115 protein-coding genes, 1 tRNA gene and 1 pseudogene (2 of these 117 only partly in view) are annotated in these 111,830 nt (G+C 70.3%); 69 read left to right on the top strand and 48 right to left on the bottom strand.

What is annotated here, in order from left to right:
• On the top strand, positions 1–124 hold the 3' end of the coding sequence (locus DEJ09_RS02705) for a CYTH domain-containing protein (RefSeq protein WP_181433241.1). It extends 1,406 nt beyond the left edge of the window; only the last 124 of its 1,530 coding nucleotides appear in the window; its start codon lies off the left edge, out of view; it ends in the stop codon at positions 122–124.
• Positions 125–208: 84 nt separating this feature from the next.
• Here the strand turns inward: DEJ09_RS02705 and DEJ09_RS02700 are convergent, their stop codons facing one another.
• Together DEJ09_RS02700 and DEJ09_RS02695 are read right to left on the bottom strand one after the other, a co-directional pair.
• Positions 209–2,380 carry a S9 family peptidase gene (locus DEJ09_RS02700; RefSeq protein WP_111047942.1) on the bottom strand — a complete coding sequence of 724 codons (2,172 nt, stop codon included), beginning with the start codon at positions 2,378–2,380 and terminating at the stop codon, positions 209–211.
• A gap of 29 nt (positions 2,381–2,409) precedes the next feature.
• Positions 2,410–3,609 (bottom strand): Fic family protein, encoded by a 1,200-nt coding sequence (locus tag DEJ09_RS02695; protein WP_111087565.1) that lies wholly within the window; start codon positions 3,607–3,609, stop codon positions 2,410–2,412.
• Positions 3,610–3,755: 146 nt separating this feature from the next.
• Here DEJ09_RS02695 and DEJ09_RS02690 point away from each other — a divergent pair, with 146 nt between their 5' ends.
• Complete coding sequence (locus DEJ09_RS02690) at positions 3,756–4,955, top strand: amidohydrolase (RefSeq protein WP_111087564.1); 1,200 nt, start codon at positions 3,756–3,758, stop codon at positions 4,953–4,955.
• 88 nt (positions 4,956–5,043) lie between these two features.
• Here the strand turns inward: DEJ09_RS02690 and DEJ09_RS02685 are convergent, their stop codons facing one another.
• Entirely contained in the window at positions 5,044–5,934 is an 891-nt protein-coding gene (locus DEJ09_RS02685) for an aminodeoxychorismate lyase (RefSeq protein ID WP_027464735.1), read from the bottom strand.
• Positions 5,935–5,953: 19 nt separating this feature from the next.
• The gene (locus DEJ09_RS02680) at positions 5,954–6,304 is read right to left on the bottom strand and encodes a tryptophan synthase subunit alpha (protein WP_027464736.1); all 351 of its coding nucleotides are present in this window, start codon (positions 6,302–6,304) and stop codon (positions 5,954–5,956) included.
• A gap of 64 nt (positions 6,305–6,368) precedes the next feature.
• Between DEJ09_RS02680 and DEJ09_RS02675 the strand changes: the two genes are divergently transcribed.
• On the top strand, positions 6,369–6,893 hold the full coding sequence (locus DEJ09_RS02675) for an 8-oxo-dGTP diphosphatase (protein ID WP_173035538.1): 525 nt from the start codon (positions 6,369–6,371) through the stop codon (positions 6,891–6,893).
• 3 nt (positions 6,894–6,896) lie between these two features.
• Here DEJ09_RS02675 and DEJ09_RS02670 read toward each other — a convergent pair whose 3' ends face one another.
• From DEJ09_RS02670 to DEJ09_RS02660, 3 genes are all read right to left on the bottom strand, one after another.
• A complete protein-coding gene (locus DEJ09_RS02670; protein ID WP_110864711.1) occupies positions 6,897–7,184 on the bottom strand; it encodes a hypothetical protein in 288 nt (95 codons plus the stop codon).
• A 16-nt stretch (positions 7,185–7,200) separates the two neighbouring features.
• Positions 7,201–8,502 (bottom strand): ABC transporter permease, encoded by a 1,302-nt coding sequence (locus DEJ09_RS02665; RefSeq protein ID WP_071405578.1) that lies wholly within the window; start codon positions 8,500–8,502, stop codon positions 7,201–7,203.
• 229 nt (positions 8,503–8,731) lie between these two features.
• Entirely contained in the window at positions 8,732–10,420 is a 1,689-nt protein-coding gene (locus tag DEJ09_RS02660; protein WP_111087562.1) for a sodium:proton antiporter, read from the bottom strand.
• A 115-nt stretch (positions 10,421–10,535) separates the two neighbouring features.
• Here DEJ09_RS02660 and DEJ09_RS02655 point away from each other — a divergent pair, with 115 nt between their 5' ends.
• The 3 genes from DEJ09_RS02655 to DEJ09_RS02645 all read left to right on the top strand — a co-directional run bounded on the left by DEJ09_RS02655 (position 10,536) and on the right by DEJ09_RS02645 (position 14,022).
• The gene (locus DEJ09_RS02655; protein WP_035807670.1) at positions 10,536–11,792 is read left to right on the top strand and encodes an inorganic phosphate transporter; all 1,257 of its coding nucleotides are present in this window, start codon (positions 10,536–10,538) and stop codon (positions 11,790–11,792) included.
• Positions 11,792–12,088 (top strand): hypothetical protein, encoded by a 297-nt coding sequence (locus tag DEJ09_RS02650; RefSeq protein ID WP_027464739.1) that lies wholly within the window; start codon positions 11,792–11,794, stop codon positions 12,086–12,088. The genes DEJ09_RS02655 and DEJ09_RS02650 overlap by 1 nt, the downstream gene beginning before the upstream one ends.
• 473 nt (positions 12,089–12,561) lie before the next feature.
• Positions 12,562–14,022, top strand: a complete 1,461-nt coding sequence (locus DEJ09_RS02645) for an aspartate ammonia-lyase (protein WP_258370489.1) — start codon at positions 12,562–12,564, stop codon at positions 14,020–14,022.
• Between the two features lie 315 nt (positions 14,023–14,337).
• Here DEJ09_RS02645 and DEJ09_RS18500 read toward each other — a convergent pair.
• Positions 14,338–15,168 (bottom strand): annotated as a pseudogene (locus tag DEJ09_RS18500) (YihY/virulence factor BrkB family protein); the annotation flags it as partial.
• 191 nt (positions 15,169–15,359) lie between these two features.
• Entirely contained in the window at positions 15,360–16,679 is a 1,320-nt protein-coding gene (locus tag DEJ09_RS02630; protein ID WP_111087560.1) for an MFS transporter, read from the bottom strand.
• Positions 16,680–16,748: 69 nt separating this feature from the next.
• Between DEJ09_RS02630 and DEJ09_RS02625 the strand changes: the two genes are divergently transcribed.
• The 3 genes from DEJ09_RS02625 to DEJ09_RS02615 all read left to right on the top strand — a co-directional run bounded on the left by DEJ09_RS02625 (position 16,749) and on the right by DEJ09_RS02615 (position 20,278).
• Complete coding sequence (locus tag DEJ09_RS02625) at positions 16,749–17,120, top strand: FKBP-type peptidyl-prolyl cis-trans isomerase (protein WP_173035534.1); 372 nt, start codon at positions 16,749–16,751, stop codon at positions 17,118–17,120.
• A complete protein-coding gene (locus DEJ09_RS02620; protein ID WP_027464743.1) occupies positions 17,120–17,956 on the top strand; it encodes an aldo/keto reductase in 837 nt (278 codons plus the stop codon). Before DEJ09_RS02625 ends, DEJ09_RS02620 begins: the two co-directional genes overlap by 1 nt.
• 78 nt (positions 17,957–18,034) lie before the next feature.
• The gene (locus DEJ09_RS02615) at positions 18,035–20,278 is read left to right on the top strand and encodes an ATP-binding domain-containing protein (RefSeq protein ID WP_241660464.1); all 2,244 of its coding nucleotides are present in this window, start codon (positions 18,035–18,037) and stop codon (positions 20,276–20,278) included.
• A 150-nt stretch (positions 20,279–20,428) separates the two neighbouring features.
• On the opposite strand, the gene DEJ09_RS02610 is transcribed toward DEJ09_RS02615, so the two are convergent.
• The 3 genes from DEJ09_RS02610 to DEJ09_RS02600 are packed head-to-tail and all read right to left on the bottom strand — an operon-like array spanning position 20,429 to position 22,912.
• Positions 20,429–20,698, bottom strand: a complete 270-nt coding sequence (locus tag DEJ09_RS02610; protein ID WP_111087559.1) for a protealysin inhibitor emfourin — start codon at positions 20,696–20,698, stop codon at positions 20,429–20,431.
• Positions 20,699–20,727: 29 nt separating this feature from the next.
• Positions 20,728–21,777 carry a M4 family metallopeptidase gene (locus tag DEJ09_RS02605; protein ID WP_111087558.1) on the bottom strand — a complete coding sequence of 350 codons (1,050 nt, stop codon included), beginning with the start codon at positions 21,775–21,777 and terminating at the stop codon, positions 20,728–20,730.
• Positions 21,778–21,835: 58 nt separating this feature from the next.
• Positions 21,836–22,912 carry a glycoside hydrolase family 6 protein gene (locus DEJ09_RS02600; protein WP_146245545.1) on the bottom strand — a complete coding sequence of 359 codons (1,077 nt, stop codon included), beginning with the start codon at positions 22,910–22,912 and terminating at the stop codon, positions 21,836–21,838.
• Between the two features lie 182 nt (positions 22,913–23,094).
• On the opposite strand from DEJ09_RS02600, the gene DEJ09_RS02595 reads away from it, so the two are divergent.
• From DEJ09_RS02595 to DEJ09_RS02585, 3 genes are all read left to right on the top strand, one after another.
• Positions 23,095–23,544 (top strand): VanZ family protein, encoded by a 450-nt coding sequence (locus DEJ09_RS02595; protein WP_084741173.1) that lies wholly within the window; start codon positions 23,095–23,097, stop codon positions 23,542–23,544.
• A gap of 100 nt (positions 23,545–23,644) precedes the next feature.
• Positions 23,645–23,914, top strand: a complete 270-nt coding sequence (gene rpsO, locus DEJ09_RS02590) for a 30S ribosomal protein S15 (protein WP_017885935.1) — start codon at positions 23,645–23,647, stop codon at positions 23,912–23,914.
• Between the two features lie 336 nt (positions 23,915–24,250).
• Positions 24,251–24,868: a CE1759 family FMN reductase gene (locus DEJ09_RS02585; protein WP_111087557.1), complete on the top strand. Its 618-nt coding sequence runs from the start codon at positions 24,251–24,253 to the stop codon at positions 24,866–24,868.
• A gap of 19 nt (positions 24,869–24,887) precedes the next feature.
• Here the strand turns inward: DEJ09_RS02585 and DEJ09_RS02580 are convergent, their stop codons facing one another.
• Positions 24,888–26,105 (bottom strand): hypothetical protein, encoded by a 1,218-nt coding sequence (locus DEJ09_RS02580; protein ID WP_111087556.1) that lies wholly within the window; start codon positions 26,103–26,105, stop codon positions 24,888–24,890.
• 281 nt (positions 26,106–26,386) lie between these two features.
• On the opposite strand from DEJ09_RS02580, the gene DEJ09_RS02575 reads away from it, so the two are divergent.
• Entirely contained in the window at positions 26,387–28,666 is a 2,280-nt protein-coding gene (locus DEJ09_RS02575; protein ID WP_110864729.1) for a polyribonucleotide nucleotidyltransferase, read from the top strand.
• Positions 28,667–28,849: 183 nt separating this feature from the next.
• Here the strand turns inward: DEJ09_RS02575 and DEJ09_RS02570 are convergent, their stop codons facing one another.
• Positions 28,850–29,377, bottom strand: a complete 528-nt coding sequence (locus DEJ09_RS02570) for a YbhB/YbcL family Raf kinase inhibitor-like protein (protein ID WP_111033188.1) — start codon at positions 29,375–29,377, stop codon at positions 28,850–28,852.
• 286 nt (positions 29,378–29,663) lie between these two features.
• A complete protein-coding gene (locus tag DEJ09_RS02565; RefSeq protein WP_071405592.1) occupies positions 29,664–30,311 on the bottom strand; it encodes a TetR/AcrR family transcriptional regulator in 648 nt (215 codons plus the stop codon).
• Between the two features lie 251 nt (positions 30,312–30,562).
• Between DEJ09_RS02565 and DEJ09_RS02560 the strand changes: the two genes are divergently transcribed.
• Both DEJ09_RS02560 and DEJ09_RS02555 read left to right on the top strand, forming a co-directional pair.
• Positions 30,563–31,897: a pitrilysin family protein gene (locus tag DEJ09_RS02560; protein ID WP_111087555.1), complete on the top strand. Its 1,335-nt coding sequence runs from the start codon at positions 30,563–30,565 to the stop codon at positions 31,895–31,897.
• Positions 31,898–31,905: 8 nt separating this feature from the next.
• A complete protein-coding gene (locus tag DEJ09_RS02555) occupies positions 31,906–32,508 on the top strand; it encodes a histidine phosphatase family protein (protein WP_027464756.1) in 603 nt (200 codons plus the stop codon).
• 49 nt (positions 32,509–32,557) lie between these two features.
• Here DEJ09_RS02555 and DEJ09_RS02550 read toward each other — a convergent pair whose 3' ends face one another.
• Positions 32,558–33,049 (bottom strand): GNAT family N-acetyltransferase, encoded by a 492-nt coding sequence (locus tag DEJ09_RS02550; RefSeq protein ID WP_111087554.1) that lies wholly within the window; start codon positions 33,047–33,049, stop codon positions 32,558–32,560.
• Between the two features lie 23 nt (positions 33,050–33,072).
• On the opposite strand from DEJ09_RS02550, the gene DEJ09_RS02545 reads away from it, so the two are divergent.
• Together DEJ09_RS02545 and DEJ09_RS02540 are read left to right on the top strand one after the other, a co-directional pair.
• The gene (locus DEJ09_RS02545; protein WP_228513608.1) at positions 33,073–33,819 is read left to right on the top strand and encodes a 4-hydroxy-tetrahydrodipicolinate reductase; all 747 of its coding nucleotides are present in this window, start codon (positions 33,073–33,075) and stop codon (positions 33,817–33,819) included.
• Positions 33,820–33,833: 14 nt separating this feature from the next.
• Positions 33,834–34,298 carry a tetratricopeptide repeat protein gene (locus DEJ09_RS02540; RefSeq protein WP_017885925.1) on the top strand — a complete coding sequence of 155 codons (465 nt, stop codon included), beginning with the start codon at positions 33,834–33,836 and terminating at the stop codon, positions 34,296–34,298.
• A gap of 19 nt (positions 34,299–34,317) precedes the next feature.
• Here the strand turns inward: DEJ09_RS02540 and DEJ09_RS02535 are convergent, their stop codons facing one another.
• Positions 34,318–35,232 carry a TIGR01777 family oxidoreductase gene (locus DEJ09_RS02535; protein WP_111038871.1) on the bottom strand — a complete coding sequence of 305 codons (915 nt, stop codon included), beginning with the start codon at positions 35,230–35,232 and terminating at the stop codon, positions 34,318–34,320.
• 38 nt (positions 35,233–35,270) lie between these two features.
• Here DEJ09_RS02535 and DEJ09_RS02530 point away from each other — a divergent pair, with 38 nt between their 5' ends.
• From DEJ09_RS02530 to dapF, 14 genes are all read left to right on the top strand, one after another.
• Positions 35,271–36,101 carry a thymidylate synthase gene (locus DEJ09_RS02530; protein ID WP_111033183.1) on the top strand — a complete coding sequence of 277 codons (831 nt, stop codon included), beginning with the start codon at positions 35,271–35,273 and terminating at the stop codon, positions 36,099–36,101.
• A complete protein-coding gene (locus DEJ09_RS02525) occupies positions 36,101–36,601 on the top strand; it encodes a dihydrofolate reductase (RefSeq protein ID WP_111087553.1) in 501 nt (166 codons plus the stop codon). The genes DEJ09_RS02530 and DEJ09_RS02525 overlap by 1 nt, the downstream gene beginning before the upstream one ends.
• 125 nt (positions 36,602–36,726) lie before the next feature.
• Positions 36,727–37,704 carry a 4-hydroxy-tetrahydrodipicolinate synthase gene (gene dapA / locus DEJ09_RS02520; RefSeq protein WP_017885921.1) on the top strand — a complete coding sequence of 326 codons (978 nt, stop codon included), beginning with the start codon at positions 36,727–36,729 and terminating at the stop codon, positions 37,702–37,704.
• A gap of 49 nt (positions 37,705–37,753) precedes the next feature.
• Positions 37,754–39,430 carry a ribonuclease J gene (locus DEJ09_RS02515; protein ID WP_027464761.1) on the top strand — a complete coding sequence of 559 codons (1,677 nt, stop codon included), beginning with the start codon at positions 37,754–37,756 and terminating at the stop codon, positions 39,428–39,430.
• 129 nt (positions 39,431–39,559) lie between these two features.
• Positions 39,560–42,493 (top strand): DNA translocase FtsK, encoded by a 2,934-nt coding sequence (locus DEJ09_RS02510; protein WP_111087552.1) that lies wholly within the window; start codon positions 39,560–39,562, stop codon positions 42,491–42,493.
• A 5-nt stretch (positions 42,494–42,498) separates the two neighbouring features.
• The gene (gene pgsA / locus DEJ09_RS02505) at positions 42,499–43,143 is read left to right on the top strand and encodes a CDP-diacylglycerol--glycerol-3-phosphate 3-phosphatidyltransferase (RefSeq protein ID WP_071405653.1); all 645 of its coding nucleotides are present in this window, start codon (positions 42,499–42,501) and stop codon (positions 43,141–43,143) included.
• On the top strand, positions 43,140–43,667 hold the full coding sequence (locus DEJ09_RS02500; protein WP_110864739.1) for a CinA family protein: 528 nt from the start codon (positions 43,140–43,142) through the stop codon (positions 43,665–43,667). Before pgsA ends, DEJ09_RS02500 begins: the two co-directional genes overlap by 4 nt.
• Before the next feature lie 154 nt (positions 43,668–43,821).
• Positions 43,822–44,130 (top strand): helix-turn-helix domain-containing protein, encoded by a 309-nt coding sequence (locus DEJ09_RS02495; protein ID WP_027464765.1) that lies wholly within the window; start codon positions 43,822–43,824, stop codon positions 44,128–44,130.
• 86 nt (positions 44,131–44,216) lie between these two features.
• Positions 44,217–44,441 (top strand): DUF3046 domain-containing protein, encoded by a 225-nt coding sequence (locus DEJ09_RS02490; protein ID WP_071405602.1) that lies wholly within the window; start codon positions 44,217–44,219, stop codon positions 44,439–44,441.
• Positions 44,442–44,713: 272 nt separating this feature from the next.
• Positions 44,714–45,775 carry a recombinase RecA gene (recA, locus tag DEJ09_RS02485; RefSeq protein WP_027464767.1) on the top strand — a complete coding sequence of 354 codons (1,062 nt, stop codon included), beginning with the start codon at positions 44,714–44,716 and terminating at the stop codon, positions 45,773–45,775.
• Positions 45,772–46,686 (top strand): regulatory protein RecX, encoded by a 915-nt coding sequence (locus DEJ09_RS02480; RefSeq protein ID WP_111087551.1) that lies wholly within the window; start codon positions 45,772–45,774, stop codon positions 46,684–46,686. The genes recA and DEJ09_RS02480 overlap by 4 nt, the downstream gene beginning before the upstream one ends.
• Before the next feature lie 26 nt (positions 46,687–46,712).
• Entirely contained in the window at positions 46,713–48,209 is a 1,497-nt protein-coding gene (gene miaB / locus DEJ09_RS02475) for a tRNA (N6-isopentenyl adenosine(37)-C2)-methylthiotransferase MiaB (protein ID WP_111087550.1), read from the top strand.
• A gap of 31 nt (positions 48,210–48,240) precedes the next feature.
• A complete protein-coding gene (gene miaA / locus DEJ09_RS02470; protein ID WP_258373766.1) occupies positions 48,241–49,179 on the top strand; it encodes a tRNA (adenosine(37)-N6)-dimethylallyltransferase MiaA in 939 nt (312 codons plus the stop codon).
• Complete coding sequence (gene dapF, locus DEJ09_RS02465) at positions 49,176–50,066, top strand: diaminopimelate epimerase (protein WP_027464770.1); 891 nt, start codon at positions 49,176–49,178, stop codon at positions 50,064–50,066. Before miaA ends, dapF begins: the two co-directional genes overlap by 4 nt.
• A gap of 108 nt (positions 50,067–50,174) precedes the next feature.
• Here the strand turns inward: dapF and DEJ09_RS02460 are convergent, their stop codons facing one another.
• Positions 50,175–50,786: a class I SAM-dependent methyltransferase gene (locus DEJ09_RS02460; RefSeq protein WP_111087549.1), complete on the bottom strand. Its 612-nt coding sequence runs from the start codon at positions 50,784–50,786 to the stop codon at positions 50,175–50,177.
• Between the two features lie 61 nt (positions 50,787–50,847).
• On the opposite strand from DEJ09_RS02460, the gene hflX reads away from it, so the two are divergent.
• On the top strand, positions 50,848–52,389 hold the full coding sequence (gene hflX / locus DEJ09_RS02455; protein ID WP_071405607.1) for a GTPase HflX: 1,542 nt from the start codon (positions 50,848–50,850) through the stop codon (positions 52,387–52,389).
• Positions 52,390–52,587: 198 nt separating this feature from the next.
• On the opposite strand, the gene lexA is transcribed toward hflX, so the two are convergent.
• Positions 52,588–53,232 carry a transcriptional repressor LexA gene (gene lexA, locus DEJ09_RS02450; protein ID WP_027464773.1) on the bottom strand — a complete coding sequence of 215 codons (645 nt, stop codon included), beginning with the start codon at positions 53,230–53,232 and terminating at the stop codon, positions 52,588–52,590.
• A 236-nt stretch (positions 53,233–53,468) separates the two neighbouring features.
• Here lexA and DEJ09_RS02445 point away from each other — a divergent pair, with 236 nt between their 5' ends.
• From DEJ09_RS02445 to DEJ09_RS02375, 15 genes are all read left to right on the top strand, one after another.
• A complete protein-coding gene (locus DEJ09_RS02445) occupies positions 53,469–53,846 on the top strand; it encodes a LysM peptidoglycan-binding domain-containing protein (protein WP_027464774.1) in 378 nt (125 codons plus the stop codon).
• A 64-nt stretch (positions 53,847–53,910) separates the two neighbouring features.
• Positions 53,911–55,017, top strand: a complete 1,107-nt coding sequence (locus DEJ09_RS02440) for a histidinol-phosphate transaminase (RefSeq protein WP_111087548.1) — start codon at positions 53,911–53,913, stop codon at positions 55,015–55,017.
• Entirely contained in the window at positions 55,014–55,616 is a 603-nt protein-coding gene (gene hisB / locus DEJ09_RS02435) for an imidazoleglycerol-phosphate dehydratase HisB (protein ID WP_027464776.1), read from the top strand. Before DEJ09_RS02440 ends, hisB begins: the two co-directional genes overlap by 4 nt.
• Positions 55,613–56,251 carry an imidazole glycerol phosphate synthase subunit HisH gene (hisH, locus tag DEJ09_RS02430; RefSeq protein ID WP_111030465.1) on the top strand — a complete coding sequence of 213 codons (639 nt, stop codon included), beginning with the start codon at positions 55,613–55,615 and terminating at the stop codon, positions 56,249–56,251. Before hisB ends, hisH begins: the two co-directional genes overlap by 4 nt.
• A 97-nt stretch (positions 56,252–56,348) precedes the next feature.
• On the top strand, positions 56,349–57,095 hold the full coding sequence (priA, locus tag DEJ09_RS02425; protein ID WP_017885902.1) for a bifunctional 1-(5-phosphoribosyl)-5-((5-phosphoribosylamino)methylideneamino)imidazole-4-carboxamide isomerase/phosphoribosylanthranilate isomerase PriA: 747 nt from the start codon (positions 56,349–56,351) through the stop codon (positions 57,093–57,095).
• Positions 57,096–57,099: 4 nt separating this feature from the next.
• On the top strand, positions 57,100–57,915 hold the full coding sequence (locus DEJ09_RS02420) for an SseB family protein (protein ID WP_111087547.1): 816 nt from the start codon (positions 57,100–57,102) through the stop codon (positions 57,913–57,915).
• Between the two features lie 59 nt (positions 57,916–57,974).
• The gene (locus DEJ09_RS02415; protein ID WP_017885900.1) at positions 57,975–58,850 is read left to right on the top strand and encodes a ParA family protein; all 876 of its coding nucleotides are present in this window, start codon (positions 57,975–57,977) and stop codon (positions 58,848–58,850) included.
• Positions 58,834–59,637 (top strand): ScpA family protein, encoded by an 804-nt coding sequence (locus tag DEJ09_RS02410; RefSeq protein WP_171907825.1) that lies wholly within the window; start codon positions 58,834–58,836, stop codon positions 59,635–59,637. Before DEJ09_RS02415 ends, DEJ09_RS02410 begins: the two co-directional genes overlap by 17 nt.
• Entirely contained in the window at positions 59,627–60,316 is a 690-nt protein-coding gene (gene scpB / locus DEJ09_RS02405; protein WP_258373765.1) for an SMC-Scp complex subunit ScpB, read from the top strand. Before DEJ09_RS02410 ends, scpB begins: the two co-directional genes overlap by 11 nt.
• Positions 60,317–61,595: 1,279 nt before the next feature.
• Positions 61,596–62,384: a pseudouridine synthase gene (locus DEJ09_RS18325; RefSeq protein WP_258373775.1), complete on the top strand. Its 789-nt coding sequence runs from the start codon at positions 61,596–61,598 to the stop codon at positions 62,382–62,384.
• Between the two features lie 58 nt (positions 62,385–62,442).
• The gene (locus DEJ09_RS02395) at positions 62,443–63,555 is read left to right on the top strand and encodes a prephenate dehydrogenase (protein ID WP_111087544.1); all 1,113 of its coding nucleotides are present in this window, start codon (positions 62,443–62,445) and stop codon (positions 63,553–63,555) included.
• Between the two features lie 194 nt (positions 63,556–63,749).
• A complete protein-coding gene (gene cmk / locus DEJ09_RS02390; protein WP_071405656.1) occupies positions 63,750–64,445 on the top strand; it encodes a (d)CMP kinase in 696 nt (231 codons plus the stop codon).
• Positions 64,446–64,554: 109 nt separating this feature from the next.
• Complete coding sequence (gene der / locus DEJ09_RS02385) at positions 64,555–66,075, top strand: ribosome biogenesis GTPase Der (RefSeq protein ID WP_071405612.1); 1,521 nt, start codon at positions 64,555–64,557, stop codon at positions 66,073–66,075.
• A gap of 114 nt (positions 66,076–66,189) precedes the next feature.
• Positions 66,190–66,816 (top strand): hypothetical protein, encoded by a 627-nt coding sequence (locus DEJ09_RS02380; protein WP_146245662.1) that lies wholly within the window; start codon positions 66,190–66,192, stop codon positions 66,814–66,816.
• Between the two features lie 156 nt (positions 66,817–66,972).
• Positions 66,973–67,494, top strand: a complete 522-nt coding sequence (locus DEJ09_RS02375) for a hypothetical protein (protein ID WP_111038884.1) — start codon at positions 66,973–66,975, stop codon at positions 67,492–67,494.
• A gap of 81 nt (positions 67,495–67,575) precedes the next feature.
• Here the strand turns inward: DEJ09_RS02375 and DEJ09_RS02370 are convergent, their stop codons facing one another.
• A complete protein-coding gene (locus DEJ09_RS02370; protein WP_258373764.1) occupies positions 67,576–69,732 on the bottom strand; it encodes an ATP-dependent DNA helicase RecQ in 2,157 nt (718 codons plus the stop codon).
• Between the two features lie 65 nt (positions 69,733–69,797).
• Complete coding sequence (locus tag DEJ09_RS02365) at positions 69,798–71,273, bottom strand: hypothetical protein (RefSeq protein ID WP_111087542.1); 1,476 nt, start codon at positions 71,271–71,273, stop codon at positions 69,798–69,800.
• Positions 71,274–71,343: 70 nt separating this feature from the next.
• Here DEJ09_RS02365 and DEJ09_RS02360 point away from each other — a divergent pair, with 70 nt between their 5' ends.
• The 4 genes from DEJ09_RS02360 (at position 71,344) to DEJ09_RS02345 (ending at position 74,098) form a co-directional block, all read left to right on the top strand.
• On the top strand, positions 71,344–72,174 hold the full coding sequence (locus DEJ09_RS02360; RefSeq protein WP_111087541.1) for an endonuclease/exonuclease/phosphatase family protein: 831 nt from the start codon (positions 71,344–71,346) through the stop codon (positions 72,172–72,174).
• Positions 72,171–72,752 carry a hypothetical protein gene (locus tag DEJ09_RS02355; RefSeq protein ID WP_146243504.1) on the top strand — a complete coding sequence of 194 codons (582 nt, stop codon included), beginning with the start codon at positions 72,171–72,173 and terminating at the stop codon, positions 72,750–72,752. The genes DEJ09_RS02360 and DEJ09_RS02355 overlap by 4 nt, the downstream gene beginning before the upstream one ends.
• A 137-nt stretch (positions 72,753–72,889) precedes the next feature.
• Positions 72,890–72,963, top strand: a tRNA-Pro gene (locus tag DEJ09_RS02350).
• A 124-nt stretch (positions 72,964–73,087) separates the two neighbouring features.
• Positions 73,088–74,098, top strand: a complete 1,011-nt coding sequence (locus tag DEJ09_RS02345) for an AbiV family abortive infection protein (protein WP_111087539.1) — start codon at positions 73,088–73,090, stop codon at positions 74,096–74,098.
• A 365-nt stretch (positions 74,099–74,463) separates the two neighbouring features.
• On the opposite strand, the gene DEJ09_RS02340 is transcribed toward DEJ09_RS02345, so the two are convergent.
• The 5 genes from DEJ09_RS02340 to DEJ09_RS02305 form a co-directional block, all read right to left on the bottom strand.
• Positions 74,464–75,732 carry a hypothetical protein gene (locus tag DEJ09_RS02340; RefSeq protein ID WP_111087538.1) on the bottom strand — a complete coding sequence of 423 codons (1,269 nt, stop codon included), beginning with the start codon at positions 75,730–75,732 and terminating at the stop codon, positions 74,464–74,466.
• Between the two features lie 799 nt (positions 75,733–76,531).
• Entirely contained in the window at positions 76,532–77,056 is a 525-nt protein-coding gene (locus DEJ09_RS02325) for an ATP-binding protein (protein WP_111087535.1), read from the bottom strand.
• Between the two features lie 393 nt (positions 77,057–77,449).
• A complete protein-coding gene (locus DEJ09_RS02315; protein ID WP_111087533.1) occupies positions 77,450–78,118 on the bottom strand; it encodes a hypothetical protein in 669 nt (222 codons plus the stop codon).
• A 160-nt stretch (positions 78,119–78,278) separates the two neighbouring features.
• The gene (locus DEJ09_RS02310; RefSeq protein WP_111087532.1) at positions 78,279–78,668 is read right to left on the bottom strand and encodes a hypothetical protein; all 390 of its coding nucleotides are present in this window, start codon (positions 78,666–78,668) and stop codon (positions 78,279–78,281) included.
• A gap of 245 nt (positions 78,669–78,913) precedes the next feature.
• Positions 78,914–79,267, bottom strand: a complete 354-nt coding sequence (locus DEJ09_RS02305; RefSeq protein WP_111087531.1) for a hypothetical protein — start codon at positions 79,265–79,267, stop codon at positions 78,914–78,916.
• A 360-nt stretch (positions 79,268–79,627) separates the two neighbouring features.
• Here DEJ09_RS02305 and DEJ09_RS02300 point away from each other — a divergent pair, with 360 nt between their 5' ends.
• Together DEJ09_RS02300 and DEJ09_RS02295 are read left to right on the top strand one after the other, a co-directional pair.
• Positions 79,628–80,617: a hypothetical protein gene (locus DEJ09_RS02300; protein ID WP_146245661.1), complete on the top strand. Its 990-nt coding sequence runs from the start codon at positions 79,628–79,630 to the stop codon at positions 80,615–80,617.
• Between the two features lie 35 nt (positions 80,618–80,652).
• Complete coding sequence (locus DEJ09_RS02295; RefSeq protein WP_111087529.1) at positions 80,653–80,919, top strand: hypothetical protein; 267 nt, start codon at positions 80,653–80,655, stop codon at positions 80,917–80,919.
• A gap of 102 nt (positions 80,920–81,021) precedes the next feature.
• On the opposite strand, the gene DEJ09_RS02290 is transcribed toward DEJ09_RS02295, so the two are convergent.
• Entirely contained in the window at positions 81,022–81,597 is a 576-nt protein-coding gene (locus DEJ09_RS02290) for a GNAT family N-acetyltransferase (RefSeq protein ID WP_258373762.1), read from the bottom strand.
• Positions 81,536–81,943, bottom strand: a complete 408-nt coding sequence (locus DEJ09_RS18275; protein ID WP_220034908.1) for a hypothetical protein — start codon at positions 81,941–81,943, stop codon at positions 81,536–81,538. Before DEJ09_RS18275 ends, DEJ09_RS02290 begins: the two co-directional genes overlap by 62 nt.
• A gap of 82 nt (positions 81,944–82,025) precedes the next feature.
• Here DEJ09_RS18275 and DEJ09_RS02280 point away from each other — a divergent pair, with 82 nt between their 5' ends.
• Positions 82,026–82,433, top strand: coding sequence for a hypothetical protein (locus tag DEJ09_RS02280; protein ID WP_111087526.1), 408 nt, complete (start codon positions 82,026–82,028; stop codon positions 82,431–82,433).
• Positions 82,434–82,477: 44 nt separating this feature from the next.
• On the opposite strand, the gene DEJ09_RS02275 is transcribed toward DEJ09_RS02280, so the two are convergent.
• The 5 genes from DEJ09_RS02275 to DEJ09_RS02255 all read right to left on the bottom strand — a co-directional run bounded on the left by DEJ09_RS02275 (position 82,478) and on the right by DEJ09_RS02255 (position 87,399).
• Positions 82,478–83,140: an ABC transporter ATP-binding protein gene (locus tag DEJ09_RS02275; protein WP_181433239.1), complete on the bottom strand. Its 663-nt coding sequence runs from the start codon at positions 83,138–83,140 to the stop codon at positions 82,478–82,480.
• A 435-nt stretch (positions 83,141–83,575) separates the two neighbouring features.
• On the bottom strand, positions 83,576–85,417 hold the full coding sequence (locus DEJ09_RS02270) for a histidine-type phosphatase (RefSeq protein ID WP_111087524.1): 1,842 nt from the start codon (positions 85,415–85,417) through the stop codon (positions 83,576–83,578).
• A gap of 232 nt (positions 85,418–85,649) precedes the next feature.
• The gene (locus DEJ09_RS02265) at positions 85,650–85,835 is read right to left on the bottom strand and encodes a hypothetical protein (RefSeq protein ID WP_071244971.1); all 186 of its coding nucleotides are present in this window, start codon (positions 85,833–85,835) and stop codon (positions 85,650–85,652) included.
• 89 nt (positions 85,836–85,924) lie between these two features.
• Complete coding sequence (locus tag DEJ09_RS02260; protein WP_111087523.1) at positions 85,925–86,908, bottom strand: zinc-binding alcohol dehydrogenase family protein; 984 nt, start codon at positions 86,906–86,908, stop codon at positions 85,925–85,927.
• Complete coding sequence (locus DEJ09_RS02255; protein WP_071244969.1) at positions 86,905–87,399, bottom strand: MarR family transcriptional regulator; 495 nt, start codon at positions 87,397–87,399, stop codon at positions 86,905–86,907. Before DEJ09_RS02255 ends, DEJ09_RS02260 begins: the two co-directional genes overlap by 4 nt.
• A 44-nt stretch (positions 87,400–87,443) precedes the next feature.
• Here DEJ09_RS02255 and DEJ09_RS02250 point away from each other — a divergent pair, with 44 nt between their 5' ends.
• Both DEJ09_RS02250 and DEJ09_RS02245 read left to right on the top strand, forming a co-directional pair.
• Complete coding sequence (locus tag DEJ09_RS02250) at positions 87,444–87,866, top strand: ester cyclase (protein WP_071244968.1); 423 nt, start codon at positions 87,444–87,446, stop codon at positions 87,864–87,866.
• 421 nt (positions 87,867–88,287) lie between these two features.
• Positions 88,288–88,515, top strand: a complete 228-nt coding sequence (locus DEJ09_RS02245; protein ID WP_111087522.1) for a hypothetical protein — start codon at positions 88,288–88,290, stop codon at positions 88,513–88,515.
• 32 nt (positions 88,516–88,547) lie between these two features.
• On the opposite strand, the gene DEJ09_RS02240 is transcribed toward DEJ09_RS02245, so the two are convergent.
• The 5 genes from DEJ09_RS02240 to DEJ09_RS02220 all read right to left on the bottom strand — a co-directional run bounded on the left by DEJ09_RS02240 (position 88,548) and on the right by DEJ09_RS02220 (position 93,751).
• A complete protein-coding gene (locus DEJ09_RS02240) occupies positions 88,548–89,783 on the bottom strand; it encodes an MFS transporter (RefSeq protein WP_111087521.1) in 1,236 nt (411 codons plus the stop codon).
• 57 nt (positions 89,784–89,840) lie between these two features.
• The gene (locus tag DEJ09_RS02235) at positions 89,841–91,037 is read right to left on the bottom strand and encodes an MFS transporter (protein ID WP_181433238.1); all 1,197 of its coding nucleotides are present in this window, start codon (positions 91,035–91,037) and stop codon (positions 89,841–89,843) included.
• Positions 91,038–91,489: 452 nt separating this feature from the next.
• Positions 91,490–92,083 carry a redoxin domain-containing protein gene (locus DEJ09_RS02230; RefSeq protein ID WP_258373761.1) on the bottom strand — a complete coding sequence of 198 codons (594 nt, stop codon included), beginning with the start codon at positions 92,081–92,083 and terminating at the stop codon, positions 91,490–91,492.
• Between the two features lie 71 nt (positions 92,084–92,154).
• Positions 92,155–92,505, bottom strand: a complete 351-nt coding sequence (locus DEJ09_RS02225; RefSeq protein ID WP_111087519.1) for an ASCH domain-containing protein — start codon at positions 92,503–92,505, stop codon at positions 92,155–92,157.
• A 55-nt stretch (positions 92,506–92,560) separates the two neighbouring features.
• Positions 92,561–93,751 (bottom strand): FAD-dependent monooxygenase, encoded by a 1,191-nt coding sequence (locus DEJ09_RS02220; protein ID WP_111087518.1) that lies wholly within the window; start codon positions 93,749–93,751, stop codon positions 92,561–92,563.
• Between the two features lie 55 nt (positions 93,752–93,806).
• Here DEJ09_RS02220 and DEJ09_RS02215 point away from each other — a divergent pair, with 55 nt between their 5' ends.
• Entirely contained in the window at positions 93,807–94,289 is a 483-nt protein-coding gene (locus DEJ09_RS02215; protein WP_111087517.1) for a MarR family winged helix-turn-helix transcriptional regulator, read from the top strand.
• 231 nt (positions 94,290–94,520) lie between these two features.
• Here DEJ09_RS02215 and DEJ09_RS02210 read toward each other — a convergent pair whose 3' ends face one another.
• Positions 94,521–94,955 (bottom strand): helix-turn-helix domain-containing protein, encoded by a 435-nt coding sequence (locus DEJ09_RS02210; protein ID WP_308201655.1) that lies wholly within the window; start codon positions 94,953–94,955, stop codon positions 94,521–94,523.
• A gap of 124 nt (positions 94,956–95,079) precedes the next feature.
• Between DEJ09_RS02210 and DEJ09_RS02205 the strand changes: the two genes are divergently transcribed.
• Positions 95,080–95,733: an FMN-dependent NADH-azoreductase gene (locus tag DEJ09_RS02205; RefSeq protein ID WP_111087516.1), complete on the top strand. Its 654-nt coding sequence runs from the start codon at positions 95,080–95,082 to the stop codon at positions 95,731–95,733.
• A gap of 9 nt (positions 95,734–95,742) precedes the next feature.
• Here the strand turns inward: DEJ09_RS02205 and DEJ09_RS02200 are convergent, their stop codons facing one another.
• Positions 95,743–96,453, bottom strand: a complete 711-nt coding sequence (locus tag DEJ09_RS02200; protein WP_111087515.1) for an SDR family oxidoreductase — start codon at positions 96,451–96,453, stop codon at positions 95,743–95,745.
• 56 nt (positions 96,454–96,509) lie between these two features.
• Between DEJ09_RS02200 and DEJ09_RS02195 the strand changes: the two genes are divergently transcribed.
• Entirely contained in the window at positions 96,510–96,905 is a 396-nt protein-coding gene (locus DEJ09_RS02195) for a MerR family transcriptional regulator (protein WP_111087514.1), read from the top strand.
• A 9-nt stretch (positions 96,906–96,914) separates the two neighbouring features.
• Here DEJ09_RS02195 and DEJ09_RS02190 read toward each other — a convergent pair whose 3' ends face one another.
• Both DEJ09_RS02190 and DEJ09_RS02185 read right to left on the bottom strand, forming a co-directional pair.
• Entirely contained in the window at positions 96,915–97,289 is a 375-nt protein-coding gene (locus DEJ09_RS02190; RefSeq protein ID WP_111038911.1) for a VOC family protein, read from the bottom strand.
• Positions 97,290–97,401: 112 nt separating this feature from the next.
• Positions 97,402–98,097, bottom strand: a complete 696-nt coding sequence (locus tag DEJ09_RS02185; protein WP_111087624.1) for a YafY family protein — start codon at positions 98,095–98,097, stop codon at positions 97,402–97,404.
• A 159-nt stretch (positions 98,098–98,256) separates the two neighbouring features.
• Here DEJ09_RS02185 and DEJ09_RS02180 point away from each other — a divergent pair, with 159 nt between their 5' ends.
• Positions 98,257–98,760, top strand: a complete 504-nt coding sequence (locus DEJ09_RS02180) for a hypothetical protein (protein WP_146245660.1) — start codon at positions 98,257–98,259, stop codon at positions 98,758–98,760.
• 239 nt (positions 98,761–98,999) lie between these two features.
• Positions 99,000–100,070, top strand: a complete 1,071-nt coding sequence (locus tag DEJ09_RS02175) for a magnesium and cobalt transport protein CorA (protein ID WP_111087512.1) — start codon at positions 99,000–99,002, stop codon at positions 100,068–100,070.
• 61 nt (positions 100,071–100,131) lie between these two features.
• On the opposite strand, the gene DEJ09_RS02170 is transcribed toward DEJ09_RS02175, so the two are convergent.
• The 3 genes from DEJ09_RS02170 to DEJ09_RS02160 all read right to left on the bottom strand — a co-directional run bounded on the left by DEJ09_RS02170 (position 100,132) and on the right by DEJ09_RS02160 (position 103,294).
• Positions 100,132–100,911: a hypothetical protein gene (locus DEJ09_RS02170; RefSeq protein ID WP_111087511.1), complete on the bottom strand. Its 780-nt coding sequence runs from the start codon at positions 100,909–100,911 to the stop codon at positions 100,132–100,134.
• A 25-nt stretch (positions 100,912–100,936) separates the two neighbouring features.
• On the bottom strand, positions 100,937–101,476 hold the full coding sequence (locus tag DEJ09_RS02165) for an RNA polymerase sigma factor (RefSeq protein WP_083389453.1): 540 nt from the start codon (positions 101,474–101,476) through the stop codon (positions 100,937–100,939).
• 300 nt (positions 101,477–101,776) lie between these two features.
• Positions 101,777–103,294, bottom strand: a complete 1,518-nt coding sequence (locus tag DEJ09_RS02160; RefSeq protein WP_111087510.1) for a SulP family inorganic anion transporter — start codon at positions 103,292–103,294, stop codon at positions 101,777–101,779.
• Positions 103,295–103,507: 213 nt separating this feature from the next.
• Here DEJ09_RS02160 and DEJ09_RS02155 point away from each other — a divergent pair, with 213 nt between their 5' ends.
• The 3 genes from DEJ09_RS02155 (at position 103,508) to DEJ09_RS02145 (ending at position 106,088) form a co-directional block, all read left to right on the top strand.
• Positions 103,508–103,894: a MerR family transcriptional regulator gene (locus tag DEJ09_RS02155; protein ID WP_111087509.1), complete on the top strand. Its 387-nt coding sequence runs from the start codon at positions 103,508–103,510 to the stop codon at positions 103,892–103,894.
• 170 nt (positions 103,895–104,064) lie between these two features.
• Positions 104,065–104,877 carry a mannosyl-3-phosphoglycerate phosphatase gene (locus DEJ09_RS02150; protein WP_146245659.1) on the top strand — a complete coding sequence of 271 codons (813 nt, stop codon included), beginning with the start codon at positions 104,065–104,067 and terminating at the stop codon, positions 104,875–104,877.
• Entirely contained in the window at positions 104,874–106,088 is a 1,215-nt protein-coding gene (locus tag DEJ09_RS02145; RefSeq protein ID WP_111033140.1) for a glycosyl transferase, read from the top strand. Before DEJ09_RS02150 ends, DEJ09_RS02145 begins: the two co-directional genes overlap by 4 nt.
• Positions 106,089–106,189: 101 nt before the next feature.
• Here DEJ09_RS02145 and DEJ09_RS02140 read toward each other — a convergent pair whose 3' ends face one another.
• Together DEJ09_RS02140 and DEJ09_RS02135 are read right to left on the bottom strand one after the other, a co-directional pair.
• Positions 106,190–107,221: an LLM class flavin-dependent oxidoreductase gene (locus DEJ09_RS02140; protein ID WP_111087507.1), complete on the bottom strand. Its 1,032-nt coding sequence runs from the start codon at positions 107,219–107,221 to the stop codon at positions 106,190–106,192.
• Between the two features lie 63 nt (positions 107,222–107,284).
• Complete coding sequence (locus DEJ09_RS02135) at positions 107,285–107,677, bottom strand: VOC family protein (RefSeq protein ID WP_111087506.1); 393 nt, start codon at positions 107,675–107,677, stop codon at positions 107,285–107,287.
• Positions 107,678–107,747: 70 nt separating this feature from the next.
• Between DEJ09_RS02135 and DEJ09_RS02130 the strand changes: the two genes are divergently transcribed.
• On the top strand, positions 107,748–108,614 hold the full coding sequence (locus DEJ09_RS02130; protein WP_181433237.1) for an SMP-30/gluconolactonase/LRE family protein: 867 nt from the start codon (positions 107,748–107,750) through the stop codon (positions 108,612–108,614).
• Entirely contained in the window at positions 108,608–109,210 is a 603-nt protein-coding gene (locus tag DEJ09_RS02125; protein WP_111087504.1) for a hypothetical protein, read from the top strand. Before DEJ09_RS02130 ends, DEJ09_RS02125 begins: the two co-directional genes overlap by 7 nt.
• Before the next feature lie 6 nt (positions 109,211–109,216).
• Here DEJ09_RS02125 and DEJ09_RS18015 read toward each other — a convergent pair whose 3' ends face one another.
• Positions 109,217–109,366 carry a hypothetical protein gene (locus tag DEJ09_RS18015; RefSeq protein WP_181433236.1) on the bottom strand — a complete coding sequence of 50 codons (150 nt, stop codon included), beginning with the start codon at positions 109,364–109,366 and terminating at the stop codon, positions 109,217–109,219.
• Positions 109,367–109,590: 224 nt separating this feature from the next.
• Here DEJ09_RS18015 and DEJ09_RS02120 point away from each other — a divergent pair, with 224 nt between their 5' ends.
• From DEJ09_RS02120 to DEJ09_RS02110, 3 genes are all read left to right on the top strand, one after another.
• Positions 109,591–109,959: an SdpI family protein gene (locus DEJ09_RS02120; protein ID WP_111087503.1), complete on the top strand. Its 369-nt coding sequence runs from the start codon at positions 109,591–109,593 to the stop codon at positions 109,957–109,959.
• Positions 109,960–109,981: 22 nt separating this feature from the next.
• Entirely contained in the window at positions 109,982–110,809 is an 828-nt protein-coding gene (locus DEJ09_RS02115; RefSeq protein ID WP_181433235.1) for an acyl-CoA thioester hydrolase/BAAT C-terminal domain-containing protein, read from the top strand.
• Positions 110,810–111,030: 221 nt separating this feature from the next.
• A protein-coding gene (locus DEJ09_RS02110; protein ID WP_258373774.1) for an SPFH domain-containing protein crosses the window boundary here: on the top strand, positions 111,031–111,830 show its 5' portion. Its footprint extends 208 nt past the window's final position; the window shows 800 of its 1,008 coding nt (coding positions 1–800); it begins with the start codon at positions 111,031–111,033; its stop codon lies off the right edge, out of view.

The raw sequence follows: 111,830 nt of genomic DNA, 5'->3' as shown, positions 1-111,830 counted from the left end.
GAACGCGGCGATCGCGGAGCGCGGGGGTGAGGGCACGTTCGGGTACGGGGTGCTCGCGGGGGACCGGGTGCGCCTGGCCGAGGAGTCCTACGACGAGGCGGTGCACGCGCTCAACCGCGTGTGAGCGCTTCGTTCGCTTGGTGAGCAGAAGAGGTCGGGTCCCGCGTTCGGACCCGACCTCTTCTGCTCACGAAGTGCGAGGCGTCGCTCAGCCCGCGGCGATCGGGTTGGCGGTCGCGGCGGCGGGCGTCTCGTCGGCGAGCCCGAGCACGTCGAGCAGCCAGGCGAGTTCGAACGCCCGCTCCTTCCACGACGCGTAGCGACCGCTGACACCACCGTGGCCGGCGGACATCTCGGTCTTCAGCAGCACGGGCGCGCCGACCTCGCGGAGCTTCGCGGTCCACTTCGCGGGCTCGACGTACAGCACGCGGGTGTCGTTGATCGAGGTCACGGCGAGGATCTGCGGGTACTGCACGTCGTCGCGGACGTTCTCGTACGGGGTGTACTCGCTCATGTAGCGGTAGACCTCGGCGTCGTGCAGCGGGTCGCCCCACTCGTCCCACTCGATGACGGTGAGGGGCAGGTCCGGGTCGAGGATGCTCGTCAGGGCGTCGACGAACGGCACGGCGGCCAGGATGCCGGCGAACCGCTCTGGTGCGAGGTTGGCGACCGCACCCATCAGGAGCCCGCCCGCGCTGCCGCCCTCGGCCACGAGACGGTCGGCGCTCGTCCGGCCGGACTCGATCAGGTGCTCGGCGACCGCGACGAAGTCGGTGAAGGTGTTCTTCTTCGTCAGGGTCTTGCCGTTCTCGTACCAGTGCCGGCCGAGCTCACCGCCACCACGGACGTGCGCGACGGCGAAGACGACACCGCGGTCGAGCATCGACAGGCGCATGACGCTGAAGCCGGGGTCGATCGAGTGTTCGTACGAGCCGTAGCCGTAGAGGTGCAGCGGTGCCGGGGTGCCGTCCTCGACGGCGTCACGACGCCAGACGAGCGAGATCGGCACGCGGGTGCCGTCCGAGGCGGTCGCCCAGTCGCGCTCCTGCACGTAGTCGGCCGGGTCGTAGCCGCCGAGCACGGGCTGACGCTTCAGGACGGTGACCTCGCCGGTGGCCAGGTCGAGGTCGCTGACCTCGGAGGGGGTCACGAACGACGTGTACCCGATGCGGAGCGTCGGCTGCTCCCACTCCGGGTTGCCGCCGAGCCCCGCCGAGAACAGTGCTTCGTCGAAGGGGACCTCATGCGCGTCGCCGTAGCCGTCGCCCTCGATCGGGATGATCGCGACGCGGGGGAGCGCCTCGGACCGGTACTCCAGGGCGAGGTGTCCGGCGAAGGCGTCGACCGACTCGATGCGGCGCTCGGTGTGGTGCGCCACGACGACGCGGCGGTCACGCTCGGACGTCGGGTCGTCGGCGGGGACGTCGACGAGCTCGAAGTTCTCGGCGCCGTCGTTGTGCAGCACCAGGAACCGGTCGCTGCCGCCCACGATGGCGTGCTCGATCTCGTACTCGACACCCTCACGGCGGGGCCAGACGACCTGGAACTCACCGGTGGGGTCCGCAGCGTCGAGGACGTGCGCCTCGGACGTGATCTTCGAGCCGAGCTCGATGACGATGTACTGCGACGAACGGGTGACACCGACACCGACCCAGTAGCGGTCGTCGGGTTCCTCGAACACCAGGACGTCCTCGGACGCCGCGGTGCCGACCGTGTGGCGCCAGATCTTGTCCGGACGCCACGACTCGTCGACCGTGGGGTAGAAGACGTAGCGGCCGGCCGGGTCGAACGTGGCGCCGGCGCCCGTGTTCGGGATGGCGTCGCCGAGGTCGGTCCCCGAGGCCAGGTCGCGCACGTGCAGGGTGTACCGCTCGTCGCCCTCGACGTCGATGCCGTAGACCAGGCGGGTGCCGTCGTCGCTGATGTCGTAGGTGCCGAGGGAGAAGAACTCGTGGCCGTCGGCCAGGGCGTTGCCGTCGAGGACTACCTGCTCGCCGGGGAGTGTCGACTCGCCCTCGACGACGGCGGGCGGCGTCCAGTCGTCGGGGCCGGCGACGGGCACGCGGCAGTGCACGCCGTACTGGCTGCCCTCAGCGGTGCGGGTGAAGTACCACCAGTCGCCCATGCGGACCGGCACGGAGAGGTCGGTCTCCTGGACGCGGCTCTTCACCTCGGCGAAGATGCGGTCCCGCAGCGGCGCGAGGTGCGCGGTGGCGGCGTCGGTGTGGGCGTTCTCGGCTTCGAGGTACGCCAGGGTGTCGGGGGATTCCTTGTCCCGCAGCCACTCGTAGTCGTCGACGAAGTCGATGCCGTGGTGGGTCCGTGTCACGGGCCGCTTGGCGGCGCTGGGCGGGGTGGATGCGGTGTGCTCGTTGCTCACCGTCCCACCCTATTCGCCCGCACCCCCGGTCAGGCCGCCGTGCGCTCGCGCCCGCCCACCGCCGCCTGCACCCGCCGCTCGAACGCCTCGAGCTCGTCGACCACGGCGGGCGCGACCCACGCGCGGTCACGGCGACGAACGGTGACCGGACGGAGCACTCCCGCCAGCACCAGGTCGTGGGTGACGCGCTCGACCTCGTCGGTGGTGAGCAGGGTGTCCAGGTGCGATTCGGTCAGGACGGGGTCGTCGGCGAGCGCACGGCCGACGACGGCGTGCGGGCCCGAGGCGCAGGGGCCGACGGACCGATCGGCGTCGTGCTCGGCGAGCAGCAGGGCGCTCAGCGTCGCCTCGTCGCACACCGTCCCGATCGCCAGGGCCAGGTCGACCACGAACCCGGTGACCTTGCCGTCGCGGTACTGCTCGAGGTGCCGGAAGTACCGCCGCCGATCCGCCGCGAGCGCGGTGGCCACCGGTGCCGTGACCGTGGTCGTCACCCCGCGACGCCGGAGCACGGCACCGATCAGCGCGCGCCCGATCCGACCGTTGCCGTCGGTGAACGGGTGGATCGACTCGAACTGGGCGTGGGCGATCGCGGCCTGGGCGATCGGGTGCAGGTCCACACGGTGCACGAACGCGAACAGGTCGGCCATCAGCGGTGCCACGAGCTCGGGCGGTGGTGGCACGTACACGGCGTCGCGGGGCGTGGCGCCGCCGCCGATCCAGTTCTGCACGTCGCGGTACCGGCCGGCGTACCGTCCGTCCACCGGGTCGTCGCGCATCAGCAGGCGGTGTGCCTCGAGGAAGGAGGCCTCGGTGACGGTGCCCGAGTCCGCTCCGGACACCAGGTGCTCGACGGCGCCACCGGCCCGGACGACCGCGGTGGCCCCCGTGTTCGCGCGGATGCCGACGAGTGCCCGCGCCAGGTCGTCGATCGTCGCGGACTCGTCCTCGATCCGCGACGACGCGACGGCTTCGGTCCGGCCGAGCACGGACCCGAGCGGCGCGAGCCGGGAGCCGTGGTGGACGTCGAGGGCGCGCAGGGCCGTGGCGCTCCGGTCGAGCAGCGCGACGGTGTCGTCGTCGGGCGTCCACCGAGCCCTCGCGATGGACGGGGGCAGCGACACCCGCACGGTGGTCACCAGCCGGTCGTCACGGCACCCGCGGACGGCGCTGCGCCACGGTCGCTCGCTGCGTTCGTGCGTGGGCCAGGTGTCGCTCCGGTGTGCCATCCCGCGACGGTAGAGCCACCCGGACGCTCGACGCCAGGAATCGGTATTTCGCCCGCTCGCCGCCGCGCGCACCCGTGCGACTGCGCCCGCCCGCGCCCGTGCGACGGCGCCCGCCCGCGCACCGCGCCCCGCGTACCGTTGGTGCCATGAGCAACTCCTTCGCGATCACCGGTGCCCACGTCGTCCCCGTCTCCGCTCCAGCCTTCGACGGCGGCGCGGTCGTCGTCGAGGACGGCCGGATCACCGCGATCGGTCCGGACGTCTCCCCGCCCGAGGGGATGACGGTCATCGACGCCGCGGGTTCGTGGCTCGTCCCCGGCTTCGTCGAGGCGCACGGCCACGTCGGCATCCACGAGGAGGCCAACGGCGAGGCCGGCAACGACACGAACGAGATGACCGCCCCGAACATGGCCGGCGTCCGCGCGATCGACGCGATCGACATCGACGACGAGGGCTTCCGGGACGCCCTGGCCGGCGGGATCACGAGCATCGTCGTCAAGCCCGGCTCCGGCAACCCGATCGGCGGGCAGAGCGTCGCCATCAAGACCTGGGGTGGCCGGACGATCGACGAGCAGCTCATCTCCGACTCGGTGAGCGTGAAGAGCGCCCTCGGCGAGAACCCGAAGCGGGTCTACGGCGGCAAGGGCCAGACGCCCTCGACCCGGCTCGGCGTCGCGAAGATCATCCGCGACGCCTTCGTGGAGGCGCAGAACTACAAGGCCGCCCGCGACGCCGCAGCCGCGAAGGACGAGCCGTTCGCCCGCGACCTGACGAAGGAGACGCTCGTCCGGGTGCTCGACGGCGAGCTCGTCTGGGACCAGCACACCCACCGCCACGACGACATCGCCACCGCGATCCGCCTGTCCGAGGAGTTCGGCTACCGCCTCGTCGTGAACCACGGCACCGAGGCGCACAAGATCGCCGACGTGCTGGCCGCCAAGGACATCCCGGTCATCTACGGCCCGCTCTTCACCAGCCGCTCGAAGGTCGAGCTCCGCGACCGCGGCATCCCGAACCTCGCCACCATCGCGGCGGCCGGGGTCCGGGTCGCCATCACGACGGACGCGCCGGTCGTGCCGATCAACATGCTCGTCGACCAGGCGACCGCCGCCGTGAAGGAGGGCCTGCCCGCCCAGACCGCACTCGAGGCCCTCACCGTCAACCCGGCCGAGTTCCTCGGGTTCGGGGACCGCGTCGGTCGGCTGGCCGAGGGCTACGACGCCGACCTCGTGCTCTGGGACGGCGACCCGCTCGACGCGACCAGCCGCGCGACGCGCGTCTGGATCGAGGGCAAGCCCGTCTTCGCGTGGGCCGACGGGGCCGGCGTCACCACGCCGCGCTGGTAGCGGGTGCACAGCCGGGAGGCCCGGATCGCGACGTGCCTGCGGGTCGCGATCCGGGCCTCCAGGCCGTTGCGCCGGGGGCGCCGCGTGCTCAGACCTCGCGCGCCAGCAGGAAGTCGTTGATCCGCGTCGTGAGCTCGGCGTCGATCGGACGCGCGTCGCCGTTCACCGAGCGGATCGGCGCGGCCTGCCGCACGCTCGACACGAGCCAGAGCGCGTCCGCCGCTGCCAGGTCGGCGAGGGTGACGAGTTCGTAGGCGGTCTCGATGCCCTCCTGCTCGGCGAAGCGGAACACGTCCGCCTGCGTCGTGCCGGCCAGGATCCCGATGTCGGTGCGGGGCGTGACGAGCCGGTCGCCGACCTTCATGATCAGGTTGGCGCGGGTGCCCTCGAGCACGTAGCCGTCGCTCGAGACGAACAGGGCGTCGTCGGCGCCGCGGCGGACGGCCTCGCGCAGGGCGGCCATGTTGACGCCGTACGACAGCGTCTTCGCGCCCTGCAGCAGCCACGGCGAGGTGCGCTCGACGTCGTGCCGGTACCCGCGGTCCAGGACGACGACGGAGATGCCCTCGGTGCGGGCGGCCGTGGAGTCACCCGACGGCGCGGCGTAGACCCACCCGGTCGGACGGTCGGTGCCCTCGACCCCACGGGTCAGGACGGTCTTGGCGAAGGCCTCGCGCACCGGGTCGAGGCGGGCGCAGACGGCCTCGATGGCCTGGCGCCAGGCCTCCGGGTCGGGCGCGGGCAGGTCGAGCATCGCGGCGGAGCGGCCGAAGCGGGCGAGGTGCGCCTCGAGGGCCTGGGGCCGACCGTCGATCACCGTGATCGTCTCGAACACGCCGTCGCCGCGCGTGACGCCGAGGTCCTGCACCTGCACGTGCTCCTCGAGCGGCTTCGCCCAGGTGAAGGCGTCGGCCGCGGGGTCGTGCGGCGCGGCGTCGCGGGAGGGCTGGTTGAGGACGGCGAGCACGGTTTCGGTCATGCGTCCATCCAACCGCAGCTCAGCCGGCTTCGGGCAGCGCGCCCAGCAGCTTCCACACGGCGGGCGTCAGCTCGGGGTGCTGCAGCGCGATCCGGCGCAGCCGGTGGTACTCCTCGCCCAGCCGGGTGCCCTGCCCGGACGCCGGGTGGCTCGACCACTGCGCGTGCCGCTTGCCGATCGCCTCGTCCAGGTCGACGGCGTCCGCGCGCAGGATCAGCACGACCTGCTCGTCGACGGTGGGGAGCGTCGGCATGAACTCCCACGGGTCCTCGCCCTGACGACTGCGGTGCTCGACGAGCATCGAGATCTCCTCGGCGGCTTCGGCGCGCAGCACTTCGAGGCTGCGCCCGGTCCTGCGGGGCTCAGCCATGGTGCCCCCGCAGCACGCCTGCCATGGGAAAAGCGTACGACACTCCATCGGTCACACTGGACGCGTGACCCTTCGCGACGAGAGCAAGTCCCAGCATCCCCGGGTGGTGGTCGTGTACCTGCTGCGCGACGGCGAGGCAGGCCCCGAGGTCCTGCTGGGGGAGAAGCGCCGCGGCCTCGGAACGGGCCGTCTGGTCGGCCCCGGCGGCAAGCGCGAGCCCGGTGAGTCGGCGGTCGAGACCGCCGTGCGCGAGGTGCGTGAAGAGGTCGGCCTGCGGCTCGACGCGGTCGACCTGGAGGCCCGTGGCACGTTGGACTACCGGTTCCCGTACCGACCGTCCTGGTCCCAGGTCTCGGACGTCTTCGTCTGCCGCCGCTGGCAGGGAGACCCGTCGGGCTCCGACGAACTGGAGCCGCGGTGGATCCCCGTCGACACCGTGCCCTACGACGCGATGTGGGACGACGCCCGCTACTGGCTGCCGGGCGTGCTCGCCGGGGGCAGCGTCCGCGCGCGGTTCACGTTCGCCGAGGACGACGCGACGGTCGCCGGGTTCACCGGGACGGGCGTCGGCGTGGGCGTGGGTGACTAGCGGCTAGCGCGGCTGCTGGGTGCGGGTGCTGCCGGTGCGCGCTTCCTCGGCGGCGGCCATGACGTCGGCGTCGCCGCTCCGGCCACCCAGGGGCCGCACGAAGAAGTCGATGATGCCGACGACGATCGCGCCGATCATCGAGAACATCGCCCACCCGACGAACAGCCCGGCGGTGCCGCGGCCGTCGGCGGGCGCGAGCAGGACGCTCGCGGCGTAGAAGCCGACCGTCATCACGAGGAACACGACGACGACGGTGATGAGGACGCGGTGCCAGGTGATGCGGGGGTTCATCCGATCAGGATACGCGTCAGCGGTCGGCGTGCTTGCCGTGCGGAGCCGCCGCTGGTCGCGGTTCCTTCCGGTTCGCGGGGCGCTGCACGGCGATGCGCCCGGTCGGCGTCGCGTCCGGCTCGAGGCCGTCGCGACCGCCGGTGAAGACGTCACCGCCGGTGCGGTCGTCCTCCCAGTCGTCGTCCCGCAGCACGCTCAGGGTGCCGGTCTCGGTGGAGGTCAGGCCGTGGCGCTCGAGCTCGGCGTCGCGCTGCCCGCCGAGGAACTCGCGGTTGGCGGTGTTGGCGTCCTGGAACATCGTGGTCCGGCCGGTGACGATCGCCCGGATCCGTCGGCGCTCCCACCACTTCTTGCCGAAGTACATCAGCACCAGGCCGGCCGTGGCGTAGCAGGCCATCGTGATCAGGCCGCGGGCCGGGCCGGGGCCGACGCCGTAGACCTGGTGCTTGATCATGTCGACCATGCTCGAGCCGACGACGACGTTGTTCAGCCAGGCGAAGGGCTCGGGCATGAACCACTTCGGGTAGGCGCCGCCGGACGACGGCATGGACAGGAAGACGAAGCAGATCATCGCGGGTGCGGCGATGAACCGGCCGACGAAGTAGCTCAGGCCGTTCACCGCCAGGCCGATCGCCACGATCCAGCCCCAGGCGATGAGCACGAGCTGGATCCAGTGCCCGTGGATGGCGCCGAGCACGGGCCCGGCGAGCGTGTTCGTGATGAGCGAGATGACGAGGCCGCCGACCACGATGACCGTCATCCGGGTGCGGTGCCGGAGCGGGCCGCCCATGATGCCGATGAACATCGCGACCATGTAGCCGCCGATGCACCACGCGAGCATGACGTACATCGCGACGGTGCCGTACTCGTCCCACGCCGGCAGCGGTGCGAGCTCGGTGACCTTCGGGGTCGCCACGCCCAGGCCGGTCAGCACCGCGGTGAGGGTGGCCGGGACGAGGCTCGCGACCTGGAACTGGTGGGCGCTCGCCTTGAAGAACTCGTTCGCAGCGGGGTCGTACGCGACCGCCATGGAGCCACCCACCACGTCGCGCTTCGCCTGCGCGAGCGAGTCGTACGTGTGGAACACGAACTCGCCCGGCAACGCCTGCTGCACCGCCTGCACGAACGCCGGGTCGCTGCCGATCAGGGCGATCGGGACGTCGTGTGGGTGCGGGGCGTGGAACGCGAAGACGTAGCACAGGCAGAACCCGACGATGAAGAACAGCGGCATCCAGAGCTGCAGGCCGATCAGCTGCAGCGACGGGTGCAGGGTCGAGTACCACCGGCGGTAGGCGCCGTGCTGCTGGGGCGCGGGCACCGGAGCCTGTCGCCGGGGTCCCGAACGCGTGTGCCCGGCGACCTTGCCGCCACGACGCGGCTTGGTCCCACGTGCGGAGGGCCTGGTCCCACGCGGCTTCGGCGGCGTGGGACGGGAACCGCCGGGGCGCTCCGGTCCGTCGTCGTTCCTGGGGACGTCGTTCCGCGGCGTGCTCACTCGGCGCTCTGCTCCTGCTCTCGATCGGAGCGCCAGGATACGCCCGGGGTGCTCAGGAGCGACTGCGCGACGCCTGCGCCGAGTCCATCGCGAGCTCCTCGGCGTCGAGGGTCACGAGCACGCGGCGCATGACCTCCTCGTCGAGGTTCCCCTTCTCACGCTCCTCGAGCACGATCTCGCGGCGGCGGTCGAGGAGCTCGCGTCGGATGTCCTGGATCTGCGAGCCCCGGAGGCGCAGTGCGACGTTCCGCCCCTCGTCCTCTTCTTCCTCGGCGTCCTGACGGAACGTCTCGGCCTGCCGCTCGAGTCGCGCCTTCAGCCGGTTCACCACCGAGTCGACGGCCTCCGAGCCGTACTGCTTCGCCCACGCCGGGCGCCGCTTCTCGAGCAGCTCGATCGCGGACTCGGTCGTGCGCTGGTTGAGTCGCATCTCGCTGCGCACGTCTTCCTCGCCCTCGGCCGGGTCCTGCACCTTGAGCGCGCGGATGACGAACGGCAGGGTGAGTCCCTGCAGCAGCAGGGTCCCGACGGTGACGAAGAAGGCGATGATGAAGATGGTGTCCTGCGCCGGGATCTGCGTCGGGCTCGCCACGACCGACACGGCTGCGGCAAGGGTCACCACGCCGCGCATGCCCGTCCACGAGATGACGGTGAGCTCCCGCCAGTTGAGCTTCGGCTCGGCCGAACCGCGCATCCAGCGCAGCGACGGGTGCCCGCGGGACAGCTTGATCCGCAGCGGGCGAAGCCACTTCCCGTTGAACCGGTTGCGCGCGTAGGACTCGAACACGAACAGCGGCCGCACCAGGATCACCACCGCGAGCACGACGGCCGCGGCGGTGAGCGTCTGCCCGAGGCTCCGCTCGCTCTCGACCAGGTCTTGCACGACGGTGTTGAGCTGCAGGCCGATGAGCGCGAACACGAAGCCCTCGAGGATGACGTCGATGCTCGTCCAGAGCGGACGCTCCTGCAGGCGTGTCGCGTAGCCCTCCTTCGGCGAGTTGTAGCCGATGTACAGGCCCGCCGTGACGACCGCGATGACCCCGGAGCCGGACAGGTCCTCGGCGAGGATGTAGGCGACGAACGGCAGCAGGATGCTCATGATCGTCTCGACCACGGGGTCGTTGATGCGCATCCGGATCCAGTGCACGACGACGCCGAGCACGATGCCGACGACCAGACCGACGCCGATCGCCAGGCCGAAGATGCCGAGGTCCTGCCAGATCGTCAGCGACGTGCCCGCGATGATGAGCGTGAACACCCGCACCAGGGTCAGCGAGGCCGCGTCGTTGATCAGGCTCTCGCCGGACAGCACGGTCATGACGCGGCGGGGGAGTCCGAGCTTCCGGCCGATCGCGGCCGCGGACACCGCGTCCGGCGGGGCGACGATCGCGCCGAGCAGGATCGCCGCGGGCAGCGTCATGTCCGGGATGAGCAGGTACGCCACCCCGCCGACGACCAGCGCGGTGACGATCACCAGGAAGATGCCGAGCCGTCGGATCTGCTTGATCGAACCGCGGAAGCTCTGCCACGACACGTCGAGCGCCGCCGAGTAGAGCAGCGGCGGCAGGATCACCGTGAGGATGACCTCGGAGTCGATCTCCATCGGCGGCAGCCCGGGCAGGAACGAGGCGGCCAGGGCGACCGCCGTGACGAGCAGCGGAGCGGGGAGCCCCTTGGCCCGGGCGAACCCCGTCACCGCGAGCGATCCGATCAGCAGGATGAGGAGCTCAGCGGTGTCCATGGACGCATTCTCCCATCGGCATGGTTCCGAAGCTGAACGAGTGTGAAGCTGCGGTGAACAACAGGTTGCCGATCAGGTTTGCTCGAAGGGCCGACGCCTGGGACACTTGCCCGCGGTGGACATCACACTCATAGTCGTCCTGGTCATCGCGTTGGCCCTCTTCTTCGACTTCACAAACGGTTTTCACGACACCGCCAACGCGATGGCGACCCCGATCGCGACCGGCGCCATGAAGCCCAAGGTGGCGGTCACCGTCGCTGCGGTGCTCAACCTGGTCGGTGCGTTCCTCAGCACCGCCGTGGCGACGTCGATCTCGCACGGATTGATCAACGAGGGGCCCGGTGGCGTCGCCATCAGCCCCGAGATGATCTTCGCGGGCCTGATCGGGGCAGTCGTCTGGAACATGATCACGTGGCTCCGCGGGCTGCCGTCGTCGTCGTCGCACGCGCTGTTCGGCGGGCTCATCGGTGCCGCGATCGTCGGCGCCGGGTTCCAGTCGGTCAACTACGTCGCGCTGCTGACGGTGGTGATCATCCCGGCGTTCGCCTCGCCCGTGATCGCCGCGCTCGTGTCGTTCCTGTCGACGCGCATCGCGTACCGGATCACGAAGCGTCCGGTGTTCCCGAACGAGCGCGGCGGGTTCCGCATCGGGCAGGTCTTCACCAGCTCGATGGTGTCCCTGGCGCACGGCACGAACGACGCGCAGAAGACGATGGGTGTCATCACGCTGACCCTCATCGCCTCGGGCGCGCAGTCGTCGAACCAGGGCGTGCAGTTCTGGGTCGTCGTCGCCTGTGCCCTCGCGATCGCCCTCGGCACCTACACGGGCGGCTGGCGCATCATCCGCACCCTCGGATCGGGCATCACCGAGATCCGTGCGACGCAGGGCTTCGCCGCCGAGGCCTCGACCGCCGCGACGATCCTCGCCTCCAGCCACCTCGGCTTCGCGCTGTCGACCACGCAGGTGTCCTCGGGCTCGATCATCGGTGCCGGTCTCGGCCGCCGCGGCTCGAAGATCCAGTGGTCGACCGCCGGCAAGATCGTCATCGCCTGGTTCATCACCCTGCCCGCGGCCGCCGCGGTCGGTGCGGTCGCCTCGGGCATCGCCCGCCTTGGCGTCATCGGGCTCGTGCTCGACGCCGTGATCGGTGCCGTCGTGATCCTCGGCCTGTACCTGTGGTCGCTCCGCAAGCCGCACGAGCAGGCCTCCGCGATCGAGGTCGACGTCGCCGCGAACGCGGTCCTGACCCGCAAGGAGCTGCGTGACATGCAGCGCAAGAAGCGTGCCGACGCGGTCGCCCAGCGTCGCGCCGAACTGAGCCGCGAGCGCACGCTCCGTCGCATGGCGGCCCGCAAGGGAGGCCGTCGCTGATGGGCATCGACTGGTTCGCATTCCTCACCGTGGCGCTCGTCGCCGTGGTTTCGTCGTGCTTCGTCGTCGCCGTGTACTCGGTCGGCCTCCGTCTCTGGAGCGCCGCCGACACCCGCGAAGGCAAGTTCACCGTGAAGGACGACGGCACGATCGGCCCGGCCACCGCCGGCTTCCCGAACCCCGCCGGAGCCTCAGCGGCAGCACGCGCACTCCGCGCCGCGGCCATCGCGTGCTTCGTCGTGTGCGGCGCCGTCGTGCTCTACGGCATCTACCTCATCGTCCCGCAGTTCCACTGACGGGCACGCTCATCGAGTGAGCAGAAGACGCCGGGTCGCCCCTCGCGACCCGGCGTCTTCTGCTCACTCGTCGCGCGTTCGCCGCGCCCGCGCACGCGGGCGGCGCGCTTGGTGAGCAGAAGATGTCGAGTCGCCGTGTGGGACCCGACCCCTTCTGCTCACGAAGTGCGCGGGCGGGCGGACGGGAGGCCCGTGGCGGCCTGGCACCGGGCCTCCCGTCCGTCGCGGGCGAGCGGGCGAAATGCCACCGTGCGTCGCGAAGGCGACCACGCCATTTCGCCCGCTCGCGCGGGCGGCGCGCTTGGTGAGCAGAAGATGTCGAGTCCCGCAGCGCGAGCCGACATCTTCTGCTCACGAAGCGACGGGAGGCCCGTGGCGGCACGCCGCCCGCTCCGCCCAGTCCCGGCGCGTTCCCGGACCGGCCGGACGGACGGGACTAGCCTCGACGTGTGACCGGCAACGAGGAGGCACCTGTGACGACGACGACGCGGACCGAGAGCGACTCGCTGGGATCACGAGAGGTCCCGAACGACGCGTACTGGGGCATCAACACGTTGCGGGCACTGGAGAACTTCCCGATCACCTCCGTGCCGATCGCCGTGTACCCGGACCTCATCGAGGCGCTCGTCACCGTCAAGCAGGCGGCGGCGCGGGCGAACCGGGCGATCGGTGTCCTCGACGAGGAGCGCGCCGACGCGATCGACCGTGCCGCGCAGGAGGTCCGCGACGGAGCACTCCGCGAGCAGTTCGTCGTCGACGTCGTGCAGGGCGGCGCCGGGACGAGCACGAACATGAACACGAACGAGGTGCTCGCGAACCGGGCCCTCGAACTCCTGGGCCGTGAGCGGGGCGACTACGCGTACCTGCACCCGATCGACCACGTGAACCGCAGCCAGTCCACGAACGACACGTACCCGACGAGCATCAAGATCGCGATGATCTTCGGGGTCCGACGTCTGATCGTGCAGCTCGAGGAGCTCTCCGCGGCGTTCGCCGAGCGGGGCCGCGCCTTCGCCGACGTGCTGAAGGTGGGCCGGACGCAGCTGCAGGACGCCGTGCCGATGACCCTCGGGCAGGAGTTCACCGGGTTCTCGCACACGATCCAGGAGGACGCGGACCTGCTCCGCAAGGTGATGCCGCTGCTCGCCGAGATGAACCTCGGCGCGACGGCGATCGGCACCGGGATCACCGCGGACCCGCTCTACCGCGACGAGGTCCGTCGGCAGCTGCAGGAGGCGAGCGGCATCGACGTCGTCACCGCCCCCGACCTCATCGAGGCGACGAGTGACGCCGGTGCGTTCATGACCCTGTCCGGCACGGTGAAGCGCAGCGCCGCGAAGCTCTCGAAGATCTGCAACGACCTGCGGCTGCTGTCGTCCGGCCCGCAGGCGGGTCTCGGCGAGATCACGTTGCCCGCTCGCCAGGCCGGTTCGTCGATCATGCCGGGCAAGGTCAACCCGGTGATCCCCGAGGTCGTGAACCAGATCGCCTACGCGGTCGCCGGGGCCGACACCACCGTGACGATGGCGGCGGAGAGCGGGCAGCTGCAGCTCAACGCCTTCGAGCCGATCATCGCCCACTCGATCCTGCAGTCGCTGCAGTGGATGTCCCGCGGCTGCGCGACCCTGCGCGAGCACTGCGTCGTCGGCATCGAGGCGAACGAGGCGAAGCTCGCAGCCCAGGTCGACACCAACGTCGGCGTCGTCACCGCACTGACGCCGTACATCGGGTACGCGGCCGCGGCGTCGATCGCGCACACGGCGTTGACCACCTCGACGCCGATCTCGACGCTCGTCGTGGCCGCGGGCCTGATGGAGGAGGACCAGGTCATGCGCGTGCTCAGCCCGGCACGGCTGTCGGGCATCGAGCTGGCGACGGGCGCGATCCCGATCGTCACCGAGGAGATGCTGGACGCCGAGGCGCGCAAGCGCTGACGCGGGGCGTCCGCACCACAGGAACGCGCGCGCAATCACCGCACGCACGCACACGCCCGTCAGGGCAGCGGCCGCTCGCCCACCCGCACCTGGTGCGCCATCGCCCGCAGGTGCTCTTCGCCCGGGGTCAGCTCGGCGTCCTCTTCCTCGGCGACCCCGCGCGGCCTCGGCCCGCACGTGCTGCGCGGCCGCGATGTCCTGGTCCCGCCAGCGCGCGAGCGTGAAGTTCCGCGTGACGTCCCGCAGCGGCAGCCGGATCGACTCGTCCGCCTCGATGCCGGCGAGCAGCTGCCGCATCCGGATCACCTCGGAGTCGAGCTCCCCGCCGACCACGAGCACGAAGTTCGAGATGTACAGGTACACGAGCAGCAGGATCGCGCCACCGAGCCACCCGTAGGCGCGGTTCCCGCCACCGAGGGTCTCCACGTAGAGGGCGAACCCCACCGTGGCTATGGCCCAGGTCACGATCGCGAACGCGGCACCGGCCGACACCCACCGCAGCTGCGGGGTCTTCACGTTCGGCGTCGCGTAGTAGAGCACCGCCACCATCACGACGAGGTCGGCCGCCAGCACGGGCCACTTCACCACGTTCCACACGTCGTCGATCCAGGGCGCCCAGCCGAGCTGTCGGATCACCGCCTCGGAGATCGTCGGCGTCCCGAGCAGGATGACGATGGCGACGGCGCCGCCGACCATGACGAGCAGCGTGACGAGGAGCATCATGCTGCGGAACTTCCAGATCCGCCGGCCCTCCTCGACCTCGTAGGCAGTGTTCATCGCTCGCCCGAACGCCGTCGCGTAGCCGGACAGTGACCAGAGCGTCAGCACGACGCCGATCGTGAACCCGAGCCACGGGTTGTCCAGGGTCAGCAGCTGCCGGAGCGGCCCCTCGAGGTGCTGGGCGGTCTCCGGCCGGACGATGAACCCGAGGACCTCGACGATGTCGGTCAGGCTGTCGCCCTTGCGGTCGACGATCGACAGCGCCGACACGACCGCCAACGCGGTCGGGAACACCGTCAGGAGCGCGAAGAACGTCAGCGACGCGGCCGCGTCGACGACGCGGTGCCGGATGACCGAGTGGTAGGTGCGCCGGACGACGGCGCGGACTCCCGTCCGCTGGAGGTCGCGCGATGCGCTGTCCGGCATGTGTCGTACGGTACCCGACACGTGACGGCCTGGAGGCGCGTGGCGGGCCCGCCCCGCGCTTCCCGTCCGCCTGTTGGTCGCGTCGCGAGCTCCTGCAAGACACCGGTGTTCACGCTCCGCACCGCGGAACGCGGGTGTTCCACGTGCGAACACCGGTGTCTTGCGGACCCGCACTCGACCGCGGCCCGCGGTCAGTTGGCGTGGGGGTGCAGGGCGTCGTAGCGGCGGAACGAGGGGACCATCCGGAGGAGCAGCGCGACGAGGCCGATGATGAGCACGCCGCCGATGACCGGCGGGTACGCGATGCCGGCCGCGACGACCAGGCCGGCGTACAGGTCGCCGAGCCGTGGGCCGCCCGTGACGACGACGATGAAGATGCCCTGCAGCCGACCGCGCATGCCGTCCGGCGACGCCGCCTGCAGGATCGTGTTCCGGAACACCGAGCTGACGTTGTCCGCACCGCCGGCCATCGCCAGGAACAGCGCCGCGAGCCCGAGCGCCGGCAGGATCTCGACGCCGAACGCCTCGCCCGAGCGGCCGCCGAGCACGTGCGCCAGCGCGATGACCACACCGAACGCCGCGATCGCCCCGCCGTACGCCGTGATGGCCCAGCCGACGGCCTCACCCTGGCGTCGGACGTGCCCGAGCGGCCCGGAGAACACGCTCGACAGCAGCGCCCCGATCGCGTACGCGGCGGTCAGGGTACCGACGGTGATCGACCCACCGCCGATGACGAGCGCGCCGATCGCGGGGAACAGCACACGCGGCTGCCCGAAGGTCATCGCGATGATGTCGAGCACGAACGTCATAGTGATGTTGCGCGACCGCCGCAGGAACTTCGCGCCCTCGATGAGCGAGCCGAGCCCCGGCCGCAGTGCGTCCTGGTCGGCGGCCATCCGGGGCAGCGTGAACACCCCGAGGAACGCGAACGTGAACAGCACGACGTCGATCGTGTACGTCGGCGCGAACCCGACGGTCGCGATGAGCACACCGGCGATCGCCGGACCCACGGTGACCTGGAACCCGGACGCGATCCCGCCCAGGGCGCTCGCCGCGGGCAGCAGGTCGGTGCCGACGAGCCGCGGGACGATGGCCGAGCGGGAGGCGTTGCTGACGGTCGCCGCCACGGCGTTCACCGTCGCGAGCACGTAGAGCAGTGCGACGCTGTGCAGGTCGAGCCAGGCGTGCGTGGCGATCAGGGCGACGGCGACCCACGCGATGATCGACGACACGAGCGCGACGAGGCGTCGGTCGAAGGCGTCCGCGAGCATCCCGCCGTACAGGCCGGCGACGATCATCGGCACGAGCGCGATGACACCCACCAGGGCCACGGCGAAGGTCGAGCGGGTGATCTCGTAGACCTCGAGCCCGACGGCGACGGTGGTCATCTGGGTACCGATGCCGGCGATCGCCGTGCCGGCCCAGAGCCGGGCGAAGGCGGGGGAGCGGCGGAGCGGGGTGAGGTCGGCGAGCAGGCGGCGGCGCGGCGGTGCGGGAGTCGATGGTGTCACGGTGGAACCATTCTGCGGGCTGGACGCTCGTTGCGCGTGCCCGGTGCGCGCTCTGGTTGACTGACGGGCATGACTGACCTGAACAGCAAGCCCGAGTTCGACGCCCCCGAGGGCCCCGCCCCCACCGAGCTCGTCATCACCGACATCGTCGAGGGCTCCGGCGAGGAAGCGTCCGCCGGCTCGACCGTCAAGGTCCACTACGCCGGCGTCGAGTACGAGACCGGCGAGGAGTTCGACAGCTCCTGGAACCGCGGCGAGCCCATCGACTTCCCGCTCGCGGCCCTGGTGCGCGGCTGGCAGGAGGGCATCCCCGGCATGAAGGTCGGCGGACGCCGCAAGCTCGTCGTCCCGCCGGAGCTCGCCTACGGCCCCGCCGGTGGTGGCCACTTCCTGTCCGGCAAGACCCTCATCTTCGTGATCGACCTGCTCGGGGTCCGCTGATGCAGGTCGGTGCCCCGACGATCGAGCTGAACGACGGCCACCGGTTCCCGGAGCTCGGCCTCGGCACCTACGGCCTGAACGGCGACGAGGGCGCGGCGGCGGTCGGTACCGCGATCGCGAGCGGCTACCGGCTGCTCGACACGGCGCTGAACTACGGCAACGAGGACGCCGTCGGCAAGGCGGTCCGTGAGTCCGAGGTGGCGCGCGAGGACCTCGTCGTCACGTCGAAGCTCCCCGGCCGGCACCACGGCTACGACGAGGCGCACCGCTCGATCGACGAGACCCTCGGCAACCTGGGGCTCGACCACGTCGACCTGTACCTGATCCACTGGCCGAACCCGTCGGTGGACAAGTTCGTCGACACCTGGAAGGCGTTCGTCGACCTCCGCGACAGCGGCAAGGTCCGCTCGATCGGCGTCTCGAACTTCACGCCCGAGCACCTGCGCCGGATCGTCGACGCCACCGGGGTCGCCCCGGCCGTCAACCAGGTGGAGCTGCACCCGTACTTCCCCCAGGCGGAGCTGCGGAAGGTGCACCAGGAGCTCGGCATCGTGACCGAGAGCTGGAGCCCGCTCGCGAAGCGGTCGGAACTGCTCACCGAGCAGCCGATCGTCGATGCCGCCGCGGCGCACGGGGTGGCCCCCGGCCAGGTCGTGCTGCGCTGGCACGTCCAGCTCGGTGCCGTGCCGGTGCCGAAGTCGGGCGACGCCGCCCGCCAGAAGGAGAACCTCGACGTCTTCGGCTTCGAGCTGACCGACGACGAGGTGCAGGCGATCTCCGCGCTCGAGCGCGGTCGTCTGTGGGACGGCGACCCGGACACGCACGAAGAGATGTGACTCCGACGCGACCCTTCGGGGACAGCGGGGCTCCCGGTGGGCAGTACACTGGTTCCCCCTCTTCCCGAAGGGTTGCGTGTGTCCGAACCGACCGAGATCGACCGTGAACGCGGCTACGTCGACGGCCTCTTCCGTCGTCTCGACGAGCTGACCGCCGAGGCCGAACAGCGCCTCGCCGAGACCCGCCGACAGGCGGTCGGCGGGAACCACCAGAGCCGCAGCGAGCGCGACGCGTACGCGAGGCTCTACGAGGACACCGTCGCGACGCTCGAGCGGGTGGGGGACCGTCTGGTCTTCGGCCGGCTCGAGGTCGCCGAGCCCGACAACCCCGACGACACCTTCCGGTACATCGGCCGTGTGGGGCTGCGCGACGCCGAGCACCGGCCGCTGCTGCTCGACTGGCGCGTCCCCGGTGCCAGCGCCTTCTACCAGGCCACCGCCGCGCACCCGATGGGCATGCGCTCCCGCCGGCACCTGTCGCTGCAGGGCCGTCGCGTGGTCGGCGTCGAGGACGAGGTGTTCGACGCCTCGCTCTACGACGACGAGCGCACCCACCTGCAGGGCGAGGGGGCGCTGCTCGCCGCGGTGACCGCCGAGCGCACCGGCCGGATGACCGACATCGTCGCGACGATCCAGGGTGAGCAGGACCGCATCATCCGCTCCCCGCTCGAGGGCGTGCTCATCGTGCAGGGCGGCCCCGGCACCGGCAAGACCGCCGTGGCGCTGCACCGCGCCGCCTACCTGCTCTACTCCTACCGCGAGCGGCTGCGGGGCTCCGGCGTGCTCATGGTCGGCCCGTCCCCGGCGTTCCTGACCTACATCGAGCAGGTGCTCCCGTCGCTCGGCGAGACCGGTGTCGTGATGGCGTCGCTCGGCTCGCTCTACCCGGGCGTGCACGCGACGACGCACGACACCCGCGACGTCGCCGCCGTGAAGGGCGCCGCGCAGATGGCGTCACTGTTGCGCCGGGCCGTGCGCTCGCGCCAGGTCGTGCCGACCGAGTCGGTCACGCTCGACATCGAGGGCGAGCGGCTCGTCGTGCCGCCGCAGCTCGTCGCCGACGCCATGAAGCGCGCGCAGGACCGCGGCAAGCCGCACAACGCCGCCCGCGTCACGTTCAACAAGACCGCCCTCGACGCGATGACCCGCCTGCTCGCCGAGCAGCTGCGGGAGCGCGGCACCACGGTGGACGAGGCCGACGAGAAGGTCCTGCGCGAGGACATCCGGAGTTCGTACGACGCCCGTGTGCTGCTCAACACCGCGTGGTTGCCGCTGCCGCCGGAGAAGTTCCTCGAGGACCTCTACGCCCGGCCGAACTGGCTCGCCTCGCTCACCCCCGACTGGACCCCGGAGCGCCGCGCCCTGCTGCAGCGCGCCCGCGGTACGGCCTGGACCGTCGAGGACGTCCCCCTGCTCGACGAGGCCGCCGAACTGCTCGGCCCGTTCGACCCGACCGGCGGCGCCGCCAAGCGCGCGGCGAAGGCCAGCCGGAACCGTGACATCGAGAACGCCCGCCAGGCCATCGAGAACATGGGTGTCGAGGGCATCGTCAGCGCCGAGCAGGTCGCCGGCTCGTTCGCCGAGGGCGGCGACCCCCGCTCCACCGCCGAGCGCGCCGCCGACGACCGCGAGTGGACCTACGGGCACATCGTCGTCGACGAGGCGCAGGAGCTCTCGCCGATGCAGTGGCGCGTGCTCGCCCGCCGCAACCCGCTGCGCTCGTTCACGATCGTCGGCGACATGGCGCAGGGTTCCTCGCCGGGTGCCGCGCGCACCTGGGACGACGTCATCGGGGCGCTCGCGCGTCGCCGACGCGGCCGTGCGCCGCAGGTGCCGCTCGACCACCGCATCGAGCAGCTCACGGTGAACTACCGCACCCCGCGCTCCATCGTCGAGGCCGCCGGGGCCTTCGCGGACAGTGCCGGCCTCACCGTCACCCGCAACGAGGCCGTGCGCGACGGCGACCCCGTCGAGCGTGTCCGCGTCGCCCGGGCCGACCTGCTCGACACCGTCGTGGCCGTTGCCGACGCCGAGCGTGCCCGGATCGGCTCCGGCACCATCGGCGTCATCGTCCCCGAGGCCCAGGTCGACACGGTCCGGCAGCGGCTCGCCCGCACCGAGGCGGACGTCCGGGGCCTCGCCTCGCCGAACGCCGGCTCGCTCACGGTGCTGACGGGTGCGGACGCCAAGGGTCTGGAGTTCGACGGCGTGCTGCTCGTCGACCCGGACGGCGTGGGTGCCGACGCCGCCCGCGCCGCCGCCGCGGTGTACGTCGCGATGACGCGTCCGACACGTCGCCTGACGGTCATCGACGTCGACTGACGGTCGTGCGTGTGTCCCCGCGCCCTTCGTGCGCAGGAACGGTCGGGTCCGTCGGTCCCACGCGACCGTTCCTGCGCACGATCGGTGGGCGGTGGCGTCCCCGCGGGGCGGACGGGAGGCCCGGTGCGGGCCCGCCACGGGCCTCCCGGATCAGGTCGGGTCGCCCTCGGACCGCACCCGCGCGACCAGGTCGGCCCACGGGCCGTCGAGGCGGCGACCCGGGATCGTCACGGTGGTGCGCTCGACGGTGATCGTCCAGCTGAAGTCGTCGGGGACGGGCGCAGCCGTCGGTGCCGGGGTGCGCCGCAGCGCGTCGACGACGTCGGACCACGCCGTGGGGTCGTTGCTCGTGTCGGTGTCGACCCGCCAGCGTCGTGTGGTGCCGGCGAAGCCCCCGGAGCGGCGGACCTCGATGCGCATGGCCCCGACGGTACGCCCGGGTGGCCTGCTCAGTCGAGCACGCCCACCTGCTGCCAGGCCTGACGGACCGCGGTCTGCTCGGCGGAACCGTCCCCGAACCGCCGCCCGGCCGCGTCGACGGTGACGGTGGCGAAGCCGGCGAAGTCGATCGAGGCGGTCACCTCGGCCGACGTCAGGGCGTCCCACCAGACGGCGCCGGCGCCCAGCCACGCGGGGCCGCCGATGGCCGTGGCGGCCAGGAAGAACGCGTGGTTCGGGATCCCGGAGTTCGTGTGGACCCCGCCGGCGTCGTCCGTGGTGTCGACGAACCCGGCCATGGTCGCCGGTTGCGGGTCCTTCCCGAGCACCGGGTCGTCGTACGCGGTGCCGGGGGCTCGCATCGACCGGAGGGCGTCGCCCTGCACGGCGTCGGTGAACAGCCCCTCGCCGATGAGCCAGCTCGCCTGCTCCGCCGTCTGCCCCGCCGCGTACTGGGCGACCAGGGAACCGAAGACGTCGCTGATCGACTCGTTGAGGGCGCCCGACTGGCCCTGGTAGGTCAGGTCGGCGGTGTACTGCGTGACGCCGTGCGCGAGCTCGTGGCCGATGACCTCGAGCGCGACGGTGAAGCGGCGGAACACCTCGTCGTCGCCGTCGCCGAACACCATCCGGTTGCCGTCCCAGTAGGCGTTGTCGTAGTCCTGTCCGTAGTGCACGGTCGCGTCGAGGGGGAGCCCGGCGCCGTCGATCGACACCCGGCCGAACACCTCGAGCCAGAAGGCGTGCGTGGCGCCGAGGCCCGCGTACGCCTCGTCGACCGCGGCGTCACCGGAGTCGGCGTCGCCCTCGCGCCGGACGACGGTGCCGGGCAGCGTCGTGGTGCCGTGCGCATCGGCGATCGTCCGCTGCGGGGAGCGGTCGACGGCACCGCTGACGCCGCGCGGTGCGACCAGGTGCTCGTGCTTCGGCGCCTGCACGGCGTCGAGCGAGGCCAGTGCGGTGCGTGCCGCCGAGGCCGCCCGGGGGAACGCGTCGGCGTCGGCGACGGCGCGGAGCAGGTAGGGCGGGACGACGGAGCGGATGCGGTCGGTCGCGGTCATGCGCACATGCAACCACCGGGCACCGACACGGCCCTGCGCGGGCCGTCTCGTGGCGTGGTCAGTCGCGCTTGCGGTGCTCGACGAGGGCCAGGGCGTACGACTCCCACCACTGGCCGGCCGCGGGGCCGCCGTTGCAGGTGCCGTCGCTGAGCCCGGGCGTCTTCACCCAGAGCAGGGCGTCGAGCCGGGTGCTGCCGCCGGTGACGTGCGGCTCCTGGCCGAGGCCGGCGCCCTCGGGGTTGCACCAGGTTCCCCGCCACCCCTGCCCGTTGCGGGAGACGTCGATGACGAAGTGCGGGTCCCCGCCGATCGCGTCGGCGAGCTCGTCGGCGTACGCGCGCTCCTGGTCGACCCGGTAGAAGTTCGACACGTTCGTGAAGAAGCCCTGCACCTCGTCGACGCCGGCCTGCCGCAGCCAGTCCGCCATGGTCGCGGTCGGCACGCGGTTCTCGTTGCCGCCGTCCAGGTACACGGTGAGGCCGTGGCCGGTCAGGGCGTCGACGGCCTTGCGCAGCAGGGGCAGGCGTTCGTCGCGCAGCCGCTCGCAGTTCTGGATCTGGGCGATCGAGTCGGGCTCGACGAGCACGACGGCGTGCGAACCGGCCATCGCCCGGACGGCGGACCGGACCCACGGCAGGTAGGCGTCGTCCTCGGTGCCGCCCTTCGAGTAGCTGCCGCAGTCACGGTCCGGGATGTTGTAGAGGACGAACACGGGGGTGCCACCGCGTTGCTCCGCCGTGCTGACCACCGACCGGATCGTCGAGCGGGTCTCGGCCCGCGAGGTGTTCGTCAGCCACGTCGCGATCGGCTGGTCGGCGATCACCGCGATCTGCTCGGCGGTCTCGGCGTCGCCCTCGGCCCGGGCCTGGCGCTCGCGGAGGCCGGCCTGGTTCACGGCGGTCGGCTGGCGCGCGAGCCCGCCCGGGAACGCCTCGGCCGCGGACTTCCGCTCGGCGACGCTGCGGCCGCTCGGGGTACGGTCGCCGTCCGGCTGGCCGCCGTTCCACGGGCCGACGACCACGAGGGTCGTGACGACCGCGGCGACGACGACGGCCGCAGCGGCGATCCACCCCCACTGCCGCAGGCCGCCGGTGCGGTTGCGGCGTGGGGTGCTGGGTGCCTCGTGCTCCGGCATGCTGCGGTGCTCCTGATCTGACCGTGCGGTGTCGGTGGTGCGGGCACCGATCGCGCCCGGACCCATGCTGACAGGTGCGGGGGAGTCCTGACCAGCGCCGATCCGCGATCGCCCAGGTGTCGCACCGACGGCTGACAGGAGCGCTCCAGCGACCGCGCAGGACCGTGCAGCACACTGTGCGGATGTTCCGTCGACTCCTCCTCCTCGCCCTGACCGCGGGCTACGCCTGGGTGATCTGGCGGATGACGCTGACCCCGCAGGTCTTCACCTCGGCCCAGAACTCCCTCGTGCTGCACGCGATCGCCTGGGTGCAGCAGCTGCCGCACGGTGCCTGGTTCACGTACGAGCGCACCGAGTTCCTCGCCAACATCGCGATGTTCGTGCCCGTGGGGATGCTCGCGGCGCTGTGGCTGCCCCGGCGCTGGTGGATCCTCGGCGCGCTCGTCGCGGTCGCCCTGTCCACGGGCATCGAGTTCGCGCAGGCCACCTACCTGCCGTACCGCGTCGCGGACCCGCGCGACGTGCTGTCGAACGGCCTCGGCGGACTGCTCGGCGCGACGCTGGTCGGACTCGTCCGCAGCCTGCTGCCGGAGCGTCGCCGCCGACGCCGTCTGCACCCCAGGACCGCCTAGGACTCTGGTAGTCTTGTGCGGTTGCCGTCGAACGGCCGCGGACAAAGAGCGCTCGTGCATCAGGCACGGGCACCGCGCAACGGACAGGAAGGGGATCACCATGGCACTTGACGCACAGGTCAAGCAGGAGATCATCGAAGAGTACGCGACCCACCCGGGCGACACCGGATCCCCCGAGGTCCAGGTCGCCGTTCTGACGCGTCGTATCAACGACCTGAACGAGCACCTCAAGGAGCACAAGCACGACCACCACTCGCGTCGTGGCCTGCTCCTCATGGTCGGTCAGCGTCGCCGTCTCCTCGGCTACCTCTCCGACGTCGACATCGCCCGCTACCGCACGCTCATCGAGCGCCTCGGCCTGCGTCGCTAGTCGACCGACACACGCTTGACCGAACGCCCCGGTCCTCTTCGAGAGGACCGGGGCGTTCTTCGTTCCGCGGGGCGTCCGGCGCTCGGCGGGGGCCCCGCTCAGTCCGCACTCCGTCCTCGGTCGGTCGCGAGGTCGGTCACGACTCGTCGCCCGCGCTCGTCCCGCGGTCACGACTCGTCGGCCACCACGGTCCCACTCGACACTTCATGACCGATCGGCGGCCGGCGCGCGGGGAGTCGTGACCGATCGGCACGCTGTTCGATGGCGGGAATGGTTGTGACGGTGACTCGGTTGGATGCTATGTTCATGCAAACGCATCGAAAGTCGGGAAGCATCATGACCACCATCGCCGTCGTCTCCGCCGGACTCTCCGAGCCCAGCTCCACCCGCCTGCTCGCCGACCGTCTGGGCGAGGCCGCCGTCGCGTCACTCGTCGCCGAGGGCACCCCGGCACACGTCGTGCACGTCGAACTCCGGCCGCTCGCGCACGAGATCACCGACGCGATGCTGACCGGATTCGCGGCCCCGGCGCTCTCCGCAGCGATGGCCGCCGTGGTCGAGGCCGACGCCGTCGTGTTCGTCACGCCGATCTTCACCGCGGGCGTCAGCGGACTGGCGAAGTCGTTCCTGGACGTGCTCGACAAGGACTCGATGGCCGACATGCCCGTCCTGCTCGGGGCCACCGGCGGGACCTCGCGGCACTCCCTCGCGATCGACCACGCCCTCCGGCCGGTCTTCGCGTACCTGCGTGCGGCGATCGTGCCCACCGGGGTGTTCGCCGCGACCGACGACTGGGGGACCGACGGTGACGCGGCCGCCCTGGACGGTCGCATCCACCGGGCCGGAGCCGACCTGGCCTGGGCGATCCGGGCCTCCAGGCGGGCCCCGCAGGAAGCCGACGCGCTCCCCGCGACCCCGGACTTCGCGAGCCTGCTCGGTGGCCTCGGTCACTGACCGCCGGCCGGCCCCTGGCTCAGTACCAGTGCGGGTTGACGCTCATCTCGTGGCCCCACGCCCCGCAGGGTGATCCGTAGGCGCTCTTGATGTACGCGAGCCCCCAGTCGATCTGCGTGTTCGCGTTGGTGCGCCAGTCGGCTCCGGCGACCGCCATCTTCTCGGCCGGCAGCGACTGCGGGATGCCGTAGGCGCCGCTCGAGGCGTTCAGGGCGTTCGCCCGCCACCCGGACTCCTGCGTCCAGAGCGACACCAGGCACGAGAACTGGTCGGAGCCCCACCCGTACGACCCGAGCGCGCTCCGTGCGTAGGCCTGCGCGGCCGCGGGGTCCACGGCGACGCCCCCGGTGCTCGGGTAGGACGAGCCGGTGCCGCCGCTGGTCGCGCCGCCGCTGGAAGCGCTGCTGCCGGCGTTCGCCGCGGCCGTGTTCGCCGCCGCCTCGGCCGCCGCCGCTGCGGCCCGCTTGCGCTGCTGCTCCGCCTTCTGCGCGGCGACCCGCTGGCCGAGTTCGTACCCGGCCTCCTGCTTCGCGGTGCTGTCCTTGAGCGACGCGAGCTGCGCGTACAGCTCGTCGCTGTGCTGCTCCGTCGACTCGACGGCGGCGTCCGCCGCCTGTTCCGCCGACTTCGCCGCGGCCGAGCGCTCCTCGGCCGCCTGCGCGCGCGTCGCGCGTTCCGTCTCGGCCCGCTCGGCCTGCTCGTGCAGCGACGACGCCGTGCCGGCCGCGACGGACGCGTCGTCCATGACGCCGGCCCAGGTCTCCGACAGCTGGTCGAGGGCGCCGAGCTGGTAGAGCAGCTGGTCCGGGTTCTTCGCGGTCGCGATGCGGGTGGTCATCTGGTTCGTGCTGCCGTCGCGGTACAGGTTCGCGGCCAGTTGGCCGGCCCGCTGCTGGGCCCGGTCCGCCGTCTCGCTCGCGTGCTGCGCCTGGGCCTGGAGGCTCGTGGCGGCCTGGGTGGCCGACGCCAACTCCGACTCGGCCGCGTCCGCCTTCGACGAGGCCACCAGGGCGGCCTGCGACTTCGCGGCTGCTTCGTCCTGCGCCGACTGCAGCGCCGCCTGCACCTTCTGCACCTCGGCGCGCTTCGCTGTCTCGTTGCCCTTGGCGCGCTGGACGTCCTGCCAGGTGGGGTACTCGGTGGCGTTCGCGGGGGCAGCGGTCAGGGCCGGGGCGACGAGCGCGCCGACGACCACGGCGGCCGCGACGAGCACGCCCCGCGAGGGGGTGAGGCGCATGTCGGCAGGCTACCGATGTTCACCAGGAGTCCAGCGAGCCGCGCCGCCGACAGCCTGAGGACTGGTAAAGTCCATCGTGTCCGAGGACTCATTCCCCGGACGTCACACACAACACTGCGCAGGCCGGGCACGGAGCTGGTCATCGGTGGTGGCTCGCGGGCCGGAACGGTTTCCCGAGTGCTTCTACTGCTGGCCAGACATGCGTCCGGAACGATCGGCGCGCACGCACCATCGAGTGCCGTCGCCACGGCCTGCCGGAAACACATCAAGGAGGCGCCCTTTTGGAGGGTCCCGAGATCAAGTTCGCCGAAGCCGTCATCGACAACGGCAAGTACGGCAAGCGCACCGTCCGGTTCGAGACCGGTCGGCTCGCACAGCAGGCCCAGGGCGCGGTCGCCGCGTACCTGGACGAGGAAACGATGCTCCTCTCGGCCACCAGCGCCGGCAAGCACCCGCGTGAGGGCTTCGACTTCTTCCCGCTGACCGTCGACGTCGAGGAGCGTTCCTACGCCGCCGGCAAGATCCCCGGTTCGTTCTTCCGTCGTGAAGGCCGTCCGTCGACCGAGGCCATCCTCGTCTGCCGTCTGATCGACCGGCCGCTGCGTCCGTCGTTCGTCGACGGCCTCCGCAACGAGGTGCAGATCGTCATCACCGTCCTGAGCATCGCTCCGGACGAGTTCTACGACGCGCTGGCGATCAACGCCGCGTCCGCGTCGACGCAGATCTCCGGTCTGCCGTTCTCCGGTCCGATCGCCGGTGTGCGCCTCGCGCTCATCGGCGACCAGTGGGTCGCGTTCCCGAAGGCCTCGCAGCTCGCCGACGCCGTGTTCGACCTGACCGTCGCCGGTCGTGTCGTCACGGACGAGGCCGGCAACGAGGACGTCGCGATCATGATGGTCGAGGCGGAAGCCACCGAGCACGCCTGGGACCTCATCCAGGGCGGCGCCACGAAGCCCGACGAGGCCATCGTCGCGCAGGGTCTCGAGGCGGCGAAGCCGTTCCTCAAGTCCCTCGTCGACGCGCAGGCCAAGCTCGCTGCGCAGTCGGCCAAGGAGATCCAGGACTTCCCGGTCTTCCCGCCGTACGCGCCCGAGGTCTACTCCGCCGTCGAGGCCCTCGCGCTCTCCGAGCTCGGTGACGTCTACAAGATCGCCGCCAAGACCGAGCGTCAGGACGCCGACGACGCGCTCAAGTCGCGCGTCAAGGCTGCCATCGCCGAGCAGGTCACCGCGGGCTCGCTGCCCGAGGTCGCCAACTCGCAGGTCGGTGCCGCGTACAAGTCGGTCACGAAGAAGGTCGTCCGCGGCCGCATCCTGACCGAGCAGATCCGCATGGACGGCCGCGGCCTCGCCGACATCCGTCCGCTCGACGCCGAGGTCGCCGTGATCCCGCGCGTCCACGGGTCGGCGATCTTCCAGCGCGGCGAGACGCAGATCCTCGGCGTCACCACGCTGAACATGCTCAAGATGGAGCAGCAGATCGACTCGCTGTCGCCCGTCACGAAGAAGCGCTACCTGCACCACTACAACTTCCCGCCCTACTCGACCGGTGAGACCGGCCGCGTGGGTTCGCCGAAGCGTCGCGAGATCGGGCACGGCTTCCTCGCCGAGCGCGCCCTCGTGCCGGTGCTGCCGTCGCGTGACGAGTTCCCGTACGCCATCCGTCAGGTCTCCGAGGCGCTGAGCTCCAACGGCTCGACCTCGATGGGTTCCGTCTGCGCCTCGACCCTGTCGCTGCTCAACGCCGGTGTGCCCCTCAAGGCCCCGGTCGCCGGCATCGCGATGGGCCTCGTGTCCGACACCGTCGACGGTCAGACCCGCTACGCGGCCCTGACCGACATCCTCGGTGCGGAAGACGCTCTCGGCGACATGGACTTCAAGGTCGCCGGTACCTCGGAGTTCGTCACCGCGATCCAGCTCGACACCAAGCTCGACGGCATCCCGTCGACGGTGCTCGACGCGGCGCTCAAGCAGGCCAAGGAGGCCCGCTCGGCCATCCTCGGTGTGTTGAACGAGGCCATCGACGCCCCCGACGAGATGGCGGACACCGCTCCTCGCGTCATCTCGGTGCAGATCCCCGTCGACAAGATCGGCGAGCTGATCGGCCCGAAGGGCAAGACGATCAACGGCATCCAGGACACCACGGGTGCCGACATCTCGATCGAGGACAACGGCACCGTCTACATCGGCGCCGTCGACGGTCCGTCGGCCGAGGCCGCTCGTGCCCAGGTCAACGCGATCGCGAACCCGACCAACCCGGAGATCGGGGACCAGTTCCTCGGCACCGTCGTGAAGATCGCCACCTTCGGCGCCTTCGTGTCGCTGCTCCCGGGCCGTGACGGTCTGCTCCACGTCTCCGAGGTCCGCAAGCTCGCCGGTGGCAAGCGTGTGGAGAACGTCGAAGACGTGCTCGGCGTCGGCCAGAAGGTCCTCGTCGAGGTCACCAAGGTGGACGACCGCGGCAAGCTGTCGCTCGCGCCGGTCGTGGCCGACGAGACCGAGGGTGACTCCACCTCGGCCGAGACGGTCCGCGCCCACGCCGAGGACCCGGCCGAGGGCTGATCCTCCCCGCGTCCTGACGCACGAACGGCCGCCGTCCCTTCCGGGGCGGCGGCCGTTCGCCGTTGCGGGGCAGGTGCCACGCGTTGGCCGCGCGTGCTTTCGCGGTCAGCGACACCTCACGGGCACGGCGCCGCGTGAACTGTCGCTGTGCGCGAAGGATCGCCGCGCCGTGCCACGTGCCGGTCAGGCCGCGGGGGTCTCCTGCGTGCCCATGAGCTGCGCGCGCCCGAGCAGGTGCCCGCGGAGCATGAAGCCCACGACCGCGGGGGTCGCGTCGGCGGGGACCTCGAGCACGGGGACGTCGAGGGCGCTCAGGGTGAAGAAGTAGCGGTGCACACCGTGGCCCGCGGGCGGGGCGGCCCCGAGGAACGTGTCCGTGCCGAACTCGTTGCGGCGGCGGAGTGCCTCGGCGGGCAGCAGGGCGTCGTCGGTGCCGGCGCCTGCGGGGAGCGAGGTCGCCGAGCCCGGGATGTCGGTGAGGCTCCAGTGCCAGAAGCCGGAGCCGGTCGGGGCATCGGGGTCGTAGACGGTCAGGACGAAGCTCTTCGTGCCCTCGGGTGCGTCCGACCACTCGAGTGCGGGGGAGCGGTCCTCACCGCCGACGTCGGAGCCGCGTGCCGAGGTGGGCAGCTCGCCTCCGTCGGTGAAGTCGGGGCTCGTCAGGGTGAAGGACGGGACGTCGGGCAGGTTCCAGTTGGGGTCGTTGGCCATGCCCCCAGCCAACACCCGCGGGCTCGGGCTGCGCTCGGTGCGCACGCGGGGCTGTGGGAGTTCGCACGTGACGGCCTGGAGGCACGGTGCGGGCCCGCCACGGGCCTCCCGTCCGGCCGCGGTCGCCTCGACCGCCCCACGACAGCGACACATGTGCGTCGCGCGGGTGCGTCGGTGCCGCGAAGGCGACAGGATGCCGCGAACTGTTCGGGGCTATCTGTCGCTTTCGCGAAAGCGACAGCCGACAGCCGACAGCGACAGCGACAGCGCTGGCGCGAGCCAGGCGTCAGCCCGCGAGCACCCGGTCGACCACGCGGTTGAGTGCAGCGGTGGCGGCGATCGCGTCACCGGCGTACGCGCCGGCCATCGCACCGTCGCGCGCGAGCATGAGCTCGTCGGCGCCGTCGCCGGGCAGGGGGTGTCCGGCCTCCTGCAGCAGGGTCGCGAGTCGCTCGGTGTACCAGTCGCGGTGCACGGCGACGACCTGGCGGACCGGGTCGCGCGGGTCGTGGTACTCGGCGGCGGCGTGCAGGAACGCACAGCCGCGGAACGCCGGGTCGTTGACGTCGTCGGCCAGTGCGGCGACCCACGCACGGACGGCCCGCTCGGGGGAGCCGGCGTCGGTGATGAGCTGCTCCATCCGCTCCTGCACGCGCTCGTGCTGGGTGCGGATGTAGGCCAGGATCAGGTTGTCCTTCGACCCGTAGTGCTTGTAGAACGTCGCCTTCGTGACGCTCGCCTCGGAGATGAGACGGTCGACGCCGACGCTGTGGATGCCCTCTTCGTAGAAGAGTCGCGTGGCGGTCTCGAGGACACGGACCTTCGCGCCGCCGGAGCGGGGAGTCGGGGGGACGCTCGACCCGTCCGGCGACGCGAGGTTCGTGCTCGGGCCGGGGAGACGCTGGACGGCCGGTTGGGGGGAATCGACCGTCACAGCGTGTACTCCTCGGACTCATCGGCTCCGCGACCGGAGTGGGGGGACTCGGTGGTCGCGCAGGACTGATGTCCCGAGCCGCCGGATCGGAACTTAGGGGGGCTTTCGATCCGGCGTGGCCAACTGTAGCACAAGGAGGACAGACAGACGAGTCGGTCTGTCCACATTTTCTGTACCCCACTTCGAGTGGCACGCGACCGAGACCGGGAAACTGGGCGGGAGGCATCGACGGATCACTAGGCTCGTCTGCGATGAACCAGCCAGTGCCACTGCCGCTCGGGGCCCCGGACACGTCGTTCCTGACGTCCGGCGGGGCCTTCGTCCGTCGCACCGTGCTGCCCTCGGGCGTCCGTGTGCTGACCGAGGCGGTGCCGGGTGCCGCGTCGACGAGCATCGGGTTCTGGGTCGGCGTCGGTTCGCGTGATGAGCGCGACGGGCAGTTCGGGTCGACGCACTTCCTCGAACACCTGCTCTTCAAGGGCACCGAGACCCGGTCGGCGCTCGACATCGCCATCGCGTTCGACTCGGTCGGCGGTGAGCACAACGCTGCGACCGCCAAGGAGTACACCTGTTACTACGCACGGGTCCGGGACACCGACGTCCCGATGGCCGTGAACGTCATCGGTGACATGGTCACCGGTTCGGTGCTCGAACCGGACGCATTCGCCGTCGAGCGCGGGGTCATCCTCGAAGAGCTCGCGATGGCCGCCGACGACCCGGCCGACGTCGCGGGCGAGGCGTTCTTCGCCGCGGCCTTCGGCGGACACCCGCTCGGCCGTCCGATCGGCGGCACCCCGGACAGCATCCGTGCGGTCCAGCGCGACGAGGTGCTGGCCCACTACCGCGAGCACTACGCGCCGAACGGCATCGTCGTGACCGCCGCCGGTGCCGTCGACCACGACCGGTTCTGCGAGCTCGTCGCCGGCGTCTTCCACGACGCCCCGGACGCCGAGCCGCTGCCGCGCCGCACGCCCGAGACCGTGGCCGACCCGGTCGAGGCGAAGTTGACCGTGGTGCACCGCCCGACCGAGCAGGTCAGCATGCTCCGCGGCTCGCAGGGCCTCGACCTGCGTGACGACCGCCGTCCATCGCTCAGCGTCCTGAACGCCGTGCTCGGTGGCGGCATGAGCTCGCGCCTGTTCCAGGAAGTGCGCGAGCGCCGCGGTCTGGCCTACGCGGTGTCGTCGTTCGCCCCCGCGTACCTGGACAACGGCGCCTTCGGTGTCTACGCCGGATGCGCGCCGGACAACGTCGCCGGTGTCATCGACATCGTCGACGCCGAGTTCCGCCGGATGGTCGACCACGGCATCACCGACGACGAGCTCCGACGTGCCAAGGGCCAGATCGAGGGCGCGCTGACGCTCTCGCTCGAGGACTCCGACGCCCGCATGACCCGGCTCGGCCGTTCCGAGCTCGGCACGGGCGAGTACACCGACCTGTCGACGGCGCTCGAGCGTGTCGACGGCGTCACGACCGCCGGCGTGCTCGAACTCGCGCGCGACCTGCTGACCCGGCCGACGATCACCTCGGTCGTCGGTGCCGTGCAGCAGGACGAACTCGCTGCGGCCATCGGGATCGGCAGCTGAGCACGGACATGTCGCACTACCTGTACCTCGTCCGGCACGGCGAACACCAGGACGCCGAACACGGCCTGCGGGACGGCAAGCTCTCCGAACGCGGCAAGCGTCAGGCGACCCTGATCGCGGACCGTCTCGGTGGCGTGCCCTTCGACGGCGTGTACCACTCGCCGCTCGAGGCCCCGAGCGAGACCGCCGCGTTCCTGTCGCAGCGCCTGCCGTCGATCCAGCCCGAGCCCTCGACCCTGCTGTTCGACTGCATCCCCTCGGGCCCGACCCCGGACATGCCGCACGCCTACCAGGGCTGGTACGGCGGCATCACCGAAGAGGAGATCGTCGCCGGGCAGGCCCAGATGGGCGACGCCGTGTCGGAGTGGTTCACCCCGGCGCGCGAGGACCGGCACGACCTGCTGATCACCCACAACGCCGTGATCGGCTGGTTCGTGCGCGAGGCGTTCCAAGCCCCCGAGTGGCGCTGGATGGGCACGAACGTCGCCCACACCGCGCTCACGATCATCCGGATCCGTTCGGCGAAGCCCGCCGAGGTCGTCACGCTGAACGACCTGGCCCACCTGCCGGTGGAGCTGCGCACGGGTCTGCCCGTCGACCAGCCCGTCTAGCGGCTGCCCGTCCGGTCCGCGGTGGCGCGGCCGGGAGGCCCGTGGCGGCTCAGGCGATCGGCTTGCGGTACCAGGCGGTCGCGTTCGGGTTGTCGTTGAACGGCTCGACCCGCTGGTACCCGCGGCCGCGGTACATCGCACCGGCCGCCACGAGCGAGTCGTTCGTGTCGAGGACGATGCTCGTCGCACCGAGGTCGGCCGCGGCACGCTCGAGCAGGTCCATCACGGCCGTCGCCACGCCCGTGCCGCGCCCGGCCGGCGCCACGAAGACGTGCTTGACCTCGAACCGGACGTCGGCGGCACCGGTCGCGTCGACCCCGTCCGCGATCCGACGGAGGCCGCCGCAGCCGACCGCGACGTCGTCGTCGTACGCCACCGCGAACACCCCGTTCGGCGGCGTGAACTCGGACGCGGGGGTGCGCTTCCGCGAGTACGTGCCCTGCGTGCTCGGGAACGTCGCCTCGCGCTCGTCCAGGTACGCGTCGAGCAGCGCGTCGACCTCGGGCAGATCGGCCGGCACGGTCCTGACCTCGACTGACATGCGTCGATCCTAGGATGGACCGCATGGTCACTCCCGTCGCCGTCGTCGGCGCCACCGGTCGTCTCGGGGGCCTCGTGGCGTCCGTCGTCGAGGAACTCCCGGAGTTCGAGCTCGTCGCCCGCCTGTCGTCGAAGGACGGCGCGCACGAGGCGCCGCCGTCGGTCTTCGGCGGCGCGGCCCTGGTGGTCGACGTGACGGTGCCGTCGCTCAGCCCGGCGATCGTGGAGAACGCGCTGTCGAGCGGCGCGAACGTGCTCGTCGGCACCTCCGGCTGGTCGCTCGACCGGCTCGCGAAGCTCCGCACCGGGCTGCGGGAACGCCCGGACCAGGGGGTGCTCGTGGTCCCGAACTTCTCGATCGGCTCCGTGCTCGGCACCCACCTGGCGACGATCGCGGCACCGTGGTTCCCCGCCGCCGAGATCGTCGAGACCCACCACGCCGGCAAGATCGACTCGCCCTCGGGCACCGCGGTGCGCACCGCCGAGCTGATGGCCGACGCCCGGCGCGAGGTCGGTCCCGTGGACGCCCCGCACGTCGACCAGCGCGCCCGCGGCCAGCAGGTCGCCAGCGTGCCCATCCACTCGCTCCGCCTGCCCGGGGTGAAGGCCGTGCAGGACGTCGTGCTGAGCGGCCCCGGCGAGACGCTGACGATCCGGCACGACACCAACGACGACGTCGCCTACGTCGCGGGCATCCGTGCGGCGCTGGCGAACGTGGTGTCGGCGCGGGGCCTCACCGTGGGCCTCGGCAGCGTCCTCGGCATCGGCTGACCGCCGTGGGTCGGATGGAGCGGGCCGGACGCACGATCCGCTCGCCGTTCTGGGGTGCAGCGCTGATGGCGGTGCTGCTCGCCCTGTACATCGTGCTCGTCGGGCAGCGCGCCGTCGCCTTCATCGCGACCGGGATCCCGATCGGCATCGGCATCGGCGTCGCGCTGTTCGTCGTCGCCGCGATCGGGGCGCTCCTGCTCGTGCTGGAGTTCCGCTTCGGCATCCGCATCACCCGGCTCGGCGCGCGGCTCGAGGCCGAGGGCGGCACCCCGGACGACGTCGTCCCGGTGCGGCCGTCGGGCCGGCCGATCCGCGACGCCGCCGACGAGCTGTTCCCGCGGTACCGCGACGCGGTCGAGCAGGACCCGGCCGACTGGCGTGCCTGGTACCGGCTCGGTGTGGTCTACGACGCCGCCGGTGACCGCAAGCGCGCACGGTCGGCGATGCGCACCGCCCTGGCGCGCGCCGCCGACCGCTGACCCCGGGGCCGGAGGCGGATCAGAAGACGGCGTCGATCGCGTCCGCCGCCTGCGTGTACCGGAACGTGTAGCCGGACTCGAGCAGCTTCGTGGGCACCATCCGCTGGCTCGACAGGAGCATGTCGTCGGCGGCGTCCCGCAGCGCCAGGCGCAGGGCGAACTCGGGGATCCGGAAGAGGTACGGGCGGTGCAGGACCTCGGCGACGTGCTTCGTGATGCGGTCGGCCACGACGGGCTCGGGGCCGGCCAGGTTCACCGGACCGGACACGTCCGGTGCCGCGGTCGCCAGGTGCACGATCGCGCCGACCTCGTCCTCGAGTGCGATCCAGGGCCAGTGCTGGCCACCGGTGCCGAGCCGGCTGCCGACGCCGAGCTTCGTCAGCGGGACGAGCGGCGCGAGCGCACCGCCGCCCTTGCCGATGACGATGCCGGTGCGGAGCGTGACGACCCGGACCCCGGCGGGAGCGGCGTTCGCGGCGGCTTCCCACGCGGTGCAGACGTCGGCGAGGAAGCCCGTGCCCGCGGCGGCGTCGTCCTGCAGCACGTCGGCCGGGCGATCGCCGTACACGCCCGAGGCCGAGCCCGACAGGAACAGCGCCGGGGGAGTGGCGGCGTGCCGCATCGCCTCGACCAGGGTGTCGGTGGCGTCGATGCGCGAGCTGCGGATCTCCTTGCGGTACGCGTCCGTCCACGGCAGCTTGCCGATGTTCGCGCCGGCCAGGTTGATCACCACGTCGGCACCGTCGAGGATCGCCGGGTCGAGCGGACGCCGCCCCGGTGCCCAGCGGAACTCGGTCGCGGTGCGCGCTTCCCGGCGGACGAGCGTGGTGACGTGGTGCCCCGCCTCGCGCAGGGCGCGGACGAGGGGCGTCCCGATGAACCCGGACGAGCCGGCCACCAGGATCGAGAGCGGTTGTTCCGTCGTGTCGGGCATGCCCGCAACGCTACTCACACCGACGTAGGCTTCTGTGTGTGACCGACAGCGAGACCGTACAGCCCGACGCCTCCGTCCCGACGCCCTACGAAGACCTGCTCCGCCGGGTCCTGACGGAGGGCTCGCCGAAGGGTGACCGCACCGGCACCGGCACCCGGAGCCTGTTCGGCGCACAGCTCCGCTACGACCTGTCGAAGGGCTTCCCCCTCGTCAGCACCAAGCGCGTGCACTTCAAGTCGGTCGCGTACGAGCTCCTCTGGTTCCTCCGTGGCGAGGGCAACGCCACCTGGCTGCAGGAGCACGGTGTCCGGATCTGGAACGAGTGGGCGGACGCCGACGGCGACCTCGGCCCGGTGTACGGCGTGCAGTGGCGCTCGTGGCCGACCCCCTCGGGTGAGCACGTCGACCAGATCGCCCAGGTCATCGAGCAGATCAAGACCAACCCGGACAGCCGTCGGCTCATCGTCTCGGCGTGGAACGTCGCCGACGTGCCGGACATGGCGCTCGCCCCGTGCCACGCCTTCTTCCAGTTCTTCGTCAACGACGGCAAGCTCTCGTGCCAGCTCTACCAGCGGAGCGCCGACATGTTCCTCGGCGTCCCGTTCAACATCGCCTCGTACGCGCTGCTGACCCACATGATCGCGGCGCAGACCGGGCTCGAGGTCGGCGACTTCGTCTGGACCGGCGGCGACTGCCACATCTACGACAACCACGTCGAACAGGTCGAGGAGCAGCTGTCCCGCACGGCGTACCCGATGCCGACGCTCGAACTCGCTCCGCGCGACTCGATCGACGACTACGAGTACGAGGACTTCACCGTCGTCGGTTACGAGCACCACCCGGCGATCAAGGCCGCGGTCGCCGTCTGATGATCGGCATGGTCTGGGCCCGCTCGACCACCGGCGTCATCGGTGCCGACGGCGGCATGCCCTGGCACGTGCCCGAGGACCTGGCGCACTTCAAGCAGGTCACCGGCGACGCGACCGTGCTGATGGGCCGGCGCACCTGGGAGTCCCTGCCCGAGCGCTTCCGGCCGCTGCCCGGTCGGCGCAACGTCGTGCTCACCCGGGACACGACGTGGACGGCCGACGGCGCCGAGGTCGTACACGACCTGCAGGCCGAACTCGAGCGTGCCGACAGCGCCGACGAGACCATGTGGGTGATCGGCGGCGGTCAGGTCTACGCCGCCGCACTCGACGCGGCCGACCACGTCTCCGAGACGCTGATCGACGTCGACGTGCCCGGTGACACCGTCGCACCCACGCTCGACGAGGCGGCCGGCTGGACGCTCACCGACGAGGGCCCCTGGCAGGAGTCCCGGAACGACGGCACCCGCTACCGGTTCCTGGAGTGGCAACGCCGCGCCTGAGCGCCCGCACGCGCCGGGCGTGACCGGCGGGACGGACGTGATCCGGGCCTCCCGGCCGCGCCGCAGGCGGTCCGCCGTCCACACGGACGGCGGTCCTCGCGCGCATCCCCGGTACGCTGGTGCCCGTGTCCCCGCGTGAGAATCCCTTCGGTCAGGTCCTCGTCGCCCTCGTGACCCCGTTCACGGCCGACGGCGAGGTCGACTGGCCCGGCGTCGAGCAGCACATCGACGACTGCATCACCGCCGGCGCCGACGGCATCGTCGTCACCGGCACGACCGGCGAGACGTCGACGCTGACCGACCCGGAGAAGCTCCGTCTGGTCGAGGTCGGCAAGTCCGTCGCCGCCGGCCGCGCGAAGATCATCACGGGCGGTGGCTCGAACGAGACCGCGCACGCGATCCACCTGTACAAGCAGAGCGAGAAGGCCGGCGCGGACGGCGTGATGATCGTCACGCCGTACTACAACAAGCCGACGCAGTCGGGTGTCCTCACCCACTTCCGGATGATCGCGGACGCCACCGACCTGCCGGTGATCCTGTACGACATCCCGGGCCGCACCGGCATCCCGATCACGTACGACACGATCCTGCGTGCGTCCAAGCACCCGAACATCCTCGCCGTGAAGGACGCCAAGGGTGACTTCGCCGAGGTCTCGCGGGTGCTGAACAACACCGACCTCATGTACTTCTCCGGCGACGACACGAACGTGCTCCCGCACCTGTCGATCGGCGCCACCGGCCTGATCGGTGTGACCGCGAACATCACGAGCGCGCCGTACCGCACCATCGTCGACGCGGTGAACCGGGGCGACCTGGCCACCGCGACGGCCGAGCACAAGCGACTCGAGCCGCTCGTCCGCGCCGTGATGACGCACGTTCCCGGTACCGTGGCCGCCAAGTACATCCTGCACGGGCTCGGCCGCATCGGCAGCCCGCGCGTCCGACTGCCGCTCGTCGGCCCCGAGGACTCCGAGGCGTACGCCATCGAGACCTCCCTCGAAGCCGTGCGCGACGTGCCCGGCGCCGACTTCTCGAACTTCCGCCCCGACCGCAACGCGGCGGCCGGCGGTGCACTACCGAAGGTGCCAGGCACCACCCGCTAGCGAACACCGCGGCGCGCAGCACGCGCGTCGCCCGAATCCGTAGGACCGAATGCCCACACAGATCTCCGAACCGCAGCCGCTCGAAGCCGGCACCCTCCGCGTCGTCCCCATCGGGGGCCTCGGCGAGATCGGTCGAAACATGACCGTCTACGAGTACGAGGGCAAGCTGCTCATCGTCGACGCCGGCGTGCTGTTCCCCGAGGAGCACCAGCCCGGTGTCGACCTGATCCTGCCGGACTTCTCGCCGATCCGTGACCGCCTCGACGACGTCCTCGGTGTCGTGCTCACGCACGGCCACGAAGACCACATCGGCGCCGTCCCGTACCTGCTCAAGCTCCGCGACGACATCCCGCTGATCGGCTCCACGCTGACCCTGGCGCTCGTCGAGGCGAAGCTCAAGGAACACCGGATCAAGCCGTACACGCTCGTCGTGGCCGAGGACCAGACCGAGCAGATCGGCCCGTTCCACCTCGAGTTCGTCGCCGTGAACCACTCCATCCCGGACGCCCTCGCCGTCGCGATCACGACCCCCGCCGGTCGTGTGCTGCACACGGGTGACTTCAAGATGGACCAGCTCCCGCTGGACGACCGCATCACCGACCTCCGTGCGTTCGCCCGTCTGGGCGAGGCCGGCGTGGACCTGTTCCTGCCGGACTCCACGAACGCCGACGTGCCGGGCTTCACCGCTCCGGAGCGCGACATCGGCCCGGTGCTCGAGAACATCATCATGCGCGCCCGCAAGAAGGTCGTCGTGGCGAGCTTCTCGTCGCACGTGCACCGCGTGCAGCAGGTCCTCGACGCCGCCGCGGCCGCGAACCGCAAGGTCGCGTTCATGGGGCGCTCGATGATCCGCAACATGACGATCGCCGCCGACCTCGGGTACCTGCGGGTGCCGGAGAACGTGCTCATCGACACGAAGAAGGCGAAGAACGTCCCCGACGACCAGATCGTCTACATGTCGACCGGGTCGCAGGGTGAGCCGATGGCCGTCCTGGCCCGCATGGCGAACCTCGAGCACCAGATCGAGATCGGCGAGGGCGACACCGTCATCCTCGCGTCGTCGCTCATCCCGGGCAACGAGAACGCCGTGTACCGCGTCATCGACGGGCTGACGAAGCTCGGTGCGAAGGTCGTGCACAAGGGCAACGCGAAGGTGCACGTCTCCGGACACGCCTCCGCCGGCGAGCTGCTCTACTGCTACAACATCCTGCGGCCGCGCAACGTTCTCCCCGTCCACGGCGAGCACCGCCACCTGTACGCGAACGCCGACCTGGCGATCCAGACGGGTGTCCCGCCGCGCAACGTGATCCTCGGGCAGGACGGCATCGTCGTCGACCTGAAGGACGGCGTCGCGACGGTCGCCGGCCAGCTCGACATCGGCTACGTCTACGTCGACGGCTCCACCGTCGGTGAGATCACCGACGCCGACCTGAAGGACCGCCGCGTCCTGGCGGAAGAGGGCTTCATCTCCATCTTCTGCGCGGTGGACTTCACCACCGGGCAGTGCGTTATCGGCCCGGAGATCCAGTCGCGCGGCTTCGCCGAGGACGACTCCGTGTTCGACGACGTCCGCCCGCAGATCGCCAAGGCGATCTCCGAGGCCGCGGCCAACGGCACGCGCGACTCGCACGCCTTCGCGCAGGTCGTCCGTCGCACGGTCGGTCGCTGGGTGAACACGAAGCACCGCCGTCGTCCGATGATCGTCCCGGTGGTCATCGAGGCGTAGGGCCCGTTCGCGGGTGGGCGCGCGTTCGCGTTCGCGTCCGTCCGGCCTGGGAGGCCCGTCCAGCGTCCGTCACGGACGCTGCGGCGGGCCTTCCTGCGTTTGTCCTGAGCGGGCGTTAGGGTTCTGCCCATGGCCGGAGGCACCAAGTCGACCACGCGCTCGCGCGCGTCCACGTCGTCCCGTGGCAACGGGACGCGCGGTTCGTCGCGCACCCAGGCCACGACGAAGAAGCTGCCGCAGGCCGCACCCACGCCGGTGTTCCGCGAGCAGAACCCGCTCGTGACCTTCTGGCTCGCGATGGCGCACGGCGTCGGCGCGATGTTCCGGCTGCTCGGCAAGGAGACCCTCGAGAAGGACCAGCGGCGCGACGGGTTCCCGTTCCTGCTGTTCCTGCTGGCCATCGCCGGCGGGGTCGTCGAGTGGCTCAACCCGACCAACAGCGTCTCCGTCGCACTCGACGCGTACACGTTCGGCGGGCTGTTCGGCCGCCTGGCGTTCGCCCTGCCCGTCATCATGATCGTGTTCGCCGGGTGGTTGTTCCGGCACCCGGCCTCGGTGCACGACAACACCCGGATCGGCATCGGCCTGGGCATCCTGATCGTGTCGATCGCCTCGCTCTGCCACGTCTTCGGCGGCCGTCCGAGCGCGGCCGACGGCATGCCCGCGCTCGCTGCCGCCGGTGGGGTGCTCGGCTGGGTGGTCATCGGCTGGCTCGTCACGATCGCGACGGCCTGGGTGGCCGTCCCCGTGGCGATCGTGCTGCTGGTGCTCTCGCTCTTCATCATCACCAAGACACCGCCGAACAAGCTCGGGCGGCGCCTGCACGAGCTCTACGCCTACCTGTTCGGCGCCCCGGCCCCCGCAGCAGAACCCGAGGCCGACGCAGCCGCCGTGGCGGAGCCCGCCGCCCGTGCCCGCACGTCGAAGCGTGGCAAGAAGGGCGACACCGACTTCCAGCTGTTCGACGACCTCGGGTTCGGTGACGAGCAGGCCGCTACCGACGCCGAAGCCGGTGGCGACAACGTGCCGTGGTGGCGCCGGAACAAGTCCGGGCGCGAAGAGGACCCGGCGTACGACAGCCCCGTGCTGCCCCCGGCCAGCGGGGTCGCCCCGGCTGCCGCCGCCGTCGCACCAGCTGCCCCCGTCGTGCCCGCTGCGCCCGCCGTGAGCCCGAACGCCGGTGCCGCCGCCGGGCTCGTCGACCTCACGCCGGCCGAGCCCGCGTCGGTCAACCTCAACGACTCCGTCGAGCAGGACCTGCAGGACGCCGAGCAGGCGCTCCGCGCGTTCGGCACCGACGTCCCCGCGCGGCCGGAGCCGACCGCCGACATCCGTCCCGCGGTGCCCGAGGTGCTGTCCGAGCCTGAGATCGTCGACGAGCCGGAGGACATCGACGCCGCCGCCGAGCTGAGCGCGGCCGCCGCCGGTTCCGATGACGATCCGTCGAAGCCCTACCGACTGCCCGCCGCCACGACGCTGAGTTCCGGAACGCCCTCGGTGGCGCGGAGCCAGGCGAACGACGACATCGTCGCCGCGATCACCGGGGTGCTCACCGAGTTCAAGGTCGACGCGAAGGTCACCGGGTTCTCCCGCGGGCCGACGGTGACCCGGTACGAGATCGAGCTCGGCCCCGGCGTCAAGGTCGAGCGGGTCACGGCCCTGTCGAAGAACCTGTCGTACGCGGTCGCCTCCAACGAGGTCCGCATCCTGTCGCCGATCCCGGGCAAGAGCGCCATCGGCGTCGAGATCCCGAACACCGACCGCGAGATCGTCTCGCTCGGTGACGTGCTGCGCTCGAACGCCGCCCGCAAGTCGAAGCACCCGATGACGATCGGCGTCGGCAAGGACGTCGAGGGCGGCTTCGTCGTCGCGAACCTGGCGAAGATGCCGCACCTGCTCGTCGCCGGCTCCACCGGTTCCGGCAAGTCGGTGTTCATCAACTCGATGATCACGTCGCTGCTGATGCGCGCGAAGCCGTCCGAGGTCCGCATGGTCCTGGTCGACCCGAAGCGCGTCGAACTGTCGATCTACGCGGGTGTCCCGCACCTCATCACGCCCATCATCACGAACCCGAAGAAGGCGGCCGAAGCGCTGCAGTGGGTCGTGAAGGAGATGGACATGCGGTACGACGACCTGGCGTCGTTCGGGTTCCGCCACGTCGACGACTTCAACAAGGCGATCGAGAACAACGAGATCGTCCTGCCGGCGGGCAGCGAGCGGAAGCTCAAGCCGTACCCGTACCTGCTCGTCGTCGTCGACGAGCTCGCCGACCTCATGCTCGTGGCGCCGCGTGACGTCGAGGAGTCGATCGTCCGCATCACCCAGCTCGCCCGTGCCGCCGGCATCCACCTGGTGCTCGCGACGCAGCGCCCCTCGGTCGACGTGATCACCGGCCTGATCAAGGCGAACGTGCCGTCGCGCATCGCCTTCGCGGTGACGAGCGTCACGGACTCCCGCGTCATCCTCGACCAGCCGGGCGCCGACAAGCTCATCGGTCAGGGCGACGCGCTCTTCCTGCCGATGGGCTCGTCCAAGTCGCTCCGCGTGCAGGGCGCCTGGGTGCAGGAGGGCGAGGTCGCCGAGGTCGTCCAGCACGTCACGCGGCAGGCGCAGCCCGAGTACCGCCAGGACGTCCAGGCCGTGGTCGAGCGCAAGGAGATCGACGCCGACATCGGTGACGACCTCGAACTGCTGCTCGCGGCCGTCGAGCAGGTCGTGTCGACCCAGTTCGGCTCGACGTCGATGCTGCAGCGCAAGCTCCGCGTCGGTTTCGCCAAGGCCGGTCGCCTGATGGACCTGATGGAGTCGCGCGACATCGTCGGGCCGTCCGAGGGGTCGAAGGCCCGCGACGTCCTGGTGACCGCCGACCAGCTGCCCGCGGTGCTCGCGAAGCTCCGCGGCGAGGAGCCGCCCGCCGCGGCCGCTCCGGCAGCGCCGGCCCCGACGCCGTCCGGCGACGGCGACCGCTACGGAGCAGACCCCGTCGGGGACATGACCCGCGGGTACGATGAAGTCCACGACGAGCCCGATGAGGACGCGTGGGGACTGACGGGCAGGGAGTGACGGCGATGACCGCCTCGGACAGCACGAACACCACGCACGGCGCACGGTTCCCGTGGCGCGGGCGGCTGCTGCGCAAGGGCCCGGGCCCCGCGTCGACCGCGAACGTCGCGAACATCATCACGGTGGTGCGCATCCTCATGGCGCCGCTGTTCTTCGTCCTGCTGCTCACCGACGCCGGCAACGACGGGCCGCTGCGCATCTGGGCCGCGGTCGTCTTCGTCGTGGCCATCGTCACGGACAGCGCCGACGGCATCATCGCCCGTCGGCAGAACCTGGTCACGGACTTCGGCAAGCTCGTCGACCCGATCGCCGACAAGGTGCTCATCGGTGGTGCGCTCGTCGCGCTGTCGATCCTGCAGGAGCTGCCCTGGTACGTGACCGTGCTGATCATGGTGCGCGAGATCGGCATCACGGTCTTCCGGTTCGCGGTGCTCTCCGACCGGGTGATCCCGGCCAGCCGCGGCGGCAAGATCAAGACCGTGCTGCAGGCCGTCGCCCTGACGGCCGCGCTGTTCCCGTGGTGGAACCTGGTCGGCGACTGGGCGCACTGGGTCAACGGCATCCTGATGACGGCCGCGTTCCTGGCAACGATCCTGAGCGGGATCGACTACCTCTGGCAGGCATGGAAGCACAACCGCACCACCGCATGACCGGGCCCGACCGCTCGACGCAGGCCGCGCCTCCCGTCCCGGTCGCACCGGGGCTCATCGCCGAGCTGACGGCACGGGGCGAGACCCTCGCCGTGGCGGAGTCGCTGACCGGCGGACTCGTCGTGGCGACGCTGGTCGACGTGCCGGGTGCGAGCGCCGTCGTCCGCGGCGGCGTCGTGGCCTACGCGACGCCCGTGAAGCACTCCGTGCTCGGGGTCTCGGCGGAGCTGCTCGAGGCCGAGGGCGCCGTGCACCCGGAGGTCGCCCGGCAGATGGCCGCCGGTGTCCGGATCGCGCTGTCCGTCGACGGGGAACCCGCGACGTGGGGGATCAGCACGACGGGCGTCGCCGGCCCGGACCCGCAGGACGGCAAGCCCGTCGGCACCGTCTACGTGGGGATCGCCTCGGCCGCGGGGGCTGAGGCCTTCGAGCTGCACCTCGACGGTGACCGGGGAGCAATCCGGCACGCCACCGTCTCCGAACTCCTTGCACGGATGTCGTCCGAGGTCCGGGGCCGGGAATAGGTCCCGTTTCCACTGGGTTACATCTCACGAAATCTCCAGCAGTACGGCAGCCAGCCTGGCTAACATGCTGCAACCGGCAACGCTATTGTTGCTGAACCCGAACTCGATCCACCGGACCGAGCGGGCGCGGAGACGACAGAGAGGAGGAGTTCTCATGGTTCTCGTTCGTCAGGAAATCGGCGATGTGCTCCGGGACTTCCGCTTGCAGAAGGGCCGGACCCTCCGTCAGGTCGCGTCCAAGGCCAGTGTCGCGCTCGGGTACCTCAGTGAGGTCGAGCGCGGGCAGAAGGAAGCCAGCTCGGAGATCCTCGCGTCCGTCGCGGATGCTCTGGACACGCCCATCTCGACCATCATGCGCGAAGTGGGCGACCGCCTCGCGATCGTCGAGGGGCTGACCCCCGTCCCCGACACGCTCCCGGACGACCTCGTCGCCGAGTTCGACAACGACCTCGCGGTTCGCTGAGCGCACCGCACCGAACGCCCTCGCCGGTCCTTCCCGGCGGGGGCGTTCTGCGTTCCGGCCCACGACCACGCGCCTAGGCTGGTCGGATGCGCGTGAGTGAGTTCTGGCGAGCCGTCGACCAGGTGTTCGGTGAGGCCTACGGTTCCGTGGTCACCCGTGACGTCGTGCTCGAGGGGCTGGGCGGTCGCTCCGCCGTGGATGCCCTCGCCGCCGGCATCGAGGCCCGCCGGGTGTGGGACGCACTGTGTGACTCGCAGGACGTCCCGATGGACCGGCGGCACGGCAAGGGCCTCGCCGAACCCCAGGACTGAGCGGGTCCCGCGGGGCCGCGCACCCGAAACTGTGTTCGGCGTGTTGCTCGAACGCGTGTTCGATCGGTGGTAGCTTCCTCCACAGCGGCGTCGCCCGGATGTTCCATCCACAGATCGCGTGACCGTCGGCAGTGATGTCGGTGGCTCGCCATAGGTTGATGGACATCGGGAACAGCCCGAAGCCTTGTCGCAGAACCATCGGCCTTGCACCATCGGCCGGCGTGGACGCGACAGCCTACAGGCGGCCGAACACGAGCACGAAGGAGCACCCCATGCCATCACCGGCAGACCGCGAGAAGGCCCTCGAGACCGCACTCGCACAGATCGACAGGCAGTTCGGCAAGGGTGCGATCATGCGCCTCGGTTCGGACGAACGCGCCCCCGTCAACGTCATCCAGACCGGGTCGGTGGCGCTGGACGTCGCGCTCGGCATCGGTGGCCTGCCCCGCGGCCGCATCGTCGAGATCTACGGCCCGGAGTCGTCGGGTAAGACGACCCTCACCATCCACGCCATCGCCAACGCCCAGCGCGCCGGTGGCATCGCGGCCTTCATCGACGCCGAGCACGCGCTCGACCCCGAGTACGCCAAGAAGCTCGGTGTCGACATCGACGCCCTGCTCGTGTCGCAGCCCGACACCGCCGAGCAGGCGCTCGAGATCGCGGACATGCTGGTCCGCTCCGGCTCCATCGACCTGATCGTCATCGACTCCGTCGCGGCCCTCGTGCCCCGTGCCGAGATCGAGGGCGAGATGGGTGACTCGCACGTCGGTCTGCAGGCCCGCCTCATGTCCCAGGCCCTGCGAAAGCTCGCCGGTGGCCTGAACCAGACGCAGACCACGATGATCTTCATCAACCAGCTGCGCGAGAAGATCGGCGTGTTCTTCGGTTCGCCCGAGACCACCTCGGGCGGTAAGGCGCTGAAGTTCTACGCGTCCGTCCGCCTCGACATCCGCCGCATCGAGACGCTCAAGAGCGGCACCGACGCAGTGGGCAACCGCACGCGCGTCAAGGTCGTCAAGAACAAGATGGCGCCGCCCTTCAAGCAGGCCGAGTTCGACATCCTGTACGGCGTCGGCATCTCGCGCGAAGGCTCGCTGCTCGACTTCGGTGTCGACCACGGCATCGTCAAGAAGTCGGGCGCCTGGTACACCTACGACGGCGACCAGCTCGGGCAGGGCAAGGAGAACTCGCGTTCCTTCCTGATCCAGAACCCCGAGATCGCTGCCGACATCGAAGGCAAGATCCTCGCCAAGCTCGGTGTCGGCGGCGCCAAGGCCGAGGACGCCCCGGTCGAGTCGATCGCTCCGAAGCTCGCGGAGCGCAAGGGCGCGTGAGCACCGACCACGACGACGACGGCCTCGCACCGGTCACCGACCTGTTCGGTGCGAGGTCGCGTCGCCGTGCCCCCGTCACCCCGGTGACGCCCGCGATCCCCGAGCCTCCGGTGTCACCGGACGAACCGCGCGACACCGACGGCTGGGCGCTGCCCGAGTCGGACGAAGGTCGTGCGGACGAGTTCCCCGCGTCGTTCGACGCCGATTCGCCGGTACCCCTGCACGGTGCCCGCGGGCCGGCAGCGTGGGTGTCGCCCGTCATCGGAGACGGCAGCGGGCGCTCGAGCCGTGCGGAGCAGGACGGCTACGACTCCGAGACGGCTGACGCCACCACGGCGTCGGTGTTCTCCATCGCCGGCGGCGAGGAGATCGACCCGGCCGACGCACCCCGTCCGCTCGACGAACAGCGCGCGGACGCCGAACGGCTCAGCCTGCGTGCCCTCGGGCGCAAGGGCGTGAGCGAGTCCGAGATGCGGACCCTGCTGCTGCAGCAGGACCTCGACCCCGACGTGGTCGAGCACGAGATCGAGCGGTTGACCCGTGTCGGGCTCCTCGACGACGTCGCCCTCGCCACCGACCTGGTGGATCGACTGCACGCCCGCAAGGGCCTCGGTCGACAGGGTGTCGTGACGGAGCTCCGTCGCCGGGGGATCGACCAGGTGGCGATCGACACCGCACTCGACGAGGCCGCCGACGACGAGGACGACGAGTTCCTCCGCGCGCAGGAACTCGCCGACAAGCGGGCGCCGCAGATGCGCGGACTCGACCGGGCCACCGCGGAACGCCGGCTGTCCGGCTTCCTGATGCGCAAGGGCTACAGCTCCGGAGTCGTCCGGATCGCTGTGGCACGTGCCCTCGACGGTGGCGGGAAGCGGCCGCCTTCCGGCCGCGGGACCGTCCGGTTCGAGTAGCCGCTCCGACCTACACTGGGACGACCATGGCCACCGTCGAAGCGCGCCCCCGCACCTACGAAGTCCGCACCTACGGGTGCCAGATGAACGTCCACGACTCCGAGCGGTTGAGCGGGTCACTGCAGGCCGCGGGCTACACCGCGGCGGACGGTGCGCAGGCCGACGTCGTCGTCATCAACACCTGTGCCGTGCGCGAGAACGCGGACAACCGTCTGTACGGCAACCTCGGGCAGCTCGCGGGGATCAAGCGCGAGCACCCCGGCATGCAGATCGCCGTCGGCGGGTGCCTGGCGCAGAAGGACAAGAACGTCATCCTCGAGAAGGCGCCGTGGGTCGACGTCGTCTTCGGCACGCACAACATGGGGTCGCTGCCGACCCTGCTCGAGCGGGCGCGGCACAACGACGAGGCGCAGATCGAGATCCTCGAGGCGCTCGACGTCTTCCCGTCGACGCTGCCCACCAAGCGCGACTCGACGCACAGCGGGTGGGTCTCCATCTCCGTCGGCTGCAACAACACCTGCACGTTCTGCATCGTCCCCTCGCTCCGTGGCAAGGAGAAGGACCGCCGTCCCGGTGACGTCCTGGCCGAGATCCAGGCGCTCGTCGACGACGGCGCGATCGAGGTCACGCTGCTCGGGCAGAACGTGAACTCCTACGGGGTCGAGTTCGGCGACCGACAGGCGTTCGGCAAGCTGCTGCGGGCCACCGGTGCCATCGAGGGCCTCGAGCGCGTCCGCTTCACGAGCCCGCACCCGGCGGCGTTCACCGACGACGTCATCGACGCGATGGCCGAGACCCGGAACGTGATGCCCCAGCTGCACATGCCGCTGCAGTCGGGTTCCGACCGGGTGCTCAAGGCCATGCGCCGGAGCTACCGCAGCGAGCGGTTCCTCGGCATCCTCGACCGCGTCCGCGCGAAGATCCCGCACGCGGCGATCTCCACCGACATCATCGTCGGGTTCCCCGGCGAGACCGACGCCGACTTCGAGGACACCCTGCGCGTCGTCGAGCAGGCACGGTTCGCCTCGGCGTTCACGTTCCAGTACTCGATCCGCCCGGGCACCCCGGCCGCGACGATGGACGACCAGCTGCCGAAGCACATCGTGCAGGAGCGCTACGAGCGACTCGTCGCCCTGCAGGAACGCATCACCGCGGAAGAGAACGCGCTGCAGGTCGGCCGGAGCGTCGAGGTGCTCGTCGCCTCGGGCGAAGGGCGTAAGGACGACGCCACCCGCCGGCTCTCCGGTCGCGCCGAGGACTCCCGGCTCGTGCACTTCACCGTGCCCGCCGGGTCCGAGGTCCCACGCCCGGGCGACGTGGTCACCGTCGACATCACCCGTGCCGCACCGCACTTCCTGCTCGCCGACGACGACGCGCCGCTGCGCATCCGACGCACCCGGGCCGGCGACGCCTGGGACCGCGCGCAGGCCGAGAGCTGCGGCGTGCCCACGCCCGCTGCCGCCACGGGCGACGGGCCCCGTCCGGTCTCGCTCGGGCTGCCCACGCTCCGTGTCGGGCGCTGAGCTCCCCGGGGCTGCGCCGACGAGCGACTCGTTGCTCGCATCCGGTGACGCCGCGGACCTGATCGCAGTCGTCGGGGCGACGGGCACCGGGAAGTCCGACCTCGGCATCGCGATCGCGGAACGGTTGCGTGCTGCGGGCCGGAACGCCGAGATCATCAACGCGGACGCCATGCAGCTGTACCGGGGCATGGACATCGGCACCGCGAAGCTCCCGCCGGCCGAGCGGCACGGCATCCCGCACCACCAGCTCGACGTGCTCGACGTCACCGACGAGGCGAGTGTCGCCGCCTACCAGGTCGCCGCCCGCGCCGACCTCGACCGGATCCAAGCCGACGGTGGCGTGGCCGTCCTCGTCGGCGGCAGCGGCCTGTACGTCTCCGCGGTGCTGTTCGACCTGGCGTTCCCGGGCACCGATCCCGCGCTCCGCGCGCAGCTCGAGCGCGAGCACGAGGAGCTCGGCCCGGGCATCCTGCTCGAGCGACTCCGCGCCCTCGACCCGGCGGCCGCCGCGACGATCGACGCGCGCAACCCACGGCGGTTGATCCGTGCACTCGAGATCGCGAGCCGATCCGAGGTCGTGACCCCGAGCCTCCCGGCCGCGCCCCGCGCCTGGCGACCGTCCCGGATCCTGCACCTGCGGCGTGACCGCGAGCAGCTGGTGTCGGCGCTGCACGAGCGGGCCGCGCGGATGTTCGAGGCCGGACTCGTCGACGAGGTCGCGGCCCTCCGCGAGCAGGGACTCGAGCAGGGCAAGACCGCGCGCGGCGCGATCGGGTACTCGCAGGCGCTCGAGGTGCTCGCCGGCACGGCGACCCGCGAACAGGCGGTCGAGGCGACCGGCATCGCGACCCGGAAGTACGCCCGGCGGCAGGTGTCGTGGTTCCGCCGGTACGCCGAGGCCGAGACGCTCGACGTCACGGGGGCGGACCGCGGCGACCTGTCGGAACTGGCCCGTAGGATCGTGCCGTGACCGAGCTGCACTTCACCAAGGGCCAGGGGACCGGCAACGACTTCGTCCTGTTCGCCGACCCCGATGCCACCGTTGACCTGACCCCCGAGCGGATCCGCGCCATCGCGGACCGGCGCTTCGGCGTGGGCGGCGACGGCGTGATCCGCGCGGTGCGGTCCGAGGCGATCCCCGAGGGGCGGGCGCTCGTAGCCGTCGAGCCCGAGGCGACCTGGTTCATGGACTACCACAACGCTGACGGCACGGTCGCCGAGATGTGCGGCAACGGCATCCGCGTGTTCGCCCGGTACCTGACCGAGTCCGGCCTGGTCGAGCTCGCTCCCGGCGAGACGCTCACCGTGGGCAGTCGCAAGGGGCTGGTCGACATCCAGCGCACCACGAACGGGTTCGCCGCCGACCTCGGCCGCTGGGGCCTGGGCATCGAGGGCGGTGGCTCCGACGACGTGCTCGTCCGGGCGAAGAACCTCGACGGGGCGCGGCCCGGCATCGGGATCGACGTGGGCAACCCGCACGTGGTCGTCGCCGTCGAGACCGAGGACGAACTGGCCGACCTCGACCTGACGTTCCTGCCAGTGCTCGACCCGGCACCGGAGCACGGTGCGAACGTCGAGTTCGTGCTGCCCGGCGACCCCTTGATCAAGGACGGCGTCGGCGAGATCACGATGCGGGTGCACGAGCGGGGGAGCGGTGAGACGCTGTCATGCGGCACCGGGGCGGTCGCCGCTGCCCTCGCGACGCGCTACTGGGTCGGTGCGGGGGCGCCGGACACCTGGCGCGTGCGGGTGCCGGGCGGCCTGCTGACGGTGCGGATGACGGCGACCGAGGACGGCGAGCACGTCTCGCTGTCCGGTCCCGCCGAGCTCGTGTTCTCCGGTGACCTGACGGTCTGACGGTCTGACGGTCTGACGCGGAGCCCCGTTGCGCTTCGCAAGCAGAAATGGTCGGGTGCCCAGCGGCGACCCGACCATTTCTGCTCACGATGTTCTGCGCTCGCGCCCCTACGCGCTGCGCTGCACCCGGATCACGCGGAACCCCTTCGCCGTCGACTCCCGCGTGACGGCAAAACCCGAGCCGAGCGCCCCGACGAGCCACTTCTGCAACGAGTCACCCCCGAGGTCCTTCGACACGACGAGCCAGGCGTCGCCCCCGACCTCGAGCCGGGGCAGCCACGTCAGCAGGATCTGGTGCAGCTCGTCCTTGCCGACACGGATCGGCGGGTTCGACCAGATCGTGCGGAAGCGCAGGTCGGCCGGCACGTCGTCGGGCAGCGCGACCGTGACGTTCGACGCCCCCGCAGCAGCAGCGTTGGCGCGCGCGAGCCCGAGCACCCGCTCGTTGACGTCGACACCCCACACCTGGGCGTCGGGGGACTGCAGGGCCATCGTGATCGCGATCGGGCCCCAGCCGCAACCGATGTCGAGCAGCGCTCCGTCGGCAGCGGGTGCGGGCACCGAACCGAGCAGGACCTTCGTGCCGCGGTCGACGCCGTCGGGGCTGAAGACCCCCGCCGCGGTCGACAGGGTGAGGGGCTGACCGGCGAGCGTGACGTGCACCTGGCGCGGCCGGAGTTCGCTCTCGGGGCTGGCCGAGAAGTAGTGGTCGTTCGCCATGGATGAACCGTACCGGCAACCGAGTGTGTCGCAGGGCCTCCAGAGGTAGCCTGTGCACAGGATGACGGATACCCATCAGCAGAACCACCAGACCAACGACGACAGCGCAGACGGTGTCGTCGAGAGGGTGTTGCGCAACGCAGACCACCGCGCAGCATCGTCCATCTTCGCACCCGCCCAGGCCATCCAGACGCAGTCGGTCGACGACCGCAGCTGGACCGGCGACGGCGACCAGTACGACCGTGAGGACCGTGCGGCGCTGCGCCGTGTCGCCGGCCTCTCCACCGAACTCGAGGACGTCACCGAGGTCGAGTACCGCCAGCTGCGGCTCGAGCAGGTCGTCCTCATCGGCGTCTACCCCCAGGGTGACGCCTCGGACGCCGAGAACTCCCTCCGCGAGCTCGCGGCACTCGCCGAGACCGCGGGCGCCGTGGTGCTCGACGGGCTCCTCCAGCGTCGGCCGAACCCGGACCCGGCCACCTACCTGGGCAAGGGCAAAGCCCAGGAGCTCGCGATGGTCGTCAAGGCCACCGGCGCCGACACGGTCATCGCCGACACCGAACTGGCACCCTCGCAGCGTCGTGCGCTCGAGGACGTCGTGAAGGTGAAGGTCATCGACCGCACGGCCGTGATCCTCGACATCTTCAGCCAGCACGCGAAGACCCGCGAGGGGAAGGCGCAGGTCGAACTCGCCCAGCTGCAGTACCTGCTGCCTCGACTGCGCGGTTGGGGTGACTCGATGTCCCGGCAGGCCGGTGGCCAGGTCTCCGGCGGCGCTGGCATGGGCTCTCGTGGCCCCGGTGAGACGAAGATGGAGCTCGACCGCCGCAAGATCCACACGCGGATGGCGAAGCTCCGCCGGCAGATCGCCGGGTTCACCCCGGCCCGTGAGGCCAAGCGTGCCGAGCGCAACCGCAACGAGGTGCCGAGCGTCGCGATCGCGGGCTACACCAACGCCGGCAAATCGTCGCTGCTCAACCGGCTGACGAGCGCGGGCGTGCTGGTGCAGAACCAGCTGTTCGCGACGCTGGACGCCACCGTCCGTCGGACCGAGAGCGCCAAGGGCCGGGAGTTCACGTTCGTCGACACGGTCGGCTTCGTCCGCAACCTGCCGCACCAGCTCGTCGAGGCCTTCCGCTCCACCCTCGAAGAGGTCGGCGACGCCGACGTCATCGTGCACGTGGTCGACGGCTCGCACCCCGACCCCGGTGCGCAGCTGTCCACCGTGCGCGAGGTCATCGGCGACGTCGGTGCCGGTGACATCCCGGAGATCGTCGTCTTCAACAAGGCCGATCTGATCGACGACGCGCAGCGCCTCGTGCTCATCGGACTCGTGCCGGACGCGGTGTTCGTGTCGGCGCGCACGGGCGAGGGCATCCCGGAGCTCCTCGGCGTCATCGAGGACCGCCTGCCCGAGCCCGACGTCGACCTGACGATCGTCGTGCCGTACGACCGCGGCGACCTGGTGTCGTCGCTGCACGACACCGGCTCGGTCGAGTCCGTCGACTACGTCGAGGACGGCACGCGCCTGCGGGTGCGCGTCTTCCAGCGGCAGGTCTCCGAGCTCGAGCCCTACGTGGTCACGCCGGTCCCCACCGTCTGACGGTCACCTCCGACAGTCGCTGGCGCTGGGGAGCGCTGCGGCGCGGCCTGGAGGCCCGTCACGGGTCCGCCGGACGCCGTCACGTCGCCGAGACGCCCCGGAACACACGAAACGCCGCCGGATCCGGCGGCGTTTCGTCGTGCTGGGGGCGTCGTGCGGTGACGACGGCGTCTCGCGTCGGTGCAGCGCGAGCCGCGGTCAGAGGGAGCGGAGGACCGCGACGACCTTGCCGAGCACGGAGGCGGCGTCGCCGAGGATCGGCTCGAAGGCGGAGTTGCGCGGCAGCAGCCACGTGTGACCGTCGCGCTGGCGGAACACCTTGACCGTCGCCTCTTCGTCGAGCATGGCCGCGACGATGTCACCGTTCTCGGCGGTCTGCTGCGACCGGACGACGACCCAGTCCCCGTCGCAGATCGCGGCGTCGATCATCGACTCACCGACGACCTTGAGCATGAAGAGCTCGCCGGTGCCGACGAGCTGTCGGGGGAGCGGGATGATCTCGTCGACGTGCTGCTCGGCGGTGATCGGGACACCGGCGGCGATCCGGCCGACGAGCGGCACGAGCGTGGTGGCGTCGATGTCCGGTCCGCCGACGTCGGACGACGGCTCGTCGACCAGGACCTCGAGTGCGCGGGGGCGGTTCGGGTCGCGGCGGATCCAGCCACCGAGCTCGAGCTGGCCGAGCTGGTGGGAGACGCTGGAGAGCGAGGAGAGCCCCGCGGCGTCGCCGATCTCGCGCATGCTCGGCGGGTAGCCCCGTGAGGCGATCGACGCACGGATCGCGTCGAAGATCGCCTGCTGCTTCGGCGTCAGCGGCTTCTGGCCCCGCAGTTCGTCCACCACGTCGTCTCGCTTTCGTCGGTGCCGGTCCGGCCGCGGCGGGAATGTCGGTGGTCCCCGTCAGGCTTGTCCCAGTCGATCGAAACAGTATCCGACCAGCCAGGGCCGGACAAACACCTGTTCGAGCGTGTCGCAAGAAAACCCCGCAGAAATCCACCCCCAGGACTTGTGCGTCGTCTGATTCGAAACTATGTTCGGTACACGACTTCGGTTCCACCGAACGGGAAGGCAAGAACGACATGAGCACCATCGCCATCGCTGACATCCAGCGCACCGCGGCGCCCGCCGTGCGTACCCGCCTGCGTCTGACGCGTCGCGGCCGCATCGTCTTCACGACGCTCGCCGCGCTCCCGCTCCTCATCGTCGTCGCCCTCGGCGTGCTGAACGGCGGGCAGGCCTCCGCCGGAGACGCCACCGCCGGCGGCGCCCGCACCCAGTTCGAGACCGTGACGATCCAGCCGGGCGAGACGCTCTGGCAGCTCGCCGAGCAGACCGCGCCGAACTCGGACCCGCGTGACTTCGTGCAGGACGTCGTGAGCCTCAACGCGCTCGACGGCTCCGCGCTGCAGGCCGGCGAAGAGATCGCCATCCCCACCAAGTACACCGACGGCGAGTAGCCACTCGGGCAGCGCCGTCCGGACGGCTGGTCGTCGCACGGTGACAGCGGCCTACGATGGATCGGTGGCATTCACGCTCGAAGACCTCCCGATCCGAGACGACCTGCGCGGGCAGAGCCCGTACGGCGCCCCGCAGAAGCACGTCCGCGTGCAGCTCAACGTCAACGAGAACACGCATCCCGTTCCGGACGACGTCGCTGCTGACATCGTCGAGTCGATCCGGCAGGCCCTGCTGACGGTCAACCGCTACCCGGACCGCGAGTTCACCGAGCTCCGGCAGTCGCTCGCCGACTACCTCGGACACGACCTGACCGCCGAGCAACTCTGGGCGGCGAACGGGTCGAACGAGGTGTTGCAGCAGCTCCTCCAGGCGTTCGGCGGACCTGGTCGCTCGGTGCTCGGGTTCCCGCCCACCTACTCGATGCACTCGATCCTCGCGTCGGGCACCGGCACCAGGTGGATCCCTGCCCAGCGCGACGACGAGTTCCGCATCTCGCCCGAGACCGTCGTGGCGGCGATCCGAGAGCACCAGCCGGACATCGTGTTCCTGTGCGGACCGAACAACCCGACCGGCACCCCGCTCGACATCGAGACGATCGCGGCCGCCTACGACGCGACCGACGGCATCGTGATGGTGGACGAGGCGTACGCCGAGTTCATGCCGTCCGACGCCCCGAGCGCCCTCACGCTGCTGCCCGGTCGTGAGCGCCTGGTGGTCTCCCGCACGATGAGCAAGGCGTTCGCGTTCGCGGGTGCCCGGGTCGGGTACATGGCCGCGCACCCCGCCGTCGTCGACGCCGTCCGGTTGGTCCGGTTGCCGTACCACCTGTCCGCGCTGACCCAGGCGGCGGCGATCGCGGCACTCCGGCACGCCCCCGAGATGCTGGCGATGGTCGACGACATCAAGGGGCAGCGCGACCGCATGGTCACCGAGCTGCGGGCCATGGGGTACCGCACCTACGAGACCTGGTCGAACTTCGTCCTGTTCGGTGGTGTCGCCGACCCGAACGCCGCGTTCGAGGCGCTGCTCGAGCGCGACGTGATCGTGCGCGACCTCGGGATCCCGAACCACCTGCGGGTGAGTGCGGGGACCGAAGCCGAGACGACCGCGTTCCTCGACGCCATGCGGCAGGTCGCCGCCGAGCAGCCGCCGGTTAGGGTTGAGGCATGACCGCCCGCACCGCCTCGATCAGCCGTTCGACGAGCGAATCGAGTGTCGAACTCGAGCTCGACCTGGACGGCACCGGGACCTCGTCGATCTCGACCTCCGTGCCGTTCTTCGACCACATGCTGACCGCGTTCAGCAAGCACTCCCTGATCGACCTGCGGGTGCGCTCGACGGGTGACACCGACATCGACGTGCACCACACCGTCGAGGACACCGGCATCGTGCTCGGTCAGGCGATCAAGCAGGCCCTCGGCGACCGCTCCGGCATCGGCCGGTACGGCGACGCCCTGGTCCCGCTGGACGAAGCGCTGGCCCAGGCCGTCGTCGACGTCTCCGGGCGTCCGTTCCTGGTGCACTCCGGCGAGCCTGCGGGCTTCGAGTTCCACCGCATCGGTGGCCATTTCACCGGCTCGATGGTCCGCCACGTGTTCGAGGCGATCACGTTCAACGCCGGCATCACCGTCCACGTCCGCGTGCTCGAGGGCCGCGACCCCCACCACATCGCCGAAGCCGAGTTCAAGGCGTTCGCCCGAGCCATGCGCAAGGCGGTCGAGCTGGACCCGCGCGTCGACGGCATCCCCTCCACGAAGGGCGCCCTGTGACAACCGCCAAGCCGAACGTCGTCGTCCTCGACTACGGGTCGGGGAACGTCCACTCCGCAGCCAAGGCACTCGAGCGCGCCGGCGCCGAGGTCACCCTGACCTCGGACAAGCAGGCGGCACTCAAGGCCGACGGCCTGCTCGTCCCCGGCGTCGGGGCGTTCGCCGCCGTGATCGACCAGCTCGAGGGCGTGCAGGGCGGCGAGATCGTCGACCACCGTCTGGCCGGCGGGCGACCCGTGCTCGGCATCTGCGTCGGCATGCAGGTCCTGTTCTCGCGGGGCATCGAGCGTGGTGCCGACGTCGAAGGGCTCGGTCAGTGGCCTGGCACCGTGCAGGAGATCCAGGCCGAGGTGCTGCCGCACATGGGCTGGAACACCGTGCAGGCGCCCGAGGACTCCGTGCTGTTCGACGGACTGCACGACGAGCGCTTCTACTTCGTGCACTCCTACGGCGTGACCGACTTCCCGCTCGAGGCGTACGGGCCGTTCCGTGCGCCCCGTCTGACCTGGGCCGAGCACGGGCAGCCGTTCATCGCAGCGGTCGAGAACGGGCCGCTCACCGCCACGCAGTTCCACCCCGAGAAGTCCGGCGAGCCGGGCATCCGCCTGCTCTCCAACTGGGTGCGTTCGCTCTGAACCCGGCCGGCACCGGGCGCGACGGCCGTGCCGGACGCGCACCGGGCCTCCCGGCTGTCCGCAGCCCCTTCTCCACCGCAACGAAACCGACAGGACCATGACCGACCTCACCGACACCCCGCCCCTCGTCCTGCTGCCGGCTGTCGACGTCGTCGACGGACAGGCCGTGCGACTCACCCAGGGTGAGGCGGGGAGCGAGACCGGCTACGGCGACCCCGTCGCCGCTGCCCGGACCTGGCGTGACCAGGGCGCCGAGTGGATCCACCTCGTCGACCTCGACGCGGCGTTCGGTCGTGGCGACAACCGCCGGGTGATCGCGCACGCCGTCCGCGAGGTCGAGGGTGTCTCGGTCGAGCTGTCCGGCGGCATCCGCGACGACGCCTCGCTCGAAGCGGCGCTGGCTACCGGTGCGGCGCGCGTGAACCTCGGCACCGCGGCGCTCGAGAACCCCGACTGGGCCGCGCGGGTGATCGGTGAGTACGGCGAGCAGATCGCCGTCGGGCTGGACGTCCGCGGCACCACGCTGTCGAGCCGCGGCTGGACCGAGGACGCCGGTGACCTGTGGGAGGTGCTCGACCGGCTGGAAGCCGCCGGGTGCGCCCGCTACGTGGTGACCGACGTCACGAAGGACGGCACGCTGCAGGGGCCCAACGTCGAACTGCTCCGCCAGGTGTGCGACCGGACCGACCAGCCCGTGGTGGCCTCCGGCGGGATCTCGACGCTCGACGACCTCCGTGCGCTCCGCGAACTCGTGCCGTACGGGCTCGAGGGCGCGATCATCGGCAAGGCGCTGTACTCCGGGGCGTTCACGCTGCCGGCCGCACTCGACATCGCCTCCGAGTAACCCCGTGGCGGGCATCTCGAACGGCCGCGGCACCGGGCCGGACGCCGACGACGCGCACACCCCCGGCGGGGCGGCGGACTCGGCGGGCTTCTCGTGGGAAGGCCGCACGTTCGACCACCACGACACCGCGTTCGCCGAGGACGACGGACTCGCCGACCCCGCGGTGGTCGCCGCGATCGGTGCGCTCGCCGCGGGTGCCTCCCAGTCGGCGATCGTCGAGGCGCTCCGGACCGCCCGGCTGCTCATCCCACTCATCGCCGAGGCCGGTGACGTGGGGGAGACCGACGAGGGCAAGCTCGTCGACAAGACCCAGGAACTCTCGATCGTGACGGTCGCCGGTCCGGACGGTCGCAGCGTGATGCCGGCGTTCACCTCGGTGGACGCCATGCACGCGTGGGACCCGGACGCGCGCCCGGTGCCGGTGGAGTCCCGCCGCGTGGCGATGGCCGCGGCGAGCGAGGACACCCAGCTCGTCGTGCTCGACCCGAAGTCGCCGACCGAGTTCGTGCTGCGTCGTCCGGCGGTGTGGGCGCTGGGGCAGGACCTGCCGTGGACCCCGTGCTTCGAGGACCCCGAGGTGGCCCGGGCCTTCGCGGCCTCGGTCGAGGGGGAGTCCAGCGTCGCCCGTGTCGAACTCGCGCCGGGCGACCCGGTCGGCCGGTTCGCCGGGCCGGAGCTGACGGTGGGACTGGCGCTGCACCCGGGGCTCGACCGCGAGCAGGTCGGCGAGCTCGTCGGTCGGCTGCAGCAGCGGTGGTCGACCGACCCCGTGATCGCGGAGCGGGTCGACAGCATGCGCGTCGCCCTGCGCGCTGCCTGACGAGCAGCAGTGCGGCGGTGCGACCCGGCCCAGCCCGAGGTCGCCGGTACGATGACGGGGTGAGCCCGAACCCGACGACCAACCCCACCGGCGCGACCACCCACGGTCCGACGGGGCGTCCCGTCCGGGACTTCCCCGTGCCCGAGGAGCTCGACAGCACCGGACCCGCCCGCATCATCGCGCTCTGCAACCAGAAGGGCGGCGTGGGCAAGACCACGACGGCCATCAACCTGGGCGCCGCGCTCGCCGAGTACGGCCGCAAGGTCCTGGCCGTGGACTTCGACCCGCAGGGTGCGCTGTCCGCGGGCCTCGGCGTCCGGACGCACGACATCCACACCGTGTACGACCTGCTCATGGGTGCCGTGAAGGACCCGAACCAGGTCATCCAGCCGACGAACACCCCCGGCCTCGACGTCATCCCGGCGAACATCGACCTGTCCGCGGCCGAGGTGCACCTGGTCAACGAGGTCGCCCGCGAGCAGATCCTGGCGAGCGTGCTGCGCAAGGTCGCGAACGACTACGACGTGATCCTGGTCGACTGCCAGCCGTCGCTCGGCCTGCTCACCGTGAACGCCCTGACCGCGGCACACGGCGTCCTCATCCCGCTCGAGTGCGAGTTCTTCGCGCTCCGCGGCGTCGCCCTGCTCATCGAGACGATCGACAAGGTGCGCGACCGCCTCAACCCTGCGCTCAAGCTCGACGGCATCCTGGCGACCATGTACGACTCGCGGACGCTGCACTCCCGCGAGGTCATGGAGCGGGTCGTGGACACCTTCGACGACCGCGTGCTCGACACCGTCATCGGCCGCACCGTGAAGTTCCCGGACGCCACGGTGTCCGCACGCCCGATCACGCAGACCGCGCCGGACCACCCTGCAGCCCACGCCTACCGGCAGCTCGCACGAGAGCTCGTCCAGCGTGGCGCCGTCGCCTGACGCGGGGTTCCGGGTCCGGCTCGCCAACTTCGACGGACCGTTCGACCTCCTGCTGTCGCTCATCACGAAGCACGAGCTCGACATCACCGAGGTGTCGCTCGGTGCCGTGACGGGGGAGTTCATCCAGTACGTCCGGCAGGCCGAGTCCGCCGACGAGCTCGACGAGGCCAGCGAGTTCCTGGTCGTCGCGGCGACGCTGCTCGACCTGAAGATCGTCGGGCTGCTGCCCCAGGGTGAGCTCGTGGACGCCGAGGACGTGGCCCTGCTCGAGGCCCGGGACCTGCTGTTCGCCCGGCTGCTGCAGTACCGGGCGTTCAAGCAGGCCGCCGACTGGTTCGGGGAGCGCTGGGGCGTCGAGTCGCGCCGGCACGTCCGCAGCGTCCGACTCGAGGAGCGGTTCCGCGCGCGGACGCCGGAGCTCGTCTGGACCCTGTCGGTGCAGGACTTCGCCGCACTGGCCGCGCTGGCCTTCGCCCCGCGGGAGATCCCGACCGTCGGCCTCGACCACCTGCACGCCCCGCTCATCAGCATCCGCGAACAGGCCGCGATCGTCGTCTCGATCCTCCGCACCCGTGATGGTGAGGGCGTCTCGTTCCGTGAACTGGTCGCGGGCGTCGACCAGACGGGTATCGTGGTGGCTCGCTTCCTCGCGATCCTCGAGCTGTACCGGAACGCGTCGATCTCGTTCGAGCAGCTCGAGCCGCTCGGGGAGCTGACACTGCGGTGGACCGCCGAGGACTGGTCCGACGAGAGCCTCGCGAACCTGGGAGCCGACTATGACGGATGACGTGCACGACACGTCCAGCGCCGAACCCGGCGGCGCCGACGAGATGGCCGATGCCCGCGCCATCGAGCGCGAGATCCACGAGCGCGCCGCGTCCGAGGCCCACCCCGCCATCCCCATCGATCGGCAGCTCGAGGCCATCCTGATGATCGCCGACCAGCCGCAGTCGCTCGTCGCCCTCGGTGCCGCGGTCGGTTCGCCCGTCCCCGCCATCCGCCAGGCGATCGAACGCCTGGTCGCGGACTTCGACGGCGTCGACGGCACGGTCCGCCGTGGCTTCGAACTGCGCGAGGTCGGTGGCGGCTGGCGCTTCTACGTCCGCGCCGACCTGGACCCCGTGGTCGAGCAGTTCGTCGAGGCCGAGCGCCCCTCGCGGCTGTCGCAGGCCGCACTCGAGACCCTCGCGGTCGTCGCCTACAAGCAGCCGATCACCCGCTCGCAGATCGCTGCGATCCGCGCCGTCAACGTCGACGGCGTCGTCCGAACCCTGGTGGCACGCGGCCTCATCGAGGAGTCGTTCACCGACGCCGAGACCGGCGCCATCAACTACGTCACGTCCGACCTGCTCCTGCAGCAGCTCGGCATCAACTCGCTCGACGAGCTGCCGCTCATCTCGCCCCTCCTGGACGACGGTGCGGACGGCTTCGAGCAGAACGAAGGGATCCCCGATGGCAGGGTTTGACGACCGGGGGCGCGGCGCGCCCCGAGACCGAGACGACCGCAACGGACGCTCGGGAGGCCCGGATCGCTCCGGCCGCCCGGCCGGCGGACGCGGTGGGGCCGGCTCCAGTGCCGGTGGCCGCTCCGGCGGGTACGGTCGCGACGACCGCGGGGGCGCACGCCCGCCGCGTGACGACGACCGTCGTGGCGGGTACCCGTCGCGCGACGACCGCGGCGGCGAGCGTGGTGGGTACCGCGGGGCTTCGGCTCCGCGTGACGACCGTGGTGGGTACCGGGGCCGGGACGACCGTGCCGGTGGCGGCGACCGTGGTGGGTACCGCGGCAACTCGGCTCCGCGTGACGATCGCGGTGGCTACCGCGGTCGTGACGACCGTGGGGCTTCCGCTCCGCGCGACGACCGCGGTGGCGACCGTGGTGGGTACCGCGGGGCTTCGGCACCGCGTGATGACCGTGGCGGCTACCGCGGTCGCGATGACCGTGCCGGTGGCGGCGACCGTGGTGGGTTCCGCGGCAACTCGGCTCCGCGTGACGACCGCGGTGGGTACCGGGGCCGTGACGACCGTGGGGCTTCGGCTCCGCGTGACGACCGTGGTGGCTACCGGGGCTCCGCTCCGCGTGACGACCGTGGTGGGTACCGGGGTCGCGACGACCGCGGGACCTCGGCACCCCGCGATGACCGTGGTGGGTACCGCGGCAACTCGGCTCCGCGTGACGACCGTGGTGGCTACCGCGGCCGTGACGACCGTGGGGCTCCGGCCCCGCGCGATGACCGTGGCGGCTACCGGGGTCGCGATGACCGTTCCGGTGGCGGTGACCGTGGTGGGTACCGCGGCCGCGACGACCGTGGCAGCTCCGCTCCCCGCGACGACCGCGGTGGGTACCGGGGTCGCGACGACCGTGGCAGCTCCGCTCCCCGCGACGACCGTGGTGGGTACCGGGGCCGTGACGACCGTGGCAGCTCCGCTCCCCGCGACGACCGCGGTGGGTACCGGGGTCGCGACGACCGTGGCAGCTCCGCTCCCCGCGACGACCGGCGCGACGACCGCCGGACTCCCGACGGCCAGCAGAGCCGCGTCTGGCACAACGGCCGCCGCTACGTCGGCGGCACCACGAGCGTCCGCAACAGCGACCGCACGACGCCGAAGCCGAGCGGGCAGCGCGACGACCGGGGCAACCCGGCCGAGGGCACGCCCGAACGGCCGATCATCGAGGACTGGGACGCGGCGGACGGAACGGCTCCTGCCGGGGCCGAGCCGAGCCTCCAGGCAGAGGGTGAGCGCCTGCAGAAGGTGATCGCCGCTGCCGGCGTCGCATCCCGCCGGGTCGCGGAGAACCTGATCGTCGAGGGCCGCGTGACGGTCAACGGCGAGGTCGTGAACGCCCTCGGGCGTCGCGTCGACCCCGAGAAGGACGCGATCAGCGTCGACGGCGTGCCCGTGCAGATCGACTCGTCGCGGCGCTACATCGTGCTGAACAAGCCGACCGGTGTCGTCTCGAGCCTGCAGGACGAGCGCGGTCGCCGCGACCTGACCGAGTTCGTGGACCGCTACGAGGAGCGCCTGTTCAACGTCGGCCGTCTCGACACCGAGACCTCCGGGCTGCTCGTCCTGACGAACGACGGCGACCTGGCACACGTGCTCGCGCACCCGTCGTTCGGCGTGCAGAAGACGTACATCGCGAAGGTCCACGGCAACGTGAACCCCGCCGTGGTGCAGCGCCTGACCGAGGGCGTCGAGCTCGAGGACGGTCCGATCAAGGCCGACAAGGTGCGGTTGCTCGAGTCCTCGCGGGGTGAGTCGCTCGTCGAGATCACGCTGCACTCCGGCCGCAACCGCATCGTCCGTCGCATGCTCGAGGCGGTCGACCACCCGGTCCTCGAACTCGTCCGCCGGTCGTTCGGACCGCTGCACCTGGGCAGCCTGCCGCCGGGCAAGATGCGCGAGCTCGGCACGGTCGAGGTCGGCAAGCTACTCAGCACCGTCCGTGACGCGAAGCCATCCGCTCGTGACGACCGCGACGTCGCGCTCGACCAGGACGACGACGAGTACGAGGACGAGTCGGCGGACTGACCGACCCCGAGGCTCGGGCATCGACCGATGCCCGAGCCTCGATCGGTAGGCTTGCCCGGTGACCGACGTGACCCCGACCGACATCGACCGCCGTCTGCGCGGCCCGGTCCGGGTCGTCGGTGCCGGGTTGCTCGGCGCCTCGATCGGTCTCGCCCTGCGTGAGAAGGGTGTGGACGTCGTCCTCGACGACGTCTCGCCCGCCGCGCTGGCGCTCGCCGTGGACTACGGCGCCGGCCGTCGACCAACTGCCGGCGACCAGCCGGAGCTGATCGTCGTCGCAGTGCCGCCGGACGTCGTCGCGACGGTGGTGGAGCGCGAGCTCGCCGCCCACCCGGACGCCGTGGTGACGGACGTCGCCAGCGTGAAGTCCGGGCCGCTCGCCGCCCTGGTGGCGGCCGGGGCCGACGTCTCCCGCTACATCGGGTCGCACCCGATGGCCGGACGCGAGCGCAGCGGTCCGACCGCCGCCCGCGCCGACCTGTTCGTCGGTCGCCCGTGGGTGATCGCCGGGCACGACGGCATCACGTACCAGCGCGCCGCGGTGGTCGAGGACCTCGCGCTCGACGTCGGCGCCACCGTCGTGCCGATGGACCCCGAGTCGCACGACCTCGCCGTGGCGTACGTCTCGCACGCGCCGCAGCTCGTGTCGACCCTCATGGCCTCGCGCCTGCGGGACGCCCCCGACGGGTCGCTCGGCCTGGCCGGCGGCGGGGTGCGCGACGTCACCCGGATCGCCGCGAGCGACCCCGGGCTCTGGGTGCAGATCATCGGGGCGAACGCCGGGCACATCCGGCCGGTGCTCACCGACCTGCGCGACGACCTGTCCCGCGTGATCGACGCGCTCGGCGACCCGGACGGTGCCGGATCGCCGCGCACCATCGCCGAGACCATCGCCGACGGCAACCGCGGGGTCGAACGGCTGCCGGGCAAGCACGGCACCACCAAGCGCTTCGCCCAGGTGGTCGTCCTGGTCGACGACACCCCCGGGCAGATCGCCGAACTCCTGACGTTCATCGGGGAGATCGGCATCAACCTCGAGGACATGCGCCTCGAGCACTCACCGGGCGCACAGATCGGCATCGTCGAGGTGTCGGTGCTGCCCGAGCAGGAACAGCGACTCGTCGAGGAACTCGAGGGGCGCGGATGGAGGATCGCAGCAGCATGGGCCTGAACGACGACACGAACGCAGCGACGAACGACTCCGGTGTGACCGGCGGACCGGACGGGCCCGACACCGGCCTCCCGACCCCGGGTCAGGGCGGTGCCGGCGGCCCGCTCAGCGGCAGCGGCGACGGCGGCGCACTCGGGGGCCCAGCAGGCGGCCTCGGCCAACCCGGCGGGGAGCCCGGCTCGACCAGCGCCCCGATGCCGTCCGGCCTGGCCGACGGCGCCTACGTGGCGAAGATCGTCATCGCGGTCGACGGTCCCGCCGGCAGCGGCAAGTCGAGCGTCTCCCGCGCGGCCGCCCGCGCCCTGGGCTACGGCTACCAGGACACCGGCGCCGCCTACCGTGCACTCGCGTGGCACGCCCTGCAGCAGCAGGTCGACCTCGACGACGCCGCGGCGGTCCTGGCGAGCTGGGACACCTTCGACTACGCCATCGGCACCGACCCCGACGACTACTACGTCAAGGTGGGGGAGACCGACGTGACCGAGGCCATCCGCACCCCCGACGTCACCGGCGCGGTCGCCCACATCGCGAAGCTCCCGGACGTCCGGAAGCGCCTGGTCCAGCTGTTCCGCAACGTCATGCGGAAGACCGACGCCCCGGGCATCATCACCGAGGGCCGGGACATCACCACGGTCGTCGCACCCGACGCCGAAGTCCGGATCCTGCTGACGGCCGACGAGTCCGTTAGAATGGCCCGACGCTCGGCAGAGGTCACGACCCAGTCGGCCGCCGAGACCTCCGCAGCACTCGCTCGTCGCGACGCGGCGGACGCGAAGGTCGTCGACTTCATGAACGCCGCCGACGGTGTCACGACGCTCGACTCCACCGACCTCGACTTCGACCAGACCGTGCAGGCGGTCGTCGACCTGGCCCGCGCGGCCACGCACTGACGCACGACCGGACGGCCTCGGCCGCCTGGTCACACCACGGCCGGACCCCCGGCCCCGGCCGGCAACGGCCACCGACACCGCGGCCCCGGCCGCTCGCGAGGAACCCAAGATGGCTCAGCTGGACAACCCGGACAACGACGACTTCCCCCGGTACGACGACGCCCTCGGCGAGCGGCTCGCCGGACTCGACGAGGCCGAGGCCGAGCAGCGCGCGACCGCGCTCCGCGCCGGACTCGAGGAGTACGACCTCGAGGACGAGGACCTCGCCCTGCTCGAGGCCGGTCAGGTCGGCGAGGACGGCGTCCACTACCTGCCCGCCTACCCGGTGCTCGCGATCGTCGGCCGCCCGAACGTCGGCAAGTCCGCGCTCGTGAACCGCATCCTCGGTCGTCGTGAGGCCGTCGTGCAGGACGTCCCCGGCGTCACCCGCGACCGTGTCAGCTACAAGGCCGACTGGAACGACAAGCGCTTCACGCTCGTCGACACCGGCGGCTGGGAGCCCGGCGCCGAGGGCATCAACGCCTCCGTCGCCGCGCAGGCCGAGGTCGCGATCGACCTCGCCGACGCCGTGCTGTTCGTCGTGGACGTCACGGTCGGGATCACCGCCACCGACGAGCACGTCGTCAAGATGCTCCGCGGCACCGACCGCCCCGTCATCGTCGTCGCGAACAAGGCCGACGACGAGCGCCGTGAACTCGACGCCTACGAACTCTGGAACCTGGGGCTCGGCGAGCCGCACCCGGTGTCGGCCCTGCACGGCCGCGGCGTCGCGGACCTGCTCGACCTGATCATCAAGACGCTGCCCGACACCTCGGCCGTCGCCAAGCAGGAGGTCGGCGGCCCCCGCCGCGTGGCCATCCTCGGCCGGCCCAACGTCGGCAAGAGCTCGCTGCTCAACAAGGCCGCCGGTGAAGAGCGGGTCGTCGTGAACGACATCGCCGGCACCACCCGCGACCCGGTGGACGAGCAGATCGAGCTCGGCGGCAAGGTGTGGCGCTTCGTCGACACCGCCGGCATCCGGAAGCGCGTCCACATGCAGCAGGGCGCCGACTTCTACGCGTCGCTCCGCACCACGGCCGCGCTCGAGAAGGCCGAGGTCGCCGTCGTCGTCCTCGACGTCACCGAGCCGGTCTCCGTGCAGGACCTCCGCATCATCGACCTCGTCCTCGAGTCCGGCCGTGCCCTCGTGCTGGCCTACAACAAGTGGGACCTGCTCGACGACGAGCGACGCCGCTACCTGGAGCGCGAGATCGAGCAGGACCTGGCGCACGTCGCCTGGGCCCCGCGCGTGAACATCTCCGCCCGCACCGGCCGCCACCTCGAGAAGCTCGTGCCGGCGCTCGAGACCGCCCTCGAGTCGTGGGACACCCGCATCCCGACCGGCAAGGTCAACGCCTTCATCGCCGAGCTCGTGCAGGAACACCCCCACCCCGTTCGCGGCGGCAAGCAGCCCCGCATCCTGTTCGGGACCCAGGCGTCGAGCCAGCCGCCGACCTTCGTGCTCTTCACGTCGGCGTTCCTCGACCCGCAGTACCGACGCTTCATCACGCGTCGCCTCCGCGAGGTCTGGGGCTTCTCCGGCACGCCGATCAACGTCAACATGCGGGTGCGCGAGCGCCGGAAGCGCTGAGCCCTCCCGCCCGTCACGCAGAACGCGCCTCGATCCGTCGGGGCGCGTTCTGCGTTCGCGTTCGGCCTGGAGGCCCGGGGCCGGTCCGGCGCGCCCGTGCGGCATCATGGGGGCGTGGGTACCGGGCCGTGGGCAGCGGACCGACGTCGGCTCGCCCTGGTGGGTGTCCTCGTCGGTGTGGTCGTCGTGGGGTCGGTGTCCCTGTGGACGATCTCGCACGCACCGGACGACGGCGACTCGGTCACCCGTGCCGACTCCGTGCCCTCCGAGCCGGCGCAGTCGCCCGACGTCCGACTGCCGCCGTCCAACGGCCTCGAGGAACCGATCGAGTCCGAACCCGTCCGTCCGGTCGACGGTTCGCCCATCGACCCGTGGTGGCGCCGCGTCCCGCCGGTCTCCGGTGACATCGTCGGCATCGGGGCTGCGGCCTCCGGGCACGTGCGGATCGCCGGGAACACGGGCGACGAGACCCTCGCGGTGGAGATCGACCACCTGGAGACCGGCGGGGACGGCCCGGTCGACGTCGTGCTGTCCGCGGGGACGGTGCGCGGTGGCTCGAAGCCGGTGTGGACACCCGCCGGGGAGTCCTACGACCTGTTCCAGGCCGCCGGGGTCGAACAGGGGCTGACCGTCGTGCTCAGCGACCCGTGGTCACTGCCCGACGAGGTCCGCTCCCTGGTCCTGCTCGACGCCGGCACCGGCACCGTGCTGGGTGGCGCGGCACTCGTCCCGTCGGACTGAGCGGGGCGCAGGCTGAGGCTGGGCGGGGTTGGGGTGCGCTGCGCCGACGCAGAACGACTGTGTCGTGGTCGTCCGACGTCGACAGTGTCGTTCCGCATCGGTGCTCGTGGCTGTGCCGCGTCCGCCGCCACCGCCGGGATGGGGCACGATGTACTGGTGACGCAGCAGAACGACGGACTCGGTGTGCTCGCCGACCGTGTGTGGTGCCGTCTGCGCCTCGACCGGTTGGCCGGAGGCCGGCAGGCCGGGTACGTGATCCGCGAGGACATGCTCGAACACCCCGACACCGTCCGCTCGTTCCGGTGGATCCGGTGGCTGCTCGTCGCGGAGACCGTCGTCGGCCTCACCGCCATCGTGGTCGCCGTGCTGCTGACCCGCGCAGGGGAGTCCCTGTCGTGGGCGGTGTGGTTCCGCTCCACCGTCGTGCTGCTCATCACCCTGACGCTCTACGTGTTCGCCTGGCGTGCGCAGCTCGGGTACTACTGGGCGTACCAGCGGCTGCGGTTGTTCAGCCGGATCTTCCCGATCGTGACGCTGATCGTCGCGGCGATCCCCGGGCTCTACCCGTTCTGGATGGTCATCGAGCAGATCCTGTTCTCGGTGCTCATGGTCGGTATCGGCGACGTGCTGACGAGCGACCACATGCGGGCCACGTTCCCGAAGCCCGCGCGGCGGTAGGGCTCCGGCGGGCGGTGGACCGGCACCGCGACAGCACACGCGTCGATCGACACGTGGACTGTCGCAAAACAGGTGCGGGGGCTACGCGACCGTGGCCAGGGCGAACGGGAGCACGGCGGAGGCCCCGGCGCGCCGGAGCTCCCGGCCGGCCACGGTCATCGTCCACCGGCTGTCGACCAGGTCGTCGACGAGCAGCACCGGACCCTCGTGCGACTGCAGGGCGGCGGCGAGCGACGGATCGACCACGAAGGTGTCCCACACGCCGGACAGTCGGTAGGCGCTGTTCGTCGCACCGTCGCCCCGAGGGGTCCCGCCGGCACGGCCGAGCGTGCCGAGGAACTGCAGCCGCCCGATGGTGGACAGCGCCTGGGCGAGGGACCCCACGAGCTCGGGCCGTGACCGCGAGGACATCGCCACGACGCCGGTCGGCCGGGTCTCCCACGGCCAGTCCTTGAGCGCCCGGACACAACCGTCGACGAGCTCGCGCGAGATCGGGGCATCCGGGGTGGACGGCGAGAACAGTGCACGCAGTGGACCGCCCCAGCCGAGGTCGGTCAGACGCGCCACCGCACGGCCGGGCTGCACGAGCTCGTCCGCGCCGATCTTGCCCCGCACCGAGACCCCGAGCGACGACATCCCCGAGGGCCACTGGGCACGCGGAGCGATCTCGACGCCGACCTTGTCGAGCGCGGCCGCTGCACCGGACGAGTCGGTGTCGGACACGGCCGTCGGGAACCACGCCCCGGCGCAGTTGTCGCACCGGCCACAGGGCTCGGCCGAGGGGTCGTCGAGGTCCTGCTGCAGCAGCTGCATGCGGCAGGCCGAGGTGGACTCGTAGTCGAGCATCGACGCTGCCTCGGCAGCGCGGGCCGCTGCGACCCGCTCGTACCGGGGTGCGTCGTACTCCCACGGCTGCCCGGTCGACACCCAGCCGCCGGTGACGCGTCGGACGGCTCCGTCGACGTCGAGCACCTTGAGCAGGAGTTCGAGGGTGGAGCGCTTGATGTCGACCAGGCCCTCGAGCGCCACGGTCGACATCGCGGTGTCGGTGGACAGGGCACTGAGCACGGCGGCGGCGCGGGCCTCGGTCGGCATCGAGGCGCTGGCGAAGTACTGCCAGATCTCGCGGTCCTCACGCCCGGGCAGGAGCAGGACGTCGGCGTTGTCGGTCGCACGACCCGCGCGACCGATCTGCTGGTAGTAGGCGACGGGCGACGAGGGAGCCCCGACGTGCACGACGAACCCGAGGTCGGGCTTGTCGAACCCCATGCCGAGCGCACTCGTGGCGACCAGGGCCTTCAGCTCGTTGCCCTTGAGCTGCTGTTCGAGCTGCTCGCGCTCGTCGGTGTCCGTGCGCCCCGTGTAGGCACGGACGGCGTACCCGTTGTCGCGTAGCAGTCGTGCGATGTCCTCGGCCGCCGAGACCGTGAGCGTGTAGATGATGCCGCTGCCGGGCAGGTCGCCGAGGTGCGCGAGGAGCCACCCGAGCCGCTGCCGTGCATCGGGCAGCGTCAGCACACCGAGGCGCAGGGACTTGCGGGCCAGGGATCCGCGGATCGTGAACACCGGGTCGGCCGGGCCGGCGGTGAGCTGCTCGGCGACGTCCTCGACCACGCGCTCGTTCGCCGTCGCGGTGGTGGCCAGGACGGGGACGCCGTGGGGGAGCGACCGGATGAGCTCGGCCAGACGGCGGTAGTCCGGCCGGAAGTCGTGGCCCCAGTCCGAGATGCAGTGCGCTTCGTCGACCACGAGCATGCCCATCCGGGCGATCAGGGTCGGCATCTGCTCGTCGCGGAACTTCGGGTTGTTCAGCCGCTCGGGGGAGACCAGCAGCACGTCGACCTCGTCACGGGCGAGGGCCGCCTGGGTCTCGCCCCACTCGTGGGCGTTCGCGGAGTTGATCGACACCGCCCGGACACCGGCCCGCGCGGCAGCGGCGACCTGGTCGCGCATCAGGGCGAGCAGCGGCGACACCAGGACGGTCGGGCCGCCCCCGCGTCGGCGCAGCAACAGCGTCGCGAGGAAGTACACCGCGGACTTGCCCCACCCGGTGCGCTGCACGACGAGGGCACGCTGCCGGTGCTCGACCAGCGCCGAGATGGCCTCGAGCTGGCCTGGGTGGAACACCGCGTCGGGGCGCCCCGTGAGCGCAGCGAGCGCCTGCTGCGCCTCGGCGGCGATGTCCGCAGAGGGGGACACGGAAGACGACGCGGTGGACCCGACACCAAGACCAGACATGCCCCCATGCTGTCAGCACCGACCGACGTAACGCAGGTCGCGCCTCCAAGCTGTGGAGAAGCTCCCTACTGGTAGGTGACCAACGACGGTGTCGGCGTCACGTCCTGCATCGTCTGCGACGGCGTCAGCATGGGCGTGTCCTCGTCGTAGAAGTTCTTCCAGCCCCAGTGCAGCCCCTCCGGCGCGCCCTGGTGCAGCGCCTTCCACGTCGCCTGCTTGTCGGGCTGCGACCCCTGCCCGTCGACGTGCACGAGCATGTCGAGCTCCGGGTGGGTCTGCAGTGCGGAGCGGTCCTGGATCATCGACAGCCGGAACTGGTGCAGCACCAGGGCCTTCGGCGGCAGCCCCTCGTCGCGCACGAGCGCAGCCAGCCACGAGGAGACCTCGTTCACCTCCGACGCCGAGACGCTCCCGATCTGCTTGAGGGGCACCTGGTCCTTCGTCAGCCGCCACTCCGGGTCGAGCGCGAGCCACACCCCGGGCTTCTTCAGCAGCGACTCGTACTTCTTGGCCTGCGACAGGAAGTCCGACCGACCCGGCTGCAGGTCGATGATGACCGGCATGTCCGCATCGTGCGCGGCCTCGACGTAGGGCTCGAGCGTCGACACCGGCAGCTCCGTCGAGTAGTCGCCGTCGGCTCCGGCGTCCCCCGCGGCGACGGTCGCGATGACCTCCATCGCGGGCGTCACGAGCTCGTCGGACTCCGCCCGGTACGGCTTCGCGACCTGCTCGGCACGCTGCACGGTCTCCTTCGGCCCCTGCTCGCCGAGCACGCCCAGCGCCGGCGCCCCCGGAGCCCCGTACAGCGCGACGTACCGGTGCCCGTCGAACGGCCGCTGGCCGCCGTTCCGCAGCTGGAACCCTCCCTCGGCTGCCCGCACCGTCCACTCCGGGTCCGGCAGGGCGTCGAACGCCGCGCCGACCAGGACGGTCGGGTGCTTCGCCCGCTCGTGGAGCGCCGTCACCACGTCGGGTGCGGCAGCCGGGTCGGTCACGCCCTCCGGCATGGTCACGACGCGGGCACCGGCGGCCTTCGCGGTCGCCACGGCAGCAGCGTCCGCACTCGCGTCCGCCACCACCACCGTCGCCTGCCGGGAGGCCCGGGTCGACTCCGGCGCGTCACCGCCGTCCGGCGCCTGCCGCTGTTCGACGTCCGTGTCGAGCGACAGGTCGCCCTCGGCCTGGTACCAGTCGGCACCGAGCCGGTCGAGCTCGCGGGCGACGGCAGTGCTCTTGTCCTTGGCCGTCAGCAGCACCGGGACGTGGGCGCTCGCCGCAGCCTTCGCCGCATCGCGGATGCCGTCGGTGTCGCCGGCCCGGGCGACGACCGCTCCCGGGGCACTCGCGAACAGCGCCTTGCTGACGCGGACCGAGCGGGCTGCGGCGTCCGCGGCGTCGGCCACCGTGACGGTGTCGGCCGAGGCCTTCGCCAGGGTCGGGCGGCTCGTGTCCGGTCCGCTCGACGTGCACCCGGCGGCTCCGAGCAGCAGGCCGGAGACCGCGATTGCGACCAGGAGACGAGGGGTGGAACGAGAACGCATCGAGCCACCATACGAGCCAGACGGAGAGGTCCCTGGGAATCCGACGGGTGTCGTCTCGTAGAAGGGAGGCATGCCCCACCACCCCGACGACCGCCCGCTCATCGGACCGGTCCGGTCGCCCGAGGTGCACTGCATGACGCTCAACGTGCGTCGCCGCGTGCCGCGGCAGCCGACCCACCCCGACGCTTGGGAGCGTCGCCGCGACGCCGTGCTCGCGCTCGTCACGTCCGAAGCGCCCACCGTCCTCGCCGTCCAGGAGGCCCTGCCCACGCAGGCAGACGACCTGACGTCCGGCCTCGGGTCGGGTTGGGAGCCCGTCCTGGCCGGGCGAGGACCGCGCGGCGGTGGCGAACAGGTCGGCCTGTTCCTCGACCGCTCCCGCCTCGACGTCGTCGAGCGCCGCACCTGGGCGCTCTCCCGCACGCCCCACCGCCCCGGCTCGCGGTCGTGGGCCACGTCCTTCCCCCGGCACGCCGTCGGAGCCGTCGTCGACGACCGCGCGACCGGCGTGCGGTTCCTGGCGATCGCCACCCACCTCGACGTCGCCTCGCCGTGGGCCCGACTGCGGTCCGCCGAACTGCTCGGCCGGATCGTCCGGCAGCGCGGCCTGCCCGCCGTGGTCATGGCCGACTGGAACAGCCCCGCCGGTTCCGCACCATGGCGAGCCCTGGCGGAGGCGGGGGTCGAGGACAGCTGGGGGCGGGCCTCCAGGCAGGTGGGTGAGCCCTACGGGACGTACCCGCACTACGGGAGTCCGCGCGTTGGTGGCCGGCGGATCGACGGGGTGCTCGTGACCGCTGAGGCAGAGGTGGACCGCGTCGCGGTCGACGTGCGGCGCCCGGGCGGCGTGTGGCCGTCCGACCACGCCGCCGTGCACGCGGCCGTGCGGTGGGCGTCGTGATCGCCACGCTCGGACCGACGTTCCTGCGGCCGCGGTTCCTGGTGGCCGACGTGGTGCGGGCGCTGACGCTCGTGAGTGTCGTCGTGGCGAGTGTCGGGTGGGGTGGGACGGCGTTCCCGGTCATGGCGCTGGCGCTGCTCGGTGTCGTGGTGCCGCGGATGCTCGGGCTGCGGCCCGCGTTCGACGTGGCGGTGTGCGTGCTCGTGCTCGTCGCCGGGTGGTCGAGCGTGCTCGAGTGGTACACCACCGTCTTCCTCTGGGACAAGTTCATGCACGTCGTGCTGACCGGGCTGCTCGCGGCGGTGCTCTACGTCATCGGTGCCGACCTGCGGGCGGTACCGGCCCCGCACGCCGAGCGCCGGGTGGTCGTCGCGGTGCTCGCGCTGTGTGCGGGACTCGCGGTCGGGGCCGTGTGGGAGATGGGGGAGTGGCTCGGGCACAACTTCGTCGACTCGAAGATCTTCGTCGGGTACGACGACACGATCGGGGACCTGGCGGCGGACGGGTCCGGCGGGTTGCTCGTCGGGCTCGGGTTGCCGTGGTTGGCGGCGCGGCGCGAGGTGGTGCGGCCGGGCTGAGCGTGTCGTTCGGGTCGCGTTGCTCCGACTCGCCGTGGCACGGAGGGGGTCTGACGTCCGCTATGCTGGACCGGTCGCTCGCGCTCCGGTCGGACGCGGGCGAGGATCCTCCGGGATCCTGAGTTCTCCGGAACTCGCGGGCTGTGGCGCAGCTTGGTAGCGCACTTGACTGGGGGTCAAGGGGTCGCAGGTTCAAATCCTGTCAGCCCGACCGAAACGTGTCTCACACGATGACAGAAGCCCACCGATGATCTCGGTGGGCTTCTGTCGTTCGTGGGGCTGTCGTTGGGTCGTCCGCGTGGGGCTCCCTCACTGCGACGTTCAGCGGACCACCTATGTGCGACACGAGTCTTCTCGCGGATCGTCCAGTTCCGAGTTGGACACCGAGGTCCGTGGAAGGACCGGCTATCGGACGTTTGCATCGGCGCCTACGCCCGTCGTGCTGGCCGGTCCGCTCGCGGACCGGCGATCTAGTGCGCGGCGTCGCATCCGCACTGCAAACTTGGGTCATGGCAGTGCGGAGGCTTCCGGACCTTACTCCGGCACAGGTGGTACGGCTACAAGATGCTTTGCTCGAGAACGCGAACACGCTGCTGACGACGGCCCTCGCTGTGCTGGAGCTTGATCATGCATCTCTCGCACGATCGCTCGCGATTCTGGGCCTGGAGGAATCGGGGAAGGCAATAGCCATCCATAAGCGCCGCGTGGAGATGGGACTCAGTGCCGACGGCGAAACATTCAGGTGCGAGCGGCTGGACGAGCTTTGGGCTAGCCACGAGAAAAAGCTTGCGGCGGTCCACGACTTCCTTGTCGAGGAGCCCTATTGGTTCGACTCCGAAGCTCCCGACCCAGACATGAACGCCTCCCTGCTCGGCGCCATCAAATCGTGGGCACGTCGTCATGACCACTCTAAGCAACGCGGCTTTTACGTCGACCTCGGGAAGACCGGCGAGGTGATGGCTCCACCTGACGTCGCAGATGAGGCTGCCCTGCGCGAGGTCATAGCTCGTGTTCATCAAGTTGGCTGGCAGCTTCGCTTGGGCGAGCACATCGAGGGCAAGCGACAGGACGAAAGGGAGGCCGGCATGCCCCCGATGACCGACGAGGAACTAGGTTGGTTCGATGCTTTGGAGCTTCCCGATGCCGGTGCTCGTAAGTTTCAAGATGAGCTGATTCGAGGGATGAAAGAGGGGACACCGGGCGAGGTACTGCCTAACGCGGGCTACAGGTTCAACCCTCCAGGAGCCGACCGGAGTCCATTCCGCAACGTCGGCAAGCCCGGCTACGAAGCCGAGGACCGCGAACTCATGCGCCTTGCTCGGGAGATCGACCAGCAGGACGGCTAATAAGGCGAGCGCCTTGCGAGCGTCGCAATGAATCGACGCGTCTAGTCAGGGGCGCGACTCCCGGATCGGGCAGCCGAGGCAAGCGCATCAGTTCCCACGGCGGCCGTGATCGATTCCCATGGCGGCCGTGATCGATCCGGCGCCGTTGCCCGAGGAACAGCGCAGCGTGCACCCTTCGGACACCGTAGGTGCCGCGGGAGCGAGCATGCCCGTTCCGGACCTAATCGATCAGGTGCGCACTTTCAAGGTCCCGATGCGACATTCGATGGGTCACTACGTCCTTCTTAGCCGCTTCGAAGTGCGCGGCACTCTGGTCGGGGATCTGATGCACTGTGACCAGGACGACAATCGTGCGCATCGATCGTTCATGCGCGGTCTGGATCGTCGCGTGAGGCGTCCAGGACGAGCCGCATCGAGGCGATTCGATGCGATTCGTAGCGCGTGTGATGTTCGATCGCGGAATACCAAGTGTGGCCGATCTCGACGAGGTCCAGGAAAGCGGCGGCAGCGTTAAGCGCACCGTCGGAGGGACCTTGCAGGAGGACCGGGACAATCCAGTCAACAGAGATTGCGCTGGTCAGGTCGTATGCGGTCCCTCCCAAGGCGTACACCCCGACGAGTTCCGCGCCCGACATCGTCGACGGACCCCCAAAAAGGGTCCGCAGCTGGTCAGATTTCAGCTCACAGGCCCGAAGACCTGCTTGGAGCGCGATGTACACTTCCGACGTCAGTGGACCGAGCGGATAGGCCTTGTTGTCTGCGGCTGTTCGAATGCCCTTGAGCAATGCGTTTCGCTCGGCGTCGTCCGCGACGAGTCGCTTGGCGTCGTCCGGAGCAAGGGCGACGAGCTGTGACCACGAGTACTCCGCCGATGCACCTGCTCGCTGAAGTTCCAGCAGAGTCACTGCGTCGGATTGACGAGCTGCTCGCATCAGTTCTGCGACGGGCGCTCCTGGTCGCTCGTCGCGGAAGCGCCGCCAAATCGCACTGACGTTCTCCAAGTTCCGTCTGTGCATCCGTGCGAACTCACGCCACGTATAGGGCTTCTCCACTGCGTCGTCCCGGGCAATGACATCGAACGAGACGGGCGCTTCGGAACTCAGGGGATCGACGGCACCCATCGCCGCTAGCACTTTTGACAACCCGAGGTACATCGTTATCGCGTGGTCCACCTCTGCGAAGCGGCGGAGGTGTACCTGCGTCAGTTCGCGACTGTCGAGAGGGAAGCCGCGCGACGTGACGTAGTCCGCCTGCGCACCTTGACGTTGATCCGAGTGGATGATGCCATTCCGGAGGTACTTGATCGCCAGGTAGTCCTGGAAGACGGAGGTGTCCACCGATGACACGCTCCGACGTTGGACGAATTCCATGAGCGCAGCGACCTTGGTGGAATTGTCGACCTGGCCCCCTAGGTAGGTGCTCAGATCCTCGTCCTCGGTCCGCCGGAACTCCTCCATGATGCCGTTCTCTACGTTCCCGACGAGCATCACCGCGTACAGGCGGGCAAGTGTCGCGTCTAGGAATCTCGGCATGAAGTTCTCGAGCGGGTGCCGCAGCAGGATGCGTCGGAGCGACGCCAGGAACAGCATGTCGTCGGAGTACGAATCTGTGAACTCCGGTATCCGATCACTCATGTGAGCCATCCTCGCAGGTTTGCGAACCGTTTGATGCCGAGCGGACGCAGAGCCTTCAAAGAGGACCCTTCCGATGCCGGATCGACGAAGGGCGCATGCTTCCCGGCCTCGCCGCCCGAGCTCAGCTTCAAGTCGACCGGCTACGCACCGTCGTGTTCTTCCTCCTGTTGCTCACCGACGATCTGATCCGAGCGTGTTTGATCCTGCTGCTATTAGTACCTGGGCTCGCGACCGCATGGGATTACGAAGTCCTGGTCGATGGGGAAGTAGACCCGTCGCCGTAGTCGATTCCCTACCGGTCGCGGTCGCGGCGGGCTTAGCCTGCAAAGGTGGCAGCGGGGGTAGCAGGGCCGGAGCAGCGCTTGCGCGTGCGAGCGGGGCTCGTGATGGCGGCGGCGCTCGCGTGGCTGCCTCCGGCCGCCGTTGGCATCGTTCGTCTGAACTGGCAAATGGTTCCTGCACGTGCGCCGGTGCATTGGTCGGGAGCGGGACCTGACCAGTGGGCCTCTGTCGGGTTGGCGTTCTGGTCGTGCATCGTGCCTGGGATCGTCGGAGCCGTGGTGTGCAGCCTGTTGGTGGTGCCGCTGTCGTCGGATGTTTCGCGTCTGGGCGCGGCACTTACGATGGGCGCGCTTTCCGCGGCGACTGGGGCCGTCGCGTTCTTGTGGCTCGCCATGGCGCTGACCGCTGCGGGGATCGGGGCTCCATTCTTGGTAGTCCTCGCCCAAGTCGGATGGGGCTTGCTCGTGTTCGGAATCGCGCTGCTCACGAACGCGCCACCTGTCCGGTAGCCGATCGCCTACCGGACGGTGGCGGCCTCGATTGCCTCGGCGGTGGCCGCGATGATCGCTGGGTCACTCGTGGAAGTCGCGTCGATGACCAACGGGTCTTCCTCCACCGGTGCTTCGAAGCTCGCGCCGTGTTCTGCGAGCACCGCGTCTGTGACGTCGGGCCGCACCTGCTTTTCCCTGTTGGCTAGGACTCGTTGACGCTGCAGCTCCGGGCTGACCTGTACCCACACCAGCACGAAGGGAACCCCTGCCGCTGATGCGGTCGCCCGCCACTCATCACGGATGAAGCGCGGCGACCCAGTGTCATCAACGACGACGTGGCGGCCAGCGGCAAGGAGCCCACCGGCACGCTCGTGCGCGATCCGGTTCGTGGTCGCCCACTCCTCCAACGGAATGCCCTGCCCTCCGTGAAGACCGCGATCCTCGTTGATCCGGTCGAGGGTCAGCAACTCGGCATCTAACGCATGGGACAACCCGGCAGCGAACGTGCTCTTTCCCGAGAACGACAACCCACACGTCAGCACCAGCGCCATGCTCCGGACACTACAACTGTCGATGCCGGTGAGCGCGACGAAGCTAAGTGGGTACGCCCGCGCGTACCGTTCTTAGGTGCCCGATAGGCGATCGTCTACCGATCGCTGGAACGGCGCTCGGCTCGAGCTCGACGTCGCTCGTCACGCCTCGCCCGCCACTCGGCGTCCTGCTGATCCTGTAGCGGGCTTCGACTCATGCTCCCGCTGGCGGCGAGGAAGATGAGCACGGCGACGACAACCAGGACTACCGGCACGAGCAACTGCAGAATCAACATTGCTACCCCTATCGATCGGTCGTGCCACTCCAGATGTGGGTGGAGCTTAGCTAGCCGTTGGTGACAGAGGTGCCGTCCGGTTGCCTATCAGCTATCGGGACAAGTTCGCCCGGCTTCTTCAAGGTTGCGGCAGGACTCCGCCGAAGGAATCGCGCCCCTTCCGGACCTCCCCCGGCAGCTCAAAGTCGAGGTCGTTTGCAGCTGCTGCGCGTAGCAGTTCGGCACGCGTCCAGTACACCGCCTGCATGAGGTCGTGCAGCTTCGAGACGACTGCGTGACGGACCGTGGCGTCCGTCGTGACGTCGTCGAGTCGTTTCAGTGCGTCGGGCGTCTCGTGCAGAAGTCGGCCATAGATGTAGTCCATCGCGATCTGGTCGTTGCCGTGCATCTGGCCAGCGTTCTCGCCGTTATCACCGAGCACTCGGCCGGAGTACATGTGGGCGCCAACGAGATCTCCGTTCTTCACTCTCGCATTGACGAAGCGCTTCAGCCCATCGAGCTCTGCGCGGCGGTGCGCGCCGACCGACTGTCGCAGCAGTGAGACGACCGTCGGAAGATAGCTGTCCTCCTTCATCGCGAAGAAGACGCGGCAGCGGGCCGCATTGGCCTGCAAGACATCGTCGTCGAGGTCAGGTACGCCGAGATCGAGGCCGACGATCTGTACTCGGTCGGTGCCGGGGATGGGCTGTACCCGGAAGCGCATCTCCCACCCTTGCGCGTCCATCGGGCGTGCGTCGAATATCCGCCCCTTCAGCACCCAATCGGCGCGCGCGAGGAACTTCAGCATCCGCGCCCTTCGAACGTCCGCCGTGGGTGCCCCTGTTCTCTGTGCCACGCGGTGATCCTCACACGGTCCACCGACGCCTCGAGCGGCCGCCTCACTCCGGGTCAAAGAACCGTCCGTCAGCCGATCGTCAAACGAGGTGGCGTTCGACCCGATCTCTCCCTCAGAACCAGCGCAGAATGAACTGCTCGAGTACGTTCCGCATCACTCCTACCGCTCCTGGCGCCGGTTCCCCAGAGTCGCGTCCGACGCTCTTGAGGAGCGCACTCTGCGCAGCCTCGTATTCGCCGCGTTCGATGTCGGTGAACGAGTCCGGGGCTACGGTCCGACTCGCGCTGACGGCTTCCAGCCGACGGAAGCCGTAGCGGAGGCCGACTGGCCGCGGCGCAGCCTGGATCAGCTGCAGCAGATGCGCGTGCGAGTAATTCTCCGAGCAGCGAGCAGCACGACCGATGAAGTCGGTGAGGCCCAAGAGCCCTGCTTCGGTTGAGACGATCCGGACCTGAACGAGTCGAGCGCGACTGCAAAGGTCGTACAAGACAGCTTCATCCATTGCGATCCCTCCTCAACCTGGCCGCAAGCTTGCCACGAAGGGCCATTCTGGTGCTCCAAGCGAGGAGCGCTTCCGGTGGAGGATCGGCTACCGGGACGCGATCACGACACAGAGCGAGGCTGCTCACAGTTCGACGCCCGCGTGTCGCGTGTCCCCCGAAATTGTCGGAGATCCCGCTCGAGGACCGCCATCTCGCACCCACTCGGCCGCCAGCTCGTCGACGTTGACGATCTGATGAAGCTGGCTTAGAGATCCAGACGATGGGCCTTTGCGAGCACATCCGCTTGACGGTTCTTCCCGTGCCGGCGATGGAAGGGGATGAGGACGCGCATCGGGGGCTGGTTCGACCGGTAGACGTTGCTGTCGGGTCCGGTGTAGAGCCCGCCACCCGGGCCGGTGTACAACCCACCGCCAGGCCCGGTGTACAACCCACCGCCAACGCCCGTGTAGGCACCGCCACCGACACCGGTATAGGCACCGCCGCCAACGCCCGTGTAGGCACCGCCGCCAACGCCGGCGTACAGACCGCCCCCAACGCCGGTGTAGAGCCCACCGCCGATGCCGGTGTAGCGGTTGCGAGGCCACGTGTTTGTGGTCATGAGAGCACGCCTTCTACGAAGTGACAAGTACTCGGAACAGTAGTGGCAGGGTCCGACGTTCACCATGGATACCTGTAGCAGGGACGTACCCCCGACCCGCTGTTGCGCGCCTCGCTGCGCGATCACTTCCAACCAGTAGCCAAAGCGTCCGGTGGCCGATCGTCTTTCGGGCAGGTCGGCGGCGCGGTTGAGGCTCAATCCACTTACTCGTCCGAGCACCGATCCGCCGGTTGCTGCAAAGGTCATCCTTGCGGAGGACTGCGCACCCTGAGCGTTCCCATAGGATGCCGTTCGGGGGCGTAGGGCTCTCTATAGATGATCAAGGGGGAGACAGTGTCTCGATCGGGAAGAACCGTAGGCATGGCGGGAGCGGGACTGCTGTGTGCGGTTGCGATGCTGGGGACGTCGGCGGTGGCGCACGCTGAGGAACAGCCTGCAGATGCACTCGCAGCTGTCGCCGCTGTCGCGCCGGATGTGCTCGACGCGGCCGCGAACATGGCCGAATCCGAGTCTGGTGCTGAAGCTGCAAACTTCACCGGGGGCGATGTTGAGGTCAGCGTTCCGACAGATGCTGCTGACGGAGCTGTGCTGCGCACCAGCGATCGCGAGTTGACGGTATCGCTGCCATTTGCGGATCAGGCAGCGGATGCGGTCGTTGAGAGCGCGGGGGTGGCGACTTTTGACAATAACAACTCGTCGAGCACAGCTTCAGTCGTGCGGGAGGATGGCAGTCTGCAGATCCTCACTGTCGTCGAAAGCGCTGCAGCGCCGACCCGGTACGACTACGACTTGTCCGTGCCGTCAGGCGGCGCCATTACGGTCCGTGATGATGGCGTGGTCATCATCACCGACGAGAGTGGCGATTTTGCTGGCACCGTTGCGCCCGCGTGGGCGAAGGATGCAACCGGAGTGCCGGTGGCGACCCGGTACGAGGTGCACGGGAACACGTTGACGCAGGTCGTTGAGCACGGCGCGGCGACGCAGTACCCGGTAGTGGCCGACCCGTGGCTGGGGATCACCTTGTTCAAGAGCTTCAAACGCGACAAATATCACGGGGACTACCGCTACAGCGCCTGGGTCACCGGGCCTGGCGCGGTCGTTCTTAGCGGTGGCGGTGGCGTCGGAGGGTACGCGGCTGGACAGGCTGTGTTCCGAGGTTCTGGGTGGGACGAATGGAAGAAGAAGTGGCCCGCGATCACGAACAAGGCCACCCTCCAGCAGCAGTACAACTGCCACGTCGCTGCGGGCCTTTACGGGCTGCCGTTCACCCAGGACTACAACCTCGAACGGTACCGCGCGAACCGCGCGAACTGGGTCTCCGGTGTCGCATCGCATCGCTGCAACTGGTGACCACCGAACATCCTCTTCGACAGGAGACTGAGCACATGAAAAAGTTCATCATCGGGTCCGCCATCGCTGCCAGTCTCGGCGCGCTAACCACCATCGGGTTCCTCATAGCAATCGGCGTCGACTACCGCATGCAAGAAGACCGCGGTATCGAGCCGGGCTACACGCCCGACGTCATCGTTGGCGGCTTCGAAGCCGGACTGTGGTTGCTCGGCATTGGCATCGCTGCGCTCATCGTCAGTAGCATCGTCGCGATCCTGCAGCGCCGTAACGAGCGTGCTGCCTCATCTGCACCCTCGCACTGACTCAGCGTTGCAAGCCGCGCAGTGCCCCGGTCGGAAACGGCCGGGGCGCTGCCGTGTCCAGCGGCCTGCCTGTCTCGGCCAGGGATCGGCTATCGGACGGGATCAGTGCTCAGCGGCCGTAGGCAAGAAGGCTTCCCAAAGGAGCTCGCCGTCGATCAGAGCGCTCGTGGGTGCAAGCCCGGTCCGTCGCGCTACCTGCATCGAGGCGGTGTGATCGGGATGGATGAAAGCCCGGATGTGCCCGACGTCGACCGAACGCAACCACATCACGACGGTGGATGCTGCCTCGACTGCGATCCCTCGGCCCTGTGCCTCGGGCGTGACCAGCCAGGCGAGATCCGCGACGAGGCCGTCTTCCTTGCGTCCGAGGGTGGCCTGCACGAATCCGATCGCCGGTCCGCCGCAGGCAGGACGGACGATCCAGTTCAGCCAACCAGCGCTGCCGTCCTCAGACTGGCCCTGGGATTGGCGGCGGTACCGTGCGCCCAGTTCGTCAAGGGTCGGTGGCTCGCCGCCAGTGAACTGGTAGAGCTCTGGTGGAGCAAGGGCGGTCAGCATCTCGATTGGGTGGTCAACTGCAAGCCGTTCCAGGGCGAGACGATCCGAGTGCAGGGGATCAGCCCGTGGCCACGACATGACCCGAGCCTCGCAGATCGCGAACGGCGTGGAGTGCCCCATGCAACATCCACACTGACCACGGCCTGACTCCGCACCTGATCACGAGAGCGGCTGTCGCCGGATCCAACACGGTCACCCCGAGGTGAGCGATGCCGGTCGCAGCGAGGCAGACCATGGCCCACCCGACGACGCTGTGCCCTGTGGCGAGCAAGAAGATCCCGAAGGCGAGGACGAGGGCGACCAGGAGCGCACCGCAGAGGAGCAGCAGCAGGCTGGTCACGGGGCTGGCGTTCACGGTGAGCTGCGCGTCACGCACCCAGGCCGGGGTCCGCACGCGATGCACGAGGATCGCGACCGTACCCGCCAGGACTGCGATGCTCGCTGCGAGCAGACCTGCTTCAGCCATGCCGAGATGGTACCGGCGAAGGTGCATGCTTCGGCTGGTCCGCGGCCTCGAACGCCCCGGCGGACGCTGACAGGATGAGTTCGTGCAGATCGAAGAAGTGGACGAGCGGCACTACGGCACCGAAGGCGAGCGTGACACATTCGTCGTGCACTTCTTCCAAGCGCTGAGCGGCGAGATGGTCGCGCCCGACTGGGACGCCACGAGTTGGGCGGTCAGTGTGATCCGCGTCACCGACGCGACGTACCGTTCGGCGTTTGCAGAGGCCCGGCGGATCGCCGCAGGCGAGGTGTTGCCGACACTGTTCTCGGTGTCCCTCGAGACCGCGGAGCCGAGTGGTCCTGGGATCCTGCGACTGTTCGGCACCGACCTCAACATGGAGGGGCTCGAGCTCGAGCCCGATTCACACGCGGCGAAGCGGGAGATGTTCGCCGAGTTCTTCAGCCGCGACCGTACTGCGCGCGTGATCGGGGATCTGGAGCGCAACCACTGACGGACTGGAGGCCCGATGCCAGCTGGCACCGTGCCTCCAGTCCGTCACGTGCCGCGCGCGATGAGTCGCTCGTGGTGCAGCTGGAGTTGCCGTCCGCACCGCTGTGCAACGCGCTCACTGTGGGTGACGATCACGAACTTGGTTCCTGCCTGCTGCAGCCGGTCGAAGAGGGCGAGCACGTCGTCTTCGGTCGTCTCGTCCAGTGCGCCGGTGGGCTCATCGGCGAGGACGACGGCAGGGCGCTTCGCGATGGCTCGAGCGATCGCGACGCGCTGCGCTTCTCCTCCTGACAGTCGTCGTGGGCGCTTGCCAGCGAGGTGGCTGATGCCGACCGCCTCGAGAGCCTCATGTGCGCGGGCGGCGGAGTCAGCGCGAGCAGGAACGCCGAGCCGGACGTTGTCGAGCACGCTGCGGTCGCCGAGGAGGCTGTGGTCCTGGGTGACGATGCCGATGTGTCGCAGTCGGTGTGCCGCCATCCTCCGTGGGGTGCACTCGAGCACGTGCCCGTCGTGCTCGTAGGTCCCGCCGAAGTCGGTGTCGAGGCCGGCGAGGATGCGGAGCAGCGTGCTCTTGCCCGACCCGCTCCGCCCGGTGATCGCTACGGAGCGATCGTCTTCGCGAAGGTCGAAGTCGAGTCGGTCGAACAGTGCTCGGGTCGATCCGTCGGGCTCGGTGATGGTCTTGGAGACGTCGCGCAGCACGATCATCGTGGGGTACCTCTTCGGCGTTGGGTGGTCAGTTCGATGCGGACGGCTCGTCGACCGAGTGCGCCGTCTGCCACACACCAGAGGAGCAGGGCGGTGCCGGCGCCGAGTCGTGCCATCGCACTGTCGTTGGGGAGCAGCGTGCTGATTGCGAGGAACAGCCCGAGCGCGGCGGTGTACTCGGTCAGACGGCTTGCGCGGAACAGCCGGTTCGTGGCATCCGGGCTCCTCCCGAGAACGGACCACCACCTTCGTCCTGCTGGGGGAGGCGCCCATCGCCCGGAGCGGGTGAACTCGGCGAGGACCTGGAGCGAAACCACGGACGGACTGGAGGCGCGGTGCCAGCTGGCACCGTGCCTCCAGTCCGTCCGTCACCCCGCTGGGGCGGGGCGCCGGGACAGGCTGGTCATCTCGAGAAGCCGCGGATCCGCGTCGGTGTCACTCGGTGGGTCGCAGGCGACGCCGGCGACGCAGCACCAGCGTCCCGGCGCCGGCCAGGAGGAGCAGTGTCGCGAGCAGCGCCGGTCCGACAGGTGACTCCGCTCCGGTCGCGGCGAGCGTGCCCGTCGCCGTCGCCGTCGCCGTCGCCGTCGCCGGCGTCGTCGGTGTGGTCGTCGGTGCGCCGGCGCCCTGCGCCGCTGGTGTCACGGTCGGCGTCGGCGTGGGCCCCGCGGTGGGCGTCGCGGTCGGTCCTGGAACGGCCGCAGCGATCAGCGGGCTCTCGGTCATCGCCGTGCCGGTGAGGCAGTGCTTGAGCTCGGTCTCCTTGACCCAGTGCGACCCTGCGGCGACTGCGCGGCATCCGGAGGCGAACGCGATCTCCCGCTCGTTGTAGAGCATGCGCACGAGCGGCGTGTGGGTCGCTCCGGTAGCGGGGTCGATGCCTGCACGTGACACGACGTCCCACTGCACGTTCGCAGCCATCGGCGTCACCTCTGAGCCTCGCCACGGGTTGGTGGCGTCGTCGTAGACGTCGGCGTCCGAGGTCGGAGCAGCGTTGTCGGGCGCGGCGACGGTGGATCCCGGCAGCCGCAGTAGTGCCGCGAACGGGATGATCGTCTCGGCGTGCGCGAAGCGGAAGGTCGCGACCACGTCGCCGCCGGCGACGCGGGCGTCGATCGTGGCGAAGAAGTCGTCGAGCAGGGGCTCGGCGATCGAGTACGTCTCGTCGTGCCCGGCGAGGCTCGGGCCCTTCTCGTAGAAGTCCTCGGCGTCGAGCAGGTACGCGAACCACTCGGCATCCGCCGGCCGGCCAGCGAAGTACTGCGCGAAGTCGAACTGGTGCGGAGCGACGTTCTCCTCTTGCATGTCGGCCGCGATGATGTACAGGTTGTACAGCGACATCGCCGCATCAACGGTGCTCTTGATCGACTTCTTCGGATCGCCGCAGGCATCGGGATCGGCCTTGGTGTCGGCACCGGGCGCACACGCCACCGCGCCGCCCTTGGAACCGTCGGCGGTGTTGTACCAGGTGTGTGCCTTGTCCGTGCCGATCGCGGCGATGAACCCGGGCGTGAAGATGCCGGAGAGCAGGTCCTTCGCCGCTTCGACGGATCGCGGCTTCGCCTCGATGTACTGCAAGGCCGCCGCGATCGTGCCGCCGTCACCGGTCTGTGCGGCGACGTAGTCCTCGTACGCCTGGGCGCGCTGGCGCTCGGGCGACCCTTCGGCCTTCTCGGTGCCGTCCGGGTTCTCGACCTCGTGGAAGTAGAGCAGGTCAGGGCGCGGTTCGAGCTTGACACCCGTGGCCCCGAAGCCCCGCAAGAAGTTCTCGCCCGACTCCGTCGCGCGAGACTCACCCGAGGTCTCGGCGACGACACGCCCGCCCATCTTCGCCGCGGCTGCGAACAGCTGCTTGTTGCGCTGCGCGGCTCGCGCTCCGATGCCCTGGTGCTGGGTGGCGCCCTGACCGGTGAGCATGCCGTAGCCGTTCGCGACGTTCGCCGCGGTGATGGCATCGAGGTTCGCGGAGAACTCCTTCCCGATCTCCGGCGTCAGGAACCCGTTCTCGGCCTGCGCGGTCGCGGCGAGACGGTGCAGCAGCGCGTCGTACTTGTAGGCGGAGAGTCCCCGCGATCCGTGTCGGGCGACGGACTCCGTGGCGACGGGTGCGTAGCCCGTCGGTGCCGGCGAGTAGGCGTCGATGTCTGACTGGCTGGGGGCGATGTACGGCTGCTTACTGCTGGTGAAGCTGGCCTCGTCGGCGTGCGCCGGCACCGCGAACACCAGCGAGACGAGGGCAGCGACGGCAACGCAGGACAGTGCGGTGCGGGTGTTCATGGGTCCTCCGGTATCGGGACCCTCGGGCAGCGGTCCGACAAGCAGAGTTAGCGGCAGCGGGTGAACAGCCCTTGACCTGGGGGTGACCGGACGGTGCTGCCGGGTACGGCGGCGCGCGTGGCACGCCACGACAGGAGCGCAGGCCCTGGACGCGTGCCACTGACGGACTGGAGGCCCGGTGCCAGCTGGCACCGGGCCTCCAGTCCGTCAGTTGCGGGCCACCGAGACCTGCCTAGCTGTGCCCGGATCGTCGGGTCAGCTTCGAGCTGACGACGCCGTAGAGCAGCCAGGCGACGACCACGACGAGTGCGACCGTGCCGTACATCGCCGGCAGGGCGCCCTGCACCAAGAACGGCACGAGCAAGAGACTGACCAGGCCGAGGACGGCCAAGGTGATCTTGTAGCTGCGAGGAGACATCAGACCTTCCTTCCTTGCACTGGCTGGCGCCCTTGTCGAGGACGAACGGGTTCCACCCCGAGAGCGGGGTTCCGGAGAGCCCGTACCCATCATCGGATGGTGACGACGAGCTTGCCTGACCGGGTCCCGTCCTCCATGTCGCGGTGGGCCTGCACGATCCCCTCGAGCGGGTACACCTTCGCGATCGGGACCTGCACGGTGCCGGCTGCGACGGTGTCGAGGAACGCCTGCAGCACCGATGCCGGCAGGTCGCTTGCTTCGCCGGAGTACGCGGTGAGGCGCACCCCGTTGGGGATCACCGCCATCGGGTAGAAGTCGGGGATGGTCCAGACGTCGGAGAGCATCCCGCTGAACGACACGGTGCCGTGGACGGCTGTCGCCCGGAGCGTGTCGGGCAGCGTGTCGGTGCCGATCAACTCGACCGCTCCGTTGACGCCGTCCGGCACGATTCGACGGACCGCGTCGGCGATCCTGCCCGAGTCCACCACGACGTGGTCCGCACCAGTGGCGTGCAGTCGCTCGGTGCGGTCCGGGTTGCGCGTGGTGGCGATGACGGTCATGCCCTGCTGCTTCGCCAGCACGATGCACGCCAGGCCGATCGACGACGTGCCACCGCGGATCAGGATCGTGTCGCCCCGGCGGGCACCGACGCCCACGGTGAGCGACCCGTGTGCGGTCTGCAGCATCTCGGGGACGGCGCCGAGCACGGACCAGTCGAGGCCGCTCCGGAACGGCACGACGCTGCTGGCCGGAACGACGGTGTACTCGGCGTAGCCCCCGTCGAAGTCGCGACCCATCCCGCCCATCAGCCCGGCTACTTGGGTACCGGCGGGGAACTCTCCACCTGGGGCTGCCTCCACGGTCCCGACGGCTTCGATCCCGGGCACCCGTGGGAAGGTCCCGAAATGGCCCATGCCGCGGCGGAAGTGCAGCTCGGACCGGTTGAGCCCGAACGCTTCTACACGGATCAGCACCTGGCCCGGGCCTGGGATCGGGATCGGCAGCTCACGGAGGTGCAACACGTCGGGCCCACCGGGTGCGTCGATCACGACGGCCCGCATGGTGGCCGTCATCGCCTTGCCTCCAACGTCGACTGCAGGCGCTCGAGAGCCGCGACACCATCCGCGATCGCCGCGGCATCGGCATCCGAGAGCACGGCGTCCAGCGCTTGGTCGAACCGCTCGTCCGCGAGGGCGAAGGCGTCTCTCCCCTGGGGTGAGAGCACACTGCGGACGCTGCGCCGATCGTCAGGGTCCGTCGCACGCTCGAGGAAGCCATCGGCGGCGAGCCGGTCGAGCAAGCGACTGGCTGCAGCGATCGACGTCCCGACGCCGGTCGCGACGTCCTGCACCCGGGCGCCCGATGGGGCTGCCTGGACGATCCGCAACACTTCCAGTCGGGCCAGGCTCAGCACACCCTCCCCCCGCATCCGCTTCTCGACCGCGTTCCACACGTCGGTCTCGTGCCGCACCAGCGCGGCGAAGTACTCGTGCAGACGCGCCGCTCGCCCAGTCCGGTCATCCGGGGCGTCGATTCCAGGGAGGGGGGCGAGGTCCGTGCTCATGGTTCGACTCTACGGCATCTACTTGCTATGTAAAGTAGTTGTCCATGACCACAGACACACGCCTCTCGTTCCTGCGATTCGTCGAATTCATCAACAGCGCCGACCCGTCCATCGGTGAGACGGTCATCGCACCGGAAGCGGCGTTCTTGACGCCGTTCTCGCCCGAGCCGCTGCGCGGGCTGCCGGGGTACCTGCAGATCCTGACGATCATGCGGGGCGCGTTCTCTGACATCCAGTGGAGCATCGACCGGATCGTCGTCGAGGGCGACACGGTCGCAGCACGTTTCGAACTCCGCGGCACGCACGACGGCGAGTTCCTCGGTGTCCCCGCTACGGGGAGGACGGTGGTCGCGAACGCGAGCAACTTCTACCGTTTCGACGAGGGACTGATCGTCGACGAGGTCGGTCAGCCGGACGTGCTCAGCATCCTCGGGCAGATCGGGGCGCTCCCGCCGGCACTCGGCTGAACGGTCACCGTTGAACGCCCTCGAGAGCCCACCCGTTGTCGCAGATGCGCATCGGGGGAGTGAGCGACCTGGAACCGTGGATGCTGCTCGGGTTCGGCGAGGACATGCGCTGATCGCTACGGTGATGCGCGCGCAGCCTCGGGCGGCAGCGGCGTCCGTTGGCAAGGTGCATGGATGCAGACCGAGGACGATTGGCAGATCGCCACCCGAGCTCCGTCACCGACGCTGTTCGCGGGGGAGTTCGCCGAGTTCTCCAGTCGAGACTGCACTGCGGTCGAGTGATCGGGCGTGACCCGCGGTCGTCGTCGAGGAGGTCCGGAGCGCAGCCGGCGGCGGACTGGGTGTGGCCGCCATATCCCCGGCACGGACGTCACTTCGCCAGCGCGCGCGGATCGCGGAGAGTCGAGAGTTAGATGGGCGCATGTTCTCTCGCGTTCCGCCCCGTGTGTTCGGCCTTGCGTTCGGCCTCGGGGCTCTGGTCGCGGGGCTCGTGATGGCGCTCCTCGGTGCGGGCGTTCAGTACATCGGGCTCGTGGCCGGAGGGCTGGTCATCGCGGCGATGGGATTGCTGGCTGCGATCGTCGGCGCGATCGGCTTCGCACTCCACGGGTCCGCCCGATCCGAGCGTGACCGGACGAAGCGAACCTGAGTCGCTGGCAGGCTCGTTCGGCGGTCGATCCGTTACCGAACGGCGATCGTCCTGAGTGGTGAGCACATCGCCACGACGACGGCGACGGCGAACACGAGGGTCACCGCGAGCAGCGCGACGCCATCTCCAGCGACGGTCATGAGCGCGCCGCCGCCCACTGCTCCTCCAGCCGCGAGGGTCCTGTTCGCGCTGCGCATCGTGCCGTTCATCCGACCGAGCAGCGCGTCGGGTGTGACGGTTTGGCGAAGACTCATCTCGTTCGCGTTCTCGCAGCCCGCTGCAGCGCCGTGCACGGCGAAGGCGACGAACAACACCGCGACAGTCGCCGGTGTTCCTGCGGTGTCGGTGCCAACCGTCGTGAGCGTGATGGCGGCCCAGGCGATCGGGTACGCGGCTCGAGCGGCGATGATCGTCCGGCCGGCGCCGAGGCGCGGCGCCGCAGTGGCGCCGAGGAGCATCGCGACACCGCTGACGGCGAGGATGCCCCCGTACACGGCCGCTGAGAGCGCGAAGGTGCGGAGCGCGAGTGTCGCGAACACCGTCAGTCCGGCGGCGTTGGCGAGGAACCAGAGATGTGTCGACAGCGCCAGCGGTGCGAGCGTCGCATGACCGTACGTCCACCGCAGACCGTCGGCGATGTCGCTCCGCAACCGCGCACCCGCCGTGCGCGCTGGCGTCTGCTCGATGACGCGGACGCCCGCGATGAGGACGGCGTCGACGAAGTAGCTCACCGCGTCGAGGGCGATCGCGACCGGCGCGGTCACGATGCTGACCAGGACACCTCCGAGAGCCGGGCCCACCGTCTGCGCTGCCGCATCACTCTGATCAACCCGCGCATTCGCCGCCAGGAGGAGTGGGCGAGGGACGATGCGGGGGAGGAGGGACTGCGTTGCGGCGAATCCGATGACGGACAGGATGCCGAACACGAACAACGCCGCCGCCGTCACCCAGAGGTTCAAGAGCCCCGTGAACCAGAGCACCGGGATCGTGGCCAGGCACACGCCACGACCGACACTCGCCCAGATCAGGAGTGGCTTGCGTGGGAATCGATCAACGTACGCGCCGACGATCAGCCCGAACAACGCGTACGGGAGGAACTGGGCAGCGTTCACCAGCCCCACCTCGAACGGGCTGGCGTGCAGCACTGTCACCACGAGAACCGGTACGGCGACCGCGCTGACTGCTGATCCGAACGACGAGACGGTCGCAGCAGACCAGTACGGGCGGAACCCGGGGACTCCACGCAGCGTGGTCGCGTCCTCGCCCATGCGCCAACGCTGGCAGACCGCGACGCTGCGAGCAAGACAGTTCGCCCAAGACACTGTTCAAGCGTCGATGTCGGTCGGCTCCGCGACTTGTACGCGTCCCGGCAAACCCCGGACCGCTCTGTGCCAAGCCCAGGCGGCGGCGAGGAACACACCCGTGGCGATGAGCCAGAGCAGCCAGGGCGTGCGCGAGTCCAAGAGTCCGAGAGTGAGCGGGAACAGTGCCATGCCGATCGAGCTCGCGGTCTGGAACACCCCGATTGCCCGGCCGCGGATTCGAGGGTGTGGAGCTTCGGCCATGACCGCGTTGGCGGCCGGGAGGTAGATCATGTCCGCAGCTGCCAGCAGGATCGCGACCACGATGACGAAGGACCACGCAGCCAGCCCATGCAGCGGAGGAAGAACGATGAGCGGTGCTGCGGTCGCGGCCGTCAAGACTGCACCGAGAGCGATGAGCGTTCCACGCTGCTGACCAGCAACCCAGCGGGTCACGGAGGTCTGGAGCAACGCGCACATGCCCGTAGCGACAGCGAACTGGACGGGCGCGACCGCTGGGGACATGCCCCACCGCTCGACGAAGAGAACGCTGAACGCGACGTTCGGCAGCACCATCGCGGGACCGATGAGGAACTGTCCGAGGGTGATGAGTCGCATCGACCGGTTGGCGATGAAGGAACGAAGTGACCCGGTCGTGTCCGCCCCTTCCGCAACGGCGAGGGCGGACGTCGGCGTGGATCGGTGCCCGGTGGGTTGCGTCGCGAACACGCCGGCTGCCACAACGCTGGTGACGACGTTGGCGAGGACCAGCCACCGCAACCCGTCTTGGTGGCCGTTCGCGAGGGTGACCGCGGCGATGATCGCGCCAGCGCCGAGCGCTGCGGCCTTCGTCGCTTCGAGGAACGCGAACCACCGCTCGAACGGGCGGCCTTCAGCGAGGTCGTGGACGTACGCGGTCCATGAGGTCCAGTAGAGCCGCTCGGAGCCGTTGGCGAGGAAGATCGCCGCGAAGATCATCATCGGGTCATGGGCGAACAGGTAGAGCGTGAAGCCCGCTGCCGAGAGGAGGTTGTTGAGGATCATCGACGCCTTCGCGCCGAATCGATCGGTGAGGACGCCACCGACCAGTCCGATCGGGAGAGCAACCAGTGTCGCGACGGTGGAGACGGCCCCGAGCACTGCAAGCGGCACGTCGGTGGTGATGGTGAAGTAGACGATCGTCAGTGGCAGCGTGAGGCCGGCGCCGATGGTGTCGGTCAAGACTGCAAAGGTGACGAAACGGTGTTCGCGCAAGCTCGCGAGTGAGGCCCGAAACCGGGCAGGGGTGAAGAACATGGATGTGGTCCCGTGAAGTCGTCGCGCCGTCGTCGCACGACGGCGCGGGCAAGCAGAAGCACGCGAGCAGAACGCTCGCGGCGGGGAGGGGCCGACCTTCGTGGTCAGCTCAGTTCTGCGTTGCCATGACTCCGGGAGGGATCGGCCGCGGTCCGACGAACTCGGGCGCAGGCTTGGTGGAGAACAGTCGACGAGGGGCACAGAACGGCATCGTTGCCACCCTTCGCCATCATCGGACCAGTTGAACGAACGCTAGCAGCGCTCAAGATGAGAGATCAACGTGCCGCCTCAATTGGTGCCCCCTCCACGGGACGCACCCCGCCGTCCGCGCTCGGCGCACTGACAGGCTCGTTGTTCAGGGCTCCGACGTCACGTCGTCACTTGTTGGCTTCGTCGATCAACGTCGTCAACACACTGCGATTGATCGGACCGAGGATGCGGGCGCTCACCCGGCCCTCCTTGTCGAGAATGATGGTTGCCGGCGTCGAGTTGGGGGCGTTCGTCCCGGAAAATGCGAGTTGCACGGCCGCGTCCTGGTCAACGGCGTTGCTGTACGAGACGTCGTGCTCCTTCACGAAGGCACGCGCGGTCGCTGCAGAGTCCCGGACATCGACGCCGAGGAACGACGCCTGCGCGTGCCGATCATCGCTGACGGCTTGGAGGTCCTTCGCCTCGACGCGGCAGGGTGCGCACGACGCGTACCAGAAGTTGAGGACGAGCGCCTTGCCACGGTACTGATCGGCACGGATGACCTTGCCGTCGAGGTCATGGGTCTCGAAAGTGACCCGTTCACCACGATCGTTCGCGGCGAACTCCGTGACAGCACCGTCTCCCGAGATGTAGTTCTTCGTGTCGCCGTCGCGGTACTGCTTCGCGAGGCCGTCGCTGCCTCCCGCGCAGCCGGTGAGCGTCACGGCGACCGCGACCGCGACCGCGACCGCGACCGCGACCGCGACGGCGACGCCGACCAACAGTGCAGGACCCCCGACTCGACGTTGCCTCATTGCGCCAGGGTATGCGCTGGCGGCCACTCTGGCGTCCGTCAGCCGATGCCCTCCAGAGATGGCCGAGTCATGAGTTCTGCCACCTCGACGATCGCATCGTCCGGCATGTCGGGGTAGTAGTTCTCGCGGAGCTGCTGGCCGAAGCGCTGCATGTCCGTCTCCGGAGGCTGATGCGCCTGTTCTGCGGTGAGGGTGTCGAGCCGGTACCGGTGCACGGCGGTGATCGTGCCGGCCACTGGTTCGGCGGTCGGGTGATCGTCGAAGACGAACGTCGCCGCGCCGACCTGTACAGACTCGTTCCACCGCACGGTGGTGACCTTGTCGCCGCGGATGATCGCTTCGTGGTGCTTCTGATGGAAGTGGACGGTACCTGGGGCTGTGTCGGCCATGCTCCCAGCTTGCCGGACGTCGCGGAGTGAGTGCGTCCCCTGTCACGCTGAGGACTCAACGATCGAGGAGGACCGGCAACTCGCGATCAGTCTCGGCGACCTGGGTGAGCTTCATGGCGACTGGTCGGAGCGGCCGTGACATCAACACCTTGTTGAGGAGCCCGCGGAGCGCGAGCGCCAGTCGGGACTGCGGGTACGCCAGTGCCTTGAGTCCGCGAGGGAGGTCCTGCACATCGTCGACCAGCGGGCGCATCCACTTCTCGTACGCGGTCAGCGCTGCTTCCTGGTCCTGCGTCACGTCGGCGAGCTCCGCGGCAAGGACGTACCCGGCGGTGAGCGCGAGTGAGGCGCCGCCGCCCCCCATCGGTGTGACGCACCATCCGGCGTCACCGGCCATCACGACGTGGCCGCGGTGCCAGGTCCGCATCCGGATCTGCTGGAGCTGGTCGATGTAGACGTCCGGGGACGTGTCGAGCGCGTCCAGGACCCGTGGCGCCTCCCACCCGACTCCGTCGTACCTGCGCCGCACCGCCGCCAGCGTCTGCTCACGAGTCAGACCGATGACGTCGTCCCCGGGAGCGTAGGCGAGGATCGCGCGTGTGGTGCCGTACGGGTCGGGTCGGAGGTGGACTTGGCGTCCGCGAACGGCGTTGTGCCACCGCCAACGGTCGTCATCGCTGTCGGTCCGTGGGATGGTCCCGAACACCATGGTGACGTCGAGGTCGCGCTGGTCGACGTCGCCCTCGGCGAAGACCATCGCACGGGTCCGCGACCGCACACCCTCGGCGATGACGAACAGGTCCGCGTGCAGGCGCCGTCCCTTCGCGGTCGTCACGGTGACTCCCGCAGCGTCGTCTGCGACGTCCGACACGGTGTCCCCGTAGACGAAGGAGACGCCGGCCGGCAGGTTGTCGAGGATCGTCCGAGCGAGGTCGCCGCGCAGGATCTCGAGTTCCGCTGTCGCACCGCCGGCCCCGTCGGAGGGCAGTTCGGCGGTGACGGCCCCTCGCCCGTCGACGAGGACGGTGCCCGTCTCGGTGGTGTTCCGTGCCTTCACGGCGTCGAACAAGCCCATCTTGCGAAGCACGTCGCGCGCGACGCCTCGAACATCGACGTTCTGTCCGCCGTCACGGAAGGCAGCGGCGCGTTCGATGACGGTCACGTCCCATCCGGTCCGGCGGAGCCAGTATGCGGTCGACAGGCCAGCGATACTGGCTCCTGAGATGACAGCGGTGCGGTTTGCCATGGTGTTCCTCCGTCGTGAGCTTTAGAGTAAAGATACTACACAGTAAAGGAATCTGATGGACGACGTGTTCGAGACGGAGTGGGACGCACCCCAGGTCGAGGTGATGGAAGCGCTCCAGACATGGGCCGTGGCGTTCGCGGAACTCAACCAGCTGATGTCCTCGTGGCTCGACCTGCCGACGACCGATGCGAACGCCCTGGGGCAGGTGCTCTGGGCGGACTCTTCTGGCGACCCGCTGTCGCCCGCACGACTCGGGCAGCGGATCGGTATGACCTCCGGATCCGTGACGGTCTTGCTGAACCGCCTGGAGGCGGCCGGACTGCTCGCTCGCAGCCGCGAGCACACCGACCGGCGCCGGGTGACGCTCCGTCCGACACCGGCGGCACGGGAACGTGCGCGGGCGTTCACGGAGAGGTCGACCGCCGAGATCGCTGCCGCCCTGCAACAGGTGCCTGCAGCGGAGCTGGAGCACCACGCCGAGTTCATCCGCCGCATGGTCGGTGCCGCGATGGACGCCGCGGACCGGCTCCGCAGTTAGCGGCCGTCGATTACGGGGAGCCGCGTGGTTCGGACGGTCACTCATGGCCGGGGTCCTCGTCTGGGTGCTACCGCGCACGATCGTCCGGATCCACCGCGCGCGCCGGTCCGTCGAGGAGCAGCCGTCAGCGGACCCGGCATCGGAGCCGGAGTCCCTCGCCTCCTGAGCTCGGGTGCCAGCGCTCTCCCTTCATCTCAGGAGCCGATCGGCGACCGCGTGCCAGGGTCGTCGTCATCGATCTCGGGCGTCACCATCACCGTCGAAGACCTGCCGGTTGCCGGCGATCACCTGCTGGTGTTCCCGCACCCAGTCGGCGAGGGCGAGGGCCACGTACTGCAGCGACCGTCCGAGGTCGGTGAGCTCGTACTCGACGCGCGGCGGCACCTCGGCGTGGACCGTCCGCGAGACGAGCCCGTCGCGCTCGAGTGCGCGCAGCGTCACGGTCAGCATCCGGCGTGAGATGCCGGGGATGACCTCGGAGAGCTCGGTGAACCGCCGCCGCTCGTCACCGAGCACGCCGATCACCAACAGCGTCCACTTGTCGCCCATCCGGGACAGCAGCGACCGGAAGAGTTCCGGGTCCTCGCTCGTGCACAGCTCGGCCATCGTGGGCATCGACTGGTGGAGCCGGGCCTGCAACTGGTCCAGCGCGGTCTGGTCCGTCATGGGGTCTCCCGTGGTTACTGCCGGGTAACAGGGGATCGTTTGCGGTAACGGGAACCCGGCGGGCAGGGTTACTCATCGTAACCGAAGCCCGGGTCGTCGACTCGGGAACGATCGAAGGAGTGTCATGACACTGTTCCGCCTGGACGCCAGCATCCGCACCGAGGGCTCCACCAGCCGAGCACTCGGCGACATCGTCGAGACCGAGTGGAGCGCCGTGCACGCGGGCTCCGAGGTGACCCGCCGTCACGTCGGCACCGACCCCGTGCCCGCCGACAGCTGGGCCGACGCCGTCGCCGCATCCGCGACGCCCGAGTCCGAGCGCACGGCGGCCCAGGTCGCCGCGGTCGCCCTGGCCGCCGAGCTGACCGACGAGCTCGCCGGTGCCGACGCCCTGCTGTTCGCCGTGCCGCTCTACAACTTCGGCGTCTCGCAGCACTTCAAGTCCTACGTCGACCTCGTGCTCACCGACCCACGCATGGCACCCGGCGCCGTGCCCGCGACCGCGGGCAAGCCGGCCGTCCTCGTCACGATGCAGGGTGGCAACTACTCCGCCGGCACGCCCCGGGAGGGCTGGGACCACGCCACGGCCTGGATGCGACGCATCCTGGAGGACGTCTGGCAGCTCGACCTCGACGTGGTGACGCGCGAGTTCACGCTCGTCGGGGTGAACCCCGCCCTCGACCAGTTCACGGAGTTGGCCGACGAGCTGCGGGTCCGCGCCGAAGAGCAGGCGGCCCGGCACGGCCGCACGTTGGCGGCCGTGCCGAAGGCTGCGTGAAGCCGACTCCTACGACGCGAGCATCTGCGCCACCACCGCGTACAGCTCCTTGGGGTCCCCGGCGAGCATCTGCTTGATCAATGCGGCCTGCTCGTCCACCACGACCTCGTAGTCGTCGCGCTCGACCCCGTCCAGGGTCGCGCGCGCCACGTCCGCCGGGTCGGTCTTGGGCATCGAGATCCCCGCGGTCATGTCGGTGTCGGCCACTCCGAGGTGCACGGACATCACCGCGGTCCCTTGGCCGGCCAGCTCGTGCCGCAACGCGTTGCCCATGTTCCACAGGGCGGCCTTCGACACCGCGTAGGCGGAGGCTCCGGGCATGGCGAGCCACGAGGCACCCGAGGCGATGTTCACGATGCTCCCACCGCCGTTCGCCGCCAGGACGGGTGCGAACGCGCGGATCACGGACAGGGTGCCCCAGACGTTCGTGTCCATGTCGGCGTGGGCTGCGTCCAGATCGCCCAACAGGGTCGCCGTGGTCGCGATCCCGGCGTTGTTGATCAGGAGATCGACGTCGGTCGCGACCGCGGCGGCGGCTGCGACGGACGCGGGGGAGGTGATGTCGAGGGCGAGACGCTCGACGCCCTCGAGGTCGATCATTTCAGGGCGTCGGGCGGTGGCGTAGACCTTCGCCCCGCGGGCGATCAGCTGTGCGGCGAGGTGGCGTCCGATACCGCGGTTCGTGCCGGTGACGAGGGCGGTGGCTCCAGAGAGGTTCATGCTCGCTACGCTAGAACCTGACGTCAACGTGAGAATCAAGCCCGAGGGACAGAACGATGCGGATCGGTGAACTCGCAGATCGGGCCGGCGTCAGCGTCCGGTCGCTGCGGTACTACGAGGAACAGGGCCTCCTCGAGTCGGAGCGGACCACGGGCGGACACCGGGAGTACCGCGAGCCCGATGTCGCGCTGGTGCGCTTCATGCAGATGCTCTACGCGGCGGGGATGCCGAGTCGTCGGATCGTCGAGATCCTGCCCTTCCTCGACACCGGGGTCGCCACGCGGACGATGCTCGACCACTTCGACGAGGAGAGCGATCGCATCCGACGCCAGATCGAGGCCCTCGGCGCCACCCACGACCGCCTCGCGCGGCTCCGTGACATCGCGGCGGAGTCCGTCGCGGGGCGGCCGCCGGAGGAGTGCCGCTCGTCGGCGAACGCCGCCGCCGCCTGAGCACCCCGACTAGCTGGCGGCCGGCCTGCTGAACAGGTTGACGACGTTGCCGTCCGGATCGCGGACCAGTGCGGAGCGGTTGCCCCACGGCATCGTGGTCGGCTCCAGGACGACGTCGTCGCTGCCGAGCTGCAGTCCGGCGAAGTCGCCGTCGACGTCGGCGACCTCGAACTCGATGAACACGGAACGGTTCGTCGCGGGCGTCAGCGTGCCTCCGAGCATGGCCACTGTCGCGGTGCTTGCGATCGCGAGGGTCGCACCCGGGCCGCTGAACTGCGCGAAGACCGGTGCGGGGCGCTCGGCCGGCTGGCCGGTGATCCGCTCGTAGAAGGCGACCATGCCCTCGAGGTCGTCGGTGATGATGCGGACGGATGCGAACGACATGGGGTTCCTCACGGTGGTGCTGCTGACTCGGAGCGACCAGCTTCACCGGCCGCCGCGACACCGTCCTGTCGGTGTTTCCGGAAACCGACCGCGTTTCCGGGGACCGACCGCGCTAGTCGTCGAGGACCGGCCGGAGTCGTCCGTACTGGATCGCGAGGTCCTCGGATCGCAGGATGCGCTGCGCAGGCCGCTCGTCGGTGACCTCGACTGACAGCATCCGGTCGCCGCGGAACGCCCGCACCCCGTCGCGGGTCCGGCACCAGGCGATCAGGTACCACTGACCGTCCTTCCCGATCGACCCCAGCGGTTCGACGTCGCGGACGGACTCCGCTCCGCCGGCATCCCGGTACCGGAGTCGCACCACCCGATCCGCGCGCAGGGCCGCCGCGAACTCGGCCGGGACCACCGTGTCCTCGTCGTCCTCCAGGAAGTGCACCCGGGACGCCAGTGCGCTGGCTCGTGCGGCGTCGCCGGCGGGCATCACCGCGAGCGTCTTCCTGGCCGCGGTCTGCGCCGCATGCCGGAACGGACTCCGCCCCAGCGAGCCGAGCCCGATCAGCACCGCGAGGGCCTCGTCCGGCGTGAAGCCCGCCGGGCCGAGCGTCGCGGACGCGTCGATGACGTACCCGCCGGTCCGGCCGGGCTCCGCCCAGATGGGCAGACCCGACTGCTGCAGCGCGGAGATGTCCCGCTCGATGGTCCGCACCGACACCTCGAACCGCTCCGCGAGACGACGCGCGCTCCGCGGCTGCGGCGCGACGGCGCGCAACTCCTCCACGAGGCCGTAGAGCCGATCGGTGCGATTCACCTCGCCATCTTCGCTGTCGTCCCGACGTTCCGTCAGATCCACGCCGTCTCGTCCGCCACGTGCTCGTGGAGCTCGCGTCCGTCGGCCTAGGCTGCGGGGGTGTCCGCAGCCCTGACCGTCGAAATCCTCCGGAGGTTCGGCGTCGCTCTCGAGCCCGGGTTGTCCGATCGGGAACTGGCCCGGGCCGAGCGTCGGTACGGCGTCCGGTTCGGCGCGGACCACCGAGCCCTGCTCTCCCTCGCGCTGCCGAGCGGGGACGGCTGGTTCGACTGGCGCGCGCGGAACGACGAACGACTGCGGCGAGCGATCCGGTGGCCGGTCGAGGGCGCCCTGTTCGAGGTCCGTCACGACGCCTTCTGGCCCGGGTCGTGGGGCGACCGACCCAGCGACGAGTCGCAGCGTCTCGAGGCGGCTGAGCGGCACCTGCGGCAGTGGCCGCAGCTGGTGCCGTTGTACTCGCACCGCTACCTGCCTGCCGCGCCGCTCGGTAGCGGGGCGCCGGTCTTCTCGGTCTACCAGACGGACGTGGTCATCTACGGCGATGATCTCGTCGACTACGTCAAGCGGGAGTTCCGGCCGGATCGTACCGAGTGGGAGACCAGCGCCGGGATGCACGACCTGGAGCCGTGGACGCTGCTCGCCTTCGGCGAGGACGTGCCCTGAACGCAACGAGCGGATCGGACTGCCGGCGGTCCTGAACGCGACGGCTGACGGACTGGAGGCACGGTGCCAGCTGGCACCGTGCCTCCAGTCCGTCCCGGGGTCGCGCCCAGGGCGTGTCAGGACTCCGACAGGAATCCGGCGCGAAGCGTGAGGGCTCCGTCAGGGAAGCACGCACGCCGTCGGCGGTCCGGCATGCTCGGCAGGTTGCCCGCATGCACCACGGAACCAGGAGGACACCGGTGGCCCTCATCGACAACGGTATCTACGTCAACGGAACCCGAACGGAGTCGCCGCAGGACCTCAGCCTGACCTACGAGGCGCTCGACGCCGCGGGAAGCGGCGCGATGGCCTGGATCGGGCTGTTCCGACCGACGGCCGCCGAACTGGCCTCGGTCGCGGACGAGTTCGGGCTGCACCCGCTCGCGGTCGAGGACGCGCACAAGGGGCACCAGCGGGCGAAGCTCGAGCGCTACGGCGACACCCTGTTCGTGGTGCTGCGACCCGCCTGGTACGACGAGGACGAGGAGACCGTCGAGTTCGGTGAGGTGCACCTGTTCACCGGGCGCGACTTCGTCGTGACCGTCCGGCATGCGGAGCAGCCGAACCTGGCTGACGTGCGGAAGCGACTCGAAGCCGATCCGGACGCCCTGGGGCGCGGGTCCGAGGCGGTGCTCTGCGCGGTCCTCGACGAGGTCATCGACAGCTACGCCCCGGTCGTCGCCGGGCTGCAGGACGACATCGACGACATCGAGGACGACCTGTTCGACGGTGACGTCGACCCGGCGTCCTCGCGGCGGATCTACCAGCTGCTCAGCGAGGTCATCGGGTTCCAGCGCGCCATCGGCCCGCTGCCCGGGATGCTCAACGCGTTGCTGCGCGGCGCCGAGAAGTACGGCACGGACATCGAGGTGCAGAACCAGCTGCGGAACGTGCTCGACCACGCGATCCGCGTGACCGAGCGGGTCGACACGTTCCGGACGCTGCTCGAGAACGCGCTCACGCTGCACTCGACCCTGGTGACGCAGGAGCAGAACGACGCGATGCGCCGGATGACCAGCGCGAGCCTGGCGCAGGGGGAGGAGAGCCGGCGGCTGGCGCGGGCGTCGATGGAGCAGGGCGAAGAGGTGAAGAAGATCTCGTCCTGGGCGGCGATCCTGTTCGCTCCCACGTTGGTCGCGTCGATCTACGGCATGAACTTCGAGCACATGCCCGAGCTGCGGTGGGTGTGGGGGTACCCGGCGGCGATCGTCGCGATGGTCCTGTTGGCGGTCGTGCTGTGGGCGGTGTTCAAGCGGCGGCACTGGCTCTGAGCGTGCGTGACGACGGACTGGAGGCGCGGTGCCAGCTGGCGCCGTGCCTCCAGTCCGTCGGTCAGTCCGTCCAGGTCTGCTGGACGAGCGCTTTCAGGAGGCCGTCGGTCGGGACGTTCGACTGCGTGATCGAGATCCAGGTGTCGCCGCGCACGAAGAACGTGTGCGTCGTCTCCACGCGGTCCGAGTAGTACATCGACGTCTCGGTGTGCTGGCACGAACGTCCACCGAGCGTGTCGGTGCAGGTCCAGCCCTTGTCGGCGACGACGCGGAGGCGAGCCTGCAGGACGTCACGATCTGCCGTGCCCATCTCGAGGAACAGCCCCTCGTCGCCCTCGGAGGTACCGCCCGGTGTCCAGGAACAGACCAGCTCCGCGTCCTCCTTGAACGGGATCTCGGGGTCGATGTAGTACTCGGTCCTGCCGCCCGGTACCTGGGGGCGGAACTGGGTGATCTCCAGCGAACCGAACAAGCGGGGAGCGTCGGCGGCGGGCACGGCGTCGGTGCACGCCCCGGGGATCGTCGCCGTGGTGTCAGCCGGCGCGGGGGTCGGCGTGATGCGGGCCGCGGACGGTGACGGTGACCCGGTCGGTGCTGGTGTCGGCGGTGCAGAGGACGGCGCGGGTGCGGGTGCTGCGGCGAAGGGCGTCGGAACGAGTCCGAGCGCCACCGAACCGCTCGCGGTGCCGATGCCGAGCACGGCGATCAACGCCACGATGAGGCCGACGCGACGGTGTGTGGAAGCCGGGCGAGGCTTGTCGTGCATGCCCCGGACGACCTGCTGCCGCATGCCGGCGAGCATCCGCTGCATCTCGTCGCCACCGGGCGGCTCGTTGCTCATCGGGGACCCGTGGTCGGTTCGTCGTTCATCGTTCATCGTTCGTCACCGCCTTCTTGATCCGTGCACGGGACCGCCACACGCGCTGGGTGACGGCGCCGACGCTCATGCCGAGCAGGTCGGCGGCCTCGGCGTAGGAGCGGCCCTCGATGAGGCAGAGCTCGCACACCTGGCGATCGAGTGGTGCGAGCGCGTCGATCTCGGCGCGGACCCACCGCAGCCGTTCGCGGGCGTCGTCGTCCGGCTCGGGCGCGGCGAGCTCGTCGGGCAGGTCGACACCCTCGTGCCGCCGCTGCTGTCGCCGCAGGTTCGCGGCGTGGTTCCGGCACACGACGAGCAGCCACGGCAGGAGCGACTCTCCGGGGACCTCCACGGTGTCGGCTTTCTGCCACAGGGTCAGGAACGCGTCCTGCACGATCTCCTCGACGTCCATGCGCCGCGTGACCAGTGCCCACGTATAGCGGGTCATGGTCTCGGCGTGACGGTCGAACAACGCGGTGACCGCACTGCGGTCGCCGCGCGCTGCTGCCGCCACGAGCGCGCTGTCCGGCTCGGCTGATCGGTTCATGTCCACCCCCTTCACTCCGCAGTGTGCACGGAGGGGACATCCTCACAGATCCTTCGCCGCCGGGCGTGTCGTGTGGCCGAGGGGGGCGCCCCGGAGTCGGTGGTCACCGGGGTGCCATCGCGTCGCCGGTCGCGTCAGACGTCGGTCTCCCTCTCGGCCTCCTGGAGCGGCTGGGCGACGTTCGTCGTCGTCATCGGCGTCCTGTCCGCGCTCGTCGGGTTCGTCTTCGCGCTCGTCCCGGCGGACGGCGGACGGCCGACGCTGACGGGCGTTGCCAGGTGGCGGGCGGAGGTCAGGAGGTCAGTGGCCGGCGCCGAGGTTCCCGGCGAGGCGGCTGTGGAAGGCTTGGCTGGCGTCGTTCAGCCCGGCGATGTCGACGCGCTTGCCGTGCTGGTGGTACTTCGTCTCGATGGCGTCGAGTGCGGCGACGGTGGAGGCGTCCCAGATGTGTGAACCGGTCATGTCGATGACGACGAGTTCGGGGTCGTCGACGTAGTCGAACTGGGTGGTGAGGTCGTTGCTCGACGCGAAGAAGAGTTCGCCCTCGACCGTGTAGAGCGCGTGCTGCTCGCCGGTGGGGAGGGTCTCGATGCTCCGCGACACGGTGGTGAAGTGGGAAACGCGGCGTGCGAAGACGATCATCGCGGCGATGACACCGATGATCACGCCGATGGCCAGGTTGTCCGTGGCGACGACGATCACGACGGTGAGGACCATGACGACGGTCTCGCCGACCGGCATACGCCGCAGTGTGGAGGGCTTGATGCTGTGCCAGTCGAAGGTGCCGACGGACACCATGACCATCACAGCGACGAGTGCGGCCATCGGGATGATCGCGACCACGTCGCCGAGTCCGACGACGAGGACCAGCAGGAAGACCCCGGACAGGAACGTCGAGATCCGGGTACGGGCGCCGGAGGCCTTGACGTTGATCATCGTCTGGCCGATCATCGCGCAACCGCCCATGCCGCCGAACAGGCCGGAGGCGATGTTCGCCACCCCCTGCCCGAGCGCTTCGCGGGTCTTGCGGGAGCCGGTGCCGGTGACCTCGTCGACGAGCTTCGCCGTCATCAGCGACTCGAGGAGTCCGACGAGGGCCATGGCGAGTGCGTAGGGGGCGATGATCGTCAGCGTCTCGAGCGTCAGCGGGACGTTCGGGATGAACAGGGTCGGCAGGCTGTCCGGGAGTTTGCCCTCGTCGCCCACGGTGGGGATGGCGATGGACGCCAGCACGGTGACGAGCGTCAGGACGACGATCGCCACGAGCGGTGCCGGGATGGCCTTGGTGACACGGGGCAGGAGCACGATGATCGCGATGCCGACGGCCCCGATCGGCCAGACGAGCCAGTCGACGCCGATGATGTTCGGCAGCTGCGCGGTGAAGATCAGGATCGCGAGGGCGTTGACGAACCCCACCATCACCGACCTCGGAACGAAGCGCATCAGCTTGGCCGCGCCGAGCCCACCGAGGACGAGCTGGAACACGCCGCCGAGCAGGACGGTGGCGATCAGGTAGTCCAAGCCGTGCTCCTTGACCACGGGGGCGACGACGAGCGCGATGGCTCCGGTGGCGCCGGTGATCATCGCGGCACGTCCGCCGACGAACGAGATGACCACGGCCATCACGAACGCCGAGAACAGCCCGACGCGGGGATCGACGCCCGCGATGATCGAGAACGAGATCGCTTCCGGGATCAGTGCGAGGGCCACGACGAGGCCGGCGAGGACCTCGCGGAGCAGGATCTTCGGGTTCCGCAGGGCGGACAGGACGGTGGGGCTTGCGTGCACCGGAGCCGGTGCGGGCGTGACGGTCGTCACGGTTCTCCTTCGCTGAGGGATGCGGACGCTCGGCGTCCGCGGGGGGAATGTCGTGGGGCGCTTCGTCGCGCGCACTGACCGAGTGCGGCCAGGGACCTGAACCTTCCGCGACGGAAGAGTTGGTCGTGTCCGACTCTAACGCAACGGAAGGGTTGCTGCGCAAGCATCGGTACGATCGGTCGGGACCGGGCAACCGGGCGGAAGGGGTCAGCAGTGACGGACGCGGCAGGAGCATCGACGATGCGGATCGGTGAACTCGCCGACCGGACCGGGCTCTCCATCCGGACCGTGCGGCACTACGACGACGTCGGGCTGCTCCACCCCACCGGACGGACCGAGGGTGGCTTCCGGCTGTACTCCGACGACGACCTGCAACGCCTGCTCGTGATCCGCCGGATGAAGCCCCTCGGCTACTCCCTCGAGCAGATGGCCGAGCTCCTCGGCATCCTCGACGGGCTCCAGGTGGCCGACGGCGCCGGGCGCGACCGGCTGCAGGCGCAGCTCGACATGTACGTCGTGGACACCGAGGAGCGCCGGGCGAAGCTCGCCCGCAACCTCGAGTGGGCCGACGAGTTCCTCGGCATCCTGCGCGCGCACTGACACGCCGTGACGGACTGGAGGCGCGGTGCCAGCTGGCGCCGTGCCTCCAGTCCGTCCGCTGGTCGCGTCGCGCGACCGACGCCGGCTTGTTCACCCAACCGACGCATGCGCGTGGCAGGGTGGTCCGGGGCATCGTCGCCCGCAGCCCAGCCAGCCGCCAGCGGAGCACGATGCCAACACCCGACCTGATGATCGTCACGGACCTCGACGGGACGTTCCTCGACCACCACGACTACTCGTTCGACGCGGCCCTGCCGATGCTGGAACAGCTGCGGGCGGACGACGTCCCCGTGGTGTTCTGCAGCAGCAAGACGCGTGCCGAGATCACGGCGCTGCAGGCACGCACGGGGCTCGACGGACACGCGTTCGTGGCGGAGAACGGCGCGGTCGTCGTCGGACCGGTGGGCGACGTGCTGGTCGGACCGGTCGACGGTGAGCTCGAGCGGCTGCACGCGGAACTCGACCGCGTCCGCCAGTCACTGGAGCTGCACTTCGAGACCTTCGGCGGCGTGACCGACGCGGTCGTCGCCGCGTGGACCGGCCTCGACCTCGAAGCGGCCGGACGAGCACAGCAGCGCGAGGCGTCCGAGGTCCTGCTCTGGCACGCCGAGGACGACGACCGGGCGGACGCGTTCCGCGCGGCGCTCGCCACGGTCGGCCTCGACCTGGTGCGCGGCGGCCGGTTCTGGCACGTGCTGCCGGCGGGCCGCGACAAGGGCGCGGCGGTCCGGACGTTGATCGCCGACCACGAGCGTCGGACGGGGACGGTCCCGCGCACGATCGGACTCGGCGACGGCCCGAACGACACCGCGCTGCTCGACGCCGTCGACTTCGCCGTCGTGGTCCGCGGACACGGCCCGGCACCCGGACCGCTCGCCGACGACCGCCCCGAGCGCGTCCACCGCACGACCGCCCCCGGCCCGCAGGGCTGGACCGAGGGCCTCACCCGGTTCACCACCCCGTCCGTCAGGAGCCACCGATGAGCGACTTCCACCAGAACGGCGTCATCACGACGTTCCACGACCTCGGTCGCCGCAGCACCGCGAGCCTCGAGGACGACCTGCGGGGCTTCGCCGAGAAGCGTCCGATGAGCCTGATCCTGCCGGCACTATACTCCGAGCTCGAGCGTCCGGCCCTGTCGCGGATCGTCGACGAGCTGGCCGAGGCCGACTGGCTCAGCGAGATCGTGATCGGGCTCGACCGCGCCGACCGCTCGCAGTTCGAGCACGCCCGCGAGTTCTTCTCGCGGCTGCCGCAGCGACACCGGATCCTGTGGAACGACGGGCCGCGACTGCGCGAGCTCGACGCCGAACTGGAGCGTGCGGGTCTGGCGCCGGGGGAGCCCGGCAAGGGCCGGAACGTCTGGTACTGCACCGGGTACGCCCTGGCGTCGGAGCGGGCGGACTGCATCGCCCTGCACGACTGCGACATCACCACCTACGAGCGGGGCATGCTCGCGCGGCTGTTCTACCCGGTCGCGAACCCCGCGTTCGACTACGAGTTCTCGAAGGGCTACTACGCCCGCGTCGCCGACGGCCGGATCAACGGCCGCGCCGCACGGCTGCTCGTCGGGCCCCTGCTCCGCTCGCTCCGCCAGGTCTACGGGGAGTCCGAGTACCTGGAGTACCTGAGCAGCTTCCGGTACCCGCTGTCCGGCGAGTTCGCGATGCGCGCCCACGTGCTCAACGGCCTGAAGATCCCCGGGGACTGGGGACTCGAGATCGGCATGCTCTCCGAGGTCTACCGCGACTACGCGACCCGGCAGGTGTGCCAGGTGGAGATCGCCGACGCGTACGACCACAAGCACCAGCCCCTCGCCGAGGCCGACGGCACCGGCGGCCTCGCCCGGATGGGCAACGACATCGTCCAGTCGCTGCTCCGGAAGCTCGCGACGATGGGCGTCCCGCTCACGTCCGACTCGTTCCGGGTGCTCAAGGCGACGTACTACCGGAACGCGCTCGACATCGTCGAGGTCTACCGGCACGAAGCCGAGATGAGCGGGCTCGCGTTCGACCAGCACGCCGAGGAAGCCGCCGTGGAGCTCTTCACCAAGGCGATCCTCGACGCCGGCGGCGCCTTCACGGCGCGGCCGAACGACAAGCCGTTCATCCCGAGCTGGAGCCGGGTGCGCTCAGCGGTGCCGGACGTGCTCGACCGGCTGCGGGACGCGGTGGAGGCGGACCAGCAGGACTGACCCGGCGCCCCGAGCACGCGCCTTGGGCGCGAGTCAACGGCGGACGGGAGGCACGGTGCCAGCTGGCCCCGTGCCTCCCGTCCGTCGGTCTGGCGCCGTTCTCAGGCCGCGCGCTTCGGCGCCCAGCCGAGTTCCGGACCCAGCCGCTCGGCGATGTCCGTGATGATCTGCGCGTAGTCGTCGGGCTCGAACGAGAACGGGAGTGCGAAGGCGACCTCGGTGACCGCCTGGTAGCCGACGTCGGCGCGCAGCCGGTCGGCGATCTCGGCGGACGTGCCCACCAGGTCCGCGGCGAAGAGCATCCCGGCGGGGCCCTGCGGCACGCCGACGCGACCCGAGCGGCTGTCGACGTAGGCACGGTAGCGGGCCGCTTGCTCGGCGGTCGCGGTGTCGGTCGGTATGACGACCAGGCCCTGCGAGACGCGGGCGGCAGCGGGGTCGGGGTGGACGTCGAGGTAGGCGTCGATCTGGGCGCGCTGGTTCGTGGCGAAGTCCGTGCCGACCTCGCTGCGGGTGACGCTCGAGGTGAGCAGGTGGAAGCCGTTCTCACCCGCCCACACGGCCGACTTCGTGCTGCCGGTGCCGTACCAGATCCGGTCGGCCAGGCCGGCGCTGTGCGGCTGGACGGTGCTCGCGAACTCCTCGATGCCGCGGCGTTCGACGGTCTCGGTCGCCGTCACGGGGTCACCGCGCACCAGGTCACGGAAGCGCAGGAGGCGGTCGTTGCCGAGGTCCTCGTGCTCCAGGGTGTCGGGGTAGATCGCGTCGCGGTACAGGTCGAAGTTCATCGGCGTGCCGACCGAGAACCCGGGGTTCAGACGGCCGCCGAGCAGGACGTCGACCGTGCTGAGGTCCTCCGCCAGGCGGAACGGGTTCTCAGCACCGAGCGGGGTGACGGCGGTGCCGAGGTCGATGCGCGAGGTGCGCTGCGAGGCCGCCGCCATCACCGCGACGGGGGAGGAGATGCCGTGCTGCAGGTGCCGGTGGCGCAGCCAGGCGCTGTCGAAGCCCAGGGCCTCGGCGCGCTCGATCACGCGCAGGGTGTCCTCGTGGCCCTCGGACGGTCGGGCGGGGTCGAACGACCCGATCGTCAGGAAGCCGAGCCGGTGCAGGGGGGTTCCGTCGAGGGGCATGGGTCGATCGTGCCAGATGCGTCGTCCGTTGCGGTTGTCGATGACCGTCGTGCAGCCGCCGGGTCAGTCGCCGCTCTCCTTGATCAGCGCTTCGACGTTGTTCCCGTCCGGGTCGGACACGAACGCGGTGTACGCGTGGTACTCCGGCCAGTAGCGCGGTTCGTGCCGTGACACCCCGCCGGCGGCGACGGCTTCGCGGTGGAAGGCGTCGACCTCGGTCCGCGATCCGGCCTCGAACGCCAGGTGGAGTCCGCGCGTCGTCGCCTCGGGGGTCCGGGCGGTCTCGAGCGAGACGCTCGGGGTGTCGTCCCCGTGCTGCCAGAACTCGGCGACGGCGTCGGTGCGGTAGCCCGCTCCGATGCCGAGGGGTGCGAGGGCTGCGGTGTAGAACGCGTCGCTCGCGGCGAAGTCGCTGGCGAAGACGCCCAGGTGGTGGATGAGGTGACGACCCGGCATGGGACGACCCTAGGCCGCCGTCACGGCATCCGTCCGGGCAGTGTCCCGGTCCCGCTGGCAGGGTGGATCCGTGCACATCACCCTGGACTCCGCGACCGACATCGTCATCTCCGGCATCCGTTTCCCGGAGGGGAACCGCTGGCACGACGGACGGCTCTGGTACTCGGACATGCACACCGGCGAGGTCTTCTCGGTCGACCCGTCCTCGACCGACGGCCCGCGGCTCGAGGCCACCGTCGACGGGCAGTCGTCGGGACTCGGGTGGCTGGCCGACGGACGGCTCGTCATCAGCTCGATGGAGTCCCGCACGGTCGTCGCCGTCGAGCCGGACGGCAGCACCTCGGTGTTCGCCGACCTCTCCACGATCGAGTCGTCGCTCGTGAACGACCTGGTCGTCGATGCCCGGACCGGCCGGACCTACATCGGTGCCTTCGGGTACGACCTGTACGCGGGCGAGGAACTGCGCCCCGGCCCGCTCTACGTGATCGACCCCGACGGCTCCGTCCGTCTGGCCGCCGAGGGCCTGGTGTTCCCGAACAGCGCCAACATCCTGCCCGGCACCCGGACGCTGGTGGTCAGCGAGACGTGGGGTGGCCGGCTCACCGCGTTCGACATCGAGGACGACGGTTCGCTGACCGGGCGGCGCGAGTGGGCAGCCCTGCCCGGTGGCGTGACCCCGGACGGCAGCACCGTCGACCGTGACGGCGCGATCTGGGTCTGCTCGGTCGACACGGGCGAGTTCCTGCGGGTCGTCGAGGGCGGCGAGGTGACGGACCGCATCGACGCACCCGGGGACTGCGCGATCGACTGTGCGCTCGGTGGCGAGGACGGGCGCACCCTCTACCTGGCGACCGCCGACAGCTACGACCCGGCCGTGACGGCGACGACGCGCGCCGGTCGGATCAGTTCGGTGCGCGTCGAGGTGCCGGGGTGGTGAACCCGAGCGACCTCGCCGAGGCGACGCGTCGTGCCGAGTACCTGGTCGAGCACGGGCCGACGGTGGTCGTCATGTCGCAGCAGGCGGGGTTCGCCGGCCTGTCGATCCTGTGGGCGTTCATCAGCGTTCCCTCCGTGCTCCGCACCGACTCGGTGATCTGGTTCCTGTTCGCCCTGGCCGGAGCGGTCGTGAACGTGACCGCATGGGTCCGTGCTCGACGCCACCGCAGGCTGCTGCCCTACCTCGTCGAGACGCCGCAACAGCCGCTCGGCGCGCTCACGCCGGCGGACCGCAAGTCCGTGACCCGACAGGTCAGCGGGAGGGCACCAGTGGCGCCCGATGCGGTGCCGCTGGTGCGGGCGATGCTCGCGTGGCAGCGTCGGTCCACCCGGACCTCGGCCCCGACCCTGATCGGCACCGGGCTGAGCCTGTTGGGACTCGGCGGGGCTTCGGCCACGACGTTCGGTTGGGGTTGGGCGTTCCTGGTGTTCATCGCCGTCGTCGTGGTGTTCGTCACGGTCGCGACGGTGATCGGCGTGCGTCGAAGCCGCCGAGTCCTGGCCGAGCTCGATCGGGTAGGGGCGCCCGTCTCCTGAGCCGGGTCAGTCGCTCGGCTGCGCTCCCGGCCCGAGCGCGATCACCGTGCCGAGGAACCGTTCCGGTTCCATGTCGACCTCGTCGAAGCGGACCGGTTCGGCAGGGGAGATCGGGATCACTCCGGACACTCCGAGGTCGGTCCTGAACCAGACCATCGGTGCGGGCGTCCGACCTGCGCGCGCATCGCGGAGCGCCGCATCAGCCAGCTGCGGCCACACAGCTTCTTGCTGTGCGGAGACACGCAACGTCGTCGCACTGATCGTCAGGATTCGCACACGTCATCATGCGCTCCCGACGACCGGTTGGGGCAGCCGCGTCGTCAACCTGGTGGTGCTGGTCGTTCTCCTCGCGCCCGTTAGCGTGGTGCGGGGAGGTCGTGATGGACAGTCCAGGTTGGTGGGCGGCGATCGGGTGTGCCGTGCTCCTGCTCATCGTCGACGCGGCGATCTGGGGCATCGTGTCGGTCGCTGCGGACGGCCTGGGGCGGAACCGTGCAGCGGGCATCCGGCTGCAGTCACTCATGCGGAGCGACGCGGCCTGGCGCGCTGGGCACCTCGTCGCCCGCCGGGTCATGCGGCCGTTGCTCATCGGTGCCGCGATCGTGGCGATCGTGTCCGTTCCGGCCCAGCTCATCCCGGCGCTCTACGTGGTGCTGCTCGGGCTGTCCTTGGCGACCACGCTGGCGGCGCTCGTCGTCGGTGCGGTTTCGGCATCCCGCGCTGCGAACAGCGTTCCGCGCGACGGTTGATCGGAGCGGCCATGCTGGTCCCGTGCAGCGAATCGGTCTGAAGGACCCTGAAGGCGTTCGGTTCGTCCCGCCTGTCGGATCGGGGACCGGCGTCCTGGTGCTCGCTGGGTCGAGCGGGCGGATCGACGAGGACCGCGCGCGTGTCTTCGCCGGACTCGGGCACTTCGCTGAATCGATCCAGTGGTTCGGGGGAGCCGGCCAGCAACCGGGACCGTGGTCCGTCCCGCTCGAGCTCTTCCTCGCCCGCATCGACGAACTCGAGCGGAGCTGCGACCGTGTCTGGCTCGTCGGGACTTCCATCGGCGCCGAGGCCGCGCTGGTCCTCGGTGCGCACCGCCCCTCGGTCGCGGGCGTCATCGCGTTCGCACCCACGGACGTGGTGTGGCCCTGGCCGGACGGCGCCGGCGCCGAACGATCACACTGGACCCTCGACGGATCGCCACTGCCGCACGTGCCGCTGGCGTGGAACACCTGGCGGCGGGAAGAACCACCCCGCTTCCGATCGCTCTACGAACACTCGTACGAAGCTGCCCCGGACCGGGTTCGGGCAGCGGAGATACCCGTCGAGCGGATACAGCAGGTCGTCCTGATCGCCGGTGAGGACGACCAGGTCTGGCCGAGCGCCCAGAGCGCTCGACGCATCGCAGCTCGGCGGACCGCGGCTGGGTGCGCGACGACCCTGGTCATCGATCGGGACGCAGGGCACCGGGCGGTCCTGCCCACCGAGCCGGTCGGAGGGACCGCGATGGTGCGCGGCGGTACCGCGGTCGCCGACGCTGCGCTCGGAGTGGTGGCACTCGAGGCGATCCGTGGTGCCCTCGACCAGGACCGCATCCGTCCACCGAGCTGACCGAAGGGGCTGTTCGCCGCCGCGCGGTGCGAGGTTGCACACGTGGTGCGAGGCATCCGGGGTCGCACCACGTGTGCAACCTCGCACCAGACGGAACCGGCGCCAAGCGACCGGGGCGACACGGACGCCACGCGCGCACGCCCGCCACCACGCACACCCGTGTCACCCGCACCCCTCCGGGTACGGCAGACTCAACGGACAAGCATCCAGGAGTGATCGTCATGTTCGTCGCCGCCATCGTCTTCCTCGTCATCGTGCTCGTCGCGCTCTTCTTCCGAACACGCACCTACTCCACCCCCGCACGACCGGCCACGCCCGGTCGCGAGGCACGTCCCACCGTCCCGACCCGCCGCCCGAACCTCATCGCGACGTGGACCGCGGCCGCCGCCGGCGTCCTGTTCGTCGGGCTCACGCTCGGCAGCACCCTGTACGCGCAGGACACGGGCGAGTCGAAGGTCCAGGTGGACATCTCCGGCAACATCGTCGGGCAGACCACGGACTCCGGGTTCCACTTCAAGGCACCGTGGGCCACGCTCCACACGTTCAACATCCGGAACCAGACCGTCACCTACATCAACGCGGTGAACGGTTCCGACTCGGACAACAACGGCAACGTCCGCTCCGGCCCGTACGTCACGGTGCAGGACCAGGACGGCGTCTCGTCGAACGTCAGCCTGAACCTGCAGTACAGCATCGACGCGAAGTCGGTCACCGACATCTACCGGTCGTACAAGACCGAGGAGAACTTCAAGACGCAGTTCATCGGCAACTCGGTGCGCAGCGTCGTCCGCCAGGTGCCGAACGACTTCACCACCATCGAGCTCATCACCAAGCGCGGCACGGTCGAGAAGGCGATGATCCAGGCGCTCGAGACGCGCTGGAAGGGCTCTGGCGTGCACGTCGACAACTTCGCCCTGCAGGAGATCACGCCGCCGAAGTCGGTCATCGACGCGTACGCCACGGCGCAGCAGGCGCAGATCCAGGTCACGAAGGAGCGCGCGCTCCTGGACGCCAAGAAGGT

It is taken from the genome of Curtobacterium sp. MCLR17_055, from assembly GCF_003234305.1.
GTDB classification, from domain to species: domain Bacteria; phylum Actinomycetota; class Actinomycetes; order Actinomycetales; family Microbacteriaceae; genus Curtobacterium; species Curtobacterium flaccumfaciens.
The sequence above is the reverse complement of the archived record's forward strand: the minus strand, read 5'-3'. Positions and strand labels throughout refer to the sequence as shown.

Bases quoted from the DNA above. Each gene is read 5' to 3' on its own strand.
- DEJ09_RS02695 (WP_111087565.1), bottom strand. From the start codon at position 3,609: ATGGCACACCGGAGCGACACCTGGCCCACGCACGAACGCAGCGAGCGA.
- DEJ09_RS02690 (WP_111087564.1), top strand. From the start codon at position 3,756: ATGAGCAACTCCTTCGCGATCACCGGTGCCCACGTCGTCCCCGTCTCC.
- DEJ09_RS02685 (WP_027464735.1), bottom strand. From the start codon at position 5,934: ATGACCGAAACCGTGCTCGCCGTCCTCAACCAGCCCTCCCGCGACGCC.
- DEJ09_RS02680 (WP_027464736.1), bottom strand. From the start codon at position 6,304: ATGGCTGAGCCCCGCAGGACCGGGCGCAGCCTCGAAGTGCTGCGCGCC.
- DEJ09_RS02670 (WP_110864711.1), bottom strand. From the start codon at position 7,184: ATGAACCCCCGCATCACCTGGCACCGCGTCCTCATCACCGTCGTCGTC.
- DEJ09_RS02660 (WP_111087562.1), bottom strand. From the start codon at position 10,420: ATGGACACCGCTGAGCTCCTCATCCTGCTGATCGGATCGCTCGCGGTG.
- DEJ09_RS02650 (WP_027464739.1), top strand. From the start codon at position 11,792: ATGGGCATCGACTGGTTCGCATTCCTCACCGTGGCGCTCGTCGCCGTG.
- DEJ09_RS02625 (WP_173035534.1), top strand. From the start codon at position 16,749: ATGACTGACCTGAACAGCAAGCCCGAGTTCGACGCCCCCGAGGGCCCC.
- DEJ09_RS02620 (WP_027464743.1), top strand. From the start codon at position 17,120: ATGCAGGTCGGTGCCCCGACGATCGAGCTGAACGACGGCCACCGGTTC.
- DEJ09_RS02610 (WP_111087559.1), bottom strand. From the start codon at position 20,698: ATGCGCATCGAGGTCCGCCGCTCCGGGGGCTTCGCCGGCACCACACGA.
- DEJ09_RS02605 (WP_111087558.1), bottom strand. From the start codon at position 21,777: ATGACCGCGACCGACCGCATCCGCTCCGTCGTCCCGCCCTACCTGCTC.
- DEJ09_RS02600 (WP_146245545.1), bottom strand. From the start codon at position 22,912: ATGCCGGAGCACGAGGCACCCAGCACCCCACGCCGCAACCGCACCGGC.
- DEJ09_RS02595 (WP_084741173.1), top strand. From the start codon at position 23,095: ATGTTCCGTCGACTCCTCCTCCTCGCCCTGACCGCGGGCTACGCCTGG.
- rpsO (WP_017885935.1), top strand. From the start codon at position 23,645: ATGGCACTTGACGCACAGGTCAAGCAGGAGATCATCGAAGAGTACGCG.
- DEJ09_RS02585 (WP_111087557.1), top strand. From the start codon at position 24,251: ATGACCACCATCGCCGTCGTCTCCGCCGGACTCTCCGAGCCCAGCTCC.
- DEJ09_RS02580 (WP_111087556.1), bottom strand. From the start codon at position 26,105: ATGCGCCTCACCCCCTCGCGGGGCGTGCTCGTCGCGGCCGCCGTGGTC.
- DEJ09_RS02570 (WP_111033188.1), bottom strand. From the start codon at position 29,377: ATGGCCAACGACCCCAACTGGAACCTGCCCGACGTCCCGTCCTTCACC.
- DEJ09_RS02560 (WP_111087555.1), top strand. From the start codon at position 30,563: ATGAACCAGCCAGTGCCACTGCCGCTCGGGGCCCCGGACACGTCGTTC.
- DEJ09_RS02555 (WP_027464756.1), top strand. From the start codon at position 31,906: ATGTCGCACTACCTGTACCTCGTCCGGCACGGCGAACACCAGGACGCC.
- DEJ09_RS02550 (WP_111087554.1), bottom strand. From the start codon at position 33,049: ATGTCAGTCGAGGTCAGGACCGTGCCGGCCGATCTGCCCGAGGTCGAC.
- DEJ09_RS02545 (WP_228513608.1), top strand. From the start codon at position 33,073: ATGGTCACTCCCGTCGCCGTCGTCGGCGCCACCGGTCGTCTCGGGGGC.
- DEJ09_RS02540 (WP_017885925.1), top strand. From the start codon at position 33,834: ATGGAGCGGGCCGGACGCACGATCCGCTCGCCGTTCTGGGGTGCAGCG.
- DEJ09_RS02535 (WP_111038871.1), bottom strand. From the start codon at position 35,232: ATGCCCGACACGACGGAACAACCGCTCTCGATCCTGGTGGCCGGCTCG.
- DEJ09_RS02525 (WP_111087553.1), top strand. From the start codon at position 36,101: ATGATCGGCATGGTCTGGGCCCGCTCGACCACCGGCGTCATCGGTGCC.
- DEJ09_RS02515 (WP_027464761.1), top strand. From the start codon at position 37,754: ATGCCCACACAGATCTCCGAACCGCAGCCGCTCGAAGCCGGCACCCTC.
- DEJ09_RS02510 (WP_111087552.1), top strand. From the start codon at position 39,560: ATGGCCGGAGGCACCAAGTCGACCACGCGCTCGCGCGCGTCCACGTCG.
- pgsA (WP_071405653.1), top strand. From the start codon at position 42,499: ATGACCGCCTCGGACAGCACGAACACCACGCACGGCGCACGGTTCCCG.
- DEJ09_RS02500 (WP_110864739.1), top strand. From the start codon at position 43,140: ATGACCGGGCCCGACCGCTCGACGCAGGCCGCGCCTCCCGTCCCGGTC.
- DEJ09_RS02495 (WP_027464765.1), top strand. From the start codon at position 43,822: ATGGTTCTCGTTCGTCAGGAAATCGGCGATGTGCTCCGGGACTTCCGC.
- DEJ09_RS02490 (WP_071405602.1), top strand. From the start codon at position 44,217: ATGCGCGTGAGTGAGTTCTGGCGAGCCGTCGACCAGGTGTTCGGTGAG.
- recA (WP_027464767.1), top strand. From the start codon at position 44,714: ATGCCATCACCGGCAGACCGCGAGAAGGCCCTCGAGACCGCACTCGCA.
- miaB (WP_111087550.1), top strand. From the start codon at position 46,713: ATGGCCACCGTCGAAGCGCGCCCCCGCACCTACGAAGTCCGCACCTAC.
- DEJ09_RS02460 (WP_111087549.1), bottom strand. From the start codon at position 50,786: ATGGCGAACGACCACTACTTCTCGGCCAGCCCCGAGAGCGAACTCCGG.
- hflX (WP_071405607.1), top strand. From the start codon at position 50,848: ATGACGGATACCCATCAGCAGAACCACCAGACCAACGACGACAGCGCA.
- DEJ09_RS02445 (WP_027464774.1), top strand. From the start codon at position 53,469: ATGAGCACCATCGCCATCGCTGACATCCAGCGCACCGCGGCGCCCGCC.
- hisB (WP_027464776.1), top strand. From the start codon at position 55,014: ATGACCGCCCGCACCGCCTCGATCAGCCGTTCGACGAGCGAATCGAGT.
- priA (WP_017885902.1), top strand. From the start codon at position 56,349: ATGACCGACCTCACCGACACCCCGCCCCTCGTCCTGCTGCCGGCTGTC.
- scpB (WP_258373765.1), top strand. From the start codon at position 59,627: ATGACGGATGACGTGCACGACACGTCCAGCGCCGAACCCGGCGGCGCC.
- cmk (WP_071405656.1), top strand. From the start codon at position 63,750: ATGCCGTCCGGCCTGGCCGACGGCGCCTACGTGGCGAAGATCGTCATC.
- der (WP_071405612.1), top strand. From the start codon at position 64,555: ATGGCTCAGCTGGACAACCCGGACAACGACGACTTCCCCCGGTACGAC.
- DEJ09_RS02370 (WP_258373764.1), bottom strand. From the start codon at position 69,732: ATGTCTGGTCTTGGTGTCGGGTCCACCGCGTCGTCTTCCGTGTCCCCC.
- DEJ09_RS02365 (WP_111087542.1), bottom strand. From the start codon at position 71,273: ATGCGTTCTCGTTCCACCCCTCGTCTCCTGGTCGCAATCGCGGTCTCC.
- DEJ09_RS02360 (WP_111087541.1), top strand. From the start codon at position 71,344: ATGCCCCACCACCCCGACGACCGCCCGCTCATCGGACCGGTCCGGTCG.
- DEJ09_RS02345 (WP_111087539.1), top strand. From the start codon at position 73,088: ATGTGCGACACGAGTCTTCTCGCGGATCGTCCAGTTCCGAGTTGGACA.
- DEJ09_RS02340 (WP_111087538.1), bottom strand. From the start codon at position 75,732: ATGAGTGATCGGATACCGGAGTTCACAGATTCGTACTCCGACGACATG.
- DEJ09_RS02325 (WP_111087535.1), bottom strand. From the start codon at position 77,056: ATGGCGCTGGTGCTGACGTGTGGGTTGTCGTTCTCGGGAAAGAGCACG.
- DEJ09_RS02315 (WP_111087533.1), bottom strand. From the start codon at position 78,118: ATGCTGAAGTTCCTCGCGCGCGCCGATTGGGTGCTGAAGGGGCGGATA.
- DEJ09_RS02310 (WP_111087532.1), bottom strand. From the start codon at position 78,668: ATGGATGAAGCTGTCTTGTACGACCTTTGCAGTCGCGCTCGACTCGTT.
- DEJ09_RS02305 (WP_111087531.1), bottom strand. From the start codon at position 79,267: ATGACCACAAACACGTGGCCTCGCAACCGCTACACCGGCATCGGCGGT.
- DEJ09_RS02300 (WP_146245661.1), top strand. From the start codon at position 79,628: ATGGCGGGAGCGGGACTGCTGTGTGCGGTTGCGATGCTGGGGACGTCG.
- DEJ09_RS02295 (WP_111087529.1), top strand. From the start codon at position 80,653: ATGAAAAAGTTCATCATCGGGTCCGCCATCGCTGCCAGTCTCGGCGCG.
- DEJ09_RS02290 (WP_258373762.1), bottom strand. From the start codon at position 81,597: ATGGGGCACTCCACGCCGTTCGCGATCTGCGAGGCTCGGGTCATGTCG.
- DEJ09_RS18275 (WP_220034908.1), bottom strand. From the start codon at position 81,943: ATGGCTGAAGCAGGTCTGCTCGCAGCGAGCATCGCAGTCCTGGCGGGT.
- DEJ09_RS02275 (WP_181433239.1), bottom strand. From the start codon at position 83,140: ATGATCGTGCTGCGCGACGTCTCCAAGACCATCACCGAGCCCGACGGA.
- DEJ09_RS02270 (WP_111087524.1), bottom strand. From the start codon at position 85,417: ATGAACACCCGCACCGCACTGTCCTGCGTTGCCGTCGCTGCCCTCGTC.
- DEJ09_RS02265 (WP_071244971.1), bottom strand. From the start codon at position 85,835: ATGTCTCCTCGCAGCTACAAGATCACCTTGGCCGTCCTCGGCCTGGTC.
- DEJ09_RS02260 (WP_111087523.1), bottom strand. From the start codon at position 86,908: ATGACGGCCACCATGCGGGCCGTCGTGATCGACGCACCCGGTGGGCCC.
- DEJ09_RS02255 (WP_071244969.1), bottom strand. From the start codon at position 87,399: ATGAGCACGGACCTCGCCCCCCTCCCTGGAATCGACGCCCCGGATGAC.
- DEJ09_RS02250 (WP_071244968.1), top strand. From the start codon at position 87,444: ATGACCACAGACACACGCCTCTCGTTCCTGCGATTCGTCGAATTCATC.
- DEJ09_RS02245 (WP_111087522.1), top strand. From the start codon at position 88,288: ATGTTCTCTCGCGTTCCGCCCCGTGTGTTCGGCCTTGCGTTCGGCCTC.
- DEJ09_RS02240 (WP_111087521.1), bottom strand. From the start codon at position 89,783: ATGGGCGAGGACGCGACCACGCTGCGTGGAGTCCCCGGGTTCCGCCCG.
- DEJ09_RS02225 (WP_111087519.1), bottom strand. From the start codon at position 92,505: ATGGCCGACACAGCCCCAGGTACCGTCCACTTCCATCAGAAGCACCAC.
- DEJ09_RS02220 (WP_111087518.1), bottom strand. From the start codon at position 93,751: ATGGCAAACCGCACCGCTGTCATCTCAGGAGCCAGTATCGCTGGCCTG.
- DEJ09_RS02215 (WP_111087517.1), top strand. From the start codon at position 93,807: ATGGACGACGTGTTCGAGACGGAGTGGGACGCACCCCAGGTCGAGGTG.
- DEJ09_RS02210 (WP_308201655.1), bottom strand. From the start codon at position 94,955: ATGACGGACCAGACCGCGCTGGACCAGTTGCAGGCCCGGCTCCACCAG.
- DEJ09_RS02205 (WP_111087516.1), top strand. From the start codon at position 95,080: ATGACACTGTTCCGCCTGGACGCCAGCATCCGCACCGAGGGCTCCACC.
- DEJ09_RS02200 (WP_111087515.1), bottom strand. From the start codon at position 96,453: ATGAACCTCTCTGGAGCCACCGCCCTCGTCACCGGCACGAACCGCGGT.
- DEJ09_RS02195 (WP_111087514.1), top strand. From the start codon at position 96,510: ATGCGGATCGGTGAACTCGCAGATCGGGCCGGCGTCAGCGTCCGGTCG.
- DEJ09_RS02190 (WP_111038911.1), bottom strand. From the start codon at position 97,289: ATGTCGTTCGCATCCGTCCGCATCATCACCGACGACCTCGAGGGCATG.
- DEJ09_RS02170 (WP_111087511.1), bottom strand. From the start codon at position 100,911: ATGAGCAACGAGCCGCCCGGTGGCGACGAGATGCAGCGGATGCTCGCC.
- DEJ09_RS02165 (WP_083389453.1), bottom strand. From the start codon at position 101,476: ATGAACCGATCAGCCGAGCCGGACAGCGCGCTCGTGGCGGCAGCAGCG.
- DEJ09_RS02150 (WP_146245659.1), top strand. From the start codon at position 104,065: ATGCCAACACCCGACCTGATGATCGTCACGGACCTCGACGGGACGTTC.
- DEJ09_RS02145 (WP_111033140.1), top strand. From the start codon at position 104,874: ATGAGCGACTTCCACCAGAACGGCGTCATCACGACGTTCCACGACCTC.
- DEJ09_RS02140 (WP_111087507.1), bottom strand. From the start codon at position 107,221: ATGCCCCTCGACGGAACCCCCCTGCACCGGCTCGGCTTCCTGACGATC.
- DEJ09_RS02135 (WP_111087506.1), bottom strand. From the start codon at position 107,677: ATGCCGGGTCGTCACCTCATCCACCACCTGGGCGTCTTCGCCAGCGAC.
- DEJ09_RS18015 (WP_181433236.1), bottom strand. From the start codon at position 109,366: ATGGTCTGGTTCAGGACCGACCTCGGAGTGTCCGGAGTGATCCCGATC.
- DEJ09_RS02120 (WP_111087503.1), top strand. From the start codon at position 109,591: ATGGACAGTCCAGGTTGGTGGGCGGCGATCGGGTGTGCCGTGCTCCTG.